The organism is Shewanella schlegeliana (genome assembly GCF_016765635.1).
Taxonomy (GTDB): domain Bacteria; phylum Pseudomonadota; class Gammaproteobacteria; order Enterobacterales; family Shewanellaceae; genus Shewanella; species Shewanella schlegeliana.
In genome coordinates this window covers 115,343-230,685 of sequence record NZ_JAESVD010000004.1, presented here as the reverse complement: position 1 = coordinate 230,685, position 115,343 = coordinate 115,343, and the positions used below count along the sequence as shown (strand labels likewise).

General features: G+C 44.3%; 92 protein-coding genes (2 of these 92 running past the window's edge). 53 read left to right on the top strand and 39 right to left on the bottom strand.

Annotation, left to right across the window (positions count from 1 at the left end):
* From JMA39_RS08740 to dinG, 7 genes are all read right to left on the bottom strand, one after another.
* Positions 1-657: the start of a M4 family metallopeptidase gene (locus JMA39_RS08740; RefSeq protein ID WP_202721500.1), read on the bottom strand. It extends 1,563 nt beyond the left edge of the window; only the first 657 of its 2,220 coding nucleotides appear in the window; it begins with the start codon at positions 655-657; the stop codon falls past the left edge of the window.
* Positions 658-975: 318 nt separating this feature from the next.
* Positions 976-1,233, bottom strand: coding sequence for a late competence development ComFB family protein (locus tag JMA39_RS08735; protein WP_202721499.1), 258 nt, complete (start codon positions 1,231-1,233; stop codon positions 976-978).
* A 49-nt stretch (positions 1,234-1,282) separates the two neighbouring features.
* The gene (locus JMA39_RS08730; protein WP_202721645.1) at positions 1,283-2,206 is read right to left on the bottom strand and encodes a histone deacetylase family protein; all 924 of its coding nucleotides are present in this window, start codon (positions 2,204-2,206) and stop codon (positions 1,283-1,285) included.
* A gap of 66 nt (positions 2,207-2,272) precedes the next feature.
* Positions 2,273-2,986 carry a DUF2057 domain-containing protein gene (locus JMA39_RS08725; RefSeq protein ID WP_202721498.1) on the bottom strand — a complete coding sequence of 238 codons (714 nt, stop codon included), beginning with the start codon at positions 2,984-2,986 and terminating at the stop codon, positions 2,273-2,275.
* A 9-nt stretch (positions 2,987-2,995) separates the two neighbouring features.
* On the bottom strand, positions 2,996-3,658 hold the full coding sequence (locus JMA39_RS08720) for a primosomal replication protein (RefSeq protein ID WP_202721497.1): 663 nt from the start codon (positions 3,656-3,658) through the stop codon (positions 2,996-2,998).
* Positions 3,655-4,428 carry a sulfite exporter TauE/SafE family protein gene (locus JMA39_RS08715; protein ID WP_202721496.1) on the bottom strand — a complete coding sequence of 258 codons (774 nt, stop codon included), beginning with the start codon at positions 4,426-4,428 and terminating at the stop codon, positions 3,655-3,657. The genes JMA39_RS08720 and JMA39_RS08715 overlap by 4 nt, the downstream gene beginning before the upstream one ends.
* A gap of 8 nt (positions 4,429-4,436) precedes the next feature.
* Positions 4,437-6,509, bottom strand: a complete 2,073-nt coding sequence (dinG, locus tag JMA39_RS08710) for an ATP-dependent DNA helicase DinG (protein ID WP_202721495.1) — start codon at positions 6,507-6,509, stop codon at positions 4,437-4,439.
* Between the two features lie 100 nt (positions 6,510-6,609).
* On the opposite strand from dinG, the gene JMA39_RS08705 reads away from it, so the two are divergent.
* The 10 genes from JMA39_RS08705 to JMA39_RS08660 all read left to right on the top strand — a co-directional run bounded on the left by JMA39_RS08705 (position 6,610) and on the right by JMA39_RS08660 (position 21,014).
* Positions 6,610-9,045 carry a DNA polymerase II gene (locus JMA39_RS08705; protein WP_202721494.1) on the top strand — a complete coding sequence of 812 codons (2,436 nt, stop codon included), beginning with the start codon at positions 6,610-6,612 and terminating at the stop codon, positions 9,043-9,045.
* Between the two features lie 233 nt (positions 9,046-9,278).
* Complete coding sequence (locus JMA39_RS08700) at positions 9,279-10,502, top strand: porin (RefSeq protein WP_202721493.1); 1,224 nt, start codon at positions 9,279-9,281, stop codon at positions 10,500-10,502.
* 857 nt (positions 10,503-11,359) lie between these two features.
* Positions 11,360-13,969: a TonB-dependent receptor gene (locus JMA39_RS08695; protein ID WP_202721492.1), complete on the top strand. Its 2,610-nt coding sequence runs from the start codon at positions 11,360-11,362 to the stop codon at positions 13,967-13,969.
* 102 nt (positions 13,970-14,071) lie between these two features.
* Positions 14,072-15,025, top strand: coding sequence for a class I SAM-dependent methyltransferase (locus tag JMA39_RS08690; RefSeq protein WP_202721491.1), 954 nt, complete (start codon positions 14,072-14,074; stop codon positions 15,023-15,025).
* A 1,037-nt stretch (positions 15,026-16,062) separates the two neighbouring features.
* Positions 16,063-16,845, top strand: a complete 783-nt coding sequence (locus tag JMA39_RS08685; RefSeq protein ID WP_202721490.1) for a DUF3450 domain-containing protein — start codon at positions 16,063-16,065, stop codon at positions 16,843-16,845.
* Positions 16,845-18,200, top strand: coding sequence for a MotA/TolQ/ExbB proton channel family protein (locus tag JMA39_RS08680; RefSeq protein WP_202721489.1), 1,356 nt, complete (start codon positions 16,845-16,847; stop codon positions 18,198-18,200). The genes JMA39_RS08685 and JMA39_RS08680 overlap by 1 nt, the downstream gene beginning before the upstream one ends.
* Entirely contained in the window at positions 18,200-18,724 is a 525-nt protein-coding gene (locus JMA39_RS08675) for a MotA/TolQ/ExbB proton channel family protein (RefSeq protein ID WP_202721488.1), read from the top strand. The genes JMA39_RS08680 and JMA39_RS08675 overlap by 1 nt, the downstream gene beginning before the upstream one ends.
* Before the next feature lie 13 nt (positions 18,725-18,737).
* On the top strand, positions 18,738-19,142 hold the full coding sequence (locus JMA39_RS08670; RefSeq protein WP_108947027.1) for an ExbD/TolR family protein: 405 nt from the start codon (positions 18,738-18,740) through the stop codon (positions 19,140-19,142).
* 1 nt (position 19,143) lies between these two features.
* Positions 19,144-19,764 (top strand): energy transducer TonB, encoded by a 621-nt coding sequence (locus tag JMA39_RS08665; RefSeq protein WP_202721487.1) that lies wholly within the window; start codon positions 19,144-19,146, stop codon positions 19,762-19,764.
* 2 nt (positions 19,765-19,766) lie between these two features.
* Complete coding sequence (locus JMA39_RS08660) at positions 19,767-21,014, top strand: tetratricopeptide repeat protein (RefSeq protein WP_202721486.1); 1,248 nt, start codon at positions 19,767-19,769, stop codon at positions 21,012-21,014.
* A gap of 91 nt (positions 21,015-21,105) precedes the next feature.
* Here JMA39_RS08660 and JMA39_RS08655 read toward each other — a convergent pair whose 3' ends face one another.
* Positions 21,106-21,612: a diguanylate cyclase domain-containing protein gene (locus JMA39_RS08655; protein ID WP_202721485.1), complete on the bottom strand. Its 507-nt coding sequence runs from the start codon at positions 21,610-21,612 to the stop codon at positions 21,106-21,108.
* A gap of 130 nt (positions 21,613-21,742) precedes the next feature.
* Between JMA39_RS08655 and JMA39_RS08650 the strand changes: the two genes are divergently transcribed.
* The 6 genes from JMA39_RS08650 (at position 21,743) to JMA39_RS08625 (ending at position 27,336) form a co-directional block, all read left to right on the top strand.
* Positions 21,743-23,575: a DUF885 domain-containing protein gene (locus JMA39_RS08650; protein WP_202721484.1), complete on the top strand. Its 1,833-nt coding sequence runs from the start codon at positions 21,743-21,745 to the stop codon at positions 23,573-23,575.
* A gap of 108 nt (positions 23,576-23,683) precedes the next feature.
* On the top strand, positions 23,684-23,962 hold the full coding sequence (locus JMA39_RS08645; RefSeq protein ID WP_202721483.1) for a peptidylprolyl isomerase: 279 nt from the start codon (positions 23,684-23,686) through the stop codon (positions 23,960-23,962).
* A 31-nt stretch (positions 23,963-23,993) separates the two neighbouring features.
* The gene (locus tag JMA39_RS08640) at positions 23,994-24,527 is read left to right on the top strand and encodes a GNAT family N-acetyltransferase (RefSeq protein ID WP_202721482.1); all 534 of its coding nucleotides are present in this window, start codon (positions 23,994-23,996) and stop codon (positions 24,525-24,527) included.
* A 79-nt stretch (positions 24,528-24,606) separates the two neighbouring features.
* Complete coding sequence (locus tag JMA39_RS08635; RefSeq protein ID WP_202721481.1) at positions 24,607-24,840, top strand: RNA-binding S4 domain-containing protein; 234 nt, start codon at positions 24,607-24,609, stop codon at positions 24,838-24,840.
* Between the two features lie 19 nt (positions 24,841-24,859).
* The gene (locus JMA39_RS08630; RefSeq protein WP_202721480.1) at positions 24,860-25,246 is read left to right on the top strand and encodes a ribonuclease E inhibitor RraB; all 387 of its coding nucleotides are present in this window, start codon (positions 24,860-24,862) and stop codon (positions 25,244-25,246) included.
* Positions 25,247-25,362: 116 nt separating this feature from the next.
* Positions 25,363-27,336, top strand: a complete 1,974-nt coding sequence (locus tag JMA39_RS08625) for a nuclease-related domain-containing protein (RefSeq protein ID WP_202721479.1) — start codon at positions 25,363-25,365, stop codon at positions 27,334-27,336.
* Positions 27,337-27,355: 19 nt separating this feature from the next.
* Here JMA39_RS08625 and gcvA read toward each other — a convergent pair whose 3' ends face one another.
* Positions 27,356-28,255 (bottom strand): transcriptional regulator GcvA, encoded by a 900-nt coding sequence (gene gcvA, locus JMA39_RS08620; protein ID WP_202721478.1) that lies wholly within the window; start codon positions 28,253-28,255, stop codon positions 27,356-27,358.
* A 120-nt stretch (positions 28,256-28,375) separates the two neighbouring features.
* Here gcvA and JMA39_RS08615 point away from each other — a divergent pair, with 120 nt between their 5' ends.
* Entirely contained in the window at positions 28,376-29,155 is a 780-nt protein-coding gene (locus JMA39_RS08615; protein WP_202721477.1) for a TSUP family transporter, read from the top strand.
* Between the two features lie 34 nt (positions 29,156-29,189).
* Positions 29,190-30,047, top strand: coding sequence for a class D beta-lactamase (gene blaOXA, locus JMA39_RS08610; protein WP_202721476.1), 858 nt, complete (start codon positions 29,190-29,192; stop codon positions 30,045-30,047).
* A gap of 171 nt (positions 30,048-30,218) precedes the next feature.
* On the opposite strand, the gene glsA is transcribed toward blaOXA, so the two are convergent.
* Positions 30,219-31,154: a glutaminase A gene (glsA, locus tag JMA39_RS08605; protein WP_202721475.1), complete on the bottom strand. Its 936-nt coding sequence runs from the start codon at positions 31,152-31,154 to the stop codon at positions 30,219-30,221.
* A 20-nt stretch (positions 31,155-31,174) separates the two neighbouring features.
* A complete protein-coding gene (gene gadC / locus JMA39_RS08600) occupies positions 31,175-32,689 on the bottom strand; it encodes a putative glutamine/gamma-aminobutyrate antiporter GadC (RefSeq protein ID WP_202721474.1) in 1,515 nt (504 codons plus the stop codon).
* 580 nt (positions 32,690-33,269) lie between these two features.
* Here gadC and JMA39_RS08595 point away from each other — a divergent pair.
* The 4 genes from JMA39_RS08595 (at position 33,270) to JMA39_RS08580 (ending at position 40,110) form a co-directional block, all read left to right on the top strand.
* Positions 33,270-33,824, top strand: a complete 555-nt coding sequence (locus JMA39_RS08595) for a cytochrome b/b6 domain-containing protein (protein ID WP_202721473.1) — start codon at positions 33,270-33,272, stop codon at positions 33,822-33,824.
* Positions 33,825-34,364: 540 nt separating this feature from the next.
* Positions 34,365-35,510, top strand: a complete 1,146-nt coding sequence (locus tag JMA39_RS08590) for an exonuclease SbcCD subunit D (RefSeq protein ID WP_202721472.1) — start codon at positions 34,365-34,367, stop codon at positions 35,508-35,510.
* Entirely contained in the window at positions 35,507-38,563 is a 3,057-nt protein-coding gene (locus JMA39_RS08585; protein ID WP_202721471.1) for an AAA family ATPase, read from the top strand. Before JMA39_RS08590 ends, JMA39_RS08585 begins: the two co-directional genes overlap by 4 nt.
* 290 nt (positions 38,564-38,853) lie before the next feature.
* On the top strand, positions 38,854-40,110 hold the full coding sequence (locus JMA39_RS08580; RefSeq protein WP_237732739.1) for a peptidoglycan DD-metalloendopeptidase family protein: 1,257 nt from the start codon (positions 38,854-38,856) through the stop codon (positions 40,108-40,110).
* Positions 40,111-40,363: 253 nt separating this feature from the next.
* Here the strand turns inward: JMA39_RS08580 and JMA39_RS08575 are convergent, their stop codons facing one another.
* Together JMA39_RS08575 and JMA39_RS08570 are read right to left on the bottom strand one after the other, a co-directional pair.
* Positions 40,364-41,011, bottom strand: coding sequence for a YidC/Oxa1 family membrane protein insertase (locus tag JMA39_RS08575; RefSeq protein ID WP_202721469.1), 648 nt, complete (start codon positions 41,009-41,011; stop codon positions 40,364-40,366).
* Between the two features lie 91 nt (positions 41,012-41,102).
* A complete protein-coding gene (locus JMA39_RS08570) occupies positions 41,103-41,585 on the bottom strand; it encodes a PACE efflux transporter (RefSeq protein ID WP_202721468.1) in 483 nt (160 codons plus the stop codon).
* A gap of 130 nt (positions 41,586-41,715) precedes the next feature.
* Here JMA39_RS08570 and JMA39_RS08565 point away from each other — a divergent pair, with 130 nt between their 5' ends.
* Positions 41,716-42,588 carry a LysR family transcriptional regulator gene (locus JMA39_RS08565; protein WP_202721644.1) on the top strand — a complete coding sequence of 291 codons (873 nt, stop codon included), beginning with the start codon at positions 41,716-41,718 and terminating at the stop codon, positions 42,586-42,588.
* A gap of 494 nt (positions 42,589-43,082) precedes the next feature.
* Here JMA39_RS08565 and JMA39_RS08560 read toward each other — a convergent pair whose 3' ends face one another.
* The 4 genes from JMA39_RS08560 to JMA39_RS08545 all read right to left on the bottom strand — a co-directional run bounded on the left by JMA39_RS08560 (position 43,083) and on the right by JMA39_RS08545 (position 46,367).
* Positions 43,083-43,484, bottom strand: a complete 402-nt coding sequence (locus JMA39_RS08560; RefSeq protein ID WP_202721467.1) for a hypothetical protein — start codon at positions 43,482-43,484, stop codon at positions 43,083-43,085.
* 195 nt (positions 43,485-43,679) lie between these two features.
* On the bottom strand, positions 43,680-44,186 hold the full coding sequence (locus JMA39_RS08555) for a M48 metallopeptidase family protein (protein WP_202721466.1): 507 nt from the start codon (positions 44,184-44,186) through the stop codon (positions 43,680-43,682).
* A 102-nt stretch (positions 44,187-44,288) separates the two neighbouring features.
* Positions 44,289-44,732, bottom strand: coding sequence for a DUF3010 family protein (locus JMA39_RS08550; protein WP_202721465.1), 444 nt, complete (start codon positions 44,730-44,732; stop codon positions 44,289-44,291).
* Positions 44,733-45,020: 288 nt separating this feature from the next.
* On the bottom strand, positions 45,021-46,367 hold the full coding sequence (locus JMA39_RS08545) for a DEAD/DEAH box helicase (protein WP_202721464.1): 1,347 nt from the start codon (positions 46,365-46,367) through the stop codon (positions 45,021-45,023).
* A gap of 344 nt (positions 46,368-46,711) precedes the next feature.
* Here JMA39_RS08545 and rssA point away from each other — a divergent pair, with 344 nt between their 5' ends.
* The 7 genes from rssA to JMA39_RS08510 all read left to right on the top strand — a co-directional run bounded on the left by rssA (position 46,712) and on the right by JMA39_RS08510 (position 53,824).
* The gene (gene rssA / locus JMA39_RS08540; protein ID WP_202721463.1) at positions 46,712-47,689 is read left to right on the top strand and encodes a patatin-like phospholipase RssA; all 978 of its coding nucleotides are present in this window, start codon (positions 46,712-46,714) and stop codon (positions 47,687-47,689) included.
* A 312-nt stretch (positions 47,690-48,001) separates the two neighbouring features.
* Complete coding sequence (locus JMA39_RS08535) at positions 48,002-48,685, top strand: hypothetical protein (RefSeq protein WP_202721462.1); 684 nt, start codon at positions 48,002-48,004, stop codon at positions 48,683-48,685.
* A 254-nt stretch (positions 48,686-48,939) separates the two neighbouring features.
* Complete coding sequence (gene nrdD / locus JMA39_RS08530; protein ID WP_202721461.1) at positions 48,940-51,057, top strand: anaerobic ribonucleoside-triphosphate reductase; 2,118 nt, start codon at positions 48,940-48,942, stop codon at positions 51,055-51,057.
* Positions 51,058-51,133: 76 nt separating this feature from the next.
* Entirely contained in the window at positions 51,134-51,598 is a 465-nt protein-coding gene (gene nrdG, locus JMA39_RS08525) for an anaerobic ribonucleoside-triphosphate reductase-activating protein (protein ID WP_202721460.1), read from the top strand.
* 132 nt (positions 51,599-51,730) lie between these two features.
* Positions 51,731-52,087, top strand: a complete 357-nt coding sequence (locus JMA39_RS08520) for a YibL family ribosome-associated protein (protein ID WP_202721459.1) — start codon at positions 51,731-51,733, stop codon at positions 52,085-52,087.
* A 215-nt stretch (positions 52,088-52,302) separates the two neighbouring features.
* Positions 52,303-52,920, top strand: a complete 618-nt coding sequence (gene ribA, locus JMA39_RS08515) for a GTP cyclohydrolase II (RefSeq protein WP_202721458.1) — start codon at positions 52,303-52,305, stop codon at positions 52,918-52,920.
* A gap of 97 nt (positions 52,921-53,017) precedes the next feature.
* Positions 53,018-53,824 carry a hypothetical protein gene (locus JMA39_RS08510; RefSeq protein ID WP_202721457.1) on the top strand — a complete coding sequence of 269 codons (807 nt, stop codon included), beginning with the start codon at positions 53,018-53,020 and terminating at the stop codon, positions 53,822-53,824.
* Between the two features lie 96 nt (positions 53,825-53,920).
* Here the strand turns inward: JMA39_RS08510 and JMA39_RS08505 are convergent, their stop codons facing one another.
* The 16 genes from JMA39_RS08505 to JMA39_RS08430 form a co-directional block, all read right to left on the bottom strand.
* Positions 53,921-54,238 carry a VF530 family protein gene (locus JMA39_RS08505; protein ID WP_202721456.1) on the bottom strand — a complete coding sequence of 106 codons (318 nt, stop codon included), beginning with the start codon at positions 54,236-54,238 and terminating at the stop codon, positions 53,921-53,923.
* A 129-nt stretch (positions 54,239-54,367) separates the two neighbouring features.
* Positions 54,368-56,782: a S8 family serine peptidase gene (locus JMA39_RS08500; RefSeq protein WP_202721455.1), complete on the bottom strand. Its 2,415-nt coding sequence runs from the start codon at positions 56,780-56,782 to the stop codon at positions 54,368-54,370.
* Between the two features lie 566 nt (positions 56,783-57,348).
* Positions 57,349-57,744 carry a rhodanese-like domain-containing protein gene (locus tag JMA39_RS08495; RefSeq protein ID WP_202721454.1) on the bottom strand — a complete coding sequence of 132 codons (396 nt, stop codon included), beginning with the start codon at positions 57,742-57,744 and terminating at the stop codon, positions 57,349-57,351.
* A 24-nt stretch (positions 57,745-57,768) separates the two neighbouring features.
* Positions 57,769-57,987, bottom strand: a complete 219-nt coding sequence (locus JMA39_RS08490; RefSeq protein ID WP_202721453.1) for a YgaP family membrane protein — start codon at positions 57,985-57,987, stop codon at positions 57,769-57,771.
* Between the two features lie 63 nt (positions 57,988-58,050).
* Positions 58,051-61,317, bottom strand: coding sequence for an efflux RND transporter permease subunit (locus JMA39_RS08485; RefSeq protein WP_202721452.1), 3,267 nt, complete (start codon positions 61,315-61,317; stop codon positions 58,051-58,053).
* Between the two features lie 42 nt (positions 61,318-61,359).
* Positions 61,360-62,397 (bottom strand): efflux RND transporter periplasmic adaptor subunit, encoded by a 1,038-nt coding sequence (locus JMA39_RS08480; RefSeq protein WP_202721451.1) that lies wholly within the window; start codon positions 62,395-62,397, stop codon positions 61,360-61,362.
* Positions 62,398-62,671: 274 nt separating this feature from the next.
* Positions 62,672-63,982, bottom strand: a complete 1,311-nt coding sequence (locus JMA39_RS08475; protein ID WP_202721450.1) for an OmpP1/FadL family transporter — start codon at positions 63,980-63,982, stop codon at positions 62,672-62,674.
* A gap of 355 nt (positions 63,983-64,337) precedes the next feature.
* Positions 64,338-65,789 (bottom strand): sodium/proline symporter PutP, encoded by a 1,452-nt coding sequence (gene putP, locus JMA39_RS08470; protein WP_202721449.1) that lies wholly within the window; start codon positions 65,787-65,789, stop codon positions 64,338-64,340.
* A gap of 141 nt (positions 65,790-65,930) precedes the next feature.
* Entirely contained in the window at positions 65,931-66,635 is a 705-nt protein-coding gene (locus JMA39_RS08465; RefSeq protein WP_202721448.1) for a DUF3379 domain-containing protein, read from the bottom strand.
* The gene (locus JMA39_RS08460; RefSeq protein ID WP_202721447.1) at positions 66,628-67,191 is read right to left on the bottom strand and encodes a sigma-70 family RNA polymerase sigma factor; all 564 of its coding nucleotides are present in this window, start codon (positions 67,189-67,191) and stop codon (positions 66,628-66,630) included. The genes JMA39_RS08465 and JMA39_RS08460 overlap by 8 nt, the downstream gene beginning before the upstream one ends.
* Before the next feature lie 241 nt (positions 67,192-67,432).
* On the bottom strand, positions 67,433-69,067 hold the full coding sequence (locus JMA39_RS08455) for a BatD family protein (protein WP_202721446.1): 1,635 nt from the start codon (positions 69,065-69,067) through the stop codon (positions 67,433-67,435).
* On the bottom strand, positions 69,061-71,058 hold the full coding sequence (locus JMA39_RS08450; protein ID WP_202721445.1) for a VWA domain-containing protein: 1,998 nt from the start codon (positions 71,056-71,058) through the stop codon (positions 69,061-69,063). The genes JMA39_RS08455 and JMA39_RS08450 overlap by 7 nt, the downstream gene beginning before the upstream one ends.
* A gap of 2 nt (positions 71,059-71,060) precedes the next feature.
* Positions 71,061-72,071 (bottom strand): vWA domain-containing protein, encoded by a 1,011-nt coding sequence (locus JMA39_RS08445; RefSeq protein ID WP_202721444.1) that lies wholly within the window; start codon positions 72,069-72,071, stop codon positions 71,061-71,063.
* Complete coding sequence (locus JMA39_RS08440) at positions 72,065-72,577, bottom strand: DUF4381 domain-containing protein (RefSeq protein ID WP_202721443.1); 513 nt, start codon at positions 72,575-72,577, stop codon at positions 72,065-72,067. Before JMA39_RS08440 ends, JMA39_RS08445 begins: the two co-directional genes overlap by 7 nt.
* The gene (locus JMA39_RS08435; RefSeq protein WP_202721442.1) at positions 72,578-73,507 is read right to left on the bottom strand and encodes a DUF58 domain-containing protein; all 930 of its coding nucleotides are present in this window, start codon (positions 73,505-73,507) and stop codon (positions 72,578-72,580) included.
* On the bottom strand, positions 73,507-74,463 hold the full coding sequence (locus JMA39_RS08430; protein ID WP_202721441.1) for an AAA family ATPase: 957 nt from the start codon (positions 74,461-74,463) through the stop codon (positions 73,507-73,509). The genes JMA39_RS08435 and JMA39_RS08430 overlap by 1 nt, the downstream gene beginning before the upstream one ends.
* A gap of 404 nt (positions 74,464-74,867) precedes the next feature.
* Between JMA39_RS08430 and fadI the strand changes: the two genes are divergently transcribed.
* From fadI to JMA39_RS08415, 3 genes are all read left to right on the top strand, one after another.
* Positions 74,868-76,178 carry an acetyl-CoA C-acyltransferase FadI gene (fadI, locus tag JMA39_RS08425; protein WP_202721440.1) on the top strand — a complete coding sequence of 437 codons (1,311 nt, stop codon included), beginning with the start codon at positions 74,868-74,870 and terminating at the stop codon, positions 76,176-76,178.
* A 5-nt stretch (positions 76,179-76,183) separates the two neighbouring features.
* Positions 76,184-78,304 carry a fatty acid oxidation complex subunit alpha FadJ gene (gene fadJ / locus JMA39_RS08420; RefSeq protein WP_202721439.1) on the top strand — a complete coding sequence of 707 codons (2,121 nt, stop codon included), beginning with the start codon at positions 76,184-76,186 and terminating at the stop codon, positions 78,302-78,304.
* A 209-nt stretch (positions 78,305-78,513) separates the two neighbouring features.
* Positions 78,514-78,714, top strand: coding sequence for a hypothetical protein (locus JMA39_RS08415; RefSeq protein WP_308440738.1), 201 nt, complete (start codon positions 78,514-78,516; stop codon positions 78,712-78,714).
* A 388-nt stretch (positions 78,715-79,102) separates the two neighbouring features.
* Here the strand turns inward: JMA39_RS08415 and JMA39_RS08410 are convergent, their stop codons facing one another.
* From JMA39_RS08410 to JMA39_RS08400, 3 genes are all read right to left on the bottom strand, one after another.
* Positions 79,103-80,611 carry a hypothetical protein gene (locus tag JMA39_RS08410; RefSeq protein WP_202721438.1) on the bottom strand — a complete coding sequence of 503 codons (1,509 nt, stop codon included), beginning with the start codon at positions 80,609-80,611 and terminating at the stop codon, positions 79,103-79,105.
* A 98-nt stretch (positions 80,612-80,709) separates the two neighbouring features.
* On the bottom strand, positions 80,710-84,984 hold the full coding sequence (locus tag JMA39_RS08405) for an EAL domain-containing protein (RefSeq protein ID WP_202721437.1): 4,275 nt from the start codon (positions 84,982-84,984) through the stop codon (positions 80,710-80,712).
* 308 nt (positions 84,985-85,292) lie between these two features.
* On the bottom strand, positions 85,293-88,082 hold the full coding sequence (locus JMA39_RS08400) for an insulinase family protein (RefSeq protein WP_202721436.1): 2,790 nt from the start codon (positions 88,080-88,082) through the stop codon (positions 85,293-85,295).
* A 364-nt stretch (positions 88,083-88,446) separates the two neighbouring features.
* On the opposite strand from JMA39_RS08400, the gene sixA reads away from it, so the two are divergent.
* A complete protein-coding gene (sixA, locus tag JMA39_RS08395; RefSeq protein WP_202721435.1) occupies positions 88,447-88,917 on the top strand; it encodes a phosphohistidine phosphatase SixA in 471 nt (156 codons plus the stop codon).
* Between the two features lie 131 nt (positions 88,918-89,048).
* Here the strand turns inward: sixA and smrB are convergent, their stop codons facing one another.
* On the bottom strand, positions 89,049-89,579 hold the full coding sequence (smrB, locus tag JMA39_RS08390) for an endonuclease SmrB (RefSeq protein WP_202721434.1): 531 nt from the start codon (positions 89,577-89,579) through the stop codon (positions 89,049-89,051).
* A 79-nt stretch (positions 89,580-89,658) separates the two neighbouring features.
* Here smrB and prmB point away from each other — a divergent pair, with 79 nt between their 5' ends.
* The 6 genes from prmB (at position 89,659) to JMA39_RS08360 (ending at position 95,132) form a co-directional block, all read left to right on the top strand.
* Positions 89,659-90,603: a 50S ribosomal protein L3 N(5)-glutamine methyltransferase gene (gene prmB / locus JMA39_RS08385; protein WP_202721433.1), complete on the top strand. Its 945-nt coding sequence runs from the start codon at positions 89,659-89,661 to the stop codon at positions 90,601-90,603.
* Between the two features lie 137 nt (positions 90,604-90,740).
* On the top strand, positions 90,741-91,835 hold the full coding sequence (gene aroC, locus JMA39_RS08380; protein WP_202721432.1) for a chorismate synthase: 1,095 nt from the start codon (positions 90,741-90,743) through the stop codon (positions 91,833-91,835).
* Positions 91,835-92,998, top strand: coding sequence for an MFS transporter (locus tag JMA39_RS08375; RefSeq protein ID WP_202721431.1), 1,164 nt, complete (start codon positions 91,835-91,837; stop codon positions 92,996-92,998). Before aroC ends, JMA39_RS08375 begins: the two co-directional genes overlap by 1 nt.
* Before the next feature lie 38 nt (positions 92,999-93,036).
* Positions 93,037-94,158, top strand: coding sequence for an ATP-NAD kinase family protein (locus JMA39_RS08370; protein WP_202721430.1), 1,122 nt, complete (start codon positions 93,037-93,039; stop codon positions 94,156-94,158).
* Positions 94,159-94,289: 131 nt separating this feature from the next.
* Positions 94,290-94,559 (top strand): YfcL family protein, encoded by a 270-nt coding sequence (locus JMA39_RS08365; RefSeq protein ID WP_202721429.1) that lies wholly within the window; start codon positions 94,290-94,292, stop codon positions 94,557-94,559.
* 48 nt (positions 94,560-94,607) lie between these two features.
* Positions 94,608-95,132, top strand: coding sequence for an RNA methyltransferase (locus JMA39_RS08360; RefSeq protein WP_202721428.1), 525 nt, complete (start codon positions 94,608-94,610; stop codon positions 95,130-95,132).
* A 115-nt stretch (positions 95,133-95,247) separates the two neighbouring features.
* Here JMA39_RS08360 and mnmC read toward each other — a convergent pair whose 3' ends face one another.
* Positions 95,248-97,191, bottom strand: coding sequence for an FAD-dependent 5-carboxymethylaminomethyl-2-thiouridine(34) oxidoreductase MnmC (gene mnmC, locus JMA39_RS08355; RefSeq protein ID WP_202721427.1), 1,944 nt, complete (start codon positions 97,189-97,191; stop codon positions 95,248-95,250).
* Between the two features lie 231 nt (positions 97,192-97,422).
* On the opposite strand from mnmC, the gene fabB reads away from it, so the two are divergent.
* Positions 97,423-98,634, top strand: a complete 1,212-nt coding sequence (gene fabB / locus JMA39_RS08350) for a beta-ketoacyl-ACP synthase I (protein WP_202721426.1) — start codon at positions 97,423-97,425, stop codon at positions 98,632-98,634.
* An 89-nt stretch (positions 98,635-98,723) separates the two neighbouring features.
* Here the strand turns inward: fabB and JMA39_RS08345 are convergent, their stop codons facing one another.
* Positions 98,724-99,698, bottom strand: coding sequence for a LysR substrate-binding domain-containing protein (locus tag JMA39_RS08345; protein ID WP_202721425.1), 975 nt, complete (start codon positions 99,696-99,698; stop codon positions 98,724-98,726).
* A 211-nt stretch (positions 99,699-99,909) separates the two neighbouring features.
* Between JMA39_RS08345 and JMA39_RS08340 the strand changes: the two genes are divergently transcribed.
* The 12 genes from JMA39_RS08340 to JMA39_RS08285 form a co-directional block, all read left to right on the top strand.
* Positions 99,910-101,076 carry a DSD1 family PLP-dependent enzyme gene (locus tag JMA39_RS08340; RefSeq protein ID WP_202721424.1) on the top strand — a complete coding sequence of 389 codons (1,167 nt, stop codon included), beginning with the start codon at positions 99,910-99,912 and terminating at the stop codon, positions 101,074-101,076.
* A gap of 1 nt (position 101,077) precedes the next feature.
* Positions 101,078-101,998: an ornithine cyclodeaminase family protein gene (locus JMA39_RS08335; RefSeq protein ID WP_202721423.1), complete on the top strand. Its 921-nt coding sequence runs from the start codon at positions 101,078-101,080 to the stop codon at positions 101,996-101,998.
* Positions 101,999-102,372: 374 nt separating this feature from the next.
* Entirely contained in the window at positions 102,373-103,659 is a 1,287-nt protein-coding gene (locus tag JMA39_RS08330) for a hemolysin family protein (protein WP_202721422.1), read from the top strand.
* Between the two features lie 335 nt (positions 103,660-103,994).
* Entirely contained in the window at positions 103,995-105,125 is a 1,131-nt protein-coding gene (locus JMA39_RS08325) for a 4-phosphoerythronate dehydrogenase (protein ID WP_202721421.1), read from the top strand.
* Positions 105,126-105,127: 2 nt separating this feature from the next.
* The gene (locus tag JMA39_RS08320) at positions 105,128-106,144 is read left to right on the top strand and encodes an aspartate-semialdehyde dehydrogenase (RefSeq protein ID WP_202721420.1); all 1,017 of its coding nucleotides are present in this window, start codon (positions 105,128-105,130) and stop codon (positions 106,142-106,144) included.
* A 180-nt stretch (positions 106,145-106,324) separates the two neighbouring features.
* Entirely contained in the window at positions 106,325-109,375 is a 3,051-nt protein-coding gene (locus JMA39_RS08315) for a FimV/HubP family polar landmark protein (protein WP_202721419.1), read from the top strand.
* Between the two features lie 165 nt (positions 109,376-109,540).
* The gene (truA, locus tag JMA39_RS08310; RefSeq protein WP_202721418.1) at positions 109,541-110,326 is read left to right on the top strand and encodes a tRNA pseudouridine(38-40) synthase TruA; all 786 of its coding nucleotides are present in this window, start codon (positions 109,541-109,543) and stop codon (positions 110,324-110,326) included.
* A 97-nt stretch (positions 110,327-110,423) separates the two neighbouring features.
* On the top strand, positions 110,424-111,704 hold the full coding sequence (gene folC, locus JMA39_RS08305; RefSeq protein ID WP_202721417.1) for a bifunctional tetrahydrofolate synthase/dihydrofolate synthase: 1,281 nt from the start codon (positions 110,424-110,426) through the stop codon (positions 111,702-111,704).
* On the top strand, positions 111,697-112,326 hold the full coding sequence (locus JMA39_RS08300) for an SPOR domain-containing protein (protein ID WP_202721416.1): 630 nt from the start codon (positions 111,697-111,699) through the stop codon (positions 112,324-112,326). Before folC ends, JMA39_RS08300 begins: the two co-directional genes overlap by 8 nt.
* A gap of 115 nt (positions 112,327-112,441) precedes the next feature.
* Positions 112,442-112,930 carry a CvpA family protein gene (locus tag JMA39_RS08295; protein ID WP_202721415.1) on the top strand — a complete coding sequence of 163 codons (489 nt, stop codon included), beginning with the start codon at positions 112,442-112,444 and terminating at the stop codon, positions 112,928-112,930.
* Positions 112,931-113,029: 99 nt separating this feature from the next.
* Positions 113,030-114,544, top strand: a complete 1,515-nt coding sequence (gene purF, locus JMA39_RS08290; protein ID WP_202721414.1) for an amidophosphoribosyltransferase — start codon at positions 113,030-113,032, stop codon at positions 114,542-114,544.
* Between the two features lie 255 nt (positions 114,545-114,799).
* A protein-coding gene (locus tag JMA39_RS08285) for a DNA topoisomerase III (RefSeq protein WP_202721413.1) crosses the window boundary here: on the top strand, positions 114,800-115,343 show its 5' end (the start). The gene runs 1,487 nt beyond the window's last position; only the first 544 of its 2,031 coding nucleotides appear in the window; it begins with the start codon at positions 114,800-114,802; its stop codon lies beyond the right edge, outside the window.

Genomic DNA, 115,343 nt, shown 5'->3' with positions numbered 1-115,343 from the left:
CCTCGCTACAATCTTCGTTATAATATTTCTTATACCATCCCACTTTTTTATTACCTCTCCGGTTGTTGCATTTATCAGTGCGAAAGGCCTGCTAGGTTCACTCTTTTCTAGCAATGCTGATGTTAGATAAATCATAATAGGAGATGTAGTGTTGTTTTCCTGAAATAGGTATAACTTGCTATCTTTGCTTCTGATTTTTTCAATTACATTAAACTCTCTGATTAAAATGTCATGAGCATCTTCAGGAGTGATTAGACTTTCTTTTATAGGGAAAGTGGGGATGTTATCTAAGTATCGACCATATCGAATGCGATAATTGCTATTGTTATCACTAACTGAGGAGTGTGTTTGTTCGATAACGATGTTGCTTCCTATTACTGGAACCCCTAAATACTCTTGATGGTAACGTATTTGGGTTGTGTTATTGTTTAATGTAAGGCGTTTATCTTCCTTAAGTTTATTTTTTGTGTCTTTAAAAATGTGTCTTGAAAAATGACTAGTTAATTGTTCTTGCTTTTCAAATTCTGTTGTTTGCGCGTTGTACATTAAGTTTATGGTCGCCCCATCCTCAATAGTTTCCCATGTAGCACTCCATACATTTGAGACTGTTATAAAATAAATTAGTATTGTAAAAGATACCTTGCAATATGTTGGCATGACTCATTCCTTTGTTTGTATTTCCATTTTTTTACTTGCCACGAATTTTTAGTTTGTTTGAAATTAATTATAACTTCAAGTTTAAAGGTTCATTTACTTGGTGGGTGGAAGAGTGATGAATATATTTAATATGTTTTAGTGATAGTTTGGAATATTGTATTCAAATTATCTTTTATTTACTTCGGAAGTGTAATTGCTGAACTGCAACTAATGTTTTAAAATTAAAAAAATAGCCTATACCAATCAGTATAAGCTCTTTTTCTTGTTCAAATTGTATAAATTACACAAGTTGACCTGTGTAATCTTTTTTGACTTAAATTATTTTGAACTCTGTTTTAAAAAAAATCGGGACTTCTCTAATGCTTGTTGAATTTCTGCTTTCATCTGTTGCAGTTCGTTGTAGTCTTCGAAGAAGTAGGTATCCACTAAATGCCTGATGTAACGAACCGGCAGCTGGTTTAGCGTGACGCAACAGAGATCGGCTAAATAGTCTTCTGGTAGTTCATCCAGCAAACCTTCATCTGAAAGCTGCTCAAGTAGTAGCACTTCATAGTAGTTTCTTATCTCTAGTTGCATATAACGCTCCTTGTTTGGTGCTATGGGCTGCTGACAATATAGTGCATGCCTATGACGTTGAACCTATTGATCGCCAGATGCTATTAGCGGCAATAAAAAGTTGGCTATGACGCAGACTTAGTTCTGCCATCTCCTTACTGTAGCCCCCTCCAATTACACAAGCAATGGGTATTTTTGCCATCTTGGCTTGGCAGATAACTTCACTATCGCGCTCACGGATCCCATCTGTTGATACATCGAGGTGGCCCAGATTATCGTCAGTGTGAATATCGACTCCGGCATCGTAAATAATCAGATCCGGCTGATGTAATCGAATGAGATAAGCAAGGGTTTGCTTGACTGTTTCTACATATTCTTTATCGCTACTCCCCCTAGCCAGCTCAATATCATAGTCAGATACCTGTTTGCGTGCAGGAAAGTTCTCTTGGCAATGAATGGAGCAAGTGATTATCTGACTTGACGACTGAGCGAGGGTAGCCGTTCCATCACCTTGATGAACATCACAGTCGAAAATGAGTACTGTTTCTATATTTTCAATTTGCAGGCTATATACCGCTGCGAGGGCGAGATCGTTAAAAATACAGTAGCCGCTGCCAAAATGCTGGTGGGCATGATGGTAGCCGCCACTTAAATGTAGCGCGCAGCCATGCTCTATAGCGAGTTTACAGGTAAGCGCGGTTCCCGCTATGGAATATAGGGTGCGCTCGACAATGTGTTTACTCCACGGAAAACCGATGCGACGCATTATCTTGCTGTCGATATCACCTGAAATAAAGTCTTTCACATAGCTTTTATCGTGCAATGTTGTGATAGCTTCAAAACTGGCTTTTATTGGAGAGATAAATTGAGATTGCGTCGCTATACCTTGGCTAAGCAGGTAGTCGTATAAGGCGCGGTATTTAGTAATTGGAAATCTATGGTTAGAGGGTAACGCCAGCTGAGAGTAGCTGGCGTGATACACCAAAGGGAGCATGCTCAATTTAGAGTGGGCTCAGATAGGCACTTAACATAGTCACTTTAAATAGCCACTAAAATAGAGTTAAAGCTGTTTAATCGCCCAGCTCATAAACTCTTTACGAGTCTGCTCATCGGCGTGTAACCACCAATATTGCAGCATCTGCTCGGCTTTGGCTGCATCTTCGGCTGTAGTTGCAGTCGCTGGAGCCGCAGAGTGAGTCGCAGCAACGGCAGGCAAGGTTGCAGCTGCAGCTGGTGAAGGCTTGCTTACAGGTGCTGTAGGTGTCGATACCGCGGCGGCTGCGCCAGTTGCGACTGCAGCTTCTGCGTCAACGTCGGTGGCGTCATTACCACTGAATAAGCGAGAAACAAAAGACTCTTCGGTGATATTAGTCTGAGTCACTTTGTAGTTTACTAAACCGTTATCCTCGCGGGTCACAACAACTTGTGGCGCTTTGGCAAAGCGCTTAGGGTTTTTGACAAATTCGCCATCGGCTGGCTTTAGCTGATAGCTAAAATCACCGTCAACATCGATTGTCACAATAAAGGCGTTAGACTTTACATTGGTTTCGCTGTCGCTAAAGTCGTCTTCGACAAGGTCGTTATAGCGGATGGCAATCTTGTGAGTACCCTTATCTAGTTGAATTTCTGACTTATGGTTAAACAGGCTAGTCTCGACTTCTTGGCCATCGACTGCGATGTATTCAAAAGCCATTGGGATGTTGAAGTCAGCGGCAAACGCTGCTGAAGAACCACATAGAGCAAGAAGTGCGGTAATGGTTAAACGTGGTTTCATTTTTGTTCCTTAACGATTTTGACTCTTAAAAGGTCGCTCGAATAATTGGATGCGATCTTCAATATAGCTGGTAGCTTGCCGACACTTACCGAGACGACTGTGCAGACTGAGGATCTCATTCTGCAACTTGATTTTGTCAGCACTATGACAGTTTTCAAGAGAAGATTGCAAATTTTCAATTTTTTGTTCAATAATCTTAGCCCAGTTCAAATGTTTATTAAGTTCTTCATAGAGTTGATGGCTGTTTTGCATCACATTTGAAGCGATCCAACTGAAGCCACTTTCGTTATGAGACTTAATGCCTCGCTTAATGGCATAGGCTCGGCGGCTGCGCTTTTCCTGCTCTATTGACTTAACATTTATACCTGTGGTGGATAGGGCGCGCCTGAGCGCACTAAATCTATCTTGTATTTTCTCGCAACTCGAGATGATGGTGTAAGGTGAACGTTTAGCCTTCAACAGTTGCTCAAGTTGCGCAATATTCTTGGCTAGCTGGTCGATACAAGGCTGAAGTTGTCCGCCAACTTGAATAAATAATTCGTTGTTGAAACGTTCGACATCTTGCATCATTTTACGTTGCCCCGGTGGCAAGCGAGAGTCATGTTGCAATACTTCCTGCTCTAACTGTTTGAGCTGTAACTTGAGCTTTCGAACGAGTTCGTCGGTTGTCATAACCATGCACTCCAAACTAACTGTGCTGCTATTAATAGTATAACGGTAATGAAAATAGGACGAATAAAGGGCAGGCCGAACTTAATCGCTGAATGGGCACCGATATAGGAGCCAGCCATCATGCACAGCCCCATAGATAAGCCTATGGCGAAGTTCACTTTTCCTAACGTGATAAAGATAATCAACGAGGTTAGGTTACTGGTAAAGGTCATAGCTCTAGCGAGTCCACAGCTATAAAGCAAAGGTAGCTTGTGTAAGCCTGTGCTTGATACCGTCCAGAAGGCGCCAATGCCAGGTCCTGCAAAGCCATCGTAAAAGCCTAAGGGCAAGCCCTGTAGCCACTGCTTAACTTTGCTTTTAGCCTTAGTGGGAATTTTGTGATTGTTATCGCCCATGGCATTGGGCTGAAACAGGGTATATAGAGCAATGGCGATGATCATAATGGGCAGCCATTTCTCTAACCAGCTGTTATCGATAAGGTAAACGATAAAGGTGCCCATTACAGCGCCGATAAAAGTGGCAATAAAAGTGTGGTACCACAAAGCGGGCGAAAATAATCGCTGCTTATAATAAGTATAAGCAGCCATTGATGAGCCAAAGCTAGCTGCCAGCTTATTGGTTCCTAGTGCTAAATGTGGTGGGACGCCCATAGTGAGCAGTGCCGGAATCGATAATAGTCCGCCGCCGCCCGATACTGCATCGATAAATCCAGCTATAAAACCCACTAATGCGAGTATGGCCCAGCTACTAGGGTCGAGAAGTAAATCCAAAGCGTGTCCTATTCAATCACACGGCGAAACGGCGGTAGAGCATCTAGCAGGGACTTTCCATAGCGCTTAGTCACTAAGCGTCTATCTAGAATTGAAATCCGACCGTAATCTTGTTCTTTACGTAATAATCTACCACAGCTTTGCACCAGTTTGCGTGAGGCATCGGGGATTGTCAGCTGTAAAAACGGGTTTCCGCCTTTTATCTTGATATATTCTGAGTGCGCTTGTTCTACGGGCGAGGTCGGCACCGCAAAAGGTAGCTTTGTAATAATCAAGTTGGTTAGGTAATCCCCTGGTAAGTCGAGACCCTCAGAGAAGCTGCCGGTACCAAAAATAATGCTTGGTTTACCTTCATCGCAGCGGGCTTTGTGCTGCTTTAAGATCTCTTGCCTTGGCGCCGTGCCTTGAATGAGTAGACCCGTCTTTATTTTACTCTGAACCAAGTCGGCGACTTTTTCCATCTGCCAGTATGATGCGAACAGCACTAGACTGGCCATCTCATCTTCAACGAGGGCGATAATGTGTTTTGCCAGCTCATCTGTATATCTATCGTCTGTTGGCTCACTGTCCATCTTGGGCAAAAACAGGGTCGCATTTTGTTCAAAGTCGAACGGTGAGTCTAAGGCTAAGTAGCGACTGCCGTCATTGATGGATAATCCGACCTGATGAGTAAAGTGGTTGAAGTTATTCAGCGCTCTTAAGGTCGCACTACATAGCACCACGCCTGCAGCCTTGTCCCATAGTAGGTTTTCAAGCATAAACCCAACTTCGATAGGCGAGGCGTTAAACAAGTAGTCGGATTGTTTACCCGTTAATTGCTCAATCCAACGGGCCATAGGTGCCCCTTTAGGGCTATCCTCTTTGGCCATCATCTTCCATAGCTTTTGTAGATTCTCTAATCGCTGCAGCATAAAGCCAGTTTCAGAGAGCAGAGCTTCAGATTGATGCTTTGGGATCTCCCCATCTTTAATCGCTTCATTTAGTAAAGTCAGCATCTTATTAAACTGCTTTAGGGCGACATTAGATGCGGTGGCAAGATTCTCCGCTTGCACTAATAGCGCAGGCGGTAGCTTTCCGTGTTCGAAGCGAAAGCGGTTTTCTGGATTATCAAACTGGGCAGCTTGAGTATCACAAAATTGGGCGACTTGGTTTAGTAGTCCTGTAATATCACCAATGTGATCGAGCATAGCTTGCGCTGGGCCAATAATATGATTGCTCTTTATCTGGTTTTGTAACTTGCTGGTTGTCTTGCTGAGCTTTTCAAGCCAGTCATTGGCGCCGCGCACGGTTGATTGAGCACTACTAAAGTCTCTGGCAACGATAGGAAGGTGGTGCGCCTCGTCTATGACGTAAAATAAATCTTCTGGATCGGGCAAGATAACGCCGCCACCTAGCTCTAGGTCAGCAAAGAGTAGACTGTGGTTAGCAATCAGTACGTCCCAAGTGTCGATATCTTCTCGCGCCTTATGAAAAGGACAGTTGCGATGGCTGGCAAGTTGGCGGTGACAACTGTGTTTGTCACAGGCAATTTGCTGCCAAAGATGATCGGGCAGTGGCTTGGTCAATGTATCGCGCTCACCATTCCAAACACCTGACTGGTAGTCTTTTAATAAGCCTTCAAGCATATCGACCTGACTCTGATCGGGTTTAGATTGCCACATCGCCATTTGGCTGCTGTTATCTGGGCCAACGAGCATCTCTAGTTTAGATAAACAGACGTAGCGTTGACGGCCTTTCACAAGGCCAAAGGTAAAATCTAGCCCGGATTGTTGTAAAAAAAACGGCAGATCTTTATGCAGTAACTGCTCTTGCAGTGCGACTGTTGCAGTTGCGATACAGACTTTTTTCTTACTCGCTAGGGCTAGCGGAATGGAGCCTAGAATATAAGCCAGCGACTTACCAATCCCCGTGCCAGCCTCAACCACTATGATGCGACGATTTTTGTCATATTCGCCCGCAAGCGTTTTTGAGATCTCCGCAACAATATAGTTCTGCTCTCGACGAGGGCGAAAGTTAGGCAAAGAGGTGGAAATGCCCTTATATATAGTACGAATTTGAGTTTTAACGTCTGCGGATAACATGAATGCACTAAGCTAATAAATAGTGCTGTACATAATAACAGTGATTACTTAGCCTAAGAAGCGTTTAGTGATTAATAGTGTATTTAATTGAGTGAAAACGATGAATTCAGGTTTGGGTGAGCAGCAACTTATCAAAGGTCGAGTGTTAACTCGTCATGCTCTACATAAGCAGGGCGTCTTAGTGTTGCAGTATTATATTCAGACCGAATCGGGGCCGATAGCGGTAGAACTTTTCAATCAAGAGCATGTGTGTTTTGTGCAAAGCTCAGATGAAGCGCGCCTGTTTTCCTGTGCGGGCTTAACAGGTATTCGACCCAGTCCGGTAGCACTTAAGAGTTTTAATCAGGCTCCAGTCTCGGCGCTTTATTGTGGCGATGGGCGGCTTATGCGCACACTCATTCGGGCCGCTAAAGATCTCGATATTGAGTTGTTTGAGTCTGATGTAAAAGCTGAGCATCGATTCTTGATAGAACGTTTTATTGCGTTAGATGTGGAGTTTTATGGTCAGTTTGTTGAACGTTCAGCAGAGAATAGCTTCTCTTCCTCCTCATCTCACTCTTTGCCGCAGTCTCAGCCATTATTTGTCGCTAGCAGAGCCCGTCTGTCAACGTCGACGATAAAGCTTAATGCCATCTCTTTAGATTTTGAGTGTAGCTTCTCCGGCGAACTCTATTCCGTCGGTTTATACGGACAGACACTTGAAGGCGGTGTTTATCAAAAAGTGATCATGGTCGGTCAGCCAGAGGAGACAGAGCAAGACTACATCGAATGGGTGAGCAATGAGTACGAGCTCATCATACGGCTAATTGAATGGTTTCAAGAATACGATCCCGACATCATTATTGGCTGGTCGGTAGTGACCTTTGATTTAGCATTGCTATATCGACGTGCAAAATACCATGGTATTGCACTTAATATTGGTCGCGATAATCAGCCGCTTGGCTGGAAGGTTGAAGATAAATACCGCCCTGAAACGCTATCGCTTCCAGGCAGGGTGGTACTCGATGGCATAGACTGGCTTAAAGCTGCATTTTATCAGTTCGAGCGCTACTCATTAGAGTTTGTCTCACAAGCATTATTGGATGAAGGTAAGGCGATCCATAATGTTGATAATCGTATGGGGGAAATCAAGGAGCTATTTTTTAATGATAAGCCTGCACTAGCGCACTATAACCTGACCGATTGCAGATTGGTGTGGGACATTTTTGAAAAGACCCACCTATTTGATTTTGCGATAGAGCGAGCAAAATTGACTGGTCTTGAACTGGGACGCGTTGGGGCGTCAGTTGCTGCATTTAATAACTTATATCTTCCTCATCTGCATCGTGCGGGTTATGTGGCGCCGAGTAAACCGGTAAGTGATGGTATAGAAAGTCCCGGCGGTTATGTGATGGACTCTGTGCCAGGGTTATACCGTCATATTTTAGTTCTGGACTTTAAAAGCCTATACCCATCGATTATTCGTACCTTTTTGATCGATCCTAAGGGCTTGGTTGAGGGGCTTAATCATGGCTTTAGTCAACAGCCGAGTAAAACAGTGCCCGGTTTTCTCGGAGCGCAGTTTAGTCGTGAGAAGCCTATTTTACCTATGTTGATTAAAAACCTGTCTGAGCAAAGGGAGCAGGCTAAGCAAAATCATGATGCGCCTCTATCTCAAGCGATAAAAATTATCATGAACTCCCTGTATGGTGTACTCGGATCCAAAGGTTGTGTTTTCCATGATGCTAGGCTTGCCAGTTCGATCACTATGCGTGGTCACGAAATCATGAAGCAAACAAGGCGTTGGATAGAAGCTGAAGGCTATGAGGTGATTTACGGCGATACAGATTCAACCTTTGTGTGGCTAGGCAATGATTTTGAACAGGCAGAAGTGCAGCAAACGGGTAAAGCGCTAGCACAGAAGGTAAATCAATTTTGGGTTGATAAGCTTAATAGCGAATTTCAGTTAGAGAGCTTTCTCGAGCTAGAGTTTGAAACTCACTTTGAACAATTTTTTATGCCAACCCTGCGAGGATCTGTTGAAGGTTCGAAGAAACGCTATGTGGGCACCAAGCTAAATCGCTTAGGGCAGCCAGAACTTATTTTTAAAGGGATGGAGCAAGTTCGAAGCGATTGGTCTCCGCTCGCAAGGCGAGTTCAATATGAACTGTATGAGCGATTGTTCCAACAACAAGACGTCGAGTCTTATTTGAGAGAGACCGTAGATAAGCTAACTCGTGGTGAACTCAATAAAGAGCTCGTTTTTGCAAAACAGTTACGACGAGATCTTGAGGAATACACTGCTAAGTCGGCTCCTCATTTAAAGGCCGCGCGTAAGCTGTGTGATGCCACTGGCGATCCCCAGTACGGAAAGCGCGGTGCTAGAGTTGAATATGTCATGACATTAAACGGCGCAGAACCGGTTCAACATACTACGGCGTCAATGGACTATAACTATTATCTTTCTCGGCAGTTGGAACCCATCGCTGAACCTATCCTTTCAATATTGAAAACAACTTTCAGTCAGGTTACGACAAATCAAATGTCGTTAATTTAGTGATGGCCTGATTAACTCGATGCTAAATTTGTGTTAACGAATGGTTCAAAGTCTCGCTATTAGTGTGTTGCGTAGTTAATTCAGTGCAAAATCTAGCAAATATTGTGATGTTCGTCTTTGAGTGGTTGCTAATCTTTTGCTAATCTCGAATTCTATCAGGAAAGAAAGAAAACAACGGAACGGATGACAATTTGAATGAAGCAGACTGAACAATATAAAGGTTAGGCAAATAAATGAAAAAGACTCTAGTTGCATCGGCTTTGGCCGCAGTAATATTTGTGCCAACAGCATCAGCGATTGAAATCTATAAAGATGACAAAAATGCAGTAGAAATCGGTGGTTTTGTCGATGCTCGCATCATCAATACACAGGGTGCTACGGAAGTCGTTAACGGCGCTTCACGTATTAATTTCGGTTTTACCCGTCAGATGAGCGACGGCTGGAAAGCCTATACCAAGTTGGAGTGGGGCGTAAACCCATTCGGCGACAGTAAAATTGTTTACAACAGCAACAGTACTTTCGAATCTCAAAGTGGTGATTTCCTTAACAACCGTCTAGGTTACGTTGGTCTTGGCCACGATACTTACGGTTCTATCACTATCGGTAAGCAATGGGGCGCATGGTACGACGTAGTTTACAACACTAACTACGGTTTCGTATGGGATGGTAATGCTTCTGGTACTTACACATATAACAAGGCTGACGGTGCGATAAACGGTACAGGTCGCGGCGACAAAACTGTTCAATACCGTAATGCGTTCGGTGATTTTAGCTTCGCACTTCAGGCTCAGCTAAAGCAAGATAAGTTCGAAGTGGATGAAGTGCCAAGTGCTTCTAACCCAATTTTCCCAACAGCTGATTTCATGTCTGTTAAATCTGCCGGTGTAAATGTTAAGAACTCAGTGACAACTGTTGAGTACAACTACACATACGGTGGTGCGGCTACATATAATGTAACTGACATGCTAACTTTGACTGCTGGTTTCAACCTAGGCGAGTTTGAAGCGACCACTTCTGCTGGTAAGCGTCTAACAGAAACTGATTCTATCTATGGTGTTGGTGCAACTTGGGGTAACTGGGATGCAGAAGGTGTTTACGCTGCATTCAACGTGAATAAGCAAGAATTCCATGATACTGATAACCTAGGTCGTATGATGCCAGAAGCTAAGGGCCTCGAGTCTCTAGCATCTTACAAGTTCGAAAACGGTATCCGTACATTTGTTTCTTACAACATCTTAGATGCGGGTAGCGAATATGAAGCTGCGTACAACGGTGATGTGTTTAAGCGTCAATTTGTTGTAGCGGGCGTTCATTATGTTTGGGATGCAAACACAGTACTTTATCTAGAAGGTCGTAAAGACTACAGCGACTTTAATAGCACTGATAAAGCTCAGGAAGCTGCAATGGCAGTTTCTGAAGACGACGGTATCGCAATCGGTATCCGTTACACACTTTAATTTGATTAATTAATAGTGATAAAAAGCGCCTTTATTAAGGCGCTTTTTTTGTGCTGGATATTTATAGATTATAGGCTCGGTCTAATACACAGGTTTTCTGGGGGGAATTGAAGTTGAAGCCAATAGCGAATCTCTTTTAAGCAATAGTCAGTCTTAAGGTTGTAAGCTGAATTAAACCGTCATTACGCGCTTCTATCTTGTGATTTTTATTATTAATAGACTTGAAATCGATAGGTAGAAAGCTTCCCTTGTTGGATTGTGTAGCAGGAGTTGGCGGATGCGTTAACTCGAGATTACAGCAATTAAAAAAGCTAGGAGTGTTTAATTTTTGAACGGTTGGTGCGTATTGTAAATGTAATTAATGCTTTACAAGCTTTATTAAATGTATCGGTAGCGCAATCTTTAGCCTGTTAAAAAAACAAGATCTTTTGGGCTGATATTCATCCGAAGTAGATATTATTCGAGTTATTTTCTTGGACTGGACTGTGTTTTTTTTGAACACTACTCTATTCTAATAATCTTTATTTTCAATGTTGATATTGAAAATTAGCTATGTTTACAAAATGTTATCGTCGTTAATTCAAGGCGGTTAAAGCGCTGTTACCGTAACTTATCCCCCATATCCAGATACGCTCACGTTACAGAATAAAACCCTTACCTTTCTTATGTCTAAATAAGCGTTACTTACTATACCTTTTTCTAAATACAAAACCTGCGTCTATAAATCGTTTCAAGTGTTGTAAAAATGTTTCGATTGTGTTTTTATTTGTGTGCGTTTCGCGAGAGCTGTAACTTATTATTAAAAAAGTTGCTTGCGTAACTAAAAAAAAATAAAAGAGAGTCCAGGGAGATTTACAATGTATAAGAATAACTTTCTATCTAACTCAGTGCGCTTAGCGCTAGTTAGCGGTGCAATGACAGCAGCGTTTACCGCACCAGCGGCATTCGCAGTAGAAGAAGAGTCGGCTGATAGCGTAGAACGCATTGAAGTAACAGGCTCACGTATTAAACGTGGTGATTTGGAAGGTGCTTCGCCTGTAACAACGATTACAGCTGAAGACATGAAGGTTGAAGGTAACTTTACTGTAGCTGATGCTCTTAGAAACAGTAACCTTAACTCATTTGGTTCATTCTCTGAGCGTTCGGGTAGTTCGGCACAGTCTCAAGCTACTATCGACCTACGTGGTGCTGGTTCTAGCCGTACTTTAGTATTGATTGATGGCAAGCGATTTCCTGGTTCACCTACACTTGGTGGCTCATCAGCTAACCTTAACGCTATCCCGATGGCTGCTGTTGAAAGAATTGAAATTTTAACAGATGGTGCATCTTCAACTTATGGTTCTGATGCGATTGCTGGTGTTGTAAACATCATTATGAAGAAGGACTTTCAAGGTCTTGAATTTACAGTTGGTGGTGGCACACGTGAGCGTGATAGTGGATTAACAAGTAAAGAGTTTTCAGTTCTTGCTGGTTATGAAATGGATAAAGGTAATATTACTTTTGCATGGGATCACCAAGACCGTAAGGGGATCTCGGATGCAGACCGTGATTACACTGCAGCAAAAATTAATGGTGACTATGATACAGCTCAAGCGTACGTAGATACTGACGGCTGGTCAATTTATGGTGCGACAGTAGCTGCTCCTGATTTCTCTACAGCTTCTGCATCTCCATTATGTGATGATTTAATTGCAGAGTATGGTTCAGATACTTTCCGTAAAGTTAAAGCTGATGTGGATTGGTCTCCAGGATCAGAATATTGTATGTATGCATACGGTAATGTTTCATATAACAAGGCTTCAATTGATCGTAACACTGTTTATGTTGATGCAAATTATGAAGTCGCTGAAGATGTAGAATGGTTTGGCCGTGTAATGTTTACACAGAACAAATCTTTCGGTCGTTATGCACCGCCAGCTGCAGCTTGGAATAACATGTCTGCTGACAACCCAAATAATCCATATGATGAAGAGACTAAAGGTTACTTCCGTTGGGTTGGAATTGGTACTCGTGACGGTAATGTAACGGATTATAACCAAGATTACTTGACTGGTTTACGCGGTACTATAAGTGCGTGGGATGATGCTAGTTGGGAATTTTATTATCACTATAATCAAGCTGACAATAAGTCAGTTGGTGAATATTACCTTAGTTACTCAGGACTAGCTTATAACCAAGCAAATGATATCGATCTAGGTTCAGAAGAAGGTATTGAAAACATGAAAGCTACAACCCTTACTCAGGGATCTGCAGTTTTCAATCAGTACAACGCTGGTATTAACTTTGATGCATTCGAATTACCTGGTGGTGAAGCGGGTCACTACTTTGGTATGGAGTATTTCGAGCAAGACTATAGCGAAGTATATGATGCACAGTCTGAAGCTGGATTGATTGGTGGTAGTGCGGGTAACTCTGCAGGTGGAGACCGTCAAGTTTGGGCTGCTTTCTATGAAGTCGCATTACCAGTCGTTGATAGCGTTGAAGTGAACTTAGCCATTCGTTACGATGATTATAGTGACTTCGGTGGTAACACAGCACCTAAAGCATCTGTTCGTTGGCAAGCTCTTGAAAATATAGTTTTCCGTGCATCATATTCAGAGGCGTTCCGTGCACCAGCACTTGATCAGCTATATGCTGCAACTACATTTAGTGCTGAAACTGGAACAGATTACCCTTTCTGTGAGACTAATGGGATCTCTCGTGAAGACTGTTCATCAGGTCAAATTGATACATATATTTCAGCAAATGACAATCTTGGCCCTGAGACCTCTAAGTACACTAACGTAGGTGTAGTTTGGGATGTTATTGACGAGCTTGGTATTAAAGTTGATTACTTCAACCTAAATATCGACAATGTTATTAGTCAGCGTTCTAATACAGGAGTTATGGAAGGAATTTACGATGGTTCACTCACTCCAACAAGTACTTTCTATGTTGAACGTGCACCAAGTACTCCTTCAGGTGGCTTAGGTAAGGCGCTTAAGGTTGGTACTGGTTATGCTAATGGTGATAAGCTTGAAATTGAAGGTATCGATGTTTCTTTAAGTAGTGCTTTTGAAACTGAGATTGGTGACTTCAACATTAACTGGCACAATAGTTTTATTACTAAGTATGTTCAAGAAGATGCAGCAGGTGGAGATTCAGTAGATACAGCTGGCTGGGCTGGTCAACCAGACTACCGTGCAAATCTTACTGCTATTTACTCAATTGGTGATAACAGCTTTAGCTGGAATGCAAACTATATTAGTTCTACTTATGAAACTAAGGATGAAGGTAAACTTGATTCATGGTTAATCCATAACATCTCGTATAGTTATGACATTGGTAGCTATGGCAGAATTAATCTAGGTGTGAATAACTTAACTGATGAAGATCCAGTACTAAGCTCTGATGGCAAGTATGAAGATCCAAGCCTATATAACAACTATGGACGTGAGTATCGTGCAAGCTATACTCTTAAGTTCTAAATAGATATTTTAATGTAGCTTAATTTAAGTCATCAAAAGGGCCCTTATGGGGCCCTTTTTACTATTGTAATTCTATTTAAATAAGTTTCTGTAGGTGAAATCATGAATATGCATTGGAATCAATATTGGCAACAGGGGCATTTAACCTCTTTTGGTGATAGTTATGAGAGAAACTATACTGGTGTACTTCAACAAGTTTGGTTAGATCCTGTAGAGAGTTTACCTGATAATTTTAGGGTATTAGATATCGCCACTGGTAATGGTGCATTACCACTTATGATTCGAGAAATGGAGTGTAATGCCCAACGTAAAGGTCTCATCATTGGAGTAGATCTGGCGCAGGTTCATCAACCTTCTGTTAGTGATGATTCAGTAGGAATAGAAATAAACCTAAAATCAAATATCGACTGTTGTAACATGCCATTTGAAAGTAATAGTTTTGATTTAATTACTTCTCAGTATGGAATCGAATATGCGTCATTAACTGCAGCCTTACCAGAAGCATTGAGGGTATTGCGTCAAGGAGGGCGTTTACAATTAATTGTTCACCACGATCACTCAATGATTATTGAGAAGAATAGGCGGATCTTGAACCTCATATCTAATTGTTTGACTGATGAGTTGTTTGTGATTTTGCGGATAATGATAGAGCAAATGGGAGAGATCAGCTGTGAAAGTGACTTAAATAAGCTTAAACAAGATGTACAGAGCGAAGCTAATCGAATTGAGCTAAACAGGTTGATTGGTGAGTTAGTAAAACTTGATGAGGAAGCGCTAAAAGATAGTGAGCTAATGGTCTATATCAGCATGCTTTTTAAAACAGGAATTTTTTGGAGTTATAAGAAGAAGGTACGTTATTTAGATTTTGCTGAAAAAGAGATTTTAACGTTAAAATTACGCCTAAAGGAACTCGTTAAAGCTGCAGTATCACAACAAGTTATTGCTGAGATTATTAATAATACTTCTCATTTTGGCTGTGTAGAGGAGGTATCAGTAGTTAGGGAACCTGAAGGAAATGCTATCTTAGCTTGGAAAATAATTATTTTTAAAGTATGACGAAATCTATTTTCTTCGATTCGAATAAAGACAAAGTACTAATGAGAAGTCTGTTAACCTAAGGCACATGACTGAAAAGGTATGAAATGGGAGAGATAAACGGACTGCTCAATAATGATACAAGCTATGCAGCTGATACGCTGCGGGTATACTTAGAAAGGTCTTTCTGATACCTATTAAATCAACTTAACCTCAAGTCTTGAATGTGACGAACATCTCTGACGAGCAACCTCCTTATATCGGGCCTGCGTTTAGCGATAGCCCGCTGACTGTACTTATCATCTATTTTTACGTAGTTGCTTTCCTTGTATTAGCTAGAGTTTCTAAGCAAATAACATAGTTAAACCTATTAAAACTGCAAACATTTATTAGCGTTTTTAGTCTTAAATATCTTTTTCGGAGTGTGTTCCCTTTTCTGGGTTTATCTATGTCGATTATGTTATTAAGTTACCTCTTGCTAATAGGGCGGGTGATTGAATTTTATACGGCAACTATATATGTTGTTATGATTAACTCAAAACCTGCCACTGAGTACAACAGCTACTAAAATGACTACCAGTCCAATGTTTTTATCAGCTAGAGGTTAGCAATAGGACGAATTAATCGTTCAATTTAAGTAAATTATTTACTGGTTATACCAGATTGTGTTAATTGTTTGTTAATTTTGCGTTCTTACCTTTCTTGTGTGTTTCTACTTTATTTACAGGTGGTTAGTTGTTTTTTGTTGTGTGTATCAAGTTCTTGTATTCAATTCTGTTTACACTCTTTCCTTGAAAAAGTCCCTTCTGCTTGTTTTCCATCCTTAAAGCTCGTTTTCTGATAGTTTTTGGTGTTTCCAAATGTTGACACAGGTCAACATTTTGTGAAATGATGCCAGCGGGTCTACATCCTCGAAGATGTAGGAAAGGGAAGATAATAATTAACAATCACAATAGAAAGACAGGCTTAGGCAATAGGGAACTAGAGCAAAATAAGCGTACGCACCCTGTTGTCGATAAGTTAAAGCTTTTTTAATCACTTCAAATTGGTTGGGAACTATGTCCAAGGTAAGCAATAAAACAAAAATCGCTACAGCGCTCATTGGCGCACTAGCCTTAGCAGGCAGCAACTTAGTGATTGCCGATCCTCTTTCTGATGTTCAGAAAGCTGACGCTAAAATTCACGCGGAAGCCGCAACATCTCAAAAGAAAGTTGATAAGTATTTTGACCAAGCTCAGGACATGTTGTTCGAGTATGGGTCAGTTGCTGACGAACGTGAATCACTAAAATCTTATAACGACTACGTAGCAGGTCTGGTTGCAGACCAAGAAGCTACTATGAAATCTATTCAAGATGACATCAACGGTGTTGATGCATTACGTCAAGGCGTAGTGCCATTGATGTTCAAGATGGTTGATGCATTAGAGCAGTTTGTTGCTCTTGACCTTCCATTTAACACAGAAACTCGTGTAGAGCGTGTTGAAAACCTTAAGAATCTGCTTAACAGTGCAGAGGTAACTCTTGCAGAGAAGTATCGTCTGATCCTAGATGCATACTCAATTGAACGTGAATACGGTGGTTTCGTTGCCGTTAAAACGGGGCAGCTAAACCTAGATGGTAAAGAAGTGCTAGTTGACTTCTTCAACCTAGGCCGCGTTGCGCTATATGCTCAAAGCTTAGACGGTAAGTCAGCTTGGATGTATAACGACGAAACTAAAGGCTGGGATAAGTTAGAAGATAGCTACCTACGCGAACTAACTAAAGGTATTCGAATTGCACGTAAACAGGGTGCACCGGATCTATTCTCGTTACCAATTCCTGCTGCGGAGGCTGCACAATAATGAAGAAGTTTATCACTACAGCAATCGTTGCTGCGAGCCTGTCATTAACGGCCGGTATTGCTCATGCTGCAGACGCACCTAAAACAATCGATCAACTACTTGACCAAGTAAAAGTCGAGCGTGCCAATGCATCTAAGACAAACGTAAAGCGTGAGCAAGAGTTTAAAAATGAGCGTGGCGACAAAGCTGCATTACTAAAGCGTGAGAAGAATGCTTTAGCGGCTGAACGTCAACGCGGTAAAGATCTAAACCAAGCGTTTTTGGATAACGAGCGTAAAATCGGTCAGTTAGAAGAAGACTTAAAAACAGCTCAAGGTGACTTGGGTGAAATGTTTGGTGTTGTTAAAGGTGATGCGGGTGACTTCGCTGGTAAGCTAGCGGGTTCTAACATCTCTGCACAATACCCAGGTCGTGATGTATTTATCGCAGACCTTGGTGCGCGTAAACAGCTTCCAAAGATTGATGAACTAGAGCGTTTCTGGGAAGAGCAGCTGTTTGAAATGGCTGAATCTGGAAAGGTTGTTAAGTTTGAAGGTTCTGTTACTGGTATCGACGGTAGTGTAAATAACACAACTATTACTCGTGTAGGTGCATTTAACCTTTTAGCCGATGGTAAATATGTTGTTTATAACGCTGACCTTGGTCTAGTTCAGGAGCTATCACAGCAACCTGACGGCTACCAGACTAAGCCTATCGCTGCGTTTGAAGCTGCTACATCAGGTTCATCTAAGCTTTATATCGATCCGATTCGAGGCACGCTACTTAACATCTTTACTGGTAAAGCAACGATTGAAGAGCGTATTGAAGCTGGTGGTACTATCGGTTACATCATTATGGCTCTACTAGCTCTTGGTGCTCTTATCTCAATCGAGCGTCTAATCACTCTAGGTGTTGTTGGTGCTAAGGTTAAGGCCCAGCGTAAGAACATCGATAATCCAGGTAATAACGCATTAGGTCGTGTACTTAAAGCGTACCAAGATAACAAAGATGTTGATGTTGAAACGCTAGAGCTAAAACTTGACGAAGCAATTCTGAAAGAAACGCCAGCACTTGAAGCGCGTATCTCTATCATCAAGGTTCTTGCGGCTATCGCACCTATGATGGGTCTACTCGGTACAGTAACGGGTATGATTGCAACCTTCCAAAGCATTCAGTTGTTCGGTACCGGTGATCCTAAGCTAATGGCTGGTGGTATCTCTATGGCACTTATGACTACGGTTCAAGGTCTAGTTGCTGCACTACCTCTAATGCTTATGCATGCAGTGGTTGTTGCACGTAGCAAGTCTATTGTACAAGTACTTGAAGAGCAAAGTGCTGGCATTGTGGCAGCGCACGCTGAGAAGAGGAAAGACTAATGTTATTCCTGATGGATATCTGGGATTCCGTCAGGGGCTTCATGGCCTCCGGAGGCGACGTCCTCTGGTTAGTGGCTGGTGTATTGTTTGTTATGTGGGTATTGATGCTTGAGCGTTACTGGTATCTAAATTGGGTATCACCAAAACAGCACAAAGCAATCATTACGGCATGGGAAGCACGAGAGGATTCAACCTCTTGGTATGCACACCGCATCCGTGAAGCTTGGGTATCCCAAGCGAAACAAGATTTAACTGCACGTATGCTGATTATCAAAACTTTAGTAGCAATCTGTCCAATGATTGGTCTACTAGGTACCGTAACAGGTATGATTTCAGTATTCGATGTGATGGCAGTTCATGGGACGAGTAATGCTCGTATGATGGCAGCTGGTATTTCAATGGCGACCATGCCGACAATGGCGGGAATGGTAGCAGCATTATCTGGCGTATTCTTTAGTACGCGTCTTGATGCAAAAATGAAAATCAGTTTAGCGAAGCTAAAAGACAGCATGCCGCACCACTAGAGAGAGATTGAACATGGCACGTAGAAAGCATTCAAGCGTAGAAGAAGAAGCTGAGATTGATATGACACCGATGCTCGACATCGTGTTCATCATGCTTATCTTCTTTATTGTAACAACATCGTTTGTAAAGCCATCAGGTCTTGACTATAACAAGCCTGAAGCATCACAAGCGACTAAGAAGCCTTCTGCTAACATCTTTATTGGTGTGAGCAAGACAGGTATCATCATGATGGAAAACCGTCAAGTTGATATCGAACGTGTAACTGCAAACGTTGAGCGTATGCTTGCAGAAGCACCAGAGGCTGCAGTATTGATTCAAGCAGACCAAGAAGCTAGACACGGTTTAGTGGTTAAGGTCCTTGATAACGTTAAAGCTGCAGGTATCGATAAGATATCTGTATCGGCGGGGAACGAATAATATGCTGAGAGGAATAGTATCACTGATAATTGGTGCTGCTGTGACTTTTGCTTTGTTTGTCTTCATGGCTTTCTTGGTGGGTGGCGGTCCAACCCGCCACGATACCTCGACAGAGACTCCTGTCATTGAAATTACCATGAACAGAGATGACGCATCAGCGCAGAAAAAGCCAAGGGTTAAGCCTAAACCGCCTACACCCCCAGAGCAGCCGCCAAAGCCGGATACTACGCCACCAGATAGTTCATCTGACATTGATACCAATATGTCATTTAACATGGGTGGAGTTGAAGCCGGTGGTGCAAACACTGGATTTAAACTGGGTAACATGATGACGCGAGATGGTGATGCTACACCTATCGTTCGAATCGAGCCTCAGTATCCAATTAAAGCGGCCCGTGATGGTAAAGAAGGTTGGGTACAACTTAGCTTTACGATTAACGAGTTGGGTGGTGTCGAAGACGTTAAAGTCATCAAAGCAGAGCCTAAGCGCCTATTTGATAAAGAAGCACGTCGTGCACTTAAAAAGTGGAAGTACAAGCCAAAGATTGTTGACGGTAAAGCCCTTAAACAACCGGGTATGACTGTCCAACTTGACTTCACACTAGATAAAGGAGGCAGATAATTATGACTAAAATCAATTCAATTGCTGCCGCTCTATTACTTTGTTTAGGTGGAAGCGTAGCGGTTGTTCCTGCAGCCGCTGCCGCTGAAAAGTGTCCGATTGAAAAGCGTAAATCGAAAGCTGTTGGCCAAAGCGCGTCTAAGAAAGTGCAAAAATCTTTTGAGGCATATACCGAAGGTAATGTCGATGAAGCGATTGCAATTCTTCTAGAAGCGAATCCAAAGAATGATTTCGATAAAGCTTATATTGACCGTATGTTAGGTAACTTCTATGCGGAAAAAGGCCAAATGGGTACAGCGGTTAAGTACCTTAAGTCTGCAGTTAATGCTGATATCTTAGGCGGCGTTGACCACGCTCAAACTCTACGACTCTATGCTGATCTCCTGATTGGAGAAAAGAAGTTTAAAGAGTCTATCCCAATGTATTACCAGTGGATGGAGTTTACCTGTAAAGAAGATCCGCAAGTCTATAAGCGTATAGGTATTGCGTATTCTGAGCAGAAAGAGTGGGACAAGGTACTTGAAGTTGCAAATAAAGGCATAACATTGTCTGAAAAACCTGATAAAGGTTTATATCAGATGAAGTTAACAGCTTACTTCAACCAGAAGAAGTACAAGCAAGCTGTTGAAGTGCTCGAAGTTATGGTGCCAATATTCCCAGACGACAAGCGCCTTTGGGTTCAGCTAGCTCAGTTCTATCTGATGACAGAGGATTATACAAAGTCACTAGCGACATATGACTTAGCTTACATGAATGGATTTTTGGAGACAGCGGGTAACATTACTCGTTTGACCCAGCTACTCGCACAGAACGGTTCGCCATACCGTGCGGCGCAAATCTATACTAAGCATATGAAGTCAGGGCTAATTAAGGAAGATGAAAAGAGTTTAACGACGCTTGCTGGTTTTTATCATAACGCTAAGGAGCTGAAAAGTGCTGCTAAAACGTATGGTAAAGCTGCGGCAATCAATAACTCTGGCAAACTATACCTAAGACAAGGCCGTATTTTGTCGCTAGATGGTCAGCATAAAGCTGCGATTACAGCACTGAAGAAAGCGTTAGATGCAGGTGTTAAGAGTCCGGGTGAAGCGCAGTTTGAACTCGCTCTTGCTTATCTAAATCAAAAGCAGTACAAGTCAGCATATAAGTATGCCAAGCTTGCGGCTAATGATAAAAAGACAGCACGTTCAGCTAAGAGCTATCTTGCTTACATCAAAGAAAAGGCACGCGTTCATAACGTAACCCTTTAATTTAATGAGCCAGAAAAAAGCCCCTTTTAAGGGGCTTTTTTGTCGCTGTGACTTTGCATATAACTGTCGCCATTACGAAGTGGTTTGGTTATTAAAGATGAATAAGCCTGTGCCCAGTGGCTTTAGGTAAGCGCATTTGCTCGGTATGTCGCTCTACTGTTTCAAACAGTGTATCTAGATATAGGTCTCTGCTTGGCCGACAAACACAACCACCGAGTTCATACTCTATTTCGCCGTGATGCTGCTTTTGAAGGTTGTGGTTAAAATCTCCGATAGTCTGCTCTAATCTATCGATAACGACATGAGCACCAGTGTCATCTACTTCAAAAATACCGAGTGCAAAAGCCTTGTTATCGAGCCTTGCAAGTAGATCCGTTGAGCGAAGTAACGCTTGTTGTACTTGCTTCATGAATAATTCTAACAATTGTGGTTGAGAAATAGTTTCATGAATGTGTGGGCATAGATACAATAAGGCCAGACTCTGATGGTCACGGATATGCCGATGCCATTCGCGATTAAATACTTCCATAAAATAGGTTTGGTTATATACCCCTGTTTCTGGATCCCTAAAGCCAGAGTTACTGAATGAATAAATCATTAAAGGCTCCTTATATACCCAAGCTACCTCAAGATGCTGAATCCTGCATCTTGAAGTTGTTTGGGTATTTGTCTCTAGTTTTAAGTATAGAAAAGATAGAGCACTAACAATAAATAAAAGGAATAATAAAATGAGGAAGGCGGTACTGGCGTTGTCTATTGGCGCAATCTTAGGGTTAACTGCTTGTGGTGAAACTGAGAGTAAGCAAATCCAACAATCGGCGAAAACAGAGCAACAAGCAACAGAGCAAGTCGTTGAGAGTCAGACTGCACAGCAAGCTTATTTGCAGTTAGTGGATAATTACTTTAAAGATATATTGAAGTTAGAGCCAATCTACGCAACGTTTGTTGGTGTGAATGATTATAACGATCAATTTGGCGATGGCCTATCTAATGAATATTTAACACAGCGACATGAGTTGAATACGCGTTATTTAAAAGAAGTAAAAAAAATAGATCGTGAACAGTTATCCAGTGAGCTAAAGCTAAGCTACGACATGTTCACCTATGATCGTAACGTTGCATTGGCCGACGAAACCTTCCCTAATCACTTCATGCCTATGAATCAATTTTATAGCACAGTGATCAGTATGGTTCAGCTTGGTAGTGGTGAGAGCGCTCAGCCTTTTAAAACAGTTGAAGATTACAAAAACTGGCAAAACCGTCTACAGGGCTTTATTGAGTGGATGAAGGCTGCGCAGGTGCGCATGAACGAAGGTATCGACAGTAAGGTTGTGCTGCCGCGTGTGCTTGTTGAGCGTATTATTCCTCAGCTGAGTGCTCAGCTTGTTGATAACGTCAGTGATAGCTTGTTCTATACACCTATCACCTTGATGCCTGAGTCGTTCTCTGATGAAGATAAACAAGCTATCACTCAAGAATACAGTAAGTTAATTGGTGAGCAGTTAATACCTGAGCTGACCTCATTACGTGATTATTTTCAAAATACCTATATTAAGTCGTCACGTGCAACCGACGGTTGGTGGGGGTTACCTAACGGTAAAGTGTGGTACCAGCACCTTGCTAACACTCATACCACAACGACTATGCCTGTTGATGAGATCCACAAAGTGGGCCTAGATGAAGTGGCGCGGATCTTATCTGAAATGGATAAAGTGCGAGTTCAAGTTGGCTTCGACGGAGATTTAACGGCATTTTTTGCATCACTTTCCTCAGAACCTCAGTATTTCTTCAGTGACCGTCAAGGGTTAATCGATGGTTACATGGTACTTAAAGACAAGATTAATCTTGAGTTGCCAAAGTACTTCAATGTGATGCCAAAAGCCGATTACGTGGTGAAGCCTGTAGAAAGCTTTAGGGAGCAATCTGCAGCTGGCGCATCTTATGATGCTCCAGCAGTCGACGGTTCTCGTCCGGGGGTCTTTTATATCAACACTTATAACTTAAAGGCACAGCCAAAGTGGGGCATGACGACCCTGTCACTGCATGAAGCTGCACCAGGGCATCATTTTCAGATCGCAATTAAACAGGAACTCACCGGAGTACCTGAGTTTCAGCGCTTTGGCGGTTACACGGCTTTTGAAGAGGGCTGGGCGTTATATGCTGAGTACCTAGGGATTGAAATGGGTTTATTTGAAGACCCATATCAGTACTTCGGTAAGCTATCAGATGAGATGCTACGTGCCATGCGCTTGGTCGTCGATACAGGTCTTCACGCTAAAGGCTGGACACGTGAGCAGGCGATTCAGTATATGAAAGATAACTCGCCGATGGCGGAGTCCGATATCATCGCTGAAGTTGAGCGTTATATGGCGATCCCAGGCCAAGCATTGAGCTATAAAGTTGGCCAGTTAAAGATTTTGTCACTGCGTGCACATGCTGAAAAAGAGCTAGGCGATAAGTTTGACTTAAAGGCATATCACGATCAGGTGCTAACCTCAGGTTCGCTGCCAATGGAAGTGATGGAGCTAAAAGTGAACGATTGGATTGCTTCACAGAAGTAACTTACTTAATCTGAAATAACCCAGCTGGGATAGACCATAAAGAATGGTATATACTGGCTGGGTTTTATTTTGCCTAAAAGGCAGTACATTTAATTTTTGGAGAAAACCATGGTACAAGCAACTGCAAGACACCTACTAGTAGATACCGAAGAGAAGTGTCTAGAACTTAAGCAGCAGATCCTTGATGGTGCTGATTTTGGTGATGTAGCTAAAGCTAACTCATCTTGCCCATCTTCGGCTCAAGGCGGCGACTTAGGTTCATTTGGCCCAGGTATGATGGTAAGAGAGTTTGATGAAGTGGTATTTAGCGCACCGTTGAACGAAGTTCAAGGTCCAGTTAAGACTCAGTTTGGTTACCACCTTCTAGAAGTAACAAGCAGAGGCTAAATCTTGCTTAGTTTGTTTTAGAGGAATTAACATGCTCGAACTGTATACCGATAGACTCAGACTAAGAACAGTTACTCCAGGAGACTGGGGCAACTTTCTATATACTCATTCAAGTGAACAACTAAATGAGTTTGTACGTAAGCCTCAGTCAGAATCAGTAATACGAGAGAAGTTCGAGCGTGTTTTAGAAAATCGACAGTTTTGTGAAGGCGAGTGGTTACTCACAATTATTGAGGATGCCCATACACAAGATTTTATCGGTTTTATTGGCTTACAAAATAGCGATGCCGAAATGGGGCAAATGCAAGTTGGCTATATGCTCCACCCAAGCGCTCATGGGCGAGGTTATGCCAGTGAAAGCTTGCAAGCCATCATCGATTGGGCTTGTTTATCTTATAAGCCACATAAATTTATCGCCTACTGCATTGAGCAAAATATTGCTTCAACCAAAGTACTGGAAAAGTGTGGTTTCAAGCGTGAAGGCCTGTTACGTGAGAATTGTAAAATCGGTGAACAATGGTTTGACGATTGTATATTTGGATTATTAGCCGCAGAAAGAGGCTAGTCACAGAATAAAGCGCACACTTCTGTGAAGGTTTGGGTGCTATAATAGCGCCAGTTTTGATTATTTAAGGTGAAATCCCGTGAGTTCAGATGCTCCAACGTTGACATTAAAGTCAGGTGAAGAATACATCGAGTTATACAAGGTCTTGAAAGTTCAAGGAATGTTGAGTGCTGGTGGCGAAGCCAAGCATGTTATTTCTGAAGGGCAAGTGACAGTGAATGGCGAAGTTGAAACCCGCAAACGCAAGAAAGTGGTTGCCGGTGAAGTCGTCAGCTTTAATGGTGAAAGCGTGAAAATTATCGCTAGCGCATAAGAAAGAAGAGAGGATTAACATGCAGTTTCCAGATGATGACAATGGCAAAATGCTTGAAGCTATGGCCGATGCTGGTATCGATCTATCGGTAGCACTCGATGTCGACTTCTTTTTAGTTTTTGATGATCAACGCGATGCAGAGTCTGCACTTGAAGAGATTGGTAAGTCTGATCTTGAAGGCGAAGTTGAGCTACTACTTAACGATGACTCAGGTAAGTGGGAATTGATCGTTTGCTTAAATATGGTTCCTGAGTATGATGCAGTCGTAGAGCAAGAGTTAAGTTTACATGAATTTGCCCAAGAGTTTGGTGGTGTCACCGACGGTTGGGGAGTGATGCAACATCAAGAAGGCGATGATGATTTTGCCGATGACGCACATGAGTGCGGCGATGGTTGTAAGCACTAAATCAACACTTAAAATCATTTTTAAAATAAGCCACTTATATTAGTGGCTTTTTTGTGTGCGAAAGTTAAGAATATCAACAGTCCAATAGGAAAAAATTGCCACCGAAGGAGAAAAGAATGGCAAGAATGATAAGTTTTGGCACACCGGTTAACGATGCTGAGCGTTGGGCATTTTCCCTGTTAGCCGATGAACTACCAGAAGATTATATCCTACTGACCAATGTTGAGATCCCAACAAAATCCGGTCAAGCCATGGAGGTCGATGCGCTAGTTATTGGTGAGTGGGGAGTATACGTTGTCGATGTAAAGGGCTATATCGGACGATTAGATGCAGGTTTGCATGCGTGGTCTCTGGATGGTCGTGAAGTTGATAATAGTCTCGCTAAGGCTAACTACGTTGCACGCGTTTTGGCGGGTAACGTCAAGCATAAAATTCCAGTGGGTGTTTATGCGCCTTGGTGCCAAGGAATGGTATTCGTTACTGGACGCAAGGGCGAGGAGATTGAGCTTGAAAAACAACAGGGCTCGCTCAGCATCTATACCCCAAAGCAGATTGTCGCTGCGCTAACGACGGAGTGGGGACTTACTGCACCGAAAAAGCATCAAGTCACCGAGACCCAAAAAGAGTTAGTGCTTGAAACCATAGGCCAGGTGGCTATCGTTGAACAGCGTAATAATAAGATCCAGGATTTTACTAAGCTCAAGTGTCTGTTTATCCAGAGTGGTCTCGAGGTTTGGCAGGCTGAGTATAATCCTGGCGAGTGGACCGCACCTTGGTTGTTGAAAGTGCTGATCCCTACACAGTTTAATGACAGTGAGCAGTCCGAGGCTCACGAGGCTCAGCTTCGACGTGAGTTCTTGCGACTGCAGTCTCTGTCTGGTTGCTGTGGTGTCCCCTATTGTGCACCGCTTATTCAAGATGGTGAGCAGTTAGTACTTCCTATCCGTATGCCGCGTGGTGTACCGCTTAATGTGCTCGAGTCAGAGCAGAAGACGACTTACCAGCTACTTGAGATATTGCGCCGAAGTGTTACCGGGCTACAGCAGATCCATCGCCGTGGTTTTACAGTAGGAGGCTGGACAAGTAACTGTATCTTTGTTTCTGATATGGGAGATGTCGAGTTTATCGATATTAAAGACAGTGTCAGCACTAGTGAAGATATCAAGGCTTACGCCGAAGGTTTTCTGGCGATCGCCGAGCAGACACAGCAGCCTAGAATTTATCAATGGTATCGTGAGGCGGTCGTTGGCAGTACAACAGATCTTGATGCGCTGCGCAGTGACTTGTCTGCGCTAATCGATCACGGTGTTTGTGATACGGTGCCTGAAAAAGTTGAAATTACCGCAGGTGCGATAGTCGATCATCACTTTAAGCTAGAGCAGTTTATTGCCGCCACCGAGAGCAGTCAGTTTTGGCGTGCCACCCATATGCAGGGGCAATATCAGTGTGGTATGTCAATCTATAGTAAAGTCGAAGCAAACTGGCCGATGCTAAGTAATACCTATCGCAGTCTCGCTAAGGTATATCATCCTCATATTGAAAAGGTACTCGCGTTTGGGCAACTGCCTCAAAGTGAGAAGCTATTTATTGCAAGGGCCTGGGAGTATGGGGTATCGATTGACGAGCTCGAGGAGATCCAACTTGGACAGCCTTTAATGTGGTTTACTCAGCTGCTAACAGGGTTACAGTATATGCATCAGATGGATATCTATCATGGTGCTATCTGTCCTAAGAATATTATCTGTAACCCTAATAAAGCTATTTTGGTGAACTTTGGTATTGGGCTTGATATCGCTGCGAGTCATTACGCTTGTCAGTATGCCGATCCGACGCTTTGGGAAGTTGAAGGTGATGCAGAAAAAGATCTTTATGGTCTCGTTGCCAGCTTTATCGATGCAATGGCACCCGATAGTCTGAAAGGTGACTTATGTCAGCAAGGGATGATTAAGGCACTAGAAGCCTTTGACCGCGAGTGGTTTGGTGAAGCACTTTATGATGTTTGTTATAAAGTGCTCAATTTCGACTTAAGCGTGCATTCGGGGATGAACTATCTGGAGATGTTCGACTTAGCTGATAAAGAGATTATCTAACCTTCTGTTTATGCGTAAATTAATGACGATATGGCGCAAACAGTTCGAGTAACCAGTCTATAAAGGATTGCACTTTTAAAGGCAGGTTGCTCGATTTCGGAGTGAGTAAGTAATAGCGGTAGGGGCTAGTGAACTTTGTATTTAAATCGGCATCAAATGGGAGCACTAGCCTGCCGGATTTGAGTTCATCTTCAATAAAAAATCGTGGGATCAAAGCTACCCCCATACCACTTACGGCTGCTTGGCTAAGCATATAGAAGTGTTCTACACCAAATTTCTTTTCCGTTGTAAGCTTTACGCCAACACTGTTGGCCCATAGCTGCCAAAGCTCAGGACGCGTGGTGTGCTGCAATAGTGTCATCGAGTTGATGTCATCAAGTGTTTGGAGTTGGCTTGCTAGCTCTGAAGCGCAGACTAAACACAAGTCTTCATCCATCAGGGTCATGACATTTGCCGCCTTAGGCAGCGTTGTGCTGCTGCGAATGGCGATATCATAATTAACCTTGTTAAAATCCACCTCAAAATCACCGATAGATAGATCCACATAGAGGTGTGGGTAGCGAGACTTAAACTCTTCCATTCTTGGAATAAGCCAACTAATGGTTAGACTCGGCAATACATTAATGGCTAAGGTTTGCGTGCGTAAGGGCTGAGTAATTAGGTCACTGGTGGCATTATTAATGGTTTGCAGCGCCACTTGTACGTTAGTGAAGTAGCGCTCTCCTTCATCGGTGAGTTTAAGGCTACGGTGTTGCCTGATAAATAACGACATCCCGACATAGTCTTCCAGCAACTTTACCTGCTTACTTATTGCACCGTGAGTGACAAATAGTTCTTTTCCTGCAAGGGTAAAGCTCATGAGTCGAGCCGATGCTTCGAAGGCTCTCAGTGCATTTAACGGCGGAAGATGGGAGTACATTAGAATGGCCTTAAATTGTTTGATGTGAGAAAATCTCACTTAAGCAGAACAATAACTCCTTTGAGTTTTAACTGCAAACCACGTCTAATAGCGACACTTAATTTTTCAGCTAATTTAATCATGACTTTAGATCTAACTTTTGAGCTTATTGCACTGCTGTTCTTTGTTGCCATGCTGGCAGGTTTTATCGATGCGATAGCTGGAGGGGGCGGATTGCTAACGATTCCCGCATTGCTGTGGGCAGGTCTTCCTCCAACGGTAGCGTTGGCGACCAATAAGCTTCAAGCTTGTGGCGGTAGCTTTTTTGCCAGCTTCTATTTTGTGCGTAAAGGCATGGTTAAACTCAGTGATATGAAGCTCAGTATTGGCTGTGCATTTGTGGGCGCAGCATTAGGCACCATTGCGGTCCAGATGATCGATACCGCATTCTTAGAGGTGTTCCTACCGTTTTTGATGTTAGCCATCGGCGCATATTTCCTATTTTCTAAAAAAATCAGCGAAGATGATAAACAGCAACTGCTGACGCCTGGCCTATTTGCTTTTACAGCAGCCTTAGGTGTCGGTTTCTATGATGGCTTCTTTGGGCCGGGAACGGGGAGTTTCTTTGCCTTAGCATTTGTCTCCCTTGCTGGTTACGGCCTCGCAAAAGCGACGGCTCACGCCAAAATCCTAAACTTCTCCACCAATATCGCCTCACTTATTTTCTTCGCCATAGGTGGTAAGGTGTTCTGGATGTTGGGTGGTATTATGCTTGTTGGTCAAGCCATAGGCGCAACACTGGGTTCTCGGCTTGTGCTTACCAAGGGATCCAAAATTATTAAACCATTAGTGGTGATTATGTCGATAGCCATGAGTGTGAAACTTTTATCAGCACAGTACGATCTATTTGCTTGGCTATAAAAAAATGCAGAATATTGTTAAGGATGACTTTTTGATGAGTGTGCCCATACCTAGCTATATAAAGACAAAAAACAATTTGAGTTGTTTAGTACGTCTTTTGCTCCCGCTAGTGGTTCTACTTAGCTCGCCTTTTAAGGTGTCAGCGGCACTTGATGAGCGCCCTGATTGGCAACAATATTTCAGCCAGTATGACGCTAAGGGGACGTTAGTCGTGCTAGATGAGCGAGGCTTTAAAGCCAAGCGATGGGTTGTTGATCATGAGCGTGCTCTGCAGCGGTTTTCACCTGCATCGACCTTTAAAATTCCACACTCGCTATTCGCTTTGGATGCTAAGTTAGTCAAGGATGAGTTTCAAACGTTTAAATGGGATGGAGTAAAAAGAAGTTTCACGCCGCACAATCAAGATCAGACTCTGCGCTCAGCCATGCGCAATTCTGCAGTGTGGGTCTATGATGATTTTGCAAAACAATTAGGCGAAGTCAAAGCTAAGCAATATTTAACCTCAATCGATTATGGCAATGCTGATCCGAGCTTTGATAAAGTCATCGAAAACAGTGACAGTTACTGGATAGATGGCAAGCTTGCCATTTCGGCGGTTGAGCAAGTTGAGTTTTTGCAAGGCTTATACCGTAACGAGTTGCCTTTTGAGCTAGCCAACCAGCGTCTGGTTAAAGATATTATGATTAATGAGGCGGGTAAAAATTGGATATTACGGGCGAAGACAGGCTGGCAAGGAGATTATGGCTGGTGGGTTGGCTGGGTAGAGTGGCCAACTGGGCCGGTGTTTTTTGCGCTTAATATTGACACGCCAAACAGAATGAAAGATCTCTATAAACGTGAAGCAATAGTGCGAGAGGTTTTGAAATCAATTGAAGCCTTACCTGCTAATTAACACTTTTGACTCTATTGTCGTTACTAACTAAAGGGTAAATATTTCGGTGAAATAAGAGGACCCATTAACGATAGTCTGATACTTAGCTAGATGCTTTGTTTGTAGTTCGTGATGTAATTAGAAATAATGAGAGTGCTTGTGAGGCACTCTCTTAATCATGGCAGGATAGGGCTATTGCTCAATCTGAGTATTAAACATATTCCAGCCCATTGAACGGCAGATATGTTTGATCATCAGCTGTCCTTTAACGCTATTGCCTGCTGGGTCTAAAGGTGGTGAGAAGGTTGCAAGGGCGCCAACATTAGGGATAACAGCAACAAGGCCGCCACCCACGCCACTCTTACCGGGAACTCCTACATCATAAGCCCAGTCTCCCGAACGTTCGTATAGCCCTTCCATCATCATATCCGCAAGAATATGAGGTACGTTTTTTGAGTGGATAACCGTCTGCTTGCTACAGGGATTAAACCCACCATTGGCAAGAGTTGCCCCCATTGTTGCTAGCTCAACACAGTTAATTAAAGTTGAACATTGACGAGTATAAACATCACAGGCTTCAAGCGGGTCACTATACATATTTCCTGCTGATTTTAAGAGTAAAGAGATCGCCTGATTGTGGGTATTCGTCGTCTGTTCAGATTGATTAACTTCATCCGATAGTTGCGTAGCACTGTTAGTGAAGCGTGACTGGCAATCTAGAATCTTTTGCCAGCGTTGCTCCTTGTCATCCGCCTTAATTAAGCTCACTGTTGCAATTGCACCGGCATTAACTAGCGGTGTGAGCGGCTTACCATTGTGCATCTCTAGCGCAAGGACTGAGTTGAAAGGTAGCCCTGTCGGGTCGGCACCAATTTTACTGTGGACCGCTTCACTTCCCGACTCTTCTATTGCTAGGGCTAGGGTAATGACCTTTGAAATTGACTCAATTGCAAAGTGATAGCTGCTGTCACCAAAGGCGGTGACTTCACCGTCAACTGATACAAAAGCGATTCCGGTTAGCTCTGAAGGCACTTGTGCCAAGTACGGTATATAAGAGGCATTTTTTCCACCATGCTTACCTTTGTACTTTTCATATGCTTGTTGCATAACATCGGCTAAAGAGACCATTATTTATCCTCGTCTGCAGCTTAGTTAGGTTGATGTAAAGTGTGAGTGACTTTATCTGATGGGTTAATCACCCCAGGGTGTTTCTCCTCAATTTCCCAAGTGAAAGGTGCAAAATCTGTCACTTCAGGATCACGCCAGTGAGGTTTACGCGCTTTATAAATAACTAAGGGCAGAGAGACAAAGACGATAGTGAGAATAACCAAGATTGCTACAAAGGTTTCAGGGCTACCGACTGCGATTTGTGATGGGGGAATGAATGAAAATAGGAACGCAGTTAATGAGCCAATAAAGCCTAAGCCTGCAATCAACCACATACCGAGACTTCCACCAGGTATTTTATAAGGGCGTGGACGATTAGGCTGGCTATAGCGTAAATAAATAGCTGCAGCAAACATCATCAAGTACATAATGAGATACAGTACAATCGTTAGCTGACTCAAGATTTGGTAAGCAGCCTGTACAGAGGGGAGAACCACAAAAACCGTTGAAATTAAGGTTACTAGCAGTGCCTGTGCCATCATGATGTGCGTAGCCATACCATGTTTATTGGTTTGCTGCCAAAAACGAGGAAGGTAACCGCCTTTTGCCACAACCAGCAGTGCTGAAGATGGACCTGCAACCCAGCCAACGACACCGGCTAATACACCAAGTGCTAAACAAGCGGCCATAACAGGCGCTGCCCAGCCAATTCCTGCCCAAACAAACATGTCGTGATAGGCCACTAATAAGCTTTGCGTTAGGTTAATCTCTGACTGAGGAATAACAAAAGCAATTGCCAGTGTACCTAGAACAAAAACAAGCACGGTGCCTAATGCTGCAATACCGATTGCAATTGGGTAATTTCTAGGGGCATTATCGACTTCTTTCACATGGATGGCATTCATTTCCATACCGGCATAGAAGAGGAAAATACTGGCAGCAAGAACAACGTTATTAAAGTTTGAGAAATCGGGAATAACATCTTTCCAAGCTAACTCGATTTGTGGAGTATTACCGGCAAAAAGATATGAAAAGCCTAATACGATAAGAATCACACCTGGAATCACTGTACCTATCAAACCACCCCATTTTGCGAGTTTTGAGAAGGCTTCAGTACCGCGTAGGGCGACAAATGTTGCTAGCCAATAAATGGCAAGCACAATGCTGAGAACAAAGAACTTATTTTCAGATAAGGATTGATCCCAAGTTTGATTTGGCCCCATAAACGCAAGAGAGACTGAACCAAAAGTTAACGCTGTTGGGAACCAAACCGTCACCTCAATCCAAAGCATGAAGATGGCAATGAGGGCTAGTTTAGGGCCAAATGCCTCACCCACCCAGCGGAATACCCCTCCTTTTTCTGACCAACCCGTTGCGAGTTCGGCTGCGACTAAAGAGACTGGCACTAAAAAAACAATGGCAGCAAAAATATAGTAAAATATCGAGCTTAAACCATACTCTGCTTCAGCTGGTAATCCTCGCAAACTCACCACAGCAACAACATTTAGCATTGCTAAGGCAAATATGCTGATCCCTTTCTTTTCTGTTTGTTTCATACTTTTCTCTCAAAAATGTATTAATTCATTCTAAATTGATTGCTGCATAGCGCTGCTAGGATAAGCGTTGCTTAGCTAGACAAGTGATTTAGGTAGTTGTTATGTAGTGTTTTTCTGTTTACTTCATGATCTGCTGCTTTATTAAATAAAAAACCACTATTTAAAAAGTAGCACATGTATTGAAAATAATTTTTTGCTCTACATCATTATATGAACGCATGTAAAGTCCGGTAAAAACTAAAGACTTGCTATGTATCTGGAGCGACTCTTTTCATTTTATGCTCTAATGGGCTTCAAAGCTGAGCGCAAAAGATTGATACAATTGTTAATTAACTCTGGAAATGGAAGTGTGATCTAGGTCTCAAAATTGCGCGAATGAATACAGAAATCGCATGTTTTTTTGTGGATTGCTGTTTGTTTAATCAGCCTCAAGTAAAAGAGCCTATCGTTGAAAGTAGACTGGATAAATTGAACCTGATCTTTACTGTAGTATTTAGCTGCTGATTTGTTAGGCATTGAAGCTAAATCACGACTAACCTAACCATAGTACTGTTAGCTATTAAGTTGATAAAATTGAAGTATGAATAAAAAATTAAAACAAGGAATAAGAGAGCTTTTTAAGTCTCTGCCTTTTATTGAGAAGAGCCTGCATTTTGTTGTCATGATTGGAGTACTACTTCAGCTGATTTCTAGTTCTTTAATGCATGTGCATGGGGATACACCGCTAAATAAAATTGCAGAACTTGCATTTATTCACATATACCTTGGGATAGTGCTACTGCCTCTCGGCATTATTTTTGCGATAAAAGTCATTATGAGGCGTAGATTATTCGATCTTTATCCATGGCTGTTTGGGCGGTATGAGGGGATTAAAGAGGATGCTGAATCCTTGTTAAAAGGGAGCCTCCCAGAGCCCAAACCCGCAGGATTAGCTGCAAGCGTTGAGGGCCTAGGGCTGCTCGCTCTATTGTTAGCCTTAGTTACTGGTGCTATGTGGTTTTTGGTGGTCAATATAAGTGGACCGAACGAATTACTTTTATCAGTCCATAAGCTCGCAGTGACATTTATTCAGATTTATTTCTTTGCTCATGGCGCATTTGCATTGCTGCATCTCTTCAAATGGTGGCGTGAATAGGCTCAAGCTATCGTGACTTTGAGGTTTTTTAGCTATAGCTCAGACTCCGAAACAGAATCTGGCTATTTTTAGTAATAGATAAACATGCTTTTAGACATTGTGTTTATCTAGAAGAACTGTAGATAAGCTTTTACAACATGTAGTGTTCAGCTCATATTTGCCACGTGCTTTAAGAGCTTTGAAAGCATTGTCGCCTGCATAGATTATTAGCGTTAACTTTCAACGTAAGCCTTTATCACTTCTTCGCTAATAATAGCGATGCCAGCTCGCATTTTTGCTACATTTTGCACATATAGACAGAAGGCGCTTTGACTAGCATATTGGCAGTCGCTTGGTGAAATCGTACTCTATTTGCTCAATCACTAGATTTCGTTCAAAAATGAGTGAAATACGCTGTCCATTGATGAAGTATAACGTCTCACTTAATTTAACTGTCTGTTATGGGCTATTGTGTAAATGGTTCGGTTTTCTTACTATTATCGAAACGGAAAGTCTACACAGACACTCAGCCGTATCCTCCTCATTTTTAAACGAGAAAGCATGAAATTTATCCATACTTCTGACTGGCACATCGGCAGACAACTTCATAACCAGAGCCTGCTCGATGATCAGCGCTTTGTTCTCAATCAGATTATCGAACTTGCTACCGAGCATAGTGTCGATGCGGTGGTGGTTGCGGGTGATATCTACGATAGATCCGTGCCTCCTGCTAATGCAGTAGCCTTATTGGATGAAGTGGTCAATCGCTTGGTCAATGAGCTTAAGATCCCGCTGATCATGATTGCGGGAAATCATGATGGCCATGAACGTTTGGGTTTTGCTTCTCGGCAGATGAATGATAGCGGTTTACATATCATAGGTCCCTTGACAAAAGACGTTAGAGCCATCGAGCTTAACGGTAAAGCGGGGGGCGCTCTGTTTTACGGCCTGCCCTATGCCGATCCCGCGACTGTGCGTCAGGTGTTTGGCTGTGATGTGAGCACCCATGAACAGGCGATGGCGAAACTGCTTGAGCAGGTTGATGAGCACGATAGTAAAGGCTTACCCAAAGTTGTTGTCAGCCACTGTTTTCTCGATGGCGGTAGTGAGTCTGAATCGGAGCGCCCACTGAGTATTGGTGGCGCTGATAAGATCTCACCAAAACTATTTACTCCATATAGCTACACGGCGTTAGGGCATCTGCATGGCCCGCAATACAAAGGCGCTGAGCATGTTAGATATTCCGGTTCAATGCTCAAATACTCCTTCAGTGAGCAGCATCAAAACAAGTCAGTGACTTTAGTTGAGCTAGACGGTGACGGCAAAGCAAGTTTCGAGTTACTGCCCTTAAAGGCAATGCGAGATGTGCGCATTATCGAAGGTGAATTAGCTGAGTTACTTGAGCTAGGCAAAACCGATATTAATCGTGAAGATTACCTGATGGTGAGGCTGAGTGATAAAACTGCCATCTTAGACGCCATGGGCAAGCTGAGAAGCATGTACCCGAATGTACTGCATCTAGAACGTACAGGCTTGATGAGAGAGAACGGCAAAGTAGAGCTAAACCGAGATCATATCAAAAAGGGTGAGCTAGATATGTTTACCGATTTCTTTAGCCAAGTGTCGGGTGAAACAATGACAGAGGCGCAGCAGCAAGCTATGAGTGCAGCTATCGATGAGTTACATAAAGCGGAGCGCACATCATGAGACCTATTACCCTTGAGATGTCCGCATTTGGCCCTTTTGCATCGACGCAAAATATCGACTTTTCCGCGTTAGGCTCTAATCCTCTGTTCTTAATCAACGGCCCCACAGGGGCGGGTAAGACCACACTGTTAGATGCTATCTGTTTCGCCCTTTATGGTAAAACCACAGGTGATGAGCGTGAGGGCAGCCAGATGCGCTGCGACTTAGCGCAAGATCGTTTGCTAACCGAAGTCACATTCAGCTTTGCGCTGGGTGAGAAGCAGTACCGCATCCGCCGCGTGCCGGAGCAGCAGCGATCTAAAAAAAGTGGTGATGGTTACACGGTACAAAAGCCTGAAGCCCAGCTTTTCCGTATAGACAGTGATGGCACAGAGCATTTGCTGGTGGCAAGTAAGGTCTCTGAGGCCACTGCCGAAATAGAGACACTAACGGGCCTCGATGCCGATCAGTTCCGTCAGGTGATGGTGTTGCCACAGGGCAAGTTCCGTGAGTTGCTGATGGCAGACTCAAAAGACAGAGAGAAGATCTTTAGTCAGCTTTTCCAAACGCAAATTTACCGCAAAATTGAAGATAAGCTAAAGTTTCAAGCCGCAGCGATTAAGAATGAAGTGCGGGATCACCGCAATAAACGTGATGGCATGCTTCACAATATCGAGCTTGAGTCTGATGAGGCGCTACATAACGAGCTTATCGAGCTCGAGCCTAAGCTTGCTCAAGCGTTAGAGGCTAAAGAGCAGGCGAAACTTGGCTTAATCGATGCCAATAAGCAGTTTGAGTCGGCCAAGTTGCTAACCAGTGACTTTGAGGCGTTAGATAAACTTAAGCAAACGGCAGTCCAGTTGCAGCAGCATAAGGCCGTTATCGCTCAACGCCAGCACAAGTTTGAAAGTGGTCAAAAGGCACTGCAGTTAAAACCTGTGTTAGATGTGTCTTTGGCGCGCGAAACGGAGGCCGCTCAAGCAGAGACGAATCTGACTCAAGTGCAGGCTGCTAAGCGACTAAGCGAGCAAGCGCTGGCACAGAGTCAGGCACAATTTGATACTCTGCCAGTGCAAGAGCAACAACTGCTTCAAGCCCAACATAGCGAGCAAACATTAATCCAGTTAGTGCCTCAGCTACAAGGATTAGATGGCCTGCAAAAAGCATTGACTCAGGCAACGATTGAACGCGATCAAGCGAGAGAGAAAGGTCTTAAAGAGAGGGCAAGCATAGAGGCTCTAGCAGTCGAAAAACTCGCGGCAGAGCAGCTTCTCCCTCAGCTTGAGCAAGTTGCGGCTGAGCAGGTTAATGCTCAGCAAGCTGTTACGGCTCAACATGATTTGATTGAGCGCTACGGCCAGTGGCAACAAGCAGGCAATGATGCCAGTCAAACTGAGCAAGCGCTATTACAGGTCATGGAAAAAGGCCAGCAACTGCGCGCTCGTTTTATTGAAACGCAGACCAGAAACAAACAGTTGCAACTGGTATGGCATCGTGGTCAGGCTGCAAGCTTAGCCTTGCAGCTTAATCCAGGCCAGCCGTGCCCAGTATGTGGTAGCAGTGAGCACCCACATCCTGCTCAAAGTGCAGAGCAACTGCCAACGGAGGAGGAGCTACAACAAGCGCAGCGTAATGAAGAGTCGGCAAATGATGCGCTTAACCAAGCAAAATCAGAATATTCAGGGTTAAAGACTAAGCATCAAGAGCAGTTAAAGCGTGTAGATGAGTTGTTGCAACGCATTAGTGACAGTAGTGCTCAATCCATTGAGAACCTACAGCTACAATTACAGCAGTTACAGCAACAGCTAAACCAGGCCAATAGTGCTGCTCAGCAGTTAACTCAGCTCAGAAGCCAAATACAAGGTTGGCAGGCAGCAGAGCGAGAACAGCAAGTAAAGCTCGAGGCGGAGCGAGAGCGATTTCAGGCGTTTCAAGATCAGGTTTCAAGCCTCAAGGGGCAGGTGGATCAAGCTTGTGCCGTTATACCTGAGCAATATCGTAGCTTAGATGCACTCAATGGGGCTATTGACCGCGCTAAAGCGCAGGTCATGGCGCTTCAGCAAGCGATTAACACCGTTCGTCATAATCACACCAAAGCCTTGGAGCAAGATTCTGCACAGTCTGCTGTCGTTGCTGCTGCTCAAGCAAACGTGACTCAGGCAAGGGAGCAAAGTGACAAGACGCTATCAGAGTTAAATCTGCAATTGGCCAGTTCAGGCTTTGGCGATAAACAGGCACTAACACAGGCGCTAATCTCATCTGAAGCACTGAGTGAAATAGCCAATGAGATAGCCCAATATCAGCAAGATTGTACTGCTAACCAAACGACATTGACTCAACTGAATGAGAAGTTATCAGGGCAGCATAAGCCTGTTCTTCTCGAGCTTGAGACTCGTCTTGAGAGTATTCAAACTGAGCAACAAACGGCTGAAAGTGTGTGGCAACATTTGCAAAGCCGTGTAACGCAGTTAACTCAAACTCAAAAGCAGCTTAAAGAGGCGGATGCCAAAGCCAAGCAGCTTGAGGATGAGTATGCCGTGGTGGGGACTCTATCCGAGGTCGCCAACGGCCAAACCGGAAATAAAATTAGCTTACAGCGCTTTGTGCTAAGTGTACTGCTTGATGACGTGTTGCTTGAGGCGAGTCACCGTCTGCAACTGATGAGTAAAGGTCGATACCGTTTACTTCGTAAAGAGGATCGAGCCAAGGGCAATAAGGCGTCGGGACTGGAGTTAGAAGTTGAAGATGCTTACACCTCTAAGGTGCGCCCTGTAGCAACGCTCAGTGGTGGTGAGAGCTTTATGGCGGCGCTTTCTATGGCGCTAGGTTTATCTGATGTGGTGCAGGCTTATGCGGGCGGTATTAAGCTCGATACCCTGTTTATTGATGAGGGCTTTGGTAGCCTAGATCAAGACTCATTGGATTTAGCGGTTAGAACCTTGATGGATCTACAATCATCGGGTCGCATGATTGGGGTGATCTCCCATGTCTCAGAGATGAAAGAGCAGATAGGTACTCGACTCGATATCAATAAGAGTGCAATCGGTAGTGAAGTGAGTATCGTCCTGCCATAACAGCTTATCGCAACCGCTAATATTCGCATTAGAGTGGTTGCTATAACTGCCTTAGTTCCTGTTAAAGTTGATGATTTATCATGCAGCTTTAACAGGGGGATGACTCTACTCGTTTCGAGTAATATCGTCCAAGTCAGTAATTTGTGCAGCAGATCGGTTTGTAAATTGAATTATTTTTGATATAACTTGGCATCAAACCTCGATTTGACGGGGTTTTTCGGTCAAATAGATAATCATAATAATGAAAGTTGAGGCATAGGTTGCGCGCAGGTAAATTTTCTTTTTCAAATATGTCTAAAAACCGTTTTGCGGGACTGCCATCTTTTCATCGGAAAGTGCTTTTAGGCTCAGTACTCATCGTCGGTGCTGCTATTTTGTTTCCTAGTAATCAAGAGCTACTACCGCAAAGGGTCCCCGTTCAGCTCGATATTGACTCAATTTTATCTCAAAACGTCACTATTCCCAGTGTTGAACTGTTAGAGCCAAAGCCTGCATTTCAAAAAGTAATCGTAAAAGGGGATACCTTAAGCGGCTTGTTTGAGCAAGGTGGCGTCGATCAGCAGACCATGCACCGTGTATTAGAGGCAGACTTAAACGTCTTGGCATTAGACACCTTAAAGCCAGGCAATAAGATCCAGTTTTGGCTGAATGACGCAGGTGAGCTGCAAAAGTTAACGCTTTACTTTAATGCCGCCAGACAGGTGATATTCACTCGCTTCGATGATGGCGCTTTTAATGTCGATGAAGTGAATATCGAAGGCATTTGGCGCGACCGTGCTATCTCAGGTCAAATTCATGGATCATTTTATGTCTCGGCCAAGAAGATGGGTCTTAATGCGGCAGAGATCCAGCGAGTTGAGTCCTTGTTGAAAGAGAAGCTCAACTTCGCCCGTGATCTTCGCGCCGGAGATAAGTTTTCGGTTTTGATGAACGATCAGTTTATCGATGGTGAAGCCACAGGTAACAGTCAAGTTCTTGGGGTGACCATAGATAGGGGCTCGAGTAGCATCAATGCGTATCAACATACAGATGGTAACTTTTATGATGAAAAAGGGCAGAGCTTGGCTCGTGCTTTCCAGCGGATCCCTTTAACCAAGAATTATCGTATAAGCTCTCGATTTAATCCTAATCGTCACCATCCCGTCACGGGCAGAAATTCCCCCCATAATGGGACAGATTTCGCGCTACCGATTGGGACGAAAATTGTCGCACCCGGTGACGGTATCGTCTCTTTGGTTACCGATCATCGATTTGCAGGTAAGTACATCGTAATTGACCACGGCAGTAAGTACCGCACTCGTTATTTACACCTATCAAAAGCCTTAGTACATAAAGGCCAGCGCGTATCTCGTGGTCAAGTGATTGCCCTATCAGGTAACACCGGACGTGTAACGGGGCCGCATTTGCATTATGAATTTCATATCAATGGTCGCCCAGTGGATTCGATGAAAGCCAAAATCCCCATGGCGAGTAAACTATCTTCTAAAGAGATGAGCGAATTTAGTCAGATAGTCAAAGTCAGAAAGATGATGATGGGCATTGCTTAAGCGCAATTTGAGACAAATGAAGCTCAATAAAGTGTGTCTCGCCCTGAAATAGATAAAAAGCCATCGAATGATGGCTTTTTTTAACCCAGAGCTAAAGAATTTTTGGATAAAACTGCTTACCACAGAGGCCACGAAGAAAGGCAACCGCTAAAGCCGTTGGAGTCCATTACCTCTATCTTGGTGTTCTTCTTGAAAGCGCGGCGCTTCGTGGTGCAGAGATATCCATTTTTATCGTAGTTATTTAAGCTTGAGCTTAGGTAAAATTGCTGTGCTGTTTTACACAATATTTGTTTACAACCACGGATTGAAAAGCACCGAATACACTTGAAGTCGCCCAGTATAAACCCAAGGCTGAAGGTGCTGTAAGCAAAACTGCAATACTTACCAATGCTGGGATAAGCAAAAATATAGCACTTGCTTGCTCCGCACTGCCAGGCATCATAAGCATAGATAAATAGGTTAACACTCCTACAAGCACTGCTAATGCAATATCAGGCTTTGCGATATTGGAAATCCATGCGAATTTACTGTTAAAAATAGCCATTTGAAGTAGCTGAAACATCCCAAATCCGAATATCGCTTGGCTGGAAACATTCGCTACAAGGGTTTTGCTAACAAATTTTATATCGTGCTTTCGATATAGCGCCATTGTTTGTTTAGCCATTTCGTCTGGCTTGTCTTTATAAACCGACTTTAGCTTATCTAACTCAGGCTTTATCGCCGCCACCTTGGTTTTATTTGTATAGCTGTTTATCATTGCCAAGAAACTGATAGGGCTGAAAAGTAAACGCACTAGAAGCGTAAGCAGAATGATTGCAGCACCTTGGCTTACACCTACCTCCGATGTTAGTAAGCTAATGGCCTGTACTAGCAAGTCTGTAAAACTTATCCAAAGTTCCATAATTTATCTCTATCCCTAGTTGACTGTAATTTATACTAGAAGCTTGGGACATATTATATCAATGGTGTTGCGACATATTATGTCGAGAGTTTTATGAACGCTCTTTGCATCGAAAACCGTACGGTTTAATTTTAGATATAGCAAAGACTGCCATTGTAGGCGAGCGTCTTGCAACGATATAAGCACGAATATGATCGTAAGCAAGGTTGAAGAAAAACGCGTAGATGGTGATAAAAATAGTGACACCAATATCCATCGCGAATGCTTCTAAAATGCTGATATTGAGTATGTAAGCCATTACAGGAACCGTGGCAAATAACAAGCCCGCTTCAAATAATAATACTTGTACAATGCGTATTTTAAGTGACCTGTTCTCTTTTTGACCCGGTACGAATTTATCAAATACCCAGTTAAAAATGACATTCCATATCATCGCGATAGTCGCAATGACTATCATGGTTCCTGATAGGTTGCTAACATTGTGATCGGTAAAAATCGCTAAACCAATGACGGACAGCGATACAGCTAACACTTCAAATGTAATTGCGTGAAATAGACGCTCTAATCGCCCCATAACTCTCTCAATTAAATAATGTCTGAAATTTAATAGACGGAGATTATGCAGATTCTTAAAAAGGAAGAAAGTTAACTGATATCACACTTCGTGATACCTTGAGTGAGCTTTTTATCCATGGATGCCAATGATGTATAGTTTCGAGCAACTTAAAATTTTTGTCACTGTGTGTGAATGTGGATCATTTTCTGCCGCTGCACGTAAACTCAAGCGTGCTCAATCTGGCGTGAGTCAATCAGTGGCAAATTTAGAGGTAGCGATTAACCAAGAACTGTTTTTGCGAGATAAAAATATTCCCCGCTTAACGAGTAATGGTCAGGCTTTATTGCCTATCGCAAAGTCGATTTTAAACCAACAACAATATTTTGATCAAAAGGTCGAATCGCTAGATAACTCCATTGAAAATGAATTGGTTATCGCAATTGATGAATGCTTGGTTTCGCAAAGTATATTGAAAGTTCTTTCTATGATGGCAGAGCAATTTCCTACCACTCATTTTGAGGTGATTACCGCCTCGACCTATGATATTGAAGAGTTGGTTCGCTCCAGCAAAGCGCATGTTGGGATCATTTTTTCCGATGGAGAGTTAAAAGAAGATATGGACTTTTTTACTCTTGGTCAAACACGTTTTTTATACGTTACGTCACCGACTCACCCTCTGGCCAATCTCACCGTTGTGCGAGATTCAGACTTAAAAATGCATCGCCAAATTGTGCATCGCAATGCGACGCAAAAAGAATTGTGGTTTAGCTATGGCATCAGTTCTAAATTTTGGTACGCCAATAGACACGATATGTTGGCTAAATTAGCAAGCCAAGGAACGGGCTGGGCACTTATTCCAGATGAAATGGCAGTGCCATTCATCGCACAAGGGGAGTTAGTTCATCTACCTGTAGCGCATGAAATAGATGGTTGGCTGACCACAAACGGTTGTTTAGTATCACGCTGCCATTCATCGGGCCCTGTGTTGGAGCGTTTACTTGAGGCATTGAAATTCACTTAATTCAGTATGAAAAAGTGCTGGGGCAGTTTAATAATGACTCCTTGGCTGACATTATTAAAGGGGCATTTCCGGGATAGGCACCAAATCGATGTAGCCCTAGAGAAGGCGCCAATTATCCGGTGTCGATAAGGCTGCGGGCTTCGGTTTTAGGGTGAGGTATCTCAAAGAGATACTCTTCGAACGAGAGGCAGGATGCCGAACTGGCCTTTAAACATGGATGTTGTTTGTCATCGCAGAGCATATAGGGATTGTACTTGCAGCGAATCGCAGTAGTGTCTGCACATACGGTCGTTCCTTCACATCTGACCCATAGGGAACTGGGGAATGTCATTATGATGTAAGGAACATTATTGACTATGTGATCACGACATTCGGACATCCTGTCCAGCACCCGCTGCAGGCGATTGATAATGATGAAGCGACAATCCAGATCAGGCTACTTGATAACTCTAAGCCAAAAATGAATGTAATTAGCCTTCATTCAAAGGGCATATCTAAGCTTGTTTTCGCTGCTCGCTTTTCATCGCACATAAACAGGCTTTACCACGAAGTGCAGGGCAGCTTTTACAGGGCTTACTCTTATGGGGTCGATACAAGTTTACTTGAGCAAGGGAAGAGGGATTGACACTGCGCTGCGTAAATATTGGCATACTAACAATGGCATCATTTGCGGGAGTAAGCTTAGTGTAAGCGCTGGATAAGGTAATTTGTGCATCTAAACGCTTAAGCTTAAGTTGGCGTTTGATAACTTTTAAGCGATATTTAGCCAACTTTGCTGCGCGCTTTTTCAGCGAGATCTCGCTATCACTGAGCTGAATGTAATAACTGATTTTTTGCTGATATTTAGTCAGCTTACGGCGACATTTCTGCTGCTTGTTAATTAAATCATCACTCATCACTCTTTACCCGTAACTGGTCAGCCAAAAGATCCGCGAATGTCTATATGCTCAATGGCTTAGAGTGTAATCTAAAATGATTTAAATGAAAATCATTATCGTTCATGTTTTATTGGTGGTAATGATGATAGTGGCGAGAAAGGATGAAGCGTTTATATTTACCTGTAATTTCTTAGCACTGAATTTGCAATCATTTTAAATATAGGGATTTTTCTCGGCATCGATCAAGGTAAGCAACAGTCTTAGCTCAAACTCCAGTTGATGGTAGTCACCGTCCATATGGCAGCAAAGCTGATAAAAGGCTTTGTTATGATCTTTCTCTTTTAAATGGGCGAGCTCGTGCACCACAACCATTCTCAGTAACCCTTCAGGCACCTTTTTAAGACGCGAAGAGATGCGGATCTCATTCTTCGCTTTAATTTTTGCCCCTTGCTTACGGGCAACATAAGAGTGTAAACCTAGCGCTTGATGGCTTAAGGATATCTTGTCATCGAAGATCACCTTAGACAGTGGTTGAGATTTACGCAGGTACTGGTTCTTAATTGTGATGGTGTAGTCGTACAGGGCTTTGTCTGTGCGAATGGTATGGATCTCTGGGTGGCGTTTGAGTAAGAACTGCCCAAGCTTATCTTGTTCTAATAGACTTTGAACTTGTTCTTGAATTTCGCTTGAGTAGCCCGCGAGGTAGGTGAGTGTTTGCATGCAATTGTTATATCTTAGGATGTAAAAAATAAAATCTATTTGAAGATATAAAAAGGGCGCCCTGAGTGCGCCCATTATTATCTATTTTGATAGTTCGTAAGCTTACGCTTCGTCAGTCTTGTAGATGGTCATGTTATGGAAGGCGTAAGCCGCTTCAAATGCGTTCTTTTGGAAGCGCTTAAGCTCTAGACCTTCGAAATCAACCTGAGGTGGATTACGCTTTAGCTGTTCTTTGATAGCCACAGGTGACACGATAGATACAGCAACAGGTAAGATTTGAATCAAGGCTTCTAATTTAAAGCTAGTCACGCTACCCGCGCCTTTGCCTTTCTGCTCACGCTGGATAATCACGATCTCATCCACGCGGTAGTCTTCAATCAGCTTGCCAAAAGCAAAGTGAAAATCACGCATGGTTTCGGTGCTTTCAGAGTTTGAAATCGCGAACGACTTTTGACGGCAATCCGGCACGTTATAGGTTTCGCCTTCATAACTTAATAAACTGATGATGGCTTCGCCACCTTTTAACTCTACGCCACAAACTCTCATGATAAACCTTAATAAAACAATATTGCGTGTATTGTAGCGTTATTTCCCGAAACGGTCAGCGTTTTAATGTGCTTTCTGGTGCTATTCAAATAACTTTTTTGTCTCTTTTGTTTTGAGTTGTGGTGAAAGAGGGCAGGATGAGATGCCTGCTTGCTCTGTGAACACAATTTTACCGTGAAGAAGGTAAGTTAAGAGGGGAATGACTGAAATAAAAAAACCGCAGAGATGATTAATCAATGCGGCTTTCATTTAACTCGAGAATATCGCAATACTCTGAGTCGAATACGTTTAGTCTTCAGGTGTATCTTGTAGCTTAGACTTAGGCTTTCTAAGCATAGGTGCGTCACCAACATCGACGCCTGTCGCAAAGCGCTTGTCGCGATTAGCGGCAGCTTTTGCAGATGATTTCTTCTTGGCTGTGGCTGCTTTCTTTTTCGCTGCTGCCGCAGGTTTTGCTTTACGCTTATCTGCCGCTTTAGGTTTTAAGCCTGTGAACTTGCCTTTAAGCCCTTCAAGCTCACTAAAGCCGAATGTCTTGTTCAAGAAGGTTTGTACTTGGGTGAAGTTAACCCAGTCTTTTGGGCCAACAATCGAGATGGCATCGCCTTTTGCACCCGCACGGCCAGTACGGCCAATACGGTGTACATACTCTTCAGCAAACTTAGGCATGTCAAAGTTGATGACTAGCGATACATTTAATAGATCCAGTCCACGGGATGCAACGTCTGTCGTCACTAGAATTTGCTGCAAACCACGGCTAAATTCATCCATGATCTGGTTACGAGCCGTTTGCTTTAACTCGCCACTGAGTGACGCAGTTTTAAAGCCATCATCGGCCAACTTTTTAGCCAAGCGATCGGTATCTTGTCTTGTGGCGGTAAAGATGATGATCTGCTTCTGCTGCTCTTCTTTTAGAATGCGCGTCAAAATCGCTTCTTTATGATCTAAGTGATCGCATAAGAAGATGCGCTGGGTAATATCTTTGTGCTCTAAGTTACCTGCACCAATAGCGACATGCTCAGGATTTTTCAGTAACTCTGCGGCAATATCATTTACATCACCGTGATCTAAGGTTGCTGAAAACATCAATGTTTGGCGACGCTTATGGTCGGCAGCATTGTTAATCTGTTTTAGCTGCTCGGCAAAACCAAGATCTAGCATACGGTCAGCTTCGTCTAAAATAAGCAGCTCAAGACCGTTTAGGTGTAGGTGATGTTGTTTGAGATGGTCAGCTAAGCGGCCAGGTGTCGCCACGACAAAGTGTGGATCACGGGCTAACGCTTTTGCTTGATCATTAAAGTTTTCGCCACCTAGGATTTTTATCGCTTTAAACTGAGTATTTGCGACTAATAAACGCAGCTGACTGTACACTTGAGTGGCAAGCTCACGCGTTGGTAATAAGATCACCACGCGAGGATCACGCTTACTCAATGCTTTACACGAAATCAGTCTCTGCATCGCCGGCAATAAAAAGGCCAATGTCTTACCTGAACCCGTTTTAGATGAGGCCATCAGATCTTTGCCTGCAAGGGCGACTGGAATTGCTTCCTGCTGGATCTCAGTTGGGGTGTCAATGCCCATATGCTTGAGACTCTGTAATAGGCGTTGATCCAGTGAGAAATCGGTAAATTGCAAAGGTGTACTCCATAAATGATACGACCGCGTATTATAACCTACAGATTTAGCAATGCGCTACGAATACCCATCAACTTTGTTCTTCAAACGCAGAGATTTCTGCTAAAATGGCTAGCTTTCTAGTGATAACCTTTGTCTAGTGTTGTTTATGTGCCACAAACTCAGCAGGCAATACGAAGGGTTTTATCCACTCAAAATTGATTAAGTGCTTATTTAGCTTGGCATTATTCTGTTTACGTTGAGTATAGTTTAAAAGTTTAAAAGTTTAAAAGTTTGAACGTTGGCACTTTAGCATTGAGTGTTGAAGAGTTTATTTTCAAGCTGACCTATGGAGTCATTTTAACGTGTCTAAAAATAAACAATCTGTACGAATAGGTTTAGCCTTAGGTAGTGGAGCTGCAAAAGGTTGGGCGCATATTGGTGTATTAAATGGCCTAGCTAAAATGGGGATCTATCCCGATAAAATTGCAGGTTGTTCAATTGGTGCGTTAGTCGGTGCGGCTTACGCCAATGATCACTTAGAAGAGCTTGAGAGTTGGGTGCGCAGTTTTAGTAGCTGGGATGTGCTTGGGTTGATGGATCTTAGCTGGGGTAAAGGCGGACTTATCGGTGGTGAGCGAGTATTTGATGTACTGCAGCAGCGTATTGGTGATCTGCAGATTGAAGAGCTGAAAAAGCCATTTGCTGCAGTTGCAACTGACCTCTACTCAGGTCAAGAGATTTGGTTTAAGGAAGGGGATTTACGCCACGCTGTACGGGCATCTTGCTCTATGCCGGGGATTTTGCCGCCCGTTAAGGTAGGGGAACGTTGGTTGGTTGATGGTGCAGTCGTTAACCCTGTCCCCGTTTCGGTTAGCCGCGCTATGGGTGTAGACCTCGTTATTGCGGTCGATCTGCATGGGCTTCGTCGTGGCCGTATGCAAGTTTTACCAGTGAATATGAAAAGTAACAAGCCAACAGTCGAAGAAGCGCATGAGGCTGAGAAGCATAAAGATAAAGGCTTTACCGATCTGTTAGCTCGGGGTCGGGGTTACATTACGGGTTTAACCGATAAGTTTTCTCTTGGTGGTAAGAGCAATGCACCGCATAACCCTAATCCGGGGATGCTGGCGGTCATGCATCAATCGATGGAAATTTTGGAAGGGCGCCATAAGCGAGCGCGTTTGATGGGCGATCCGCCAGATATCTGTATCGTGCCAGATATCGGAAATATTGGCACTATGGAGTTTCATCGCGCCGAAGAAGCGATTGCAGCGGGTGAAGCTGCGGTTGAAAAAGTGGCGCACTTGATTGAAGCTGCTTTGATACAGCATAAAGCCTAAACAGTTTTGCTTGGTTTTTGAGTGAAAAAGGCGCTAATAGCGCCTTTTTTGTGTTCATTTATCTGATTTTATATATGGCTAAATACCGTATTTTATTGTTCATTGAACAGAAAGATCCTTTTAAGCAACTTTAGTCAGTATCTTGCTAGATAAGGCTGGTTTGATCGCAGAACAAATTGAATCGTTTAGGACGTTTTGCTTGCCGCTAATTCAAAAGTTGGCGTAAAAATAATCAATTGATTTTCAAGTTGATAAGTCGGCACGTTAAATGCTTTAACGAGCTTATACTCATTTAACGCCGGCTTTTTGACGATGAACCTACTTAGCAGTATCAATAACGCAGTAAATAGTAATACCCTATCTGACGCTTATGGCGTTAATAGTGGCCAGTCAAATGTTGCCAATGCCGAAAATGTTGCTACACAGAGTAATAAGTCGACTCCAGCGGCCACCACAGAGCTGACAAAGAGTGACAATACTTTGGTGTTGTCGGGACGTGCAGAGAGAGCTCAGAAAATTGAAGCGATGGCTAATGACTTCTTTAAAGGAGGCACATTCACCTCTGCGCAATTACCTGCACTTATTCAGCGACTGTATCAAGATGGCATTTTATCTGAAGGACAATTGAACCGTTTGTCTAATAGTGGCTTTGAAATTCCGCCAGTCAATGAGCAATCACTAGCTGACTTTATCGATGAGCAACGTGCTGGCTTGAGCGATAGTGATGAGGACAAAAAGCTGGCTGCGATGTTAGATGATGCAAAGTGGGTCATGGGAGCGATGGATTTCTCTCAGTCACCATTAGTTGCACAAAAAGCCAACCGTGTTTCAAGCCAGATCACCGAGCTATTAAATTCAGAAAAACCATTGAGTGAAACCCAAGTCAATCAGTACAAAGGGCTTAAATCTTTGATGCAGCTCACTTCTATGACGGGCGAGCATCAGCAAGAAAAAGGCCAGCTCAATAGCTACCTAGCCCTAGCTAAAAGGCATTAAGTTTTTATCCACAATTTATACCTGAATTATCCTGTTACTAGCCCGCTTCATGGTCTCCGTCAAGGCCATTATTTTAGATAAGCGAGTTTATAGACAGAACTGTTTTCTTATTGTCTTCCTCTTTTAAAAGTATGATCTGGATCAATGTATCTGTCCTTATTTTATAGCTTAATGCGCCACATATTGTGATGTATTGAAAAGATGGCACTATATATAGTGTTACTTTGATTAGCGAGCTGAAGAGGATTTATACAATGCCAGTGGTTATTAAACGGGATGGTTACCGTACGCCTTTTGACGAAACAAGGATTAAAGATGCCGTGATAGCAGCTGCTAACTCGGCCGGTATTGAATGCGCTGAATATGCACAACAAGTTGCAGAAAAAGTAAGACAAACTGTATCTGAATTAGAGGAAGTGAATATTCACGACCTACAAGATTCAGTTGAAAACTTGCTGATGGAAGGCCCACATAAATCTTTGGCGCGTGTTTATATTGAATACCGTCATGACCGTGATATTAAGCGCGAAGTCAGCAGTCGCCTAAATAAAGAGATCCGTGGTCTGGTCGAGCAAAGCAACGCCGCTTTGCTAAACGAGAACGCCAACAAAGACTCTAAAGTGATCCCGACTCAGCGCGACTTATTAGCGGGCATCGTGGCTAAGCACTACGCTAAGTGCCACATTTTGCCAAAAGACGTAGTTGCCGCACATGAGTCTGGTGAGATCCATTATCACGACTTGGATTACGCACCATTCTTCCCGATGTTTAACTGTATGCTAATCGACTTAAGCGGCATGTTAACTCAGGGCTTTAAGATGGGTAACGCTGAGATTGAAACACCTAAATCAATTTCTACTGCAACGGCTGTTACCGCGCAGATCATCGCTCAAGTGGCGAGCCACATCTATGGCGGCACCACCATCAACCGTATCGACGAAGTACTCGCGCCGTTTGTTGCTAAGAGTTATGACAAGCATTACCAAGTGGCACTGACTTGGGGCATTACCGATGCTAAAGCGTTTGCGACTGCGCAAACAGAAAAAGAGTGTCACGATGCATTCCAATCGCTAGAGTACGAAGTGAACACTCTGCATACCGCTAATGGTCAAACGCCATTTGTAACCTTTGGTTTTGGTTTAGGTACCTCTTGGGAATCACGTCTAATTCAACAGTCAATGATGAAGGTGCGTATTGCCGGTCTGGGTAAGAACCGTAAAACTGCGGTATTCCCTAAGCTGGTATTTGCTATTCGTGATGGCATCAACCACAAGACGGGGGATTGTAACTACGATATTAAGCAGTTGGCACTTAAGTGTGCTTCGACTCGTATGTATCCAGATATCCTTAACTATGAACAAGTAGAAAGAGTCACAGGCTCATTCAAGACGCCTATGGGTTGCCGTAGTTTCCTAGGAACGTTTGAGCAAGATGGTGAGCTAGTTCATGAAGGTCGTAACAACTTAGGTGTTGTGAGCCTTAACTTGCCTCGTATCGCATTAGAAGCTAACGGTGATGAAGCTGAGTTTTACCGCATTTTAGATCAGCGTCTACTTATCGCTCGTAAGGGCTTAGATACACGTATCGCGCGCCTAGAAGGTGTTAAAGCTCGCGTAGCCCCAATCCTGTATATGGAAGGTGCTTGTGGTGTGCGTTTGCGCGCCGATGATGATATTTCAGAGATCTTTAAGAATGGCCGCGCATCGATCTCTTTAGGTTATATCGGATTGCACGAAACCATTAATGCACTTTATGGCACTGAGGAGCATGTTTACGACAGTGAACTGCTGCGTGAAAAAGCTATCGAAGTGATTAAGTACATGAAGCAAGCGACTGAAGACTGGAAGAAAGAGTCTGGTTATGCCTTTAGCTTGTACAGCACGCCAAGTGAGAACTTGTGTAGCCGTTTCTGTGCGCTAGACACTAAAGTGTTTGGTGTTGTGGAAGGCGTGACCGCTAAGGGTTACTACACAAACAGCTTCCATTTGGATGTTGAAAAGCAGGTTAACCCTTACGACAAGATTGACTTTGAGCTGCCATACCCAGAGCTAGCGAATGGTGGTTTCATCTGTTACGGCGAGTTCCCTAACATGCAAAATAACGTGGAAGCGTTAGAGGATGTGTGGGATTACAGCTACAGCAGAGTGCCTTATTATGGTACTAACACTCCAATCGATGAGTGCTATGACTGTGGCTATACTGGTGAGTTTAGCTGTACCAGTAAAGGCTTTACCTGTCCAAAATGTGGCAACCATGAGCCAAGCCGTGTATCAGTGACTCGTCGCGTATGCGGTTACTTAGGTAGCCCAGATGCTAGACCATTTAACTATGGTAAGCAGGAAGAAGTTAAGCGTCGCGTTAAGCACTTATAAGCTGCGCTCGCTCTCTAAATAATAAAGGTGCTGTTATCAGCACCTTTTTTATCTCTTTAGCTGGAATAAGTTTATTATGAATTATCATCAATACTATCAAACAGATGTGATTAATGGGCCGGGGACTCGCGCAACCCTGTTTGTCTCTGGCTGCGAGCATCAGTGCCGCGGTTGTTACAATCAGTCGACTTGGAATCCCTGTTCAGGTCATCTATTTGATGAGCAGATGCAGCAGCGCATTATTGATGATCTAAATGATGACAGAATTAAAAGGCGGGGGTTATCGCTGTCTGGTGGTGATCCGTTATTCCCAGCTAATTTGGAGGCGATATTATCACTTGTTAAACAGGTGAGAGCGCACTGCCCTGGTAAAGATATCTGGTTGTGGACGGGTTATACTCTCGCGAGTTTGAGCCCTGAACAACAAGAGATCGTCGACTTAGTCAATGTCGTGGTCGATGGTAAGTTTGAGCAATCTCTCGCCGATCCTAGCCTAGTCTTTAGGGGCAGCAGTAATCAAGAAATCCACTATCTCAGATAAGCTTGCTATAAACCTAGGCAAAATGGTCTTGTATGCTGTTATAATGAGACAATAATGACAAAACAGCGTCAGTTAACTGAGGCTGTTTTTGTTTCTAAACGTGTTATTTAGATTTGAATTTAAGGTTTGTAAATGAATTTAAAGCAGGAGCTGCAAACGCTCAACGATAAGTTAGACAGATTTCGTCGTAAGCTAGCAGCCGCTGAAAAGCGTGGTGATCCGACTGTTATTATGCAGTTTAAGCAGGAGATTGCGGCTTTAACGAAACGTATTAGTAGCGTTAAAGGTCAACAAACACGTGAGCTGAGTAAGCAAGGTAGCACTGTTACTGGCTTAAAGTTTAGCCGAGTGTTAACTAAAGCCGAACAGGCTGACATGGGTAAATTGAAGAAGTCAGTAAAGGGCTTGGTCGTTGTACATCCAATGACAGCATTAGGTCGTGAAATGGGCATTAAGCAAGTGACAGGCTTTGCACCAAAAGAGTTTTAACTACTTTTAGTTATTCATTTAGTGAGCCGCTTCAAGGTTATCTTTAAGCACTGGGCTTATGCTGACTCCAGTTTAGTCTATGGCGAATGAGATCCCACTTTAAGCCATAGACTGATTGAATCATTGAGCTAGCAAGAGTATCGTCTCAAGCATTTATTTTCTTTATCAGGACGTTTGCAGTCTCATGGAATGAGAGTTGTCGTTAAGGTTTTTTCATGTCGATTAAATATATCGCGTCTTCAAAATTACCTACCCCTTGGGGTGTTTTCGAAATGCATGGCTTTGAAGATAGCGAGACAGGTAAAGAGCATGTAGCGCTTACCTTTGGTACATTTTCCCCAGATGCTCCTATCCTTGGGCGTATTCATTCAGAATGTTTAACTGGTGACGCGCTATTTAGCTTACGTTGCGACTGTGGCTTCCAGTTACAAACGGCGATGCAGAATATTGCCGAAGAGGGACAAGGCTTTATTCTCTATTTGCGCCAAGAGGGTCGTGGTATCGGGTTGCTTAATAAAATCCGTGCTTATGAGCTGCAAGATCAAGGTGCCAATACTGTTGAGGCTAACGAGCGTTTAGGCTTTGAAGCCGATATGCGCAAATATGACATGATCATCCCTATGATGGAGAAGATCGGTGTGTCTAAAGTGCGCTTAATGACCAATAACCCTCGTAAAGTGAAAGCGATGCAAAGTTTTGGCTTAGAAGTTGTTGAGCGAGTGCCGCTGCAAGTGGGGAAAAATCGCTATAACGAAGGCTATCTTAAGACCAAATCTACTCAGCTGGGACATATGATGTCTGAGCATCACTTCACCGATGTCGACAAAGACTGATCCAAGTGGGGAAAGCCTTAATATTTTTGGCTTTTCTTCCGCTATACCGTTATATTCGGGTTATCTATTAGAGTTTAATTAAGTTTAAAGTCGATTTATGACCCGTTTACGAGTCCTTTCTGTTTTTCTGCTATTTATTGGTTTACCTGCAAGTGCGGAAACCGATTACAGTCACTATGCTTTCTCGAACTATTTAGGCAGCGGTATCTACCGTACAGCAGGCCAAAATGCGACGGTCGTTAATATCCCACTAAGTTTTGATTTACAGCGCTCTGAAGAGGAGTCTTTGGTATTGAGAACTCCTGTATCTATGGGATTTTTTAATTTTACCTGGAGCGACTTGCCAGATGGTGAATTCCCCTCGAGTGTGGGCACTCTAAGCGTTACCCCTGGACTCGAGTACAGAGTAAAAACCGCCGATAACCATGAGTTTCAAACCTACGCAGATCTCGGTTTTGGCACAAATTTTACCAATGGGAATGACGTTATTATCTATTCAGCGGGCATGTCTAGCCTGCTTAGTTTTGATTTTGGTGATAGTGAACCTCTATGGGTAAACCGGATCTTTTTTGCTGGCTATAATACCCTAGATGACGAAGTGAGTGAGACATACTCAGCGGTACAATCAGGTATTGATATAGGTACTAACTATTTCTTCCAGATGGGGGGAGTCGAAGTTGAACCCCGCTTCTTCGTTGCTGGCTATTGGTATTTTGACCGATTAAAGTTCACTACACCATTTGAAGAAGATGTGCTGGTGGCGAGTAGTTTAGAGGTGGGTCTAACCTTGGCGTTCTCCAAGCCAATTGGCTGGGACTTAATTAATATTGAACGTTTTGGTTTAAGTTACCGAGGGGGCGACGGGGTTGAGGTGTGGCGTTTAATTTTTGAGTTCCCAATCTAGGCAGACTAGGAAAAGGCTTACATTCGGGGCTTGAATTCGAATATATTGGCTCAATAAGAATCAAGCCAATACATTGAGTTATCGAGGTTTATTAGGTTATTTACCCCAAATCTTAGCATTGACCTCGGGTAACGGCTCTTTAGATTTTTGCGGTTTAGCGGCACGGTTTTCACCGTCATAATCTTTTGGGGCAGGCAGTGGCAGTTTATTCATTTTTAAATAAAGATATTCCACTTTATCTCTTGCCCATTGAGTTTTACGCAGAAACTTTAAACTCGACTTAATACTTGGGTCATGATTAAAGCAGCGAATATCGATACGTCTACCTAATTCTTCCCAACCGTAATGATCGACAAGATCCGTTAATAAGTCTTCGAGCTTAATGCCGTGGAGTGGGTTGTTTACTTGAGTCATAGTCTTGTTGCAATCGTCTTGTTGGAACTTAGCTGAATGGGTTAATTATATCAGCTTATTAATAACAGGTCTTGAGCTTAATATTGCAAAAAAAGAGAGCCATAAGGCTCTCTATTATCAACAGTTTTTTTACTGGAAGCTTAGCTCCCATGAGTTTATGGTGCCAACATCTCGACGAGCACTGTCTATTGCTTTAAGTTTCCAGTCACCAGCTGAATCCGCTCCCGACATATCGACAGTGTATGTTTTAACGATATCGTTAGCACTGCCGCCACTATTGTCGTGTAACACCGAGATTTGCCCCGACGGGCTATGAAGCTCAACTTGTAGGTCGCCAATATAGGTATGGCTGATGTTGACCGCAACAGAAACTATGCCTGAGTCACCAGTGCGAGCCGCTGAGATTATACTCTCTACACCAATGCTGCTGTTGTCTGGAATGCTATAGCTAGTGTTATTTGTGTAAGTTGCAGCTCCTCCAGTGCCTCCACCGCCAGTAGATTCACTATAGTTTGCGATTAGGTTTACGCCATCAAAAGCACTATAACCCTGAAGCATGACATAATAAGTGCCCGATTGAATATTCGTGATAGGGCATGACTCGTTGTTACCTCCCTTCCAAGGGCGGCAGTCATAACTATCAGTTGTTGGTGCAGCGCCATACTGAACATAGAGATCTGCATCTCCGCTTCCGCCACTCATGCTGAAGCTCAGATTGGATGCTCCAGCTGGAATATCGATATAGTAATGCAGCTCATCACTCTTCGCGCCCGTAAGATTGGTTTTCATCACACCGTTAACTAGCACATTGTCGCCTGCACCGGGATCAGTTGGGCCTGTACATGACTCTTCAAGGTATGTCTTGGCTGCAGACGCATTTACTAGGCCAAATCCAGTCTTGTTATCACGACCCACCGTCTCAAGATCTTCAGCAGTCGCTTTAAGCGCCTCTCTTATCTGCTGGGCGCTACACTGTGGGTGGTGACTCCAAACGAGTGTTGCCACACCTGATACGTGCGGTGTAGCCATTGAAGTACCGTTGTAGTATTCGTAGTCTTCGTTATCGGAATTGGCAACCGTGACGCTATTACCGATTTGCTCCCTAAGAGCTAAACCCGTTGCACGGTCTACCGAGACAGACACAATAGGCGCTTCATTGTTGCTATCAACTAAGAATGGGTTCTGCAGGCCTGGAAGTGCAGTATTACTATAAACGATTGAAGCGCTAGCGCCTGCGACTTCACAGGCTTTAACCGCATCTATTTCTGGGTAGCTACTACCTTGGTTACCGACACGCTCAACTAAACACACCTTGTTGGTCATATTGCCACAATTAAATGAGCTGCCACTGACGGCACACTCTGCGAGTGTACCCGTTATGCTACCAATAATGGGCGAGCTAATATGGCTGGTTCCCGACTTTACATAACGATTATGAGGCACTACCCCGTTGTTGAAGTAGGATTGACCAGCAATGTTAATGTCAGCCAAACGGCCTTCACCACGAGTCACGGTGGATAAAATGGCTTCACCAGGGCCGGAGATTTCTACTTGATCGGTATATTGCGAGAATGCGGCATGGTCTTTATTGCTATCAACTGCTGCAACCGACATCACTGAGTCGTAAGAAGCGGGATAACTATGGGTACTGTTCCCGTCATTACCTGCAGCTGCGATTAATAGCACGTTGTTGTTTGCGTGAGCAGCAAGGGCATTTTTTTCGGTATTGCTTGAGCTTGGACCGCCTAAACTCATGGTGACGACATTGGAGCCATTATATACGCAGGTATCAACCGCTGAAACCAGTGATGAAGAGTAACCCCAGCCATCTGAGTTAAATACCTTAATCACATGGATATTAGCATTTTGGTTTGGCATAACGCCGATAACACCTTCATTGTTTGCAATGGCGGCAATGGTACCTGCAACGTGAGTACCATGAGCATTATTTGTACCAGGGTCGAACCAATTACCCGTGCCAGCGTTATTTGTGCCAGAGGCATTATTGGCATTGAGGTCGTTATGACTACGATCGTAACCGGAGTCGATAATGCAGATGGTTCTGTTGCCTGCTTGGCTATCACTTAAAGCTGTAGCGCCAACGTATGTTTGTCCCCAAGGTGTGGTTTCCGATAATAGTCGGCGTGGTACATCTTCTTCTACGTAGTCGACATCGGCGCGAAACCTAAGCTCTTGCAGTCTTTTATTATCGAGTTTTACTGAGTAGCTATTACTGCGACCGATGCGTTTCATCTCTTTGGCTGCAACACTGTTAAGCGCGCGAAAGTGTGAGAAAACTTCATTGCTTCTCGGTTGGTATTGAGCATCAGCAATACTGTTGCTCGATTGGGCGAAACCGCTGATACCATCGGCTCGTTTAAACTTGACAATATAGCGTTTGGGTAAAGGGCTTTTTTTAGTTAGTTGCGATCCATTACTTTGTAGCTGTGGAGCAAAAGATGGGGCTGCACTTACGCTCGCAGAGATGGCGAGTGTAAGAGCCGAAAGCGATAACGCAGCTCTAGTTATATTTCTTGTAGTCATTTACTGTCTTCCATGTCATTTAGAATATTTGGTTGTTTTTTGTGTTATCTGCAGAATTTTATTTATATTTCTATTATTACGACGATGGAATGTATCTGGCTGATTTTGATTTGTAAATAAAGTGTTAATCTACTGGCGGAGGAATACTGTTAAATGGGGAGATTTCTTTATATGAATGATTATTTTATTTTTTGGTTCGATTTTGTGAGTTTATGCTGGTTATTTGCGGTTTTATGCATCTTGGGGTTGCAGTGTCATAATTGAATATAATAGTCTTTATGACTAGTTTAGTGTTCGCTTAATATAAGTATATGAAATTACGATACAAACATTGTTGATAAGCTTGGTTATAACTTATGCCTAAATGGAATTAAAAAGGTTGGTTTTATCTGTTGTTTAAGGTCTGATTTTAGTCATTTTATGGTGATTTGATTCTAGATTTAGCTAGATTATCTATCTGTGGTTCTAAGGGGACTATTCTTAGATAATAAACACAGACAGCAAAACAGATAATAAAAAAGCCTAAAATAAGAATATTTTAGGCTTCTCTTGGAGCTTAAGCTCAATTAGTGCTTTTGGCTCATTAGCATTTGGTAGCCGCCACCGTTATAAACATGAGTGTAGCCTTCACTGACGAGCATCTGCTTAGCGATACCACTGCGATTGCCGCTGCGGCAATAAACAACTACCGAACGGTCTTTTGCGATCTGCTTGTTGGCAAACTTAGTGTTAATTTGCTCATAAGGAATATTGATTGCGTTTGGTAGATGTCCCTGAGCAAACTCTCCTGGTGTGCGAACATCAACCACTAAAGCACCAGCTTCAATTTTTTGCCAAGTCACTTTAGCATCTTGATCTGCGGCCGTAGCTATAGTGCTGAACATCATTAATAAAACACTTAGCCCTAATAACCAAACCATAGTTTTTGGCAGTTTATGCTGTAAATTAAAAGCGTTACTCATCAATATACCTTTATTTTTCATTATTTAATTATTATTGGCAGTGGCTAGCTGTGCTTCAGACTTAAAGCCTAACTTGCGCATAATCATTGCTGCCGGACAAAATCCAGTATAGGCGCTTTGAAATAAATTAGCTCCAACAAAAACGGTGAGCCAGATAAAATTATCATTAATCCATACAGTTAGGGCTACTGATATTAAAACCATAAAGCCTGCAAATGCCATGATGGCGCGTTCAATTGACATATTTACTCCTTGTATACTGATAGGTATAAGTGACTATGGCGGCATGTACCGCCATAGATAACATTACTGATAGCGTTTTCTCATCACCGCGTAATAAAGCACAGGGATCACCACTAGGGTTAATAGCGTGGAAATTAAGATGCCGAAGATAAGGCTTATCGCAAGCCCATTAAAAATCGGGTCATCTATGATAAATAGCGCTCCTATCATGGCGGCAAATGCGGTCAGCATGATGGGTTTGGCTCTAACCGCACCAGAATGTATGACCGCTTGCTCAAAAGGCACGCCTGCCGCAACTTCTTGGTGAATAAAGTCCACTAAGAGAATCGAGTTACGTACAATAATTCCTGCAAGGGCGATCATGCCTATCATGGAGGTTGCGGTAAATTGTGCGCCGAGTAGGGCATGGCCCGGCATCACCCCAATGACTGTCAATGGAATGGGCGCCATGATGATCAGCGGTACGCTATAGGATTTAAACTGTACGACAACCAGCAGGTAGATGGCAATCATGCCCACAGCGTAAGCGATGCCCATATCGCGGAAGGTCTCATAGGTAATTTTCCATTCACCATCCCAGAGTACCGCGACGCTATCGAGCCCGCTAGGCTGGCTGATGAAGTGCTGTTCAAAACTAAAACTAGAGCTTAAATCAGAGCCTAAATCAGACTCTAAACTTGAGTCCTGCTTATCATTGATCTGCCCAACCATGTCGAACATACCATACAGAGGGCTGTCCAAGGGACCAGCCATATCGGCAACCACCATGATCATCGGGATCATGTTTTTATGGATAATAGGGGTATCAATATTGCCTTTGTCGATCCTGACTAACTCAGAGACAGGAATGGCTTGACCACTGTTGCTACGTAACGTCAGATTCAATACTTGCTCCAGATCGACCTTGGCTCCCTCTTGAAGCTGAATTTTAATCGGCACGGGGTGTTTTTGATTCTCTTTGTGAAGATAGCTGATGTTCTTACCGCCGATAGAAGTCGAGACTAAGTCGACAATTTGGCTGTAGGGGACACCAAGCAAGCTCGCCTTGCTTCGGTCTATGATCACTTGCCACTTCGATGCCGACTCAGGTAAAAAGATATCGATATCGACCACATCTTTGGTCTCTTTAAAAAGCCCGAGTAGCTGGTTAGCTGCTTGCTCTCGAATGGCTTCACTGGGACCATAAACTTCGGCCAAAATTGGCGACCAAACAGGCGGCCCTGGCGGCACTTCAACCACTTTAATATTGGCATTGTACTTATCACCAATTGCCTGTAGTGGCGCCCTAACTGACAGTGCTATGCTGTGGCTATCGCGGTCGCGATGCTTTTTATCCACTAAGTTAACCTGAATATCACCTAGCTCTTGAGTTTGACGCAGGAAGTAGTGACGCACTAAACCATTAAAGTTCATCGGCGCACTGGTTCCGGCGTAGAGTTGGTAATTCTCCACCTCTTCCACTTGATTAAGGTAGCGACCTAACTCTTTTAGTGCTTTTTGTGTCTGCTCAACCGGCGTGCCCTCTGGCAAGTCGACCATCACTTGAAACTCAGACTTGTTATCGAAGGGCAGCATCTTCAGTACCACTAACTTTGCCATGGGCAGAGCAACGGCTCCCGCAATGAGGATAAAAATCCCTGCCGCTAGGCCAAGCCTTGCTTTACGCGCATTTTTACCTTGAACAAAGGGACCAATTAAACGGTTAAACAGCTTAAACATGAACCCTTGTGTTGGTTGCTGCTCTTTATTAACCTCACTATGTTGATGCTCCTCGTTATGAAGGGGCTGAGAGTGCTTTAGGAATTTCCGGCTTAACCAAGGAGTGATCATAAATGCCACCGCAAGAGAGATAAGCATCCCCATACTGGCATTGATCGGTATTGGACTCATATAGGGTCCCATCAAGCCAGATACAAAGGCCATAGGGAGTAGAGCTGCAATCACCGTAAAGGTGGCGAGAATTGTTGGGCCGCCCACTTCATCAACGGCGACAGGAATTAGCTCTGAGAAAGATCGCTTACCCATCGCCATATGTCGATGAATGTTCTCAACAACCACGATGGCGTCATCTACCAATATGCCGATAGAGAAAATGAGGGCAAACAGGGATATTCGGTTGAGTGTGAAGCCCCATGCCCAAGAGGCAAACAAGGTAAGCGCCAAGGTGATGATGATAGCAATACCGACTACAACAGCCTCTCTAACACCCATTGTCATTAAGACTAGAATCACCACTGCGGCGGTAGCAAACACTAGCTTTAATATCAATGTGTTGGCTTTGTCTCCTGCTGTTTCGCCATAATTGCGTGAGACGGTGACTTCGACGCCTTTAGGTATGAGCACATTTTGGACTTGGCTTACTCTATCCATGATAGCGTTGGCCACATCGACGGCATTCTTACCCGGCTGCTTACCTATAGCGATGGTCACAGCAGGATAGATCGCTTGCTTATCACCATGCCATGCGCTTTTTACTGGCAGATCGGCATTGAGGGTAATATCGGCAAAGTCCGCAAGATAGACTGGGCTACTGTGTCCGTCACTGTCTTGCTTTACAGCAACGACGAGTTGCTTTACATCTTCGATATTTTGCAAAAACTGGCCAGCTTGGACCTTTATCTCCTGATTACCTTGAACTAGCGAGCTAGGCATTGAGATATGGTTGTTATTACTGAGGCTTTGATTTATCTCATCAAATGAGACGTTAAAGTAATTCATCTTAACCGGATCGATTCTCACGTTGAGGCTAAGTTGCTGATCGCCTACTGAGTTAATCTCTCTGGTACCTGGGATTCTTTTTATTTCTGTTTCTAAGCCGTTAGCGACATGAGTTAGCATCTCTGCTGAAACCGAGCTGTCTTTCGACCATAAGGTGAGGCTCACAATCGGTACGTCGTCGATGCCGCGAGGTTTTATCAGCGGTTCACCCACGCCTGCATTGAGTGGCAGCTTATCAAGATTAGAGTAGATTTGATTGTAGAGCTTAACAATGGCGTCATTGCGAGCAATACCGACCTCAAAGACCACAATGAAGAGTGCACCATCTGGTTGTGAAAATGAGTAGAGGGTATCTATGCCTTTAATTTCAGAGATAATCTGCTCGGTTGGCAGAGTCACTAAGCTTTCTACTTCACGGGGCGTGGCGCCAGGGAAGGGGACAAATACGTCGGCAAAGGTGACATCGATTTGTGGCTCCTCTTCTTTAGGAGTAACGATGACCGCAAAAAGCCCCAGTAGTAAGCCTAGTAGCGCCAATAACGGTGTGATAGCACTGGATTGAAAGGCGCGAGCAATACGCCCCGAAATACCTAAATTATCTTGAGTTGGCATATAAAGTATCCTAATTCCTAGTTACAACTTCCAGTTATCGCACTATGGCTTGTGGCTTTGCTTAAGCATTAATAGGGCGTGATAGGCGTCCTTGGCCACCAGATCGCCATCGGACAATCCAGCTAAGATCTCAACCTTGCCATTATCATGAAGTCCAGTTCTGACTTGATTTAATACCCATTTATCATTTTGCTGAATATAGACGGCGCTTAACTCATTCATGGTGATCAGCGAGGACTCTGGCACGAATATGGCGTTGCGACTGCTGCTGATAAACTGGGCTTTGATAAGGCTTCCAGGGATCACACCCTCGACATTATCTGGCAAGTTGATGCGCACTTTATAGCTATGGCTTTTAGGATCGACAAAGGTGAACAGTGTTAATTGTTCACTGTTGATCTGCTTACCATTGGCTAAGGTTAATCTGAATTTTGGCTGCTGTTTTAGCGCGTTGACATAGCGCTGAGGTATTTGAGTTACGGCGCGCATCTGAGCTAAGGAGTAGCCGGAATACAAGGCTTGTCCCGGGCTTACCGTCTCACCCTCTTCGACGTGTCTTTGGGTAACAATGCCTGCGAAGGGGGCGCTGACTAAGGTGTAGTTAAGTGACTCTCTGGCTTGAGTGATTTTGGCTTTTGCAGCACTCACCGCCTGCTGCGCCGACTTGGCATTGGCTTCGGCTTCATCCATTTCGCCTTTAGATATGGCACCTTTTGGGAACAGTGCTTGATAGCGTGTAAGCTGCTGCTGCGCTTCTACATTGACAGCGCTGGCTTTGGCGTAATCGGCTTCAGTCGCCGCAAGTTGCGCACCTTGTTCCTTATTTGTGATCTCCAGTAGTGGTGCACCTTCGGCAACCAGATCATTGATGTCGTAGTTGAGTTTGATAATTCGCCCAGAAGTTTGCGCCGAAACAGTGGCTGCTTTCGTTGGCTCGACGACAGCGTCTAATTGCACCCAGTTCGGATAGGGTTTAAGACTTACTGAAATCGACTCAATATTTTTAGCTTCTGCCGTTGCAGACAGACTTATAAAGGGGAGAGAGCTAATGAGTAGATAGCCAAAGAAGGTATTTTTCATATTATTGTGCACCAAAATCAATTCATGAGATAATTCTAATGGATGTGGTTTTTATCTGCAACAATTATTCATTAGAAAAATGCGATGAACCGGGTTTGCCTAGAATTATAGCGATTTGATTAGTAGGGATTAAACAATAATCGAGGGTATATGATGATGGCTTACCCTATCCCCTTCATTTACGAGCGTAGAACATTGGGGTTTAGGCAATAAAAAAGCCGCATTGCTATGCGGCTTTTGTTATCGAGATACGGTTTACAATTAAGCGATTAGCTTAGAACTTGTAGTTGTATTGGATAGAGTAGTATGTTGCATTTGACGTTGTAGTCGCATGTACAGTACCTAGGTCAGAGCCAAGGAATGGCATCTGTTGGCTAACAAGATCTAACACAGAGCTATGTTCTGTTAGTTGAGTCTCTTCACCACGAACAAATGCGATACCGAAATCTAGGCTAGTATTCTTTGATAGGTTGTAAGTTGCACCCATTGTGTACCACTGACGATCTGAATCAGGAATAGAGATAGAGCTGACTTCGCCAACAACACCTTGGTCGAACATGTAACCTGCGCGCAGTGTCCACTTATCAGTTAGTGTGTATGTACCACCAACACTGAATAACCATGAGTCATCCCAAGCGTATTTCTTTAGCTGTGCTTCTGCAGGATCGGTAACAGTGATCTCATGGAAGTCGCCCCAAGTTGTCATTTGCGCTGTGTAGTGTAGTGCAAAAGTATCGGTTAGCTGATGGAAGCCAGCAACCTGGAAGATATCTGGGATTGGAATGTTGATCTCTTCGAACTCTGTACTGCCAAAATTAACAGTACCATCAGCTGTGAACTCTGGGCTGAAACGGTAGCTGACACCTAAGCGGTTATTGGCATTGATCTCGTAAACCGCGCCGACAATACCACCAAATGCGATGCCATCAGCATCAACATCAACAAGGTCGACTGGGACATAAGAGCCATCTTGGCCTAATGGTAATTCACCTGCGCGTGTAAGTGTACCTGAACCATAGATCACATCTAATCCAGCACCTACACTGAAGTGGTCATTGATACGGTAAGAAGCACTTAGGTTGAAGTTGATTGTGGTCACTTCAGTTTTGCCTAATAAGTCTACAGGTGCCGGAATTTGTGCTGTGCCACCTAAGATAGGCTTAGGCTTTGATAGATCGCTAGTATCCGTACCTGTACCGAAGTTGCTGAACATAGCCACACCGTAGGCAAACTTATCATTGACTGGGCTTACATAGTAAAAGTTAGGGATAACTTTAGCCTCAGCAGCGTCATCGACGCTACCGTAATGCAGTTCACCAAGGTTTGAGTTAACGAATACATCGCTCACTTCAACTTGAACATCAGCATAGGTTAAGCCCATTGAAAGTTGTTTTTGATCAAACAATGCCATTGCAGCTGGGTTACGTGAAAGTACCGATGCGTTGTCAGCGATTACAGCATCACCCGCAAATGCGCGACCAATACCTGTTGCTGACTGGCTGTTTAACTGGAAACCCGCAGCCATTGTTTGAGTACTTGCTAGAGCAACTGATACAGCAATAAGAGTCTTGTTGAAATTCTTCATTATTATCATCTCTATTATATTTTAGTCTTGCTTATTCGGGGCTAATTTCATGATTAGCGGCAAGATCCACTTATTAGACCAGTGCATAGTAGGGAGATGTGTGCAAGCTAACAACTCCGACCAGAATTGTTTTATTGTTAAACCTTAGTTAATTATTGGGCGCTTTTTTAGCTGGCAATTAACTGAGCAATTAAAATGGACGATAGAAAGTACGGCCAGCACAGGCTCTGGGCTGAGTGGTCGTTTGATTTCGGGTTAATGAAATGTAGCGTGGCGTGTAAAAAGCAGACGATGGCTAAAAATAAAAAAAGCGTACAAGTGTACGCTTTTTATCTGCTTATGTTCACGATTACAGCTATAGCTTAGCTTGGAAGCTATCGAACTGCTGTTTTATTGTCTCTGATGGGCTTTTCATTTTACTGACAATGACACCAGTTAGGGTCGCTAGGATAAAGCCCGGTAAGATTTCGTAGATATCGAAGATATGGCCAGTAAGCTGTTTCCAAATAACCACGGTTAAAGCACCAACGATGATTGTTGCCACAGCACCATTACGGCTATAACCACGCCAGAACAGAGATAATAATACGACAGGGCCGAAAGCGGCCCCAAATCCTGCCCAAGCATAGCTAACTAACCCAAGAACGCTGCTTTCAGGGTTAAGGGCAACAACACCAGCAATGATGGCAATCGCCAATACGCCAATACGGCCAACTAGCATGAGCTCTTTGCTCGTTGCCTGTGGACGTAGCCACTTCTTATAGAAGTCTTCGGTGATCACACTAGAACAAACCAATAACTGTGAATCGATAGTACTCATAATTGCCGATAAGATGGCGGCAATCAGTAAACCACCAATCCATGGATTAAAGGCTGCATGGGCTAAGTGAATAAATACCGTTTCAGGGTTAGACAGTGGTTCAGCTGCAAAGTAAAGGCTGCCCGCGATACCAGTTGCTAACGCACCGACTAGGGCTAAAAGCATCCAACCCATGGCGATGCGACGAGAGACGGGAATATCATCAGGTGAAGCGATAGCCATAAAACGAGAAAGAATATGTGGCTGACCAAAGTAGCCTAGGCCCCAAGCTAGTAGCGATACGAAACCAATCAAGGTGGTATTTTCATTGAACATAGATAGCATTGCTGGGTCGATGTTTTCCAAGCCTGCTTGGGTCTCTGGTAGGCTAAAAATAGCGACAGGCACAATCAATAGCGCGATAAGCATCAGGCAACCTTGGAAAAAGTCGGTCCAACTAACGGCAAAGAAACCACCAACAAAGGTGTAGGCAACGATAATCGTAGAGCCAATAAGCAGTGCTAAGGTGTAATCGAGACCAAATACTTTTTCAAATAAGATGGCGCCGCCAACCATGCCTGATGAAGCGTAGAAGGTGAAGAAAACTAAAATAGTAACAGCAGAGACGAGTTTTAATATGCCTTTATTATCTTCAAAGCGTTTTTCAAAGAAGTCGGGAAGGGTTAGCGCATTATCGGTAAATTGGGTATAAACTCTGAGTCGTTTGGCGACGAATAACCAATTGAGCCAAGCGCCGAATACTAGACCTATGCCAATCCATGCTTCGCCTAGTCCACCTAAGTATACCGCTCCAGGTAGGCCTAGTAGTAACCAGCCTGACATATCGGATGCACCCACGCTCAGTGCTGTTACCGCAGGACCCATGCCGCGGCCACCAAGAATATAATCGTCAACAGAGTCTGTAGCTTTATAAGCCCATAAGCCTATGCCCATCATAAGAGCAAGGTAGGCGATAAAAGTAATTAAAACAGGTAATTCAATTGTCATGTGTGATGCACGCTTCTTTTATTTTCAATTTGTGTAGGCGCTATGCTAGCAGATCTATGAGCTAACGCCCAATAAAGCGGGGATATGTGATGAAGTTCTAACCAGCGATGTGCAGTAAACATCGCTGGTTGTAAAGGATGGTTAGATAAATGTTTGCTTGATTTCGTTTTTCACGTAATTAAGATCTTCGCGTTGCTCACCAACTAGCAACATATAGGCGTTATCCGTTTCAAAGCCCATTCCTTGGTATTTGTTATCGGCAAAGGCTTTATCAAGCACCATTCGCTCTTCAAGAGGTACGATAAATAATGTGACCTTCCCATGCTCGCCTTGCATTACAAGGTGTAGGCTCTGTACACCTTGAAAATCACAATAGGTACTGTAAAAGACCTTGCCTGGTTGTTGAGTGAACTTCATTTCGTTGCTTCCTTTGAGGGAAGCGAGTTGGAAGTTTACATCTTGAAACGGTACATTTTGGTCAACTTTCAGTGCTTGTGTTTCATGATAAACATGAGCAAGAGCGTGTTGCCCCAAGTCGACTGGCCCCATTCTTAACAGGGTAAATGTCATCCCGGCTAAAAATGCTATCGAGGCAACGAGAGCAAATGCGAATCCTGTTTTACGGCGCTGTGTATGATGATGCTGTAGTTGCTGCCCTAACAATAACTTTGCTGCAAGGTCGTCCGGTACGTCAATTTTAAGGGCATGCTCAATCTTATTATCTAAGCCTTTTAGCTCATTTAAAAAAGCTTCTCTATCGGCTGACTCCATCGCTGCATCGAGAAAGTCAGGGTCTTGACTATTTGGGTCGCTATAGGCTTGGCGGCGAAACTTTAATTCATCCATTGGATTGCCCCCTGATCTGCGGTTGTTCAAGTTGATCCTTAAGTTGATTTCTTGCTCTAAATAAACGGGTCATAACGGTATTGCGATTTAAATCGAGAATTTTTGCGATTTCATCACCGCTAAATCCACCGATGACTTGTAGTAGTAATGGCTCTCGATACTCAAGTTCCAAGTTGTAAATCTGTCTACGGATTAGGTGTTGCTCTGCATGTTCTTCGGTACTGCCAGAAAAGGTATCCTCGATAAACTCTTGCTCAACATCTGAGTAGTTAAACTGTTTGCGCTCAAAACGTCGGGCGTTTTCACGTCGCAAAATAGTGATTAACCAAGCTTTAGCGGCTTTTTCATCTTTTAAAGAGTCGAGTGAACGCCAAGCACGTAAAAATGTTTCTTGAGTGATATCTTCAGCGACATGTTTATCTCCGCAAAGCCAATAGGCGAAACGGTATATATCGGCATGAAGTGCCCTGACAAGGCTATCGTATCGTCGTTGTTTGCTAACCATGTCTGAAGAGACCGTGGACTTCGACTTTTTATTTCGCCAACTATCAAACATTTTTCAATTTTTTTAACGGGATCAATAAATGACAGCTTACCCTCGATGAATAACGAATACCAATTGTTAGATTTGTCGGTGTGATAAGTGCAAGAAATGTGTCTAGTTTGAGAAATACATGAACTCAACAACCTAACTCAAGAAATAAGGTGAGCGATTGGCGTTTTAGACTTAGCACCTGAATGGATAAAAAAAGCGCCTACAGTGAGGCGCTTTGTTGGTCGTTACATCAAGCATAGAATTAGCTTGGGTTTAGCTTATCTAGCGCCGAGCCTGTATCAGGCTTGGTATTGGGGTTTGCCATCTTGGCTGCAGATAAGATTTTCGAGAAATCAACCGTACCAGATTGCGGACTCGAAGCGTATGCTGCCTGCTGTAGTTGGTTAATACTATGACTTAGCGTGCTATTGGTTGCCGCTATTTGACTCAGGGTCATCGGGCGCTGATATAGCTCGCTATAATAGCGAGTCAGCGCATTGAGCACGGCTGAAGCATTATTTGCCTGACAAGCAGACTCTAGCGCTACGAGCGAAGAGCTGGGCTTAATGCTTTTTGAAGTCGATTCAATACTAGGCGGTATCGGGCTCCTCTTACGCTCTTTAAGCCAAAGCAGCAATGTGACGAGCCACAAGCCTCCAAGCACCAATGACAACCAAGGCCAGAAACCAGCGCTGGTATTGCTTGGTTCCTGTGTCACTAAAGCTGAGGTAGGCTCAGGTGCCGCGCCGCCAGTCACAGTGATGGTTCGCGCCGGTAGAGTCGCAAATTGCTGTTTATTCAGGTGCGGATTCCACCAAGGTACCTTAATTTCTGGCAGGGTATAAGTGCCTGCGCGGGTAGCGACTATCGCCGTGGTTTGTGTTAGCTGAGACACCATCTGATTATCACGTAAGAAGGTATTACGCTGAGGCTTCTCTGGGTAGGCCTTTAGTGCCGCAGGTGTGTTTAATTGAATTTCCGGAAGGCTGGTCTCATCTGTGTTTGATGCCAACAGGTTGATGGTACGCGTGATAGGGTCGCCGACTTTAAATTCGGTTTGCGTCTCAGGCCAATCCTCTTTTAATACAACCAAGTCAGAGACAAGCCACTGACCATGATAGTCGGCAGGTATTGGCTCGATAACCACTGTCACTTTTGGTGCCTGAGTCTGTGTTGGTCTGCTTTCGTTGAAAGAGAACATGGCGCCGTTGCGTCTAGACTGTACAACCACATCTCCGGAGAAGCTGGCACCCTCGATAGTCAGTTTTCCTGGCTGGTCGGCGATAATGGCATAGTTACGTTCGATGACCCGGTAACGGCGGCCATTGACGATCTCTGTACTGTCTTTATCTTCTCCAAGCTGCTTTATCTGTGCACCTTCAAGATTTGGCGCATTAAGCACACCACGCTGCAGTTCTAATGCGAGATACAGCTTTACCTTGTATGTCAGCATCTGGCCGACATAAGCGTGCTCACTCGACAAGTTAGCACGCATAAAGATATCTTGTGACTGCTGAGGTTGAGAGCCCGCTTTTAAAACAGATAACGCGATAGGCTGAGAGCTTATGCCATCGATTGTAAAAGCTGGAATCGTAACCGTGCCGGTATTTTTAGGCGATAACAGTACTTGCCAGCGGGTCTCGTTGCTGGCGTCAAAGTTCATTATCTGCTTACTGCGACTGATGCTGGTTCGGCCAACGATAAAGTCTTTAAGTAGCATTGAGGTATCGAGCTTGCCACTGTTGAGATCGTCATCAGCGGTAACCGTTAGCACTAAAGACTCCCCCTCCATAACGGGGTTTCGATCGACCGAGGCTTGCAGTGTTGTGATCGCGCTAGCAGGAAAGGCGGCTGTTAGGGCGATAATCGCTAAAAGAAAAATATGCCGTATTACCACTGTTCGTTTTCCTTAGTATTGATGCCTTGTTGGCGACGTTTTTGGTACTCAAGTTGCATTTTATTTCGCAGTAAGACCTGTGGATCATCTGCGACAGCCCTTAGGGCGCGCTCCATCTCAGGCGGTAATGGCTCATCTGTAGCAATCGTGCTCGAGGGAACTTGCTTCGCTTCTCCTGCGGGCTGCTCGTCCGTTTGAGCCATTTCTGCTGATTGAACTTGTTGCTCATTATCTGCTGTTTGCTCTTTCTCAGCTTGCTGAGTTGACTGACTGTTAGCTTGAGTTTTTTCAGTGTTATTCTCATCAGGGTTGGCTTGCATTTCAGCGTCATTATTGGCCGCTTCTTGCTGCTCTGATTGACTCTCATCGGACTGGCTCTCATCGGATTGAGTATCACCTTGTTGCTCCTGCTGAGATTCTTGTTTTGAATCGGACTCAGACTCTTGCTTGTCCTGCTGAGACTCTCCCTGTTGTGAATCATTCTCTTGTTGATCACCAGGTTGACTCTCTTTTGACTCTGAATTTTGAGATTGAGACTTGTTTTGATCAGAACCTCTGGATTGGTCATCCCCTCGGTTTTTATCTGACTGTTTATCAGAGTTGTCATCAGAGCTGTTATCGGGGGTTTGCTCAGGGTTTTGTTGCTCTTGCTGTTGTTGCAGCTTTTTGGCCAGCTCAAGATTGCTCTTAGCGGCATCAAAATCAGGATTCTTTTCAACGGCCGATTGATAACGTTTTTGCGCCTCGGCGTATTGGCCTAGTTGCATTAGGCTATTACCTTGATTGTATAGACCGCTGGCAGAGTCATCTTTTTCAAAGGCGTTAAGCGCCTCTTCATAATCACCTGCTTTATATAACGCGCTAGCTTGCCACTGCGGGTTAGCAAATTGGCTCGCGGCGTCTTGGTAGTCTTTCGCTTGATAGGCCTGCATGGCTTGTTGGTCCTGTGTTTGCCACAGATCGTCCCAAGTGCTTGCATAGACAGGCGTACTCGGCTGAATCAATATCAGTAGCGCTAGACTCGCCAACATCCCATTTCTAAAGCTCAATAACGCGGGCAGTAATAATAGCAGTGCAAAGTAGGGCCCTAAGTCTAGCCAAGTTTCGCCCTCAAGATCGCTTGCCTTGGTATCTTGGCTATTGGCTAACCATTGCTTAATCTGGGTGACATCTTCACCGTCAGCACGACTAGGTACTAAAATACCATTGGCCTCGGTTGCCAGTTCCTTTAACAGCTTGTAATCGGTTTTAGCAACCACAACTTGGTTGGCGTTGTCGCGCAAGAGTTGACCATCGGGTAGCTTAATCGGTGAGCCTTGCTGGCTTCCGAAAGCCATAATAGCCAGTCGATACTGACTGTCGGCGAGCACCGATTCTGTACGTTTAAATTGTGCCGGAGATACGCCGTCAGTAAACAAAATAATATCACCGCGAATATGGCCACCTTGACTGAGCAGGGATTTAGCCTGAGTAATCGCCGCTTCAAGGTTTGAGCCTCTGACTGGCATAATACTTGGCGTTAACGTTGGCAATAGGTTTAACAGGGTAGCTTTATCACGAGTAAGAGGACTGATGGTAAACGCATCCCCTGCGTAGGCGATTAAGCCTGTTTCACCTTCTGAGAGACCATCGATAAGATCGGTGGCTCTAAATTTTGCTTGAGTTAAGCGGTTAGGCACTAAGTCATTAGCGTACATAGATAAAGACATGTCCATGACGATGACGCGTCCCTGAGCCGACTCGTAGACTGGCAGTGCTCTTTTCTCAAACGCAGGACCAGACAGGGCAAATACGGCAATAAACCAAGCTAAGGCTAGGTAGCCGATATTATTGTTTCTCTTTTTAATCGAGCCTCCCACTAGCAACTTGGCTAAGTGGGGGGCGATATAGCGGTTCCAGTTTGAACTCGCTGCTTTGCTCTTTAATAAAAGCAGTAGTAGCAAGGCCATAGGAAGTAGAGCTAAGAACCACTCAGGACGTAAAAAATGCATAGTTAACGTCCTCCTTTTGCAAATTGTGACTTAGATCTAAAGCTAGATCTAAATGCCGTAATATAGGTCAATGCGCTAACCATTGATGCCAGTAGAGCTAATGCCAGTGGCCAGTAAAACAGCTCAGACTGCGGACGATAACTGAGTTGATCACGACTGACAGGCTCTAAGGTGTCTATCACTTGATAGATCTGCTCTAACTCTTCAGTATTTCGAGCTCTAAAGTACTGACCACCGGTATCTTTCGCTATCTGTTGCAGCTGAGACTCATCTAGATCCATTGATGGATTAACCCTCTCTTTACCAAATAGGGTTCTGCGCTCCATAACATCGGCACCCACACCTATGGTGTAGATAGTAACGCCCCTTTGAGCAGCAATCTTCGTGGCTTGTTCTGGGGAAATGGCGCCGGCATTGTTGGAGCCATCGGTGAGCAGAATCAATACTCGATTACTCTGCTCAACTTTATCAAAGCGTTTAACGCCAAGGGCGATAGCTTCACCAATTGCGGTCTGCTTACCTACAAGTCCAATCTGCGCCTCTTTTAAGTATTGCGCTACCGTACGTCTGTCTTGGGTTAGCGGGGATTGTAGATAGGCGTGATCGGCAAAAAGAATAAGCCCGATACGATCGCCTTTTCTGCGTTCAATAAAGTCACTGATCACATGTTGGATAAGGGTGAAGCGATCGACGACTTTACCATCGATTACCATATCCTCAATTTGCATGCTCCCGGAGAGATCGACCGATAGCATTAGGTCACGGCCTTTACTAGGTAGTTCAATCGGTTCACCAACCCAAAGTGGGCGGGCGCAGGCTAATACCAGTAAGCACCAAACTAGCCAGTAACGCTTTTTGCTCTGTCGAGCTTTCTCGGTCGTGACAATTTGACCGGGTAAACTTGCTCCAGGTAAAAGTAGATGTCCGCCCATTGGTTGTTGCTGCTGTTTTTTTCTAAAAATCAGCGGCAAAGGCAGTAACAGTAATAAAAAGGGCCAGGCGAGGGTTAACATTGACTGACCTCACTCGTTTTTTTACTCATTTGATCGACTTTTCTTAGTGGAAGCGCCGCTTTTAACCAGCTTTGGGCGTGGAGTCTAAGTGCTTGCTTCTCATCTTCGGTGAGTTGCGCTTTTTGAAAGCGCAGTGCTAACAGCTTACACAGTTCATCTTGCGGTGCTTTTACTTGCGCGTTTAGCCATTTGTACCAATCGCTGCCAGTTAATTGCGCCACCTGTTCGCGTGAGCCATAACTTATAGCGGCTCGCTTGAGTAGGCTACTCACCTCAACGGCAAACTGCTGATGGTTTTGGTCTAACATAGCGAGCTCTTTGAGTGCTGCGCGTTTAACTGCGCCAGCTTTACGGTGTTTTCTCAGCCAGATGATAAGTAAAGTGATAACTGCAATGGCCACAAACAGGCTTATCCAATAGCCATAGGCTAGAGGCCAAAGGCCTATTTCAGCTGGCGTTTGAATGTCTTGCATAGTGGCAAGCGCAGGATTGACCGAATTGCTCATCTATCGTAATGCCTCTAACTGTTGATTAAGTCGGAGCCCTGCATCGACTACGCGGGTTTGAACATTAAGTTTTTGCATCATTTCAATAAATTGGTTCTGCTGATGTAGCTGATTCGTCAGCCACTGCTCGTAACTATCTCTGTCGATAATCCGCTCTTTGCCAGCTTCTCGCACCGGAAGTTGAAAATGCTTAGGTAGCTCAAGCTGTCCTTGACGCAGCGGATCGGTGATCAAAAAGGCGCCTAAATCACAATGACGTTTCAGATCCGATAGTGCGGCTAAGCAGTTTGGAGTGAAGTTACTGCCATCAGAGATGATCCATATCAGTGAGCCCGGTTTGGCGAGACGGCGTAGACGCTGACAGGCTTTGAGCAGATGTTCTGGTTCAGGACGCTGCTCAGCGATATTTTGTAACTGTCTTGCGTGCAGATTCTTTATTGCAGAGATCACCTGCAATATGCCTTGTTGCCGACTTCGGGGTTTTAGCTCTATGTGCTCCTGCTCAGTTGCAATTAATGCCCCGAGACGGTCGCCATGTAAAATAGCGCTCCAACCTAGGGTCGTTGCGAGATGAGCAGCTTGCACCGACTGCAACATTAAGCTTGAGCCAAAATAGAGACTATGACTGAGATCGAGCAGCAGCAATACCGGGCGCTCTCGCTCTTCGACAAACAGTTTGGTATGGGCTATTCCGGTTCTTGCCGTGACACGCCAGTCAATGGTGCGCACATCATCGCCACTTTGGTAGTGACGTACTTCGGCAAACTCCATGCCGCGGCCTTTTATCAGGCTGGCACGGTGTCCTGCAAGACTTGCTTTGGCCTTGGTTCTTTTTTCTGGCAAGGCTTTGGCAAGGCTCTGACAGGCCAGTAACTCTTTTTCCGTAATATTAATGCCGTCGCTAAACAACGGCAGCTCAGAATTGACCATTAAGGGACCGCAACTTGAGAAAGGATATGGTTGATCACATCATCGGCACTGACACCATCGGCTTGTGCTTGATAACTCAATAGCAAACGATGACGCAGTACGTTAGGTGCCACCGCTTGAATATCTTCAGGCGAAACAAAGTCACGCTCATATAGGTAAGCACGGGCACGAGCGCAACGCTCAAGAGATAAGGTTGCACGCGGACTGACGCCATATTCCAGCCAGCTTGCTAGCTCTTGGCTATAAGCTTGTGGCTTGCGGGTAGCCATAATAATATCGACGATATATTTTTCTAATGGCTCAGCAAGGTAGATCTGCAGCGCATGCTCTCGAGCGGCAAAAATATCCCCTTGAATGATAGGCTCTACCTGTGGCAATTCTTGCTTAAGCGCTTCGTTGCGTGACATCCTCATGATCTGAAACTCGGTCTCAGCACTGGGATAATCAAGGTTTAAGTGCATTAAGAAACGGTCTAGCTGCGCTTCTGGTAATGGGTAGGTACCTTCATTTTCAAGTGGGTTTTGTGTGGCCATAACTAAAAACAGTTCTGGTAGCTGATAGCTGTGTTTACCTACAGTAACTTGCCCTTCAGCCATCGCCTCCAATAGAGCCGACTGCACCTTTGCCGGGGCGCGGTTAATCTCATCGGCCAAAATAAGGTTATGGAAAATAGGACCCGCTTCAAATTCAAAGGTCGCCGTTTGCGCACGGTAAATATCGGTACCAGTTAAGTCGGCTGGTAGCAGATCTGGCGTGAACTGGATACGGTGAAAATCGCCTTCAACGCCATCACAAAGGGCTTTTACCGCACGGGTCTTAGCAAGACCTGGCGGGCCTTCAACTAACAGGTGACCATCGGCAATTAATGCAATCAGTAGATTCTCGGTGAGTATAGGCTGTCCTAAAATGACAGTGTTTAAGTATTCGCGTAATGCGTGAAATCGACTCAAAGGCATGATGCTACTCGGTTTATTTAAGTTAGTGAAATATAGACCAACGACATATTAAAAAATTCCCTTAGGGTTTGGCTAGTGCCAATTTTGCTTAATGCAAATAAGTCACTCTTATACAGAGGACGATAGGGCTACGCTAATTTGTCGTTATGGTTACTTACATTGGTAAGTGAGTAAGTTCGTAGACAATGAAAATTGAAATTTGATTCATTAAGGTTTGTTAATAAACAGCTTTTTTATATATTGCTGACAAAAAAACAAACAAGTGTTTAAAACTTTCCTGTAAGAAGTTAGAATCAGATCACACTTTGATGGTCAGACCTGTCTGATTTAAGATAAATAGGTTTCCCAAGGATATAAGAAAGCGTGCAACGTTAAGTTCGCAATGCAGAATAAGAGGGCGAAAAATGAGTGATAGACAACAGGTGACGAATGCGAGAGGCGAACGTATCGCCATTGTTTCGGGATTACGTACACCATTTGCTAAGCAAGCCACCGCGTTTCATGGCGTGTCGGCATTAGACATGGGCAAGATGGTCGTCAATGAACTGCTTGCTCGCTCTGAGCTGGATCCTAAAGAGATTGAGCAGCTTGTTTATGGTCAGGTTGTACAGATGCCAGCAGCACCTAATATAGCTCGCGAAATCGTACTGGGTACGGGCATGGACGTGAGCACCGATGCTTACAGTGTTACCCGCGCTTGTGCGACTAGCTTTCAGTCTACGGTGAATGTGGCCGAATCTATCATGACGGGAAATCTTGATATCGGTATAGCGGGCGGCGCTGACTCTTCATCAGTGCTACCTATCGGTGTTTCTAAGAAATTAGCCCATGCATTAGTTGACCTTAATAAAGCCCGAAGCTTTGGGCAGAGACTTGCGATTTTTCGCCGCCTAGGTCTTAAAGATCTGTTGCCGGTTCCACCTGCTGTAGCCGAGTACTCAACGGGTCTATCTATGGGGCAAACTGCCGAGCAGATGGCGAAGACCTACAATATCAGCCGTGCAGACCAAGATGCCTTAGCGCATCGTTCACATACACTCGCTACTGAAACTTGGAATGCCGGAAAGCTTGCTGAAGAGGTGATGGTTGCCCATGTTCCGCCTTATAAAGCCTTTATTGACCGTGATAACAATATTCGTGAGAACTCTAAACTAGAGTCTTACGCAAAATTGCGTCCAGCTTTTGACCGCAAACATGGCTCTGTTACTGCCGCAAATAGCACACCGTTAACCGACGGCGCATCGGCGGTGCTCTTAATGAGTGAAGGTAGAGCAAAAGCCCTCGGTTACACACCAATTGGTTATATTAAGAGTTACGCATTCACAGCCATCGATGTCTGGGAAGATATGTTGATGGGGCCATCCTATGCGACGCCTTTAGCACTTAAGCGTGCAGGGATGGAGCTGGAAGACTTAACCTTGATTGAGATGCATGAAGCATTCGCTGCACAAACATTAGCGAACATGCAGATGTTTGGCTCGAAAAAATTCGCTGAAGAGAAACTGGGCCGCAATCGCGCCATTGGTGAAATCGACATGAGTAAATTCAATGTGCTTGGCGGCTCATTGGCCTATGGTCACCCGTTTGCCGCAACAGGTACGCGTTTGGTGACTCAAGTGTGTCATGAACTTAAACGCCGCGGTGGTGGTACGGGTCTCGCAACAGCATGTGCTGCGGGTGGTTTAGGTGCTGCAATGATTGTGGAAGTGGAGTAACTCTTATGGAAAAGACATTTAATTTATCTCGCCGAGAAGATGGTATTGCCGTTCTGACTATGGATGTACCGGGCGAAACTATGAACACACTCCGTAGTGAGTTTGGCCCAGAGATCAGTGAAGTTCTTTCTGAAATTAAGGCGGATGCGAGTATCAAAGGTCTTGTTTTGGTCTCAGGGAAAAAAGACTCTTTTGTTGCTGGTGCCGATATCTCCATGCTCGATGCTTGCGAAACCGCCGCCGATGCCAAACTATTGTCACAGCAAGGGCACGTGGTATTTAACGAGTTAGAAAGTTTATCCATTCCTGTGGTTGCAGCAATTAATGGTGCCTGTTTAGGTGGTGGTTTAGAACTTGCGCTAGCCTGTCATAAGCGGGTGTGTTCGCTTAATCCTAAAACTATGATGGGTGTACCTGAAGTACAGCTAGGCTTACTACCTGGCGGCGGCGGAACTCAACGTTTGCCTCGTTTAGTCGGCGTAACCACCGCACTAGATATGATGTTAACTGGTAAACAGCTTCGTCCTAAACAAGCATTAAGGATGGGCTTGGTCGATGATGCCGTGCCTGAGTCGATTTTACTGCGCACCGCAGTTGAAATGGCATTAGCGGGCAAGCGTCCGGCAAAGAAAAAGAAACAGTCTTTAATTAACAAGTTGCTAGAAGGCACCAGTGCTGGCCGTAATATTATTTTTGACCAAGCGGGCAAGCAGGTTGCGAAAAAGACCCAAGGTAACTATCCCGCACCAGCCAAGATCATCGACTGTGTTCGCCAAGGTATGACTAAGGGGATGGAGAAAGGGCTTGAGGTTGAAGCGAGCCATTTTGCTGACTTGGTGATGTCTAAGGAGTCAGAATCGCTACGCAGTATTTTCTTTGCTACAACAGAGATGAAGAAAGAAACCGGTGCTGGTGATGTTAAGCCTCGCGATATTAATAAGGTCATGGTATTAGGTGGTGGCTTAATGGGCGGAGGAATTGCCTCTGTTACTACGACGAAAGCCAAGATCCCTGCGCGGGTAAAAGATATCAGCGAAACAGGCTTAAGCAATGCGCTGTCTTATGCATACAAATTACTGGACAAGGGGGTTAAACGCCGTCACATGACGCCCGCGGTTCGTGACAATTTAATGGCGCTGATGACCACAACGACTGAGTATAAAGGCATTAAAGATGCCGATATCGTGGTAGAAGCGGTTTTTGAAGACCTATCTCTGAAACATCAGATGGTTAAAGATGTTGAGCGTGAATGCGGTGAACATACTATTTTTGCCTCAAATACCTCCTCTTTACCTATTGGACAGATTGCTCAGGCGGCTAGCCGACCTGAGAATGTTATTGGTCTGCACTATTTCTCACCTGTAGAGAAGATGCCTTTGGTAGAAGTGATTGCTCACGAGAAAACCTCGGCTGAAACCATTGCCACGACCGTGGCATTTGCCAAGAAACAGGGCAAAACCCCGATTGTTGTACAAGATGGCGCTGGGTTTTACGTTAACCGCATCTTAGCTCTATACATGAATGAAGCAGCGCAGCTTCTATTAGAAGGGCAGAGCGTTGAACATCTTGATAAGGCATTAGTGAAATTTGGTTTTCCTGTCGGCCCAATGACGCTACTCGATGAGGTCGGTATTGATGTTGGCGCTAAAATTTCACCCATCTTAGAGTCAGAGCTAGGTGAGCGTTTCAAGGCGCCAGCCGCATTCGATAAGCTTCTAGCCGATGATAGAAAGGGGCGTAAGAATGGTAAAGGTTTTTATGTCTATGGTGGCAAGAAGAAAACCAAAGAGGTGGATCAAACCGTTTATAGCGTTCTTGGGCTAAAGCCAGGTGTCGATACCGAGGCTGCTGAAGTGGCTCAGCGCTGCGTGGTGCAGATGCTAAATGAAGCGGTACGCTGCCTTGAGGAGAAGATTATCGCTTGCCCTAGAGATGGGGATATTGGCGCAATCTTCGGTATTGGTTTTCCACCTTTCCTTGGTGGTCCCTTCCATTATATCGACACGCTTGGCGCCGATAATTTGGTTAAGATTTTAGAGTCCTATCAAGCGCGTTACGGCAGTCGATTTGAGCCTGCTGATACGTTAAAGCAAATGTCTATCGATGGGACTAGATTCTTTAGCTAAAGCTCAAGACAAGCTTTATACCTTCTAGCTTAGAAGGTCGTGAAGAATATGTAATTTAACAAAGCGGCAACATGGTGCCGCTTTTCTTTTGTTTACTGGTTATTTACTGCCTATAAAACGTTCTATTTACTTCGTTTAGGCTATATAATGTCCTGCTTATTTGACTAGTGCCTAAAGTGGCTGACTTATTTGAAGTGGGGTGTAGATAAGTGATATTCGCTATTACGTTGGTATTAGTATACTCAGGTTACTCTATAGGTAATGCAGCATTTAAGTCTGGCTTACCAGTAAAGCGTTGGGCTATTGCTGGCACACTGTTTGGCCCTGCTGCCTATCCTCTGTTTAATTCCCATAAACAGCTTGCTTACCGTAAGGCTATGGGAAAACAGGGGATCACCATCATTCTATAACGAATCTGAGCGCCAGCTTTATAAAGATAACAAAAAAGGAGCCTGTGCTCCTTTTTTGTTATTTAAGCTAAAGCCTTTATTATTTGAACTTTAGCCAGTGAGCAAGACTAGCTCCACCAACCTTTGGCTGGGATAACTTCTAAGTGATTCAGGCCATCTGGCAATTGAACCTTCTTACGAGCAGGCTTTGCTAATCCAAGTGCTTTCATTAATGAATCAAACATAATCATACTCCTAGACATCTTGATGTCTTAACTTAATTCCACCAACCTTTGGCTGGAATAACTTCTAAACGATCTAGCCCTTCAGGCAGTTGCACTTTCTTACGAGTCGGTTGTGCTAAACCAAGCATTTTCTTTAGAGAATCGAACATAGTCATTACCTCAAATTAAGCCGTTGCTTGGTTGATATACTTAATATTTGGAAAACCTGCAGTTTGCATTGGCTCGTATTTAATATTCGGGAAACCCGCGGTTTGCATTGGCTCATACTTAATGTTCGGGAAACCAGCGGTTTGCATTGGTTTATATTTAATATTCGGGAAACCCGCGGTTTGCAGTGGCTCGTATTTAATGTTTGAGAAACCCGCGGTTTGCAGTGGCTCATACTTAATGTTTGGGAAACCCGCGGTTTGCAGTGGCTCGTATTTAATATTCGGGAAACCCGCGGTTTGCAGTGGCTCGTATTTAATATTCGGGAAACCAGCGGTTTGCATTGGCTCATACTTAATGTTCGGGAAACCCGCGGTTTGCATTGGCTCATACTTAATGTTTGGGAAACCAGCGGTTTGCAGTGGCTCATACTTAATGTTTGGGAAACCCGCAGTTTGCATTGGCTCGTATTTAATATTCGGGAAACCAGCGGTTTGCATTGGCTCATACTTAATGTTCGGGAAACCCGCGGTTTGCATTGGCTCATACTTAATGTTTGGGAAACCAGCGGTTTGCAGTGGCTCATACTTAATGTTTGGGAAACCCGCAGTTTGCATTGGCTCGTATTTAATATTCGGGAAACCAGCGGTTTGCATTGGCTCATACTTAATGTTCGGGAAACCCGCGGTTTGCATTGGCTCATACTTAATGTTTGGGAAACCAGCGGTTTGCAGTGGCTCATACTTAATGTTTGGGAAACCCGCAGTTTGCATTGGCTCATACTTAATGTTCGGGAAACCCGCGGTTTGCAGTGGCTCATACTTAATGTTCGGGAACCCCGCGGTTAGCATTGGTTTATATTTAATGTTCGGGAAACCCGCGGTTTGCATTGGCTCATACTTAATGTTCGGGAAACCAGCGGTTTGCAGTGGCTCATACTTAATATTCGGAAAGCCTGCGGTTAGCATTGGTTTATATTTAATATTCGGGAAGCCAGCGGTTTGCATTGGCTCATACTTAATGTTCGGGAAGCCTGCGGTTTGCATTGGCTCATACTTAATGTTCGGGAAGCCTGCGGTTTGCATTGGCTCATACTTAATGTTCGGGAAACCCGCGGTTTGCATTGGCTCATACTTAATGTTTGGGAAACCAGCCGTTTGCAGTGGCTCATACTTAATGTTCGGGAAACCTGCGGTTTGCATTGGCTCATACTTAATGTTCGGGAAACCTGCGGTTTGCATTGGCTCATATTTAATATGTGGGAAGCCAGCGGTTTGCATTGGCTTATATTTAATATTCGGGAAACCAGCGGTTTGCATTGGCTTATATTTAATATTCGGGAAGCCAGCCGTTTGTAGTGGCTCATATTTAATATGTGGAATACCAGTGAAAAGGACTTTGTAAACAGCTTCTGAGATAGGAGAGGTCTGGTAAGCAGGGACTTCTAGGCTGTTTTGAGATGCAGCCGCTGAAACTGAGCACGCCAATGCAACTGTAGTAACTAATCCTTTAATTATTGTTTTCATTTTGTACCTTCTCATAGAGTATTAAATATAAAGTAATATTTTTGACTTATGAGAAGGTAGTTGCAGTTGTTGTGCCAAAGTTGGCAGTGTTTTTGTTTTTAGCCTCTTTTTGTTGGCTTTAGTGTGTCATGTTTCGCTTTTGTGTCATCCTGTAGCAGCTTGGTGAACTCGGGTTCGGTCACGGCTTTACTAAATATGTAGCCTTGGATCTCTTCACACTTTAATGCGCGCAATATGCTGAGTTGAGACGCTTCCTCGACACCTTCCCCGACAACGGAAAGCCCCATGTTATGGGCGATAGTGATGATCGAGTCGACCATTTTAAGGTCGCGATCAGATTTGTCGATGTCGTCAACGAAGGCCTTATCAATCTTTAGTGTATGGATAGGGAAGCGCTTCAAATAAGAGAGTGAAGAGTAACCGGTTCCAAAGTCATCGAGTGCTAGGCTGACACCCATCTGAGTCAGTTGTTGCATGACTTTAATGGCTTTTTCTGGCTCTTTAATTACCGTGCCCTCGGTGATCTCAAGCTCTAAGTTAGCCGCAGGTAGTTGAGTGAGTTGTAAAATTGACTCTATACGCTGGTGTAAATCGGGTAAGGCAAACTGCTTCGACGATAAATTGACGGCGACTCTGCCGTTAAATAACCCTTGTGAGCGCCATTTCTGCGCAGCAAAGCACGCTTTTTTAAGTACAACATCACCAATCTCCACAATGAGACCATTCTCTTCAGCCAGTGGAATAAATTTATTTGGCGGAATGAGGCCATGTTCCGGATGGTTTAAACGCACTAATGCCTCCATACCTGCCATCTGTCCTGACTTCAGATCCACCTTAGGCTGATAATAGACCTCAAATAGGTCGTCTTTAAGACCTTCTCGGATCAGGTTTTCCACTTCTAACTGGCGGATGGCGTTTTTGTTAAGTGATTCCGAGTAGAATTGATAGCGATTACCGCCAGCTGATTTGGCGTGATACATGGCAATATCGGCTTTTCGTAATAGGGCCTGCTCATTCTGATCATCTTCAGGGTATAACACGATACCAATACTTAAGCCCACGACCACTTTCTCGTTAGTGAGTTCAAATGGTGTTTCAAAGGCATGAATGACATTCTTGGCAATAACGGCGCTGGTACCAATATCGGGATTTTTATCGACTAGAATTGCAAACTCATCGCCGCCTAAACGATAGATACTGGTGTGGTTAGGCACTGCGACCTGGATCCGTTCAGAGACTTTAATTAGCAGCTCATCACCCACCTGGTGGCCTAGTGAGTCATTGATTTTTTTAAAGTTATCTAAGTCCAGTACCATTAGTGTATGGTGCGAGTCTCGTTTGACTAGGTTACCCAGCGTCACCATTAAGTTAGAGCGGTTAGGCAGGTTGGTTAGCAGATCATTGTTGGTGAGTTTTCTGAGCTCCTCCTCTTGCTGCTTACGGCGACTCACATCGGAGAAAACACCGACATAATGTGACAGTTCGCCTTGCTCATCGTAAATCGCATCGATAGAGAGCTCCATTAAGAAACTTGTACCGTTACCCCGTGCCGATTCCACCTCATTACTCCAGCGCCCTTGCTGCTTGAGTATTGCGCGGATCTGTTCTGAATAGCTATCAGGATAAAGATCAAAATTGAACAAACTGCCAATAAACTCTTCTTTACTGAGCATGGCTAAGTCACAGCAGGCCTCGTTGACCTCTACAAATTTAAAATCTCTATCGAGAATAAACATGCCTTCAGAAATATTCTGAATAGCTCGTTCAAATAGCCTTAACTGTTCCTCGGCTTGTTTAAAGTTACTGATGTTCTTAATGGTACCCGTCATTCGAACGGCGTTGTCATGCTCATCACGCTCAACAATTTTTGCTCTGTCTAAGATCCACACCCATTCATTGGCCTTACCTTTCACTCGGTAGGTAGCTTCAAAATGGTCAGTTTCGCCGTAAAAATGCTTATTCAATGCCTCACGAACGCGCTCTTGATCCATTGGGTGGATATTACTCTCTTCTCCCTTGCCACCGGAGCGCTGACCATCTTGTGGAAACTCTAGCGAGCCCCAGATGTTGGAGCGGTAGATTTGGCCTGTTTCAATATCCCAGTCCCACATCTCATCGCCGCTGCCCCACAGGGAAAGTTTTAGGCGCTCTTCGCTCTTAGCTATCTGCTTCTGAATTTCTCTGCGGCGCAATATGGTTTTTATCACTAATACCGAAATGAATAGTGAGAATAGAAGATAAACCAGCTTTGCAGCACTGGATAGCCACCATGGAGGAGTGATCTCTATGTCTAAGTTTCGTGTTGGCCCATGCTTACCTGTGACAGGATCGATGGCATAGATAGAGAATCGATAGTCACCTGGCGATAAGTTAGTGTATGTGGCTGAGTCGGTTCCTTTAGAATGAATATAGGCATCAGATAGCCCCTGCATTTTGTATGCATAGTTAATCTGTTTGAAAGAGCTACTGGGACTACTAAACGTAATTGTAAAAGGATAGTCTGAATACTTTAATTTAATAGAGTTAGTTCTTGAAAGCTGTTTACTTAAGACCTTTCCATCAGTTTCTTCTCGGATGTTAAATACTAATAAATCTTCTAAGATGGTTTGTGGAGCCTTACTCGTTGTTAAGTAGGTTTCTAGTCTGTTTGTGTCTATTACACTAATTCCGGTAATTCCACCGATTAATACTCTATTCTCTGCTTTTAAAATTGCGTGAATATTATATTCATCTTGTATGCCGAACTCATTATTTATAATGAAATTGCTTCCATTTTTTTTATTTATAACAATAAGTTCATTTAGTGATGAAACAATGAGGTTTTGTTTGCTGCTTATCATTGAGAACGCTGGTTTGTTATTAGAGTAAATCTCTTCAACTTCTCCAGTGTTTAGGTTGTACGTGTTAATACCTTTTCCAGTGCCAAAGAATAACTTATCATCCACTATGTCAATACTGGCAACTAATTGTTTGTTGTATAGTGTTTTCACCTTTCTTTTATGTACTGTAAATAACCCTCCTTGGGTTGCTACAAATATATTGTCTTTATACTCTTTTATTTCAAATATTGGATTGTTCGAGTCTACCGTATGAGTTATATGTTTCTTTGTTCTGGTATTGTAAACTATCACATCACCAAAGTTTGAACCTATGATAATGCTTTCATTATCGCTATGGGTTTTGGTTACGAAGTAAGTTCCATCTAATATATTGGTTACTTTATCGTTACTGTCTATAGAAACAAAGCCTTCCGTACTTGCTAAGTAGATTTTTCCATTAAGCATTGAGACTGATTTAGGCCCGGTAATATTTGAATTGTATTCCTCTATGAGTGACAGGTTTGAGTCATAAATACTTATGGTCTGGGTGTCATTAGTGATTATAATGTCTGAGTCGTTTGCCTTGGAAATGGACCAAACGTTACCGCCTTTTATTTTTTTTGTTTTTACAAGGTTCCTACTATCATCAATTATCAGGAATCCATTATCTTGATTTGAAATGAAAGTCTTATTTTTCCCCCGACTAATCTTTGCGTACTCAATGTTTTGTAAGGGAGAGCTAAGATAGCCGCTAATGGTGGTAGAGTTAAAGTTGTTAAATAGGTAGATAGCAGTTGTAGACATGGCTAAATAACTATCACCAGACTTTGTTATACTGGAGTAAATATGATTATTTACCTTTTTTGCAATATTATTTTTGTACTTGTATGTTCCGTCATCAGTGAAGAGTGTTAACGCATTTCCTTCTTGGAGCATAGAATGAACATTTTTTAAAATCACTTCTTCTATATTGGATGTTTTAATTACATCGCCTAAATAATTCCTAATGAAAATATCGTCATCTATGAATGCGATATCTTTAACCCCTCGAAAGTCACCTCTGTAAGAGTTAATTATTTTGAGTTTTGACTTCTTATTTTTGGTGACGACATATATAGAATCTTCAGTGCCTAAATAAAGATTGCCCTTGTTTTTAAATATTGACCATATTGGTTTATTTAAATTTAACTCCAGTTGTGTCGACGAAATGATTCTATCTTTATCTCGATCATAAACGGCCAGCCCCTTATCAGTACCTATATACATGTTGCCATTATCGCTGATAAACAGGCTGCGAATGAATGCGCTAGGCAGAGCATGTTCTGCTGAGGGGAAGTAGTGGCGAAACTCTTTGCCGTCATAACGGTTCAGTCCGTTGACTGTACCTATCCAGATATAGCCGTCGGCGTCTTCAACAATAGAGGTAACGTTACTCTGTGATAAGCCGTCGGAAACACCTAAAGAGATGGAGTTTAACGTTAAAGCTGATGCTGGATTTACCCATAATATGGCAAAAAGAAGGGTCATCGCTAATGTTGTAAAAATTTTAGGCATATTTTTTAGTCTAATAATCAGCCAATATTGTCAGGCAACTCATTGTTATTCACACTTTTTCAGAAAGTGACGACATTGTCAAAAGCCTTGGGGCTAATTGTAGCTGATAATCATTATTATCTTATGTTTATCGCTGCTGCTTTAGCTTTTAAATTTGCCTACCTTGGTCTATTGTTTTGATACTTGCATGACTTTCAGTTTAATACACTGTATTCGTGTCATTTGCTTCTAAATAGAGATAAAGCGACTTTCACTGACAGATGTACGCCATTTTGTTACTTTTCCTAGTTAATTCACCAATTTCACAGCTAATAGTCGAATTGCTCTGCATCCTGTTTGAAAGCGCGTAGATCGGTGATCATTTTGTCTGATTCTAAAGGTACTTGGTCTTGATGTGACTCACCAGTACTGAATAAAACAAGGCGATCACAGTGTTTAGTACGCATTTTCTGCATGATGAACTTAATAAGGTCGGCTCGGGTAAGTAACTTTATTTGCTCTGCGACTAATTCTTTTTGGTTAAACTGGTAGTCTTTATTACCTATGCTTGACCAGTAGCGTTGGCTTCTGGTTTTTAGGCTCGAATCTTTTACCATGATCTGGTTAATGAGTCCGTGTTTGGTTGACTCCCACTGCTGATTGGTAAGCTGTAAGATTGCGTAGGCGAAGTCTGCAATAAACTCATCGATAGCTTCTAGCAATAATTGTGGACCAGAGGTTGGAGATTGAATGTAAAAAATAATGCCGGGATAACGATTTAATGGTAGGTATCCCGTACCGACCATATAGCCGAGTTGGCGCTGAGTACGTAGTTCATGAAAGAAGGTCGATGACATGGTGTGGTTGAGTAGGCTTAGTAGTGCCATGCTCTCTGGGCTTGTGACATCGGATTGATAATAGACGATGATGCTACTATCTTGGTGAGACACAGGGATCTCACGTAGCAAGGTTCCTTTGCCAGATAGGTCTATTAGTTCTCGAGATGACTCTTGGCTCGGCTTAGTTACCAAAGACAAAATACCTTCTAGACGTCTACCCAGTGTTTTAGCTTCCCCCTCTAACCAATCACCATAAACGAGTCCCTCAAGGTGGATTTTCTCATAGAAACTTTTGACATGAGCGTGCAGATCATCGAGGGTGATCTCTTCGAGTAACTCTGCCATTCTTGCTGGTTCAAAACTGCGTTTTTGCAGGGTTACCGTCAAGCTAGTAAATAGTTGGGAGATGGGCTTAGCCTGAGATTGATTGTACCAAGCACGCAATATTTGGCGCTTAATCAGGTCGAAGCGAGCTTGGGTGAAATTGCGCTCTCTCGCTTTAGCGATAATTAGCTCAAGCAATGTTTCCTGCTTACCTGTAAATCCCGTTAAATGAAGTGTGATCCCCCCTTGATGTGGGTAAATGTTATAACTTAAGCCTGCAACTTCCGCTTGATAGGTGTACTCGGTCAGGTAATCGAGCAACATCTCAACGTATAAACGGGTTAATGCCGCATGTCTTGGTGAGGCGGCAGCTTGGGCTGAATCTAGAGACAGATATAGGTGCCCCTTAGGAACATTAAACTCATCGTCTTTTCTATGCCAGATCCGGTACCCAGGCTTTTGTGCAACAACAACGGGTACCTTGGTGGCGCTTTTTTCGGAGCGAGCAACACACTCATCATTAATAAATGGGTTCTTTGGCGGTAGGCTCAGTTCTTTACGTACACAGGGTTTTGACCATAGAGCAATACTCTCGGGGTCAATCGCTTTGATTTGATAGGGCGAATGATACCAAGCGGCTTGTTTATTGGTGTCGAGTTCACAGGCAACTAACTGTAATCGCATATTTTGTGGTGTCATCAGTGCGAGTAACTGCTTGGTCTCTTCAACTCTAAGGCCATCCATACGGTAATCGCCATAAATCACATCCTCTATTTGATAGTGGTGCATGTTAATACTTAAATGACTGGCTAAGTCCAAAGAGTTGACCTGCTCCTGATATTGAAATGCGACTCTGAGTAGTGCAGCTCTTTCATCGTAACGCCAAGACTCTAAGCCTTGAAGGCGGATCAGTTCAATGTACTCAAATGTTGCCTCAACTACTGTATCTAACTCGGCTAGGCCGCGGTCAGTGAGTTGAATGCTAATGTTATAGTCTTTGAAGTTATAACCATTGACCCCCCCTCCTGCAGAGAGGTTATTGGCGAGCCCTAACTCTTTTAAGTAGGAGAGCAGGCTACCTTTACCCTCATAACCTAATAAATGGCTGATAAAGGTGAGAGGTTTATGGGAATAAAATGACTCCAGAGCGGGGAGAGCGAAGGTGATTGCAACGCGCTTCTGTTCTTTAAGTGGCACGATATTGATCTGAGTTTGCAGCAGCTCAGGTAGGTAGAGAGGTACGTCAGGGTAGCGACTTCTTATCGCTTTTCCGTCAATTTCGCTGAAAAACTGTCTAGCTAATCGTTCCAGCTCATCTAATGATTGCGGTGCAACAAGAGACAATGTCATCACATTAGCGCTGTATTTACCGCGGTAAAAGCTAAGTAGCTCATCTCTTAGTTCGCTTTCATCGCCAGCTAGAGTCTTTAGGTTGCCTACAGAAAACTTAGAGAAAGGGTGCTTAGGGTTAACAGTTTCCTTCTGCACTTGGTAAACTCGGCGGATATCGTCCTTTAGCTTCATACTAAATTCTGATTCAATGGCTTGCCGTTCTCGGTCAACCAGATCGATGTTAAATAGAGGAGCGATAAAAAATTGGCTAAAGCGATCTAATGACGCTTCAAATTGCTCGGCATTAATACTGTAAAAAAAGTTAGTATGTTCGGTACCTGTCCACGCGTTATTCGTGCCGCCATGCTGATTGATAAAGGCCGAGTACTCACCTGAGTCGGGGTACTTTTCGGTACCTAGAAACAGCATGTGTTCCAGAAAATGAGCCATACCAGGACGGGAAACTGGATCGTCAAAATGCCCGACAGCCACCGCCATAGATGCTGCGGCTTGACTCGCTTCTCGATCTTCAACCAGCAGTACCGATAGGCCATTCTCAATGGTGATATGGCGGTATAATCGGTGGTCGTTTGGGCTGGTTTTTATCTGGGTAGCTTTCGACAAAGAGTGACTCCAATTTCACTAATGAGCAAATGGGTTAGCTCAGCTAAATTTATGCGCTTATGCGGCACAATCTGTACAGTTAACTAATTGAGAAAAAAGATAGTTAACCTTTATTGCTTAACTTGCCATCATTTTTACTTATCTTCAAATACAACTGTCGCCATCAGTCAAATTAACGACATATTGATTAAATTTGTCGCAGTTTTGAGTAAGGTTTCGAGTAGGGTTTCACATCGCGTTTATGAAATATTTTAGTCGTTATCGATCTATTCGACTAATTATTGATGAAATAACGGTATGTTGGCGATTAGAATCGGACTACAATTAAATAATAACAATAAAGAATTGGGAGTAGCCACGCAGTATGCAGCTATTTTTAATGCGTCACGGTGAAGCGGGTTATAATGCTCACTCCGATAGAGAGCGTACCCTTACAGATACCGGCCGTCATCACACCGCTTTGATGAGTAATTGGTTAGGGCTTACTATCAAGGAATTTGACTTGGTACTGGTAAGTCCCTATTTAAGAGCCCAGCAAAGCTGGCAAGAAGTCAGTAAGCACTTCCCAGAACCTCATAAGTGGATCACGTTAGATGAGCTAGTTCCTGCGGGAGATCCAGGTCGCGTCGCCGATCTCGTGCTTGCGTATGCTGAGCAGTATCAGGCTAAGAATGTGTTAGTGATCGCACATATGCCGCTGTTAGGTTACCTTGTTAGTGAATTAGTGCCAGGCATTGAACCGCCACTGTTTGCAACATCTGGAGTGACCTTGATTGAAAGAGTGAATGAAAGAAACACTCTGGTTTGGCAACATGCACCACATTCTATTAGTTAGTTTGAACTCAACTGCTAGAGAGTTTTCTAACTTAGATATGAAAAAAGTGAGTCAGTAATGACTCACTTTTTTGCTTTAAGGCCTGTTATTTTAATTTTTGGTTTGAGTTTTTTAACGATTATCTAAGGGCATTAACGGCGATAGGGCTGATCACCAATGTCTATCAATACTAACAGCGCCGCATCGCTACCCCATTCTTTAGTGGCTTGATGAAAGGCTTTAACATGAGGATGTTGCACTAACCACATAGGAATATTTTGTTTTAATATCCCCGTTCCATGCCCATGCATCACGCAGCAGCAATGGCTTTGCTGCTTAATACAAGCTTGGATCAACGCCGCAAGCTCGAGTTTCGCTTCTGTTTGACGCATACCATGCATATCTAGCAATAGGTCAGGCACGTAGTCTCCACGGCGTAAGCGTTTAACCTCATGGTTATCCACATCATCACGGGCCCACTTCATCGGCCCATTTACGGGCAAAAGAGGCTGGTAGGTGTCAGAGAAATAACAATCTGCATGCAGCTGTTGCTCTTTCTCTTCAATGATTTTTCGGTCCTTAGGAGCCGCTATGAAATGGCGCTTATTTTGCTGAAAAGGTTTTATGCCTTTAGTCAGCTCTGCAAAAAGGGCCAAATCGTCTTTATCTTTGCTTTTATTCATCACTCTATTTTATTGAATCCGATGCCATATGAATAGAGTTCAGTTACAATGAGTCGGAATTAAAAAGTTGGAGTGAATTTTGGATAAGATTTTTGTTGATGAAGCGGTAACAGAATTACGTACTATTGGCGATATGCTACGTTGGGGCGTCAGTCGTTTTAATGATGCAAATATTTACTATGGCCATGGTACAGATAACGCGTGGGACGAAGCGATTGCGTTAGTATTTCATGCCTTGCATCTGCCGGAAGAAATTGGTCAGCAAGTTATTCACTCTAATTTAACCAGCAGTGAAAAGCACAAGATTGTTGAGCTTATTATTCGCCGTGTAAGAGAGCGCTTGCCTGTACCTTATCTTACCAATAAGGCGCAGTTTGCTGGGCTTGAGTTCTATGTCGACGAACGTGTTCTTGTTCCTCGCTCGCCAATAGCCGAGCTTATTGCTAATCGTTTTAGTCCTTGGCTATATAACAAGCCTGTTAACCGTGTACTGGATCTATGTACCGGTAGCGGTTGTATTGCAATTGCCTGTGCTTACGAATTTGAAGATGCAGAGGTCGATGCCTTAGATATCAGCGTCGATGCATTAGAAGTTGCACAGATCAACATCGAAACGCTTGAGGTGATGGATAGAGTATTCCCGATGGAGTCAGATCTATTCTCGGCGATTCCCAAAGGGCCGCATTACGATTTAATCGTATCGAACCCGCCTTATGTGGATGCTGAAGATATTGCTGATATGCCAGATGAATATCATCACGAACCAGAGATCGGTTTAGGGTCGGGTCGTGATGGCTTAGATTTAACTAAGCGTATTCTAGCCAATGCTGCCGATTACATGACCGAAGATGGACTGTTAGTGGTTGAAGTGGGTAACTCAATGGTTCAATTGAGTGAGCAATTCCCTGATGTACCATTTACTTGGATTGAGTTCGAGAATGGCGGTGACGGTGTATTTGTACTAACTCGCGATCAGCTAGTTGAAAATGAATCACTTTTCGCCATCTATAAAGATAGTGAATAATAGATCCTAGCTGCAGGCTTGCCTGCGGCTTTATATCAATCAGTACTCCTACATTGTGATTGATATTAAAAAGGAATTTACCGACAAAGCGCGGGTAAATGATAACTAGAATAAAGAGATAGAGGGCGAAAAAGCGGATGTCGGGAAACAGTATTGGTCAAAATTTCGTAGTAACAACATTCGGTGAGAGTCACGGTGTCGCCATCGGCTGTATTATCGACGGATGCCCTCCTGGGGTTGAGTTGACTGAAGCGGATATGCAGCATGACCTAGACCGTCGTCGTCCGGGGACCTCTCGTTATACAACGGCTCGTCGTGAGCCTGATGAAGTGCGTATTCTTTCTGGTGTATTTGAAGGGCAAACTACAGGCACCTCAATCGGTTTATTGATTGAAAATACCGACCAGCGCAGCAAAGACTACTCCAATATTAAAGATCTGTTCCGTCCTGGACACGCCGACTACACCTATCAGCAAAAGTACGGACAGCGCGATTATCGCGGTGGTGGACGTTCATCGGCTCGTGAAACCGCAATGCGAGTCGCCGCTGGTGCTGTCGCTAAGAAGTATTTAAAACAAGTGCATGGTGTTGAAATTCATGCCTATCTGTCACAGCTTGGGCCCATTGCAGCCGAAACTGTCGATTTTGAGCAGATTGAGCAAAATCCTTTCTTTTTCCCTGATGCATCAAAGTTAGATTCATTAGACGATTATATGCGTGAGCTTAAGAAGAGTGGAGACTCGATTGGTGCTAAAGTCTCCGTTGTCGCAACGGGTGTACCAGTGGGACTCGGTGAGCCAGTATTTGACCGCTTAGATGCCGATATTGCTCATGCACTAATGGGCATTAATGCCGTTAAAGGTGTTGAGATTGGTGATGGTTTTGAGGTGGTGAATCAAAAAGGGTCTGAACATCGAGACTTGATGTCACCAGAAGGTTTTGCATCAAACCATGCTGGTGGCATTTTAGGCGGGATCTCTTCGGGTCAGCCAATCGTTGCTCATATTGCGATGAAGCCGACTTCAAGCATCAGCGTACCGGGTGAAAGCATGAATGCCCAAGGCGAAGTTGCAGAAGTTGTCACCAAAGGGCGTCACGATCCTTGTGTGGGTATTCGAGCGGTACCGATTGCCGAAGCCATGTTGGCTATCGTGCTGATGGATCACCTATTACGCCACCGTGCACAAAATATGGATGTGAATAGCAGTACACCTATTATCGGAATGCGTTAATGTTTCAACCCAAAAGCACAGAGCAGCAACTTCGCTGGCTCTGTGCCTGTTATTTCTTTTTCTTTTCAATCCTAGGCATCATGGTGCCTTATCTTGGGGTCTTTTTTGACAGTCGGGGTTTTAACGCCGAAGAGATAGGCTTCCTACTCGCCATTCTAATGGCTACCCGGATCATCGCGCCTAATCTATGGGCAATCGTTGCCGATAGAACGGGCATGCGCTCGGAGTTGATTAAAATTGGCGCTGGTGCCGCAGCGTTAAGTTATCTGACCTTCTTCTATGATGGCAGCTTAACCTATCTTGCCATTAGTCTCGCTGTGTATACCTTTTTCTGGAATGCCATATTGGCGCAACTTGAAGTGATTACTCTTGAAACTTTAGGTGACGATGCCAATCGATATGGTGCGATTAGAAGCTGGGGCAGTATCGGTTATATCGTGCTGGTGGTTGGCGGCGGCTTTGCTATCGGGCACTTTGGACCGCAGATCCTGCCTTATATCGGTATGTCATTGTTTATCGGTATGCTAGTCAGTGCGTTGCCACTGCCCTCTAACCGCGCGGTTGTCGATAAAACCCAAAAGCGTAAGCCTATAGTCTTCGATAGAGCCTTAATCTGGTTTTTGATCTCGGCGATGTTACTGCAGATGAGTGCCGGTCCTTTTTATGGCTTCTTCGTACTTTACTTGAAGCAAGCGGGTTATACCGAGGCCGCAGCGGGGATCTTTGTTGCACTGGGCGTCATGGCTGAAATCGTCATGTTTATGTATGCGCCAAAATTGCTCGGCCGCTTTGGGGTGCAGCTTTTGCTGATCGTGAGCATAGGTTTAACCGCCGTTCGCTGGCTATTACTGGCATACGGCGTTGAAAACATAGTTTATCTTAGCATCAGTCAGATATTGCATGCCTTCACCTTCGGCCTAACTCATGCTGCATCGATTCAGTTTATTCATAAACACTTCGATGTAAGCCGACGTAGTCAAGGCCAGGCACTATATGCCAGTTTAAGCTTTGGTGTGGGGGGCGCGTTAGGGACTTGGTTATGTGGCATTATTTGGGGGAACGGTTCTGGCGCCGTGTCGGCTTGGCTCTTTGCCGCAGCTTGCGCATTTGTGTCCATGCTAGCCGTGTTATTTATTCCTAAACCCGAAGCGCATGCCGCTTAATGGGTATTAACCTACAGCGTAAAAATGGAGTCATCATTGTGGGGAAGTTTCGTCTAGGTTTGATCATCAATCCACTTGCAGGCCTTGGGGGCAGTGTCGCTTTAAAGGGCAGTGATGGCGTGGCTGCGGAGGCCATTGCCAAAGGTGCAGTACCCAAAGCGCACCTTAGAATGCAACAGGCTCTCGCTGTGATTGAACCTTATAAAGCGCGTATCGAAGTGATCACGGCATCAGGCAATATGGGTGAGACGCTGGCTAAGCAGATGGGCTTTAACACTCGCGTTGTTTACCAAGCGCCGCAGCAAACCCAGGCGCAAGACACTCAAAAAGTGGTGACAGAGCTGTTAAATGAGACACTCGATCTGCTGTTATTTGCGGGTGGTGATGGTACCGCACGGGATGTGTACGCTATCGCCGATGATAAGCTGCCAGTATTAGGTGTTCCTGCTGGCGTGAAAATTCACTCAGGCGTCTATGGCATCACGCCCCACGCTTCGGGCATGGTGGTAAAAATGTTGCTCGATGGTGATTTAGTCAGCTTGATGAGCGCCGATGTGATGGATATCGATGAAGTGGCATTTCGAACAGGGGTGGTACGTGCTAAGCGCTTTGGTGAAATGCTGGTACCTGCCGAACCTCGATATGTACAAGCGGTAAAGATGGGCGGCAAAGAGAGTGATGAACTGGTACTTGCCGATATCGCCGCTGAAGCGATTGAACAGATGGAAGATAATCTGTGCATCATGGGCTCGGGCAGCACTGTTGCTGCAGTTATGAGCGAGTTAGGACTTGAAAACACCTTGCTAGGGGTCGACCTTATTCAAGATGAGGCACTGGTAGCGAGTGACCTTTGTGCCAATAAGTTATTACAGCTCACTGAAAACAAAGCACTAAAGTTGTTTATCACCCTAATTGGCGGCCAAGGGCACGTTTTAGGAAGAGGTAATCAGCAGCTTAGCCCTGAACTCATCACGCGAGTCGGCAAAGATAATATTGTTATACTGGCGACAAAAACAAAGCTAAAAGCACTTGATGGCAGGCCATTAATTGTGGATAGTGGCGACCCTGAATTAGATAAAGCGCTTACGGGTTATTATAAGGTGATTACGGGCTATCACGATTACGTGATGTACCAAGTTGCAAATCCGGATTTAGCATAAAACACTCGTCACCGAGTGCGTAGTCAAACTTGGCTTGGTGATGTTAATTTACGAAAATAATAGATGTTTGGAGTGACTGGCTCTAATGGCTATTGAACAGCACTTCAATCGATAATAACGCGGAGCCCTCGATGATTGAGAAGTACGAGCAAACACTACAAGACTGGATTGAAAGCATTGTTGCCGAAGGTGATGATGATGCGTTATTTGCAAGTGGCTATCTACAGGGCCATGTTGCTGTTGTGCTTTCACAGCTTGAAGTTGAGAGCGAGCAGGGCCTAAGCGCCTTAGAAGCTAAGATGACCGAGTGTTTAGCACTGGCTAGAGAAGAGCTAAGTGATACTGATTACGCATTAGTTAATGATGCGTGGACACAATTGAGTGAGAAACTAGCGGCTTAATATTTTGTATTTAGCGCTATAGATAGGTTGATGAGAGTTTAAGCTTTTATGAGTATGAGTAGTTTTGTTGCAATTGGTCTCGTCAATCCGAAAAGTCCAACCAATGTCGGCGGCATCATGCGCGCCGTGGGCTGTTACAGCGCCGACGCTGTATTTTATACCGGTAAACGTTATGAGTTGGCGGCCAGTAATGGTTCGGCGCAGTACAATACTGACACCAAGCGTGCCAGTAGTTCTATCCCGCTAAAGAAAGTTGAGTCACTACTCGATGCGATAGCGCCTGATGTGAAAGTGGTCTGTGTCGATCTGGTTGAAGGCGCGATCCCGTTACCTGAGTTTGAGCACCCTGAAAAAGCGATCTACATCTTTGGACCTGAAGACGGCACCATCAGCCAGCAAGTGATTAATAACGCCGATGCCGTGGTTTATGTGCCGACGGTTGGTTGTATGAATCTTGCCGCTTCGGTAAACGTGTTACTTTACGATAGACTCGCTAAGTCGGCCTCTATCGCTAGCGATGATCTTATTCGTAGCAGTCGAGACACAAATAATCGAGTTAGAGTCAAACGTTGAGTCCTTGCTTATCCTATAAAAGCCACTATTGAGTGGCTTTTCTATTTCTTGCTAACCATAGAGCTTGTTAGAACCATGAAATATAGCAGCCTAAAGGTCCGCGGCCATCTCAGAATTAACTCTCTCCAATCATCTCTAGTGCTTTACCCTTTAATAGTTTTCGCATCCACATACGATTGGGGTTGAGTAGCGCGACAAAGTCACGACTGATAGGCATTAACTCGCCACAAATTTGTGCAGCTAGCGCCTCGGCAGCCAGTGGCCCAGAGCTTAATCCGCGTGAGCCAAGACCACCCAGTACATACAGCCCTTGATGAACAGGCGCATTATGCTTTTGCCAATAGACACGGCTCTCAGGCGTTAATTGATGGTCTTGATACAAGGCCATTATTGAGTCGAGATCGGGAGCCGGGCCCATCATGGGGGCGTGATCTCTAGTCACCATACGCACACCTACACGGGCGCTATGACCGGAGACATCGATCTCCTCCACCCAATCTTGGCCAACATAGCTGTGTTGAATTTTGTGTAAGTTCTCCACTTGCTCGCTGGAGCTGTAATGCGTATCTACCGCGTTCTTAACGTAACTCGCGCCTAAGCAGTGTAAGCTGTTGTTGCTGGGCGTCATATAACCGTGGGCGCAAAGTACTGCGCTAAGCTTCGACAGTTTGGCCCGAGAGGGGACATGGCTGACCTGGCCTCTAAAGCCCGTGGCCTGCAGGTATTGGGTCTGCGAAAACTGGGTGATTGACTTGCCGTTAGCTACAATGAGTGCCTTAAAGGGGCCAAATGTCTCAGTGTTGCTATCGAGATACCAGCTACCATCTTTGAAGCGTATGTCGGTAATTTGAGTATTGAGCTTAAGGGAAGCATCGCTAATGGCTTGTGCTTGAGTAAATGCCGCTCGGGTAAAATCTTGCGGCGACACCCAACCACCTTGAGGGTAAAAAATACCGCCGTCATCCAGTTTCACACCTGCAATGTTCGAGGCCTGCTCGGCATTAATCGCTTGGGCGATATTAGGATCCCAGTCGTGACCATTGATAATCTTAGCTACCCGCTTTCGACTGCGCTCATCATGCCCTGTATGCACCACGCCGCAAAGATCAAAACCGATAGGGTGTCCTTGGGCGGCGAGTGATTTCAGCCTTTGTAAACTAAACAGATAGGCCTGTTGAAAGTACTGGCTTAGGGTATTGTTATCTGGAGTGAGCAGCGGATAGATAGCGCCCTGCTTGTTACCGGAGGCCGCTTGGGCTAAGGCATGGTCTTCACAAAAAAGTGTAACTCGTTGAGCTCGTTCTGCTAATGATAGTGCCAAACAGGCACTGCCGACGCCGCCACCAATAATGGCGATGCCTTGGTTAACGCTTACCGCATTATCTGTCGTGGTCAACGGGGCCGCGCAGATGGGGTAGGGCGCTTGCACTGCTCGGCTCTGCGCGCGCAGTGCGGCTCTTTCTTGAAAACAGATATCATCGCAGCGAAGTGCATTATGACTCGCTTTAGCATCATCGTCCGCATCATAGCGATAAAGCCCTACTTGCTCGGCCTGGACATAAAGCCGCTGCTGGAGTTCTGCAGTTAATTCATCATCAAGGCTCAACTGCGCCTCATTAGTACTTAACTTTGCTAATTGCCAAAATAGCGTTTGCGTTAACTGAGTTTGGTCAGCATCGCTTGCAATGTGCCAGCCATCGACGAAACCATCGCTAACCATAGGTAAGCTTTGCAGCTGGTTTAGATAGTGGCCGAGATAAAAGTCGATGGTGAGCCCAACGCTAGCAATAATGACTCGTTGGCAGCCTGTAATTGCGGTTAAATAGACGCTTTCATTAGTGCACAGTAGTTTCGCAAGCTCTTCATCAGCAAGTCGGGTGCGTGAGGTGTCATTGATATCGGCAACAACTTTTAGCGTAATCCGCTTCTCTTTATGCTGTGCAACTTGAGTAATGAGCTGTTTAAGTGTGGCAATAGAGCCTAAACCTAACTGGCCAATGACCACATCATGAGTGGTTTTGCTATCGATGATCTGCTTAAGAGTTTTACTTACTGTCATGGTTACGTCTTTAATGTTAAATTAAGCACTCGCAAATATGCTTTATAATCCGCGGTAGTTGCTCGGAATTGTACATTTTTATGGGCAAATTTTGGCAAAGATTATACGTAAGGTCTCATAATGAGCATTATTTTTGTGTTCCTTATGGAAAGCTGACCACTTAAATGGATGAAAAGCGATACCATTGGTGCAGCAAAATTGGTACTAGATGTACAAAATGGAAAGTTAATAATGAAAAGAGTCGTGATCACTGGACTTGGTGTCGTATCAAGTATCGGTAACAACAAGCAAGAAGTCACTGAATCATTAAAAGCGGGTCGTAGTGGTATTACCCATTCAGATCAGTTTGAAGAAATGAAGCTGCGTAGTCATGTTTGGGGCGACATTAAGATTGACCCATCAGAATATATTGACCGTAAAGCACTGCGCTTTATGGGTAACGCAGCAGCCTACGCACACATTGCAATGCAAGAAGCGATCAAGGATGCAGGTTTAGTTGAAGAGCAGTATTCAGACCCACGTGTCGGTATTATCGTAGGCACAGGTGGCGCATCTTCTGCAAACCAGGTTCAAGCAGCAGACACATTACGTGAAAAAGGCGTTAAACGCGTTGGCCCGTACATTGTGCCGCGCATCATGTCGAGCACAGCTAGCGCGTGTTTGGCTACGCCATTTAAGATTAAAGGCATGAACTACTCAATCAGTTCAGCTTGTGCAACCAGTGCACACTGTATCGGCCACGCAGCCGAACTTATCCAAATGGGTAAGCAAGATATGGTGTTTGCTGGTGGTGCTGAAGAAGTAGATTGGACGCTAACCATGGGCTTCGACGCTATGGGCGCACTATCGACTAAGTATAACGACGAGCCAACAAAAGCGTCACGTACTTACGATGCAGACCGAGATGGCTTTGTTATCTCTGGTGGCGGCGGTATTGTGGTTGTCGAAGAGTTAGAACACGCGTTAGCACGTGGCGCAAAAATTTACGCTGAAATCATCGGTTATGGCGCGTCATCAGATGGCTATGACATGGTTGCACCATCGGGTGAAGGCGCGGTTCGCTGCATGCAGATGGCACTTGCCGATGTAGACACGCCAATCGATTACATCAACACTCACGGTACATCTACACCAGTAGGTGATATGCGCGAGCTTGAAGCACTACGTGAAACCTTTGGTGATAATCTGCCGGCCATCGCATCGACTAAGTCTTTGACAGGTCACGCTCTAGGTGCAGCGGGTGCACACGAAGCGATTTACAGCTTGATCATGATGGAAAGCAGTTTCATCGCGCCAAGCATCAACATCGATAATGTCGATGAAAAAGCGGCAGGCATGCCGATTGTGACCGAAATGACTGAGAAAGAGCTTAACACTGTGATGAGCAATAGCTTCGGTTTTGGTGGCACAAACGCAACTTTGGTTATGCGTAAGTACAAGTAAGCCATACTTACACCAACTAAAGATTGAATTAAAAAGAAGCCTAGATTTATCTAGGCTTCTTTTTTGTGTCCTATTTAGCAGTCCATTCACTATCGACAGGCTATTGGAGAGTATTTCCAAGGTTGTGGGTTCAATCGCTCTTTTAGGAGTTGAATAAAACCAGAGATCCGCGCCGAACGCTCTTTCTCTGGACTACTTAAAAGTGCAACGATATTGGCGTTAGGTAATCCATATTCTGGCAGTAGCCGTACCAGTTCGCCGCTGTTTATCTGTGGCTGCACATCCCATTCAGAACGCATAATGATCCCAAGTCCAGCTGTTGCCCAGTCTTTAATGACGCGGCCCTCGTTACTGGCAAGTGTTGGGGTGATCCTAACCATCTCAAGTTTGTCGTTGTTATAGCTGGCATCAGTAAGTCTGTCATCGGCCTGCTTGTCATGAGACAACTTGGTAAAAGACCACAAGGTGACATCTTCATTATTCTCCCTTAAGGCGATACATCGATGCTTGAGCAGATCTTGCGGCGCTTTAGGCGTGCCCATTTGCTTAAGGTATTTTGGCGAGGCGCAGAGAAACCTTTGATTTGCTGCCAAGGTAATCATTTTTAATGAAGAGTCATTGAGCGCCCCGATGTAGATGATGATGTCCCATTTATGATGAGCTGACCAATTTGGGTTATCGGATAGTTCAAGCTCGATATCCAGCTGAGGATGACTGACTTTGTATTCACCCAGTAATGGCGCGATATAGTCATTACCAAAGCCTAAAGGCGCTAACACCCTGAGTTTACCGCATACATGCTCTTTAAGTTCATCGAGCTGTTCTTGCAGCTCATCGAGGCCGCGCAGAATAGGTAGGCCTTTATCCAGCAAGAGCTGTCCCTCTTCGGTGAGACTCACGATTCTAGATGGGCGCTGGATAAGTTTAATCGACAGCTTTCTTTCAATATGTTGCAGTCTAAGTGTCACCGAGGGCGGGGTGATATTTAAGGCTCGAGCCGCATCGGCCAATGTTCGGTGGCTGGCAATTGTTGTAATGAACCTGAGATCTTCAGTGGTGATCATTTGGTTTGAACCTAATCTATACCTTAATAAGTATTAATGTAAAACAAAACCAACTTCTTAGATACTCTTGTTCTACTCGCTGGTTTGATGTCGCTCACATGCATCAAATTCAGCAATGACTTATTTGATAGTCTAGGTGGATAGCTCTGGTTAATAGCTCAGGTTAGTAGTCCAGATTGATAGCCTAGATTGACAGTTCAGGAAATAGAGCATGCTATACAGTGAAAATTCCAATCCACAATTATTGAACCAATATCAGAGTCTCGATACGCCATTTTTGTTAGTCGATAAACAGCTAATGCTTAAAAACCTAGCGCGATTACGCAGTAAGACCGAAGCTTTAGGTGCTGAGCTGCGACCTCACTTTAAAACCATAAGAGCACTCGAAGCGGTTCATCACCTGCTGCCACAAAGAACATCGGCAATCACAGTATCGACGGTAAAAGAAGCCGAGGCTCTGGCTGGTGAGGGCTACACCAATATTGTTTATGCTGTGGGTATTTCTGAGGGGAAATTACCAAGAATCGAGCAGCTTATCGTTAAGGGGGCTGAGGTAAGGGTACTACTCGACACCCTAGAGCAAGCCGAGTTTGTGAGTCGCTATTGTGAGCAGCATAACTGCGCCATTGCGGCATTAATCGAAGTTGATTGTGATGGGCATCGTGGCGGTATTCACCCAGATGATCCCAAGTTAATTGAGATCGCCAGCCTGCTGCATCATGGCGCTGCGAGCTTCCATGGTGTGTTAGCCCATGCTGGTGAGTCTTATCTTTGCTTCGATCAAGAGTCCTTAGCTGAAGCTGCCCGCAATGAAGTCAAAATGACCCTTAAAGCGGCTAATAACTTACGTGCAGCAGCAATTCCTTGTGACATAGTTAGTATCGGCTCAACACCTACAGCTCATAGCTATCAAGACCTGACTGGGATCACCGAAGTCAGAGCTGGGGTTTATGGTTTCTTCGATTTAGTCATGGCCGGAATTGGCGTTTGCCAGCTTGACGATATTGCAGCCAGCGTGGTGACTACGGTGATTGGTCATAACAAGGAAAAGGGCTGGTTGTTTATTGATGCAGGATGGATGGCACTGTCAGCAGATCGCGGTACAGCGGGTCAACCTAAGGATTGCGGTTACGGTTTAGTCGCTAAAACCAATGGCCAGCTCGTTGAAGCAATGCAGGTGATTGGCGTTAATCAGGAGCATGGCATTATTGCTGCAGTTGGCTGTGATGCTATCAGTTTTGACGACTTCCCTGTTGGTTGCCGACTGCATATTCTGCCTAATCATGCCTGCGCCACCGCCTCTATGCATCAGCACTACCATGTATTTGATACACAAGAAACTACCTACGAGAACTGGAACCGAATTCAAGGTTGGTAACATGCAATATTTAAATGAAGCGCAAACCGCAAAACTGATCACTCATCAGCTGGCCTATACCGCCGTAAAAGACGCATTTATCGCAGCCACTACCGATGAAGCGACGCTGTTTCCTGTGGTTAATGCATCTGGGCCACAAACGGACTCGATGTTTTCACTAAAGTCAGCTTCTACTGCGACACTCGTTGGTTGGAAGACCGGGAGCTACTGGCCGGGTAATCAAGCCAAAAACATGCCGTGCCATGGCACTAATGTATTTCTGTTAAGTCCAGAAACCGGAGAGTTGGTTGCAGTGGTGGCTGCAACACAGGTTAACGCCTACCGCACTGCGGCTGCGGACGCAGTGGCTGTTGATTACCTAGCACGAAAAGATGCCAGCGTTTTGACTGTATTTGGCACCGGACACCAAGCCGAGTATGAAGTATTCGCTATTGCAGAGGTGCGGAGCATCACTAAGGTGATGGTTGTTGGTCGAGAAAAGCATCGTTGTGAGCAGTTTATTAAGCGTCTCATCGATAAGGGCTTACAAGCCAAATGCGAAGTCGTCAGCGCTCAATATGGCTGTGAAAATGCTGATATTATCGTAACTGCAACCACTGCCACTGCGCCATTATTTGAGGCGAGTTGGGTTAAAGCTGGCACCCATATCTCAGCCATGGGCGCAGATAAAGTCGGTAAGCAGGAGCTACCAGCCGAGCTGTATCACGGCGCAAGTTTATTTTGTGACTATGCAGCACAGGCAGTGGTTATCGGTGAATTTCAACACTCAGAAAATGCACAAGTGATAGAGATTGGTAAGGTCATTACAGGCGCATCAGCAGGGCGCGATGATAATGTCGCTATTACGATTTTTGACAGCTCAGGCATTGCCATTCAAGACTTGTTTGTTGCCGCTAAACTGCTTGAGCTGAGTCAAAGGTGATCAATCGCGAAAAATAATGTGACTCATAGTCGTTAGCCATAATGAAGGGGAGCCCGTTTAGTAAACGGGCCACCCATAATAGTAAGTTACGTTTCATATCTCCTTTGCCCGAAGTCGAATGCTTTATGACTCGCTAAAATGGAAGGCTCGTGAATTGGCGCTTATTGCTTATGATATTTCGAATGATTCGGCATCAGCATATAACCAGTAAAATCAATATCACAACTGATGCTAGCACTCATCATCACGTCTCAACTCCATCTGATTATCACTCATTTCCCCCTTATATTGGCTTATCGTTCTAATCGACAATGAGCCAATATAAGAGTATAAAACCATAGCGCATGTGTGTTATTTATCATTTGAGGTTCACATTGGATATTGCCATTTTATTTGTTTTAATTCTGATTAATGGTGTGTTTGCTATGTCAGAAATTGCATTGATGACGGCAAAAAAGAGTCGATTACAAAAACTGGCCGCTGACGGAAGTCATGCCGCTGCAAAAGCCATCAAACTGGCTGAAGAGCCAACACAGTTTCTATCAACTGTTCAAATTGGCATTACAGTTATTGGTATATTGAATGGTATTTTGGGGCAAGCGGCATTGGCTGGCCCAATATCTGAAGTATTAGCCTCTTTAGGTGTCCCTGCTACGCTAGCACTCACCATCTCAACCGCCTCCACGGTCGTTATCATAACGTATGTATCGATAGTGATAGGAGAGTTAGTACCTAAGCGTATTGCGCAATTTCATGCAGAGCGTATCTCAACTCTGGTAGCCCCGCTCATTAGCTTTTTAGCCTCTATTTCTCGGCCTTTTGTTTTCTTACTCTCTGTCTCGACAGACGCCTTGTTGCGCTTGCTAGGTCGTTCAAGTAAAGACGGATCTTCAATCACAGAAGATGATATTCATGCATTGCTGCACGAAGGCTCTGAGCAAGGTGTAATAGAAAAGCAAGAACACTCTATGGTTCGTAATATCTTTCAGCTAGATGACCGAAAAGTGGTGTCACTAATGACGCCCAGAAGTGAGCTTGTTTATTTTGATACCGAACAGTCGTGGGATGAAAACTTACCAAGGCTGTTGCGTTCAGATTATTCTATTTTTCCGGTGACCCGGGGTGGCATGGATAATATTCTTGGTTTTACCACAGCTCGCTTTTTATTAAAAGCAGCGCACCAAGAACACAAAATCAAGTATCTAATGCGTAATTTGTTACCCTGTTTGACTATTTTAGAGAATACATTCGGAAGTCAATTGCTGGAGTTATTAAAAACAACAGGTGAAGAGATCGCATTGGTTGTGGATGAATACGGTGATGCTCAAGGTATTGTGACCCAGAAAGACTTACTTGAAGCGCTTGCTGGTGAATTTAAATCGGCAAACCCGAATGACTCATGGGCTGAGCAAATCTCGGCAGCTGAATGGATATTTGATGGCGCTATCCCAGTTACAGTGTTAAAAGAAAACTTAAATTTGAGCTCCTTACCAGAGGAAAAAGAAGCAGACTATCAAACACTAACAGGCATGTTTATGTGGTTAACGTCAAATGTTCCTACGGTGGGAGACAATATAAAATACCAAGATTGGAATTTTGAAGTGCTTTCAATCGATCACAATAAAGCCAGTAAGGTGCGAGCCACCCATAATAAGGGCTAATAAGCCTGACATAATGGCGAGTTGAGCTTCATACCGTACTGGGGGATTGTACGCCTATCTGTTACGAAAATGACTAAGTAAGGAGTTCGCTTAGACTTGAGTGAATAGTCATTTACAACTCGTTGTTAATTTAACTTTTTGATAAAGATTGAATTTTACCTTTTCTGTGTGCCGAATCGCTCCCGAAGGCTCGATGAAAGAGAAAATTGATAGTTGATACTCATCCTTTTTGTAATGTCTTAGTCTGCGTTTATTTCCAATCCTTTGTTTCTAATAAATTGGCCATCTTGTTAGAATGCAGTCCATATGCATTCAGGCCACTTTTGGGAACCACAATGAAGATCCTTGCCGATGAAAACATGCCTTATGTTCAGCAGTTATTTGGTGATTTGGGGACGATTGAAACCGTAAACGGTAGGGAGTTAGCTCCTGAGCAAGTGAAAGATGTCGATGTACTGCTCGTTCGTTCCGTGACTCAGGTAAATCAAGCCTTGTTGGCCGAGAATAACCAACTTAAATTTGTCGGCAGTGCCACCATAGGCACAGATCATATCGATTTAGATTACCTTGCAAATCGTGGTATTCCTTTTTCTAATGCGCCGGGCTGTAATGCCACTGCAGTGGGGGAGTTTGCCTTTATTGCCATGCTTGAGTTGGCGCAGCGCTTTAATAGCCCCCTTAAAGGCAAGGTGGTGGGTATTGTGGGCGCGGGTAATACTGGCACGGCGGTAGTTAAATGCCTTGAGGCTTATGGCATTGAGGTGCTGTTAAATGATCCACTGTTAGAGCAAAGCGGCGATCCCCGCGACTTTGTGTCGTTAGATACGCTCATTGAAAAGTGCGATGTGATTAGCCTGCATGTGCCGATAACGAAAAGCGGTGAGCACAAAACTTGGTATCTGTTTGATGAAGCAAGGCTTAATAGCCTAAGTGCAAACACTTGGCTGCTTAACTGCTGTCGCGGTGAGGTGATAGATAATCGCGCCTTGCTTAAATTCAAACAACAACGTGATGATGTAAAAGTGGTGCTCGATGTGTGGGAAGGCGAGCCTAATCCTATGCCAGAGTTGGTACCCTATGTTGAGTTTTGTACGCCCCATATCGCGGGCTATTCATTAGAAGGTAAGGCGCGCGGCACCTATATGCTGTATCAGAAGTTGGCTGAGGTGCTTCAAATTAACGCTGACAAACAGATGGAGTCGTTACTGCCAGCACTGTGGAGTGAGCGGGTTTTAGTGCAGGAAATCAGCGATGAAAGAGCATTATTACAGTTGGCTAGATTTGTCTATGATTTACGCGATGATGACGAATTATTTAGAAAACAGTTTCTAAATAACCAGGGGTTTGATCATATGAGAAAAAATCACACTCATCGCCGTGAATTTAGTGCATTAAAGGTAGGCAATTCGGGGCAAACTAATGTAAATTGGTTATCCAATTTAGGGTTTTCAGGAGTCGAGCTGTAATTATGTCGCAGGAATTTAATGTTGTCGTATTAGGTGCATCGGGCGCAGTGGGTCAAACAATGATTGAGATCCTCGAAGAGCGTAACTTTCCGGTTGCTAATTTATTTCCATTAGCCAGCAGTCGCAGCGCCGGTAATACGGTCAGCTTCCACGGTAAACAGGTCGAGATTTTAGATGTAGACACCTTTGACTGGTCACAGGCTCAAATCGGTTTCTTCTCAGCAGGTGGTGACGTATCAGCTAAGTGGGCGCCAATCGCCGCTGAAAACGGCTGTGTTGTTATCGATAACACCTCGCACTTCAGATATGACATCGATGTACCATTGGTGATCCCAGAAGTGAACCCTGAAGCTATTGCCGATTTCAGAAACCGTAACATCATCGCGAACCCAAACTGTTCAACGATTCAGATGTTGGTTGCTCTTAAGCCTATCTATGATGCGTATGGTATTTCACGTATTAACGTAGCGACCTATCAGTCAGTATCGGGTTCAGGTAAGCAGGCGATTGAAGAGTTAGCGGGTCAGTGCGCTAAACTGCTACAAGGCTTACCAGTAGAACCTAAAACTTATCCTAAGCAGATTGCGTTTAACGTATTGCCACAAATCGATAAGTTTATGGATAACGGCTACACCAAAGAAGAGATGAAAATGGTGTGGGAAACGCAGAAGATCTTCGGTGACGACAGCATAGTGGTTAACCCAACGGCGGTGCGTGTCCCCGTCTTCTACGGTCACTCTGAGGCGATTCACTTAGAAACACTGCAACCTGTCGATGCCGAAGATATTAAATCGGTATTACGTGGTGCTGACGGTGTTGAGTTATTTGAAGGCGATGAAGATTACCCTACTGCAATTACCGAAGGTGCAGGGACAGATCCTGTCTATGTTGGCCGCGTGAGAAAAGACATCTCTCATGAAAACGGCATTAACCTTTGGGTTGTTTCAGATAACATCCGTAAAGGTGCTGCGCTAAACAGTGTCCAGATCGCAGAGGTTTTGATTAGAGATTATTATTAATTCCTGATCTATCTGTTAGCTAAACTGATTAAAAAGCCCGCATTACGCGGGCTTTTTATGTTTTAAAGTTGTGAACAGTAGCAGGGTAGCTGAATCTAGTTTATAGTAATCTCAATAAATACAATGCCTAAAGCTCGTCACCAGGGTGGTGACTCCAGCGTGCTTTAAAGGGAAGGATTGATGAACTTTCGCACTTCGCATCTTGTCGGTTTATTTGCCACAGGGTTAGTGGCTATTGCCGCCCCTTCGATTAATTCTGTTGTTGCTGAGCCATTAAAAATTACCGGCCCTGACGGCCAAGTAAAAGTTAATGAACAGAGCGTTCGTCAATATGGCCCGACAACGTCGGCTGATACATTCTGGAGTATCGCTCAAGCCGTAAAGCCTGATAATAGCGTCACCGTGTATCAAGTGATGGCAGCGCTGTATGATGCCAACCCCCATGCATTTTCAAGTAAAAACTATAACAGCTTAGAGCGCGGCATGATTTTGCTGGTGCCGACGAAAGCGGTAATGCAGCAAACCTCTCAAGCAGATGCTAAAGCCCGCGCCGAGCGTAACGATCGAAATTGGTCATCTGCTAACCTAGTCACTAAGTCAACTAAACCAAGCGTGACCGTGCAAGCTGCGGCTGCAAAGGTAGAGAGTCCAAAGCCCGGTGTATTGGCTAAATCTCCGGTAGCCGCTAAGCCAAACCCATTAATTGCAGAGTTATCGGCAGAAGTTGATGCACTCACCAAGCAGATAGAAGAGATCCAAGCTCAAAACCTAGAGCTGACCGATGAGCTTGCACGAGCAAGTGATGAGATTGTCGTAGGATCGTCCGATACAGAGGCGTTCCAGCAGGAAATCGCCCAGCTTAAAGATGAAAACGCTCTGCTAAAAAAGGCGTTGCAAGATTCCAAATCTGAAAATGAAGCCCTAAATCAAGAACTGCAACTTAAACAGCAGCAACTTGGTGCATTCAGCTCGCCAAAGCAGGAACCGACTTCTGATCTGTGGCGAACCATTATGGATAACCCTCTGTTATTAGTGGCTGGTGCCGTATTACCTGCGTTACTTGTTGTGGCGTTATTCTGGCTGTTTATCCGTCGTAGAAACGAAAACAGTGCTGAGGAGCCGCAAGATGAACAGCAAATTGCAGCAGATAAAGATGTAATCGCAGTAGATAAAGAGATTGACTCTGATGTTGCTGCTAAAGCTGACGATGCCGATGATTTAGCTGTCCATCTTGACACTGATGATACCCATAGTGACGATAAACCACTACAGGATATCGCGGTTGCGAGTGCGGTCCGTCAGGCTGAAGAACAAGACATTGTGGTTGAAGAGGCTCTGGATGAAGGTCAGTCATTAGATGACTTGTGGGCCGAGGCCATGGGAGAACAGGAGCAAGGGGATGAGTTTAATGCTGGCGCGAAAACGGCAGAAGAAGACGATCTTGATTCTTTGCTTGCCGGCTTTGATGAGCCTGAAGAAGATAAAGCTGCTGACGCAAACGCGGCAGAGGAGGATCTTGACTCATTGCTGGCAGGCTTTGATGAACCTGCCGATACAACAGATACCAAAATAAGTGCCCAGGAAGATGATTTAGACGCGCTGCTAGCAGGCTTCGATGAGCCCGCAGCAGAGAACGATTCTGCACAAAAGCAGGCTGCAGAAGTTGAAGCTAGCACTCAAGATGACGACATAGACGCCTTGCTAGCAGGATTTGATGAGCCAACAGAAGCAACGGCAGTAACAGACGTAAGTGCGAAAGATGATGACATAGACGCCTTGCTAGCAGGATTTGATGAGACTGCTGAAGCAACGGCAGTAACAGACGTAAGTGCGAATGATGATGACAGAGACGCTTTGCTGGCAGGGTTTGATGAGACTGCTGAAGCTGCGACAGAGACAGAAGTTAGTGGCAAAGATGATGACATAGATGCTTTGCTGGCAGGGTTTGACGAGCCTGCAGAAGCAGCGGCAGAGACCGAAGTTAGCGGCAAAGATGATGATATAGACGCTTTGCTTGCAGGTTTTGATGAGTCACCACAACAGAAGGTGGCAGATGTTGAATCAGCAGCGGGTAGTGAAGATGATCTTGATGCACTGTTGGCAGAGCTTGAGGGGGAGAATAAGCCTAAAGATGACGCTAGTGAACACAAAGATATCGACTCTCTTTCAGATGAGATGGCTGCAGAGTTAGAGGCTGGGTTTGAAATCGCGGCAGAGCTTGAGTTAGACCAAGATAGCGATACAGAGAAATCTGAGAGTGAGCTCGATAGCGAACTCGATGCGTTACTTGCTGACCTTGAAGCGCCAAGTGTAGAGCCTACGGCACCACTTGAACCTGTCGAGGAGTCGAGTGGTGACAAAATAGAGCCTGCTCCGACAAAGGCTCAAGAGAGTAATAGCCTAGATTTTGACTTAAGTGATTTTGATAACGCTAGCATTAAGCCGAGCCAAGATAGTGAAGTGAGCAAGGTCGATTCGTCAGAAGCTTTACTCGATTTTACATTGCCAGATGAGGAGTTTGACTCAAAAGATTCTGAGGTGGAAGTTGAGCAAACCCCACCACCAAAGAGCGAAAAAGAGAGTGGTTTCTTTGATGATCTAAAGGGTAATAAAAAGGTAGAAGAAACCTCTATTGACTGGGAGAGTATCGTCAATCAGAAGGATGAAAACTCTGAAACCACATTGGATTTTGATGTTACAAATGGTGTGTCAGCAGACCTTTCCGACGACGAGTTATTTAAAGGTTTAGCGTCGGAGGGGAGCTCACAAGATATCGATCTTGAACTGGCCGATGATGATACTTTTACCCTCGACGATAATAATAAGCTCACAGTCGATGAAGCCTTAGCTGCGCTCGATGCCGAAGAAGCAAGTGCTAATAGCGCAGGTAAGAGTGCCGTCGCTATGCACGATTTAACCACCTTCCAGAAGGATAATGGTTTTATCGATATCGACAGACTCTTGAGTGAAGCTGATGAAGATAACGGCGAAACTGACCTGTATAAAGAGCTAGATGTCGACATGGGTGATTTAAACTCATTGAAAGGCAATACTCCTATGGTCGATGTCGATGATGAGGAAAACTCAGTTAATGCTAAGTTGGATTTAGCCCGAGCCTATATCGAGATCGACGATAGTGATAGTGCGCGCGCACTGTTAAAAGAGGTCGAGCTCGATGGTAATGACCGTCAGCAGGCCGAGGCCGCAGGCTTACTCAAAGAGTTAGTTTAAAAATCAATACAAAAAAACGGCGCCTATGGCGCCTTTTTTATACTTATCGTTTACCTTGAGTATGCTAGAATCGCCGGCTATTAAATGATTTCGTTTATTCGACGTATTAGCCAAATATTAGTTGGCGCGCCGGGTAACAGTTTAACCGAGTGATTGAGGTGTGGGATGCGAGTTGCGCTAGGTATAGAGTACGATGGTAGTCAATATTTCGGATGGCAACGTCAGGCGGAAGTTGACACAGTACAGGAGCGACTAGAAAAAGCGCTTTCAATCGTCGCGAACGAGCCTATTGCCGTGCAGTGTGCCGGCCGTACCGACGCAGGCGTTCACGCGACAGGCCAAGTGGTGCATTTTGAGACTAATGCTATTCGAAAAGAGACGGCATGGACCTTAGGCGTTAATGTTAACCTACCAGACAATATTGCGGTGCGCTGGGTCAAAATTGTCGATGATGAGTTTCATGCTCGTTTTACTGCTACTGCGAGACGTTACCGTTACATGATCTACAACCATCAACTACGCCCAGGCATTTTGCGTAGTGGTGTGAGCCACTATCCTGGTGATATTGATGAGTCGAAGATGCATCAAGCGGCACAATACCTTCTAGGTGAGCAGGACTTTACCAGTTTTAGGGCCGTTCAGTGCCAGTCTAATACACCGTTTCGCTGCGTGCATGAAGTCAACGTGACTCGTCAAGGCATGTATATTTGTGTCGATATTAAGGCCAATGCCTTCTTGCATCATATGGTGCGAAATATTGTTGGCTCACTGCTGGAAGTCGGTTTAGGTAATCAGCCAGTTGAGTGGATTGAACAGCTACTGGCACTTAAAGACAGAAATAAAGCTGCGGCGACTGCGAAACCAAATGGCTTGTATCTTGTGGATGTGACTTACCCTGAAAGTTATCAACTGCCTAAGTTGTCGCTTGGCCCGCTATTCATGCTGGACTAATTAAGCAGGGTTTAACGTTTGTTACGGATGATAGCTTTATACAGGTGATTGCTTAATTAAGGCGTAGACCTTTCACGCTTCTAATGGATAAATTTTTGTGAACAACAGAGCAAGCTTAGTTGCACCTCAAGCGGGTGCAACATTGAATACTTGGTTAGATTTCTTGTTGGCGATTCACCCAACAGAAATTGATATGGGACTTGAGCGAGTTTCACTAGTCGCGGAGCGTATGGGCTTAAATGACCTTGGCCAGACTAAAATCGTTACTGTGGGCGGCACAAATGGTAAAGGGACGACCTGCGCCATGATAGAAGCCGCGTTACAGTTATCTGGGCAAACAGTCGGTGTATATAGCTCTCCGCACCTACTTAAGTACAACGAACGCGTACGGATCAATGGTGTCGATGTCAGTGATGAGTCACTGGTTGCCGCTTTTGAGGCGATTGAAGCTGCGCGCGCCGAGATCTCATTAACCTTTTTTGAATACGCCACCCTTGCGGGTTTATATCTGTTTAAACAGGCAAAGTTAGATGTTGTTTTGCTTGAAGTCGGTCTTGGCGGCCGTTTAGATGCGACCAACTTAATCGATGCCGATATTGCGGTGGTGACCTCTATCGATTTAGATCATCAAGACTATTTAGGCGATACCCGTGAGCTGGTCGGCGCTGAAAAGGCCGGGATCTTCAGAGCCAATAGACCTGCAATCGTGGGTGAGCCTGATTGCCCAAGCACGCTGCTTGATGTGGCCAATCGAGTTGGCGCATCACTTTACCGAGTCAATAGTGAGTTCAGTTATCGTTGCAGCGATAAAGATTGGCACTATCAAGGCCAACATTTCGACCTAGATAACTTGCCGTTCCCCTATTTGCCTCAACCCAATGCCGCCACTGTGATTGCGGTACTCGAGCACTTGTGCCCGACTATCTCAGCAGAAATTATTGCTAAAGCGGTAGGGACGACACAGTTAGCGGGACGTTTAGAAAGCCTTAACGACTCTCCAAAGGTGATTGTCGATGTGGCCCATAACCCGCATGCGGCGCGCTATTTGCAATCACGTTTAGCGTCAATACCAAAACGTCGTTTGGTTGCGCTTTGCGGCATGTTAAAAGATAAAGATGCTCGCTCGGTGCTGCAGACCTTATCTGCCGATGTGGACCAGTGGTTTTTATGCGACCTGTCTGTACCACGTGGCGCTACGGCGGCCGAACTTGCTGCCTTGATGCCATCAGGCGCATCCGCTTCGACATATACTGAGATGAGCGCCGCCTGGGAGGCAATGAAAACGCAGTTACAGCCGGAAGATGTAGTAATTGTATTTGGCTCATTTTACACTGTTGCAGGCTTTAAAGATTTGTTTAAGGGAGAGAATTTTGTCTAGTCAATTTCAAAACCGTCTTGTTGGTGTCATCGTCATTGTGGCATTAGGGGTGATCTTTTTACCCGATATATTAGATGGTAAAAAGCAGCGCGAAGAAGAGCAGTTTGCTGAAATTCCTCTTAGACCCGAGATCCAACAAAGTGAGCTGCCTGAGCAAAATATCGAAACGCTCGACCTAGGCGCTGATGGTAATTCGTTAGCTGATGGCTCTTTACCCGCTGATGGCTCTAAATCTGCTGATGACGAAGGAGCCAGTGATGACTCTTGGCATATAGCCGAAGAGGGCGGTCAGAGTCAAAAGTCGGAGGCTAAGCTCGCTAGTACGCAAGTGAATAAGCCTGCGTCTGAGTCTACAAAGCCAGCGGCTAAGCCTAAGGCCGCTTGGACGATTCAATTGGGGAGCTTTAATAATGCGGCCAACGTCAGAGGCCTCGTTAAACGTCTTCGCGATAAAGGCTTTACCGCTTACACCCTACCGACTAAGCCTGTTGATGGTCAGTTAACTAAGGTGTTCGTCGGGCCAAATGTGTCTAAAGATAAGCTGAGTCGTATGCAAGCCGATATTGAGAAGTTGACTGAGCTAAAAGGGCGAGTGGTTGCTTATAATCCCGTTGAAAAATAATAAATTGTGATTGTCTTTGTCCGAGAAAAAGTTATTTCGCCGCGAAAGCGTGAGAAATAACTCTGTCTCTGTTAGAATCGCGCCGTCTTAAACCCTATGCTGGATAATTTCTTAAATGGTTTGGATTGATTACGCCATAATTATCGTTATCGGACTATCAACTTTGATAAGTTTGGTTCGTGGTTTTGTAAAAGAAGCCATGTCTCTCGTGGTTTGGTTTGCTGCTTTTTTTATTGCTAGCCAGTTTTATCTTAAACTCGCTACGCACCTTACTCAGATGCAAGATGAAATGGTTCGCAACGGTGTGGCGATTGCCATCTTGTTCGTATCGACCCTTATTCTTGGCGCCCTTGTTAATTACTTAATTGGTCAATTGGTTTCTAAAACCGGATTGTCAGGTACGGATAGAGTGCTTGGCTTATGTTTCGGAGCCCTTAGAGGCGCATTGATCGTTAGCGCGTTACTGTTTTTTATGGATGCTTTTACCGGAGCACCCAACACAGATTGGTGGCAAGATTCTACACTCGTGCCCGAATTTGGAGTTGTGATCCAGTGGTTCTTTGACTACTTGGAAAATACCTCAAGCTTTGTACCCAAAATATAAAATGCACTAAAGCATTACTTGGTTTTAGGTAGGGATATTAGTCTCACCTAAGGCAAAAATATTCAATAATAGAACATCTTACAATGAGGAAGCTTACCCATGTGTGGTATTGTCGGAATAGTTGGCCAGTCATCGGTTAATCAAACCATTTATGATGCACTGACTGTGCTCCAGCATCGTGGACAGGATGCTGCTGGCATTGTGACCGTCGATGGCAGCGCGTTTAGACTGCGTAAAGCCAATGGTTTGGTGAAAGACGTTTTTGAGCCAAAGCATATGCAACGTCTGCAAGGTAATGCAGGCATAGGTCACGTGCGTTACCCTACAGCTGGAAGCTCTAGCGCTTCTGAAGCTCAGCCGTTTTATGTAAACTCTCCTTTTGGTATCTCTCTGGCGCATAACGGAAACTTAACCAACACGGTTGAATTACATGAGCGTTTAATTAAGCAACGTCGTCACGTTAACACGACCTCAGACTCTGAAGTGCTGCTTAACTTGTTAGCCGATGAATTGCAACAGACGACAACTGATGACCTAAGCGCCGATGACGTGTTTAACGCGGTTGCAAAGGTTCACGAGATTACTCGTGGTGCTTATGCGGTCGCAGCCATGATTATTGGTCAAGGATTAGTGGCGTTTAGAGATCCATTCGGTATTCGTCCGTTAGTGCTTGGTAAGCATGAAACTGAGTCTGGCACCGAGTATATGATCGCATCTGAAAGCGTCGCCCTCGATGCAGTTGGCTTTGAGTTTATGCGCGATGTCGCGCCAGGTGAAGCGGTCTATATTACCCTCGAAGGTGAGCTATATACTCGCCAATGTGCACACTCACCAAGCTACTCTCCTTGTATTTTCGAATTCGTTTATTTTGCTCGTCCTGACTCGACCATTGATAACATCTCTGTCTATAGCAGCCGTGTTAATATGGGCACCATGTTGGGTGAAAAGATTAATAAAGAGTGGGAAGACCACGATATCGATGTGGTGATCCCTATTCCAGAAACGTCATGTGATATCGCCCTCGAAATCGCCCGTCATATGGACTTGCCGTACCGCCAAGGCTTCGTTAAAAACCGTTATATCGGTCGTACCTTTATCATGCCGGGTCAGCAGGAGCGTAAGAAGTCTGTACGCCGTAAGCTTAATGCGATTGGCGATGAGTTTAAGGGTAAGAATGTACTATTGGTCGATGACTCTATCGTACGCGGTACGACATCTGAGCAGATCATCGAGATGGCGCGTGATGCTGGAGCCAAGAAGGTGTACTTCGCGTCGGCGGCACCTGAAATCCGTTTCCCGAACGTGTATGGCATCGATATGCCGACCACTAATGAGCTGATTGCTCATGGGCGTGATGTTGAAGAGATCACTAAGCTGATTGGTGCCGATGGCATGATTTTCCAGTCACTTGAGGATCTTGTCGAAGCGGTACGTAAAGGAAATCCAGGAATCAAGCGTTTCGAAACCTCTGTATTTGACGGTAAATATGTCACTAATGACGTGGACCAAGAGTACTTAGACTACATTACGCAACTGCGTAATGATGATGCAAAGGCGAACCGCAGTAAGGACATTGGTACAAACTTAGAGATGCATAACGTTTGCCACCCATAAGCTTTTAAAGCCCTGGGAATTAAGCCGAGCAATAGCTCGGCTTTTTTGTGTCTATGCTTTGTCTCTGTACTAGCACCAAATAAGTTTGTCTCTGAACTAGCATCAAAGAGCAGTTGTCAGCAAAATAGACTTTGTTTGAATAAAAGCTAGTCACTTCGTTTGTAAATAGCCTCGGCCGTAAGGCTTTCGTTTGCACCCTTTAGCGCTTCAATGTACAGTTACTGTTAATTTATACAGTAATCCTAATTCTTGCTCATGATCTTATATATTGCTGAAAAACCAAGCCTTGGAAGAGCCATTGCCGATGTGTTGCCTAAACCGCTAAAGAAAGGTGATGGCTTTATTCGTGCCGCCAATGGCGATTGTGTCTCTTGGTGCGTTGGCCATCTGCTTGAGCAAGCTGAGCCCGATGCCTACTCGCCAGAGTACAAGTCATGGAAGTTTGAGCACCTGCCCATTGTGCCAGAGACTTGGAAGATGAAGCCTAAATATAAGATGCGTGGCCAGATAGCAGTGCTGAGAGGCTTAGTGAAAGAGGCCACACAGCTTGTTAATGCCGGCGATCCTGATAGAGAGGGACAACTGCTAGTCGATGAGATCATTGCTCATCTCGGTGTGAAAGGGGCTAAGTTACAAAACGCGCAGCGGTTATTGATCAGCGACTTAAATCCCCAAGCGGTGAAAAGGGCGCTGGGACAGCTGCGCTCAAACCGTGAATTTATTCCATTATCGACATCGGCACTGGCAAGGTCACGGGCCGATTGGCTCTACGGGATGAACATGACCCGTGCTTATACGA

Coding starts and splice junctions, on each gene's coding strand:
- JMA39_RS08445 (WP_202721444.1), bottom strand. CDS start 72,071: ATGTTAACCCTCGCCTGGCCCTTTTTATTACTGTTACTGCCTTTGCCG.
- JMA39_RS08365 (WP_202721429.1), top strand. CDS start 94,290: ATGATTGAGAAGTACGAGCAAACACTACAAGACTGGATTGAAAGCATT.
- JMA39_RS08650 (WP_202721484.1), top strand. CDS start 21,743: ATGAGGAAGGCGGTACTGGCGTTGTCTATTGGCGCAATCTTAGGGTTA.
- JMA39_RS08725 (WP_202721498.1), bottom strand. CDS start 2,986: ATGAAACCACGTTTAACCATTACCGCACTTCTTGCTCTATGTGGTTCT.
- JMA39_RS08450 (WP_202721445.1), bottom strand. CDS start 71,058: ATGCATTTTTTACGTCCTGAGTGGTTCTTAGCTCTACTTCCTATGGCC.
- mnmC (WP_202721427.1), bottom strand. CDS start 97,191: ATGACAGTAAGTAAAACTCTTAAGCAGATCATCGATAGCAAAACCACT.
- putP (WP_202721449.1), bottom strand. CDS start 65,789: ATGACAATTGAATTACCTGTTTTAATTACTTTTATCGCCTACCTTGCT.
- glsA (WP_202721475.1), bottom strand. CDS start 31,154: ATGGTCTCTTTAGCCGATGTTATGCAACAAGCATATGAAAAGTACAAA.
- JMA39_RS08430 (WP_202721441.1), bottom strand. CDS start 74,463: ATGCCTTTGAGTCGATTTCACGCATTACGCGAATACTTAAACACTGTC.
- JMA39_RS08295 (WP_202721415.1), top strand. CDS start 112,442: ATGGTTTGGATTGATTACGCCATAATTATCGTTATCGGACTATCAACT.
- nrdD (WP_202721461.1), top strand. CDS start 48,940: ATGCCAGTGGTTATTAAACGGGATGGTTACCGTACGCCTTTTGACGAA.
- JMA39_RS08550 (WP_202721465.1), bottom strand. CDS start 44,732: ATGAGAGTTTGTGGCGTAGAGTTAAAAGGTGGCGAAGCCATCATCAGT.
- JMA39_RS08685 (WP_202721490.1), top strand. CDS start 16,063: ATGTCCAAGGTAAGCAATAAAACAAAAATCGCTACAGCGCTCATTGGC.
- JMA39_RS08565 (WP_202721644.1), top strand. CDS start 41,716: ATGTATAGTTTCGAGCAACTTAAAATTTTTGTCACTGTGTGTGAATGT.
- JMA39_RS08580 (WP_237732739.1), top strand. CDS start 38,854: ATGTCTAAAAACCGTTTTGCGGGACTGCCATCTTTTCATCGGAAAGTG.
- JMA39_RS08645 (WP_202721483.1), top strand. CDS start 23,684: ATGGTACAAGCAACTGCAAGACACCTACTAGTAGATACCGAAGAGAAG.
- blaOXA (WP_202721476.1), top strand. CDS start 29,190: ATGAGTGTGCCCATACCTAGCTATATAAAGACAAAAAACAATTTGAGT.
- JMA39_RS08700 (WP_202721493.1), top strand. CDS start 9,279: ATGAAAAAGACTCTAGTTGCATCGGCTTTGGCCGCAGTAATATTTGTG.
- JMA39_RS08475 (WP_202721450.1), bottom strand. CDS start 63,982: ATGAAGAATTTCAACAAGACTCTTATTGCTGTATCAGTTGCTCTAGCA.
- JMA39_RS08720 (WP_202721497.1), bottom strand. CDS start 3,658: ATGACAACCGACGAACTCGTTCGAAAGCTCAAGTTACAGCTCAAACAG.
- JMA39_RS08570 (WP_202721468.1), bottom strand. CDS start 41,585: ATGGGGCGATTAGAGCGTCTATTTCACGCAATTACATTTGAAGTGTTA.
- JMA39_RS08695 (WP_202721492.1), top strand. CDS start 11,360: ATGTATAAGAATAACTTTCTATCTAACTCAGTGCGCTTAGCGCTAGTT.
- fabB (WP_202721426.1), top strand. CDS start 97,423: ATGAAAAGAGTCGTGATCACTGGACTTGGTGTCGTATCAAGTATCGGT.
- JMA39_RS08535 (WP_202721462.1), top strand. CDS start 48,002: ATGAACCTACTTAGCAGTATCAATAACGCAGTAAATAGTAATACCCTA.
- nrdG (WP_202721460.1), top strand. CDS start 51,134: ATGAATTATCATCAATACTATCAAACAGATGTGATTAATGGGCCGGGG.
- JMA39_RS08660 (WP_202721486.1), top strand. CDS start 19,767: ATGACTAAAATCAATTCAATTGCTGCCGCTCTATTACTTTGTTTAGGT.
- JMA39_RS08640 (WP_202721482.1), top strand. CDS start 23,994: ATGCTCGAACTGTATACCGATAGACTCAGACTAAGAACAGTTACTCCA.
- JMA39_RS08655 (WP_202721485.1), bottom strand. CDS start 21,612: ATGATTTATTCATTCAGTAACTCTGGCTTTAGGGATCCAGAAACAGGG.
- JMA39_RS08680 (WP_202721489.1), top strand. CDS start 16,845: ATGAAGAAGTTTATCACTACAGCAATCGTTGCTGCGAGCCTGTCATTA.
- JMA39_RS08410 (WP_202721438.1), bottom strand. CDS start 80,611: ATGAAAACAATAATTAAAGGATTAGTTACTACAGTTGCATTGGCGTGC.
- JMA39_RS08335 (WP_202721423.1), top strand. CDS start 101,078: ATGCAATATTTAAATGAAGCGCAAACCGCAAAACTGATCACTCATCAG.
- JMA39_RS08615 (WP_202721477.1), top strand. CDS start 28,376: ATGACTTTAGATCTAACTTTTGAGCTTATTGCACTGCTGTTCTTTGTT.
- JMA39_RS08705 (WP_202721494.1), top strand. CDS start 6,610: ATGAATTCAGGTTTGGGTGAGCAGCAACTTATCAAAGGTCGAGTGTTA.
- JMA39_RS08500 (WP_202721455.1), bottom strand. CDS start 56,782: ATGACTACAAGAAATATAACTAGAGCTGCGTTATCGCTTTCGGCTCTT.
- JMA39_RS08340 (WP_202721424.1), top strand. CDS start 99,910: ATGCTATACAGTGAAAATTCCAATCCACAATTATTGAACCAATATCAG.
- JMA39_RS08490 (WP_202721453.1), bottom strand. CDS start 57,987: ATGTCAATTGAACGCGCCATCATGGCATTTGCAGGCTTTATGGTTTTA.
- JMA39_RS08320 (WP_202721420.1), top strand. CDS start 105,128: ATGTCGCAGGAATTTAATGTTGTCGTATTAGGTGCATCGGGCGCAGTG.
- JMA39_RS08560 (WP_202721467.1), bottom strand. CDS start 43,484: ATGAGTGATGATTTAATTAACAAGCAGCAGAAATGTCGCCGTAAGCTG.
- sixA (WP_202721435.1), top strand. CDS start 88,447: ATGCAGCTATTTTTAATGCGTCACGGTGAAGCGGGTTATAATGCTCAC.
- JMA39_RS08465 (WP_202721448.1), bottom strand. CDS start 66,635: ATGGATGAATTAAAGTTTCGCCGCCAAGCCTATAGCGACCCAAATAGT.
- JMA39_RS08360 (WP_202721428.1), top strand. CDS start 94,608: ATGAGTATGAGTAGTTTTGTTGCAATTGGTCTCGTCAATCCGAAAAGT.
- JMA39_RS08555 (WP_202721466.1), bottom strand. CDS start 44,186: ATGCAAACACTCACCTACCTCGCGGGCTACTCAAGCGAAATTCAAGAA.
- JMA39_RS08690 (WP_202721491.1), top strand. CDS start 14,072: ATGAATATGCATTGGAATCAATATTGGCAACAGGGGCATTTAACCTCT.
- JMA39_RS08345 (WP_202721425.1), bottom strand. CDS start 99,698: ATGATCACCACTGAAGATCTCAGGTTCATTACAACAATTGCCAGCCAC.
- gadC (WP_202721474.1), bottom strand. CDS start 32,689: ATGAAACAAACAGAAAAGAAAGGGATCAGCATATTTGCCTTAGCAATG.
- smrB (WP_202721434.1), bottom strand. CDS start 89,579: ATGAATAAAAGCAAAGATAAAGACGATTTGGCCCTTTTTGCAGAGCTG.
- fadJ (WP_202721439.1), top strand. CDS start 76,184: ATGGAAAAGACATTTAATTTATCTCGCCGAGAAGATGGTATTGCCGTT.
- JMA39_RS08510 (WP_202721457.1), top strand. CDS start 53,018: ATGACCCGTTTACGAGTCCTTTCTGTTTTTCTGCTATTTATTGGTTTA.
- JMA39_RS08405 (WP_202721437.1), bottom strand. CDS start 84,984: ATGCCTAAAATTTTTACAACATTAGCGATGACCCTTCTTTTTGCCATA.
- JMA39_RS08735 (WP_202721499.1), bottom strand. CDS start 1,233: ATGCAACTAGAGATAAGAAACTACTATGAAGTGCTACTACTTGAGCAG.
- JMA39_RS08495 (WP_202721454.1), bottom strand. CDS start 57,744: ATGAGTAACGCTTTTAATTTACAGCATAAACTGCCAAAAACTATGGTT.
- ribA (WP_202721458.1), top strand. CDS start 52,303: ATGTCGATTAAATATATCGCGTCTTCAAAATTACCTACCCCTTGGGGT.
- JMA39_RS08630 (WP_202721480.1), top strand. CDS start 24,860: ATGCAGTTTCCAGATGATGACAATGGCAAAATGCTTGAAGCTATGGCC.
- JMA39_RS08440 (WP_202721443.1), bottom strand. CDS start 72,577: ATGAGCAATTCGGTCAATCCTGCGCTTGCCACTATGCAAGACATTCAA.
- JMA39_RS08315 (WP_202721419.1), top strand. CDS start 106,325: ATGAACTTTCGCACTTCGCATCTTGTCGGTTTATTTGCCACAGGGTTA.
- JMA39_RS08485 (WP_202721452.1), bottom strand. CDS start 61,317: ATGCCAACTCAAGATAATTTAGGTATTTCGGGGCGTATTGCTCGCGCC.
- JMA39_RS08325 (WP_202721421.1), top strand. CDS start 103,995: ATGAAGATCCTTGCCGATGAAAACATGCCTTATGTTCAGCAGTTATTT.
- truA (WP_202721418.1), top strand. CDS start 109,541: ATGCGAGTTGCGCTAGGTATAGAGTACGATGGTAGTCAATATTTCGGA.
- JMA39_RS08675 (WP_202721488.1), top strand. CDS start 18,200: ATGTTATTCCTGATGGATATCTGGGATTCCGTCAGGGGCTTCATGGCC.
- gcvA (WP_202721478.1), bottom strand. CDS start 28,255: ATGTACTCCCATCTTCCGCCGTTAAATGCACTGAGAGCCTTCGAAGCA.
- JMA39_RS08670 (WP_108947027.1), top strand. CDS start 18,738: ATGGCACGTAGAAAGCATTCAAGCGTAGAAGAAGAAGCTGAGATTGAT.
- JMA39_RS08730 (WP_202721645.1), bottom strand. CDS start 2,206: ATGCTCCCTTTGGTGTATCACGCCAGCTACTCTCAGCTGGCGTTACCC.
- JMA39_RS08585 (WP_202721471.1), top strand. CDS start 35,507: ATGAGACCTATTACCCTTGAGATGTCCGCATTTGGCCCTTTTGCATCG.
- aroC (WP_202721432.1), top strand. CDS start 90,741: ATGTCGGGAAACAGTATTGGTCAAAATTTCGTAGTAACAACATTCGGT.
- JMA39_RS08665 (WP_202721487.1), top strand. CDS start 19,144: ATGCTGAGAGGAATAGTATCACTGATAATTGGTGCTGCTGTGACTTTT.
- fadI (WP_202721440.1), top strand. CDS start 74,868: ATGAGTGATAGACAACAGGTGACGAATGCGAGAGGCGAACGTATCGCC.
- JMA39_RS08480 (WP_202721451.1), bottom strand. CDS start 62,397: ATGAAAAATACCTTCTTTGGCTATCTACTCATTAGCTCTCTCCCCTTT.
- JMA39_RS08505 (WP_202721456.1), bottom strand. CDS start 54,238: ATGACTCAAGTAAACAACCCACTCCACGGCATTAAGCTCGAAGACTTA.
- JMA39_RS08375 (WP_202721431.1), top strand. CDS start 91,835: ATGTTTCAACCCAAAAGCACAGAGCAGCAACTTCGCTGGCTCTGTGCC.
- JMA39_RS08590 (WP_202721472.1), top strand. CDS start 34,365: ATGAAATTTATCCATACTTCTGACTGGCACATCGGCAGACAACTTCAT.
- JMA39_RS08625 (WP_202721479.1), top strand. CDS start 25,363: ATGGCAAGAATGATAAGTTTTGGCACACCGGTTAACGATGCTGAGCGT.
- JMA39_RS08595 (WP_202721473.1), top strand. CDS start 33,270: ATGAATAAAAAATTAAAACAAGGAATAAGAGAGCTTTTTAAGTCTCTG.
- JMA39_RS08435 (WP_202721442.1), bottom strand. CDS start 73,507: ATGGTCAATTCTGAGCTGCCGTTGTTTAGCGACGGCATTAATATTACG.
- purF (WP_202721414.1), top strand. CDS start 113,030: ATGTGTGGTATTGTCGGAATAGTTGGCCAGTCATCGGTTAATCAAACC.
- JMA39_RS08575 (WP_202721469.1), bottom strand. CDS start 41,011: ATGGAACTTTGGATAAGTTTTACAGACTTGCTAGTACAGGCCATTAGC.
- dinG (WP_202721495.1), bottom strand. CDS start 6,509: ATGTTATCCGCAGACGTTAAAACTCAAATTCGTACTATATATAAGGGC.
- JMA39_RS08460 (WP_202721447.1), bottom strand. CDS start 67,191: ATGTTTGATAGTTGGCGAAATAAAAAGTCGAAGTCCACGGTCTCTTCA.
- JMA39_RS08520 (WP_202721459.1), top strand. CDS start 51,731: ATGAATTTAAAGCAGGAGCTGCAAACGCTCAACGATAAGTTAGACAGA.